The 115,343-nt window shown below is 37.0% G+C and carries 94 protein-coding genes (2 of these 94 cut by a window edge); 56 read left to right on the top strand and 38 right to left on the bottom strand.

The features are described 5' to 3' along the window. Positions 1 to 1,218, top strand: the 3' portion of a protein-coding gene (locus FW781_RS13880; protein ID WP_149387971.1) for a lytic polysaccharide monooxygenase. Its footprint begins 582 nt before the window's first position; the window shows 1,218 of its 1,800 coding nt (coding positions 583–1,800); the start codon falls outside the window, past its left edge; its stop codon occupies positions 1,216 to 1,218. 214 nt (positions 1,219 to 1,432) lie between these two features. Here FW781_RS13880 and FW781_RS13875 read toward each other — a convergent pair whose 3' ends face one another. Next, entirely contained in the window at positions 1,433 to 2,323 is an 891-nt protein-coding gene (locus tag FW781_RS13875) for a DUF4349 domain-containing protein (RefSeq protein WP_149387970.1), read from the bottom strand. Positions 2,324 to 2,506: 183 nt separating this feature from the next. On the opposite strand from FW781_RS13875, the gene FW781_RS13870 reads away from it, so the two are divergent. After that, entirely contained in the window at positions 2,507 to 3,574 is a 1,068-nt protein-coding gene (locus FW781_RS13870; protein WP_149387969.1) for a DUF2891 domain-containing protein, read from the top strand. Here FW781_RS13870 and FW781_RS13865 read toward each other — a convergent pair. Beyond that, positions 3,571 to 4,044: an Mpo1 family 2-hydroxy fatty acid dioxygenase gene (locus tag FW781_RS13865; RefSeq protein WP_149387968.1), complete on the bottom strand. Its 474-nt coding sequence runs from the start codon at positions 4,042 to 4,044 to the stop codon at positions 3,571 to 3,573. The two genes, FW781_RS13870 and FW781_RS13865, sit on opposite strands and share 4 nt — an antisense overlap. 74 nt (positions 4,045 to 4,118) lie before the next feature. Between FW781_RS13865 and FW781_RS13860 the strand changes: the two genes are divergently transcribed. The 7 genes from FW781_RS13860 to FW781_RS13830 all read left to right on the top strand — a co-directional run bounded on the left by FW781_RS13860 (position 4,119) and on the right by FW781_RS13830 (position 13,668). Then, a complete protein-coding gene (locus tag FW781_RS13860; RefSeq protein WP_149387967.1) occupies positions 4,119 to 4,964 on the top strand; it encodes a helix-turn-helix domain-containing protein in 846 nt (281 codons plus the stop codon). Positions 4,965 to 5,053: 89 nt separating this feature from the next. Beyond that, positions 5,054 to 6,364, top strand: coding sequence for a TolC family protein (locus tag FW781_RS13855; RefSeq protein ID WP_149387966.1), 1,311 nt, complete (start codon positions 5,054 to 5,056; stop codon positions 6,362 to 6,364). Positions 6,365 to 6,388: 24 nt separating this feature from the next. Next, on the top strand, positions 6,389 to 7,507 hold the full coding sequence (locus FW781_RS13850; protein ID WP_149387965.1) for an HlyD family secretion protein: 1,119 nt from the start codon (positions 6,389 to 6,391) through the stop codon (positions 7,505 to 7,507). Positions 7,508 to 7,612: 105 nt separating this feature from the next. Further along, positions 7,613 to 9,205: an efflux MFS transporter permease gene (locus FW781_RS13845; RefSeq protein WP_149387964.1), complete on the top strand. Its 1,593-nt coding sequence runs from the start codon at positions 7,613 to 7,615 to the stop codon at positions 9,203 to 9,205. A gap of 309 nt (positions 9,206 to 9,514) precedes the next feature. Further along, a complete protein-coding gene (locus FW781_RS13840) occupies positions 9,515 to 11,725 on the top strand; it encodes a TonB-dependent receptor (protein ID WP_149387963.1) in 2,211 nt (736 codons plus the stop codon). Positions 11,726 to 11,834: 109 nt separating this feature from the next. Next, positions 11,835 to 12,647: a siderophore-interacting protein gene (locus FW781_RS13835; RefSeq protein WP_149387962.1), complete on the top strand. Its 813-nt coding sequence runs from the start codon at positions 11,835 to 11,837 to the stop codon at positions 12,645 to 12,647. A 316-nt stretch (positions 12,648 to 12,963) separates the two neighbouring features. Then, complete coding sequence (locus FW781_RS13830) at positions 12,964 to 13,668, top strand: class I SAM-dependent methyltransferase (protein ID WP_149387961.1); 705 nt, start codon at positions 12,964 to 12,966, stop codon at positions 13,666 to 13,668. 196 nt (positions 13,669 to 13,864) lie between these two features. Here FW781_RS13830 and FW781_RS13825 read toward each other — a convergent pair whose 3' ends face one another. Next, entirely contained in the window at positions 13,865 to 14,530 is a 666-nt protein-coding gene (locus FW781_RS13825) for a hypothetical protein (protein WP_149387960.1), read from the bottom strand. Between the two features lie 64 nt (positions 14,531 to 14,594). After that, entirely contained in the window at positions 14,595 to 16,631 is a 2,037-nt protein-coding gene (gene metG / locus FW781_RS13820) for a methionine--tRNA ligase (protein ID WP_149387959.1), read from the bottom strand. Positions 16,632 to 16,967: 336 nt separating this feature from the next. On the opposite strand from metG, the gene FW781_RS13815 reads away from it, so the two are divergent. The 4 genes from FW781_RS13815 to FW781_RS13800 all read left to right on the top strand — a co-directional run bounded on the left by FW781_RS13815 (position 16,968) and on the right by FW781_RS13800 (position 24,689). Next, a complete protein-coding gene (locus FW781_RS13815; RefSeq protein ID WP_149387958.1) occupies positions 16,968 to 19,721 on the top strand; it encodes a SusC/RagA family TonB-linked outer membrane protein in 2,754 nt (917 codons plus the stop codon). An 11-nt stretch (positions 19,722 to 19,732) separates the two neighbouring features. Then, the gene (locus FW781_RS13810; RefSeq protein ID WP_149387957.1) at positions 19,733 to 21,334 is read left to right on the top strand and encodes a RagB/SusD family nutrient uptake outer membrane protein; all 1,602 of its coding nucleotides are present in this window, start codon (positions 19,733 to 19,735) and stop codon (positions 21,332 to 21,334) included. A gap of 20 nt (positions 21,335 to 21,354) precedes the next feature. Then, positions 21,355 to 22,461 (top strand): SusE domain-containing protein, encoded by a 1,107-nt coding sequence (locus FW781_RS13805; protein ID WP_149387956.1) that lies wholly within the window; start codon positions 21,355 to 21,357, stop codon positions 22,459 to 22,461. Between the two features lie 71 nt (positions 22,462 to 22,532). Then, on the top strand, positions 22,533 to 24,689 hold the full coding sequence (locus tag FW781_RS13800; protein WP_149387955.1) for a glycoside hydrolase family 97 protein: 2,157 nt from the start codon (positions 22,533 to 22,535) through the stop codon (positions 24,687 to 24,689). Positions 24,690 to 24,756: 67 nt separating this feature from the next. Here the strand turns inward: FW781_RS13800 and FW781_RS13795 are convergent, their stop codons facing one another. Beyond that, positions 24,757 to 25,755: a sterol desaturase family protein gene (locus tag FW781_RS13795; protein ID WP_149387954.1), complete on the bottom strand. Its 999-nt coding sequence runs from the start codon at positions 25,753 to 25,755 to the stop codon at positions 24,757 to 24,759. Between the two features lie 203 nt (positions 25,756 to 25,958). On the opposite strand from FW781_RS13795, the gene FW781_RS13790 reads away from it, so the two are divergent. The 5 genes from FW781_RS13790 to FW781_RS13770 all read left to right on the top strand — a co-directional run bounded on the left by FW781_RS13790 (position 25,959) and on the right by FW781_RS13770 (position 31,461). Further along, on the top strand, positions 25,959 to 27,818 hold the full coding sequence (locus tag FW781_RS13790; RefSeq protein ID WP_149387953.1) for a glycoside hydrolase family 13 protein: 1,860 nt from the start codon (positions 25,959 to 25,961) through the stop codon (positions 27,816 to 27,818). A gap of 9 nt (positions 27,819 to 27,827) precedes the next feature. Continuing rightward, complete coding sequence (locus FW781_RS13785; RefSeq protein ID WP_149387952.1) at positions 27,828 to 28,346, top strand: nuclear transport factor 2 family protein; 519 nt, start codon at positions 27,828 to 27,830, stop codon at positions 28,344 to 28,346. Further along, entirely contained in the window at positions 28,346 to 29,764 is a 1,419-nt protein-coding gene (locus tag FW781_RS13780; protein ID WP_149387951.1) for an MFS transporter, read from the top strand. Before FW781_RS13785 ends, FW781_RS13780 begins: the two co-directional genes overlap by 1 nt. Before the next feature lie 378 nt (positions 29,765 to 30,142). Next, the gene (locus tag FW781_RS13775; protein ID WP_149387950.1) at positions 30,143 to 30,871 is read left to right on the top strand and encodes a pirin family protein; all 729 of its coding nucleotides are present in this window, start codon (positions 30,143 to 30,145) and stop codon (positions 30,869 to 30,871) included. A gap of 38 nt (positions 30,872 to 30,909) precedes the next feature. Continuing rightward, positions 30,910 to 31,461: an NADPH-dependent FMN reductase gene (locus FW781_RS13770; protein ID WP_149387949.1), complete on the top strand. Its 552-nt coding sequence runs from the start codon at positions 30,910 to 30,912 to the stop codon at positions 31,459 to 31,461. An 87-nt stretch (positions 31,462 to 31,548) separates the two neighbouring features. Here the strand turns inward: FW781_RS13770 and FW781_RS13765 are convergent, their stop codons facing one another. Beyond that, the gene (locus tag FW781_RS13765; protein WP_149387948.1) at positions 31,549 to 33,414 is read right to left on the bottom strand and encodes a hypothetical protein; all 1,866 of its coding nucleotides are present in this window, start codon (positions 33,412 to 33,414) and stop codon (positions 31,549 to 31,551) included. A 580-nt stretch (positions 33,415 to 33,994) separates the two neighbouring features. Here FW781_RS13765 and purM point away from each other — a divergent pair. The 5 genes from purM (at position 33,995) to guaA (ending at position 40,464) form a co-directional block, all read left to right on the top strand. Next, positions 33,995 to 34,987 (top strand): phosphoribosylformylglycinamidine cyclo-ligase, encoded by a 993-nt coding sequence (gene purM / locus FW781_RS13755; protein WP_149387947.1) that lies wholly within the window; start codon positions 33,995 to 33,997, stop codon positions 34,985 to 34,987. A 75-nt stretch (positions 34,988 to 35,062) separates the two neighbouring features. After that, positions 35,063 to 35,629, top strand: coding sequence for a phosphoribosylglycinamide formyltransferase (gene purN / locus FW781_RS13750; RefSeq protein ID WP_149387946.1), 567 nt, complete (start codon positions 35,063 to 35,065; stop codon positions 35,627 to 35,629). A 117-nt stretch (positions 35,630 to 35,746) separates the two neighbouring features. Further along, a complete protein-coding gene (gene purH, locus FW781_RS13745) occupies positions 35,747 to 37,264 on the top strand; it encodes a bifunctional phosphoribosylaminoimidazolecarboxamide formyltransferase/IMP cyclohydrolase (protein WP_149387945.1) in 1,518 nt (505 codons plus the stop codon). 90 nt (positions 37,265 to 37,354) lie between these two features. Next, positions 37,355 to 38,593, top strand: a complete 1,239-nt coding sequence (gene purD / locus FW781_RS13740; RefSeq protein WP_149387944.1) for a phosphoribosylamine--glycine ligase — start codon at positions 37,355 to 37,357, stop codon at positions 38,591 to 38,593. A gap of 341 nt (positions 38,594 to 38,934) precedes the next feature. Continuing rightward, positions 38,935 to 40,464, top strand: a complete 1,530-nt coding sequence (gene guaA / locus FW781_RS13735) for a glutamine-hydrolyzing GMP synthase (protein WP_149387943.1) — start codon at positions 38,935 to 38,937, stop codon at positions 40,462 to 40,464. A 55-nt stretch (positions 40,465 to 40,519) separates the two neighbouring features. Here the strand turns inward: guaA and FW781_RS13730 are convergent, their stop codons facing one another. Together FW781_RS13730 and FW781_RS13725 are read right to left on the bottom strand one after the other, a co-directional pair. Next, positions 40,520 to 40,822: a hypothetical protein gene (locus tag FW781_RS13730; RefSeq protein ID WP_149387942.1), complete on the bottom strand. Its 303-nt coding sequence runs from the start codon at positions 40,820 to 40,822 to the stop codon at positions 40,520 to 40,522. Between the two features lie 354 nt (positions 40,823 to 41,176). Next, on the bottom strand, positions 41,177 to 41,563 hold the full coding sequence (locus tag FW781_RS13725) for a hypothetical protein (RefSeq protein WP_149387941.1): 387 nt from the start codon (positions 41,561 to 41,563) through the stop codon (positions 41,177 to 41,179). Between the two features lie 89 nt (positions 41,564 to 41,652). Between FW781_RS13725 and FW781_RS13720 the strand changes: the two genes are divergently transcribed. Beyond that, a complete protein-coding gene (locus tag FW781_RS13720; RefSeq protein ID WP_149387940.1) occupies positions 41,653 to 43,161 on the top strand; it encodes a carbon-nitrogen hydrolase family protein in 1,509 nt (502 codons plus the stop codon). Positions 43,162 to 43,223: 62 nt separating this feature from the next. On the opposite strand, the gene FW781_RS22460 is transcribed toward FW781_RS13720, so the two are convergent. Beyond that, on the bottom strand, positions 43,224 to 43,388 hold the full coding sequence (locus tag FW781_RS22460) for a hypothetical protein (RefSeq protein WP_167510741.1): 165 nt from the start codon (positions 43,386 to 43,388) through the stop codon (positions 43,224 to 43,226). 210 nt (positions 43,389 to 43,598) lie between these two features. On the opposite strand from FW781_RS22460, the gene FW781_RS13715 reads away from it, so the two are divergent. The 3 genes from FW781_RS13715 to FW781_RS13705 all read left to right on the top strand — a co-directional run bounded on the left by FW781_RS13715 (position 43,599) and on the right by FW781_RS13705 (position 47,389). Next, positions 43,599 to 45,245 carry an ABC1 kinase family protein gene (locus FW781_RS13715; RefSeq protein WP_149387939.1) on the top strand — a complete coding sequence of 549 codons (1,647 nt, stop codon included), beginning with the start codon at positions 43,599 to 43,601 and terminating at the stop codon, positions 45,243 to 45,245. Between the two features lie 110 nt (positions 45,246 to 45,355). Then, positions 45,356 to 45,865, top strand: coding sequence for a hypothetical protein (locus FW781_RS13710; RefSeq protein WP_228720201.1), 510 nt, complete (start codon positions 45,356 to 45,358; stop codon positions 45,863 to 45,865). A 171-nt stretch (positions 45,866 to 46,036) separates the two neighbouring features. Beyond that, on the top strand, positions 46,037 to 47,389 hold the full coding sequence (locus FW781_RS13705) for a DEAD/DEAH box helicase (RefSeq protein ID WP_149387938.1): 1,353 nt from the start codon (positions 46,037 to 46,039) through the stop codon (positions 47,387 to 47,389). A 44-nt stretch (positions 47,390 to 47,433) separates the two neighbouring features. Here FW781_RS13705 and FW781_RS13700 read toward each other — a convergent pair whose 3' ends face one another. From FW781_RS13700 to FW781_RS13675, 6 genes are all read right to left on the bottom strand, one after another. Beyond that, the gene (locus tag FW781_RS13700; RefSeq protein WP_149387937.1) at positions 47,434 to 48,399 is read right to left on the bottom strand and encodes a tetratricopeptide repeat protein; all 966 of its coding nucleotides are present in this window, start codon (positions 48,397 to 48,399) and stop codon (positions 47,434 to 47,436) included. Between the two features lie 10 nt (positions 48,400 to 48,409). Further along, positions 48,410 to 49,066, bottom strand: a complete 657-nt coding sequence (locus FW781_RS13695; RefSeq protein WP_149387936.1) for a GDSL-type esterase/lipase family protein — start codon at positions 49,064 to 49,066, stop codon at positions 48,410 to 48,412. Positions 49,067 to 49,131: 65 nt separating this feature from the next. Next, a complete protein-coding gene (locus FW781_RS13690) occupies positions 49,132 to 49,596 on the bottom strand; it encodes a lipocalin-like domain-containing protein (RefSeq protein ID WP_149387935.1) in 465 nt (154 codons plus the stop codon). 310 nt (positions 49,597 to 49,906) lie between these two features. Beyond that, complete coding sequence (locus tag FW781_RS13685) at positions 49,907 to 51,070, bottom strand: iron-containing alcohol dehydrogenase (RefSeq protein ID WP_149387934.1); 1,164 nt, start codon at positions 51,068 to 51,070, stop codon at positions 49,907 to 49,909. 171 nt (positions 51,071 to 51,241) lie between these two features. Then, positions 51,242 to 51,847 carry a hypothetical protein gene (locus FW781_RS13680; protein WP_149387933.1) on the bottom strand — a complete coding sequence of 202 codons (606 nt, stop codon included), beginning with the start codon at positions 51,845 to 51,847 and terminating at the stop codon, positions 51,242 to 51,244. A 35-nt stretch (positions 51,848 to 51,882) separates the two neighbouring features. Next, entirely contained in the window at positions 51,883 to 52,287 is a 405-nt protein-coding gene (locus tag FW781_RS13675; RefSeq protein ID WP_149387932.1) for a hypothetical protein, read from the bottom strand. Between the two features lie 109 nt (positions 52,288 to 52,396). On the opposite strand from FW781_RS13675, the gene FW781_RS13670 reads away from it, so the two are divergent. Further along, on the top strand, positions 52,397 to 54,931 hold the full coding sequence (locus FW781_RS13670) for a phosphoenolpyruvate carboxylase (protein ID WP_149387931.1): 2,535 nt from the start codon (positions 52,397 to 52,399) through the stop codon (positions 54,929 to 54,931). 199 nt (positions 54,932 to 55,130) lie between these two features. On the opposite strand, the gene FW781_RS13665 is transcribed toward FW781_RS13670, so the two are convergent. Then, positions 55,131 to 56,732, bottom strand: a complete 1,602-nt coding sequence (locus tag FW781_RS13665) for a S8 family peptidase (RefSeq protein ID WP_149387930.1) — start codon at positions 56,730 to 56,732, stop codon at positions 55,131 to 55,133. Between the two features lie 88 nt (positions 56,733 to 56,820). Here FW781_RS13665 and FW781_RS13660 point away from each other — a divergent pair, with 88 nt between their 5' ends. The 4 genes from FW781_RS13660 to FW781_RS13645 all read left to right on the top strand — a co-directional run bounded on the left by FW781_RS13660 (position 56,821) and on the right by FW781_RS13645 (position 60,042). Beyond that, complete coding sequence (locus tag FW781_RS13660; protein ID WP_142716303.1) at positions 56,821 to 57,945, top strand: DegT/DnrJ/EryC1/StrS family aminotransferase; 1,125 nt, start codon at positions 56,821 to 56,823, stop codon at positions 57,943 to 57,945. A gap of 227 nt (positions 57,946 to 58,172) precedes the next feature. Further along, a complete protein-coding gene (locus FW781_RS22455) occupies positions 58,173 to 58,406 on the top strand; it encodes a hypothetical protein (RefSeq protein WP_172625727.1) in 234 nt (77 codons plus the stop codon). 8 nt (positions 58,407 to 58,414) lie between these two features. Further along, entirely contained in the window at positions 58,415 to 59,437 is a 1,023-nt protein-coding gene (gene galE / locus FW781_RS13650) for a UDP-glucose 4-epimerase GalE (RefSeq protein WP_149387928.1), read from the top strand. A gap of 152 nt (positions 59,438 to 59,589) precedes the next feature. Then, a complete protein-coding gene (locus FW781_RS13645) occupies positions 59,590 to 60,042 on the top strand; it encodes an adenylyltransferase/cytidyltransferase family protein (RefSeq protein WP_149387927.1) in 453 nt (150 codons plus the stop codon). Between the two features lie 42 nt (positions 60,043 to 60,084). Here FW781_RS13645 and FW781_RS13640 read toward each other — a convergent pair whose 3' ends face one another. The 5 genes from FW781_RS13640 to pnuC all read right to left on the bottom strand — a co-directional run bounded on the left by FW781_RS13640 (position 60,085) and on the right by pnuC (position 66,078). Then, a complete protein-coding gene (locus tag FW781_RS13640; RefSeq protein WP_149387926.1) occupies positions 60,085 to 62,694 on the bottom strand; it encodes a TonB-dependent receptor domain-containing protein in 2,610 nt (869 codons plus the stop codon). A gap of 128 nt (positions 62,695 to 62,822) precedes the next feature. Continuing rightward, a complete protein-coding gene (gene mltG, locus FW781_RS13635) occupies positions 62,823 to 63,848 on the bottom strand; it encodes an endolytic transglycosylase MltG (protein WP_149387925.1) in 1,026 nt (341 codons plus the stop codon). Between the two features lie 31 nt (positions 63,849 to 63,879). Next, positions 63,880 to 64,647: a diaminopimelate epimerase gene (gene dapF, locus FW781_RS13630; RefSeq protein ID WP_149387924.1), complete on the bottom strand. Its 768-nt coding sequence runs from the start codon at positions 64,645 to 64,647 to the stop codon at positions 63,880 to 63,882. A gap of 89 nt (positions 64,648 to 64,736) precedes the next feature. After that, positions 64,737 to 65,411, bottom strand: coding sequence for a hypothetical protein (locus FW781_RS13625; RefSeq protein ID WP_149387923.1), 675 nt, complete (start codon positions 65,409 to 65,411; stop codon positions 64,737 to 64,739). Between the two features lie 4 nt (positions 65,412 to 65,415). Then, positions 65,416 to 66,078: a nicotinamide riboside transporter PnuC gene (pnuC, locus tag FW781_RS13620; RefSeq protein ID WP_149387922.1), complete on the bottom strand. Its 663-nt coding sequence runs from the start codon at positions 66,076 to 66,078 to the stop codon at positions 65,416 to 65,418. 165 nt (positions 66,079 to 66,243) lie between these two features. Between pnuC and FW781_RS13615 the strand changes: the two genes are divergently transcribed. The 3 genes from FW781_RS13615 to hemN all read left to right on the top strand — a co-directional run bounded on the left by FW781_RS13615 (position 66,244) and on the right by hemN (position 70,378). Beyond that, entirely contained in the window at positions 66,244 to 67,761 is a 1,518-nt protein-coding gene (locus tag FW781_RS13615; RefSeq protein ID WP_149387921.1) for an amino acid permease, read from the top strand. 48 nt (positions 67,762 to 67,809) lie between these two features. Further along, positions 67,810 to 68,841: a WD40/YVTN/BNR-like repeat-containing protein gene (locus FW781_RS13610; protein ID WP_149387920.1), complete on the top strand. Its 1,032-nt coding sequence runs from the start codon at positions 67,810 to 67,812 to the stop codon at positions 68,839 to 68,841. Between the two features lie 178 nt (positions 68,842 to 69,019). Further along, on the top strand, positions 69,020 to 70,378 hold the full coding sequence (gene hemN, locus FW781_RS13605) for an oxygen-independent coproporphyrinogen III oxidase (protein WP_149387919.1): 1,359 nt from the start codon (positions 69,020 to 69,022) through the stop codon (positions 70,376 to 70,378). Positions 70,379 to 70,453: 75 nt separating this feature from the next. On the opposite strand, the gene FW781_RS13600 is transcribed toward hemN, so the two are convergent. Then, on the bottom strand, positions 70,454 to 71,818 hold the full coding sequence (locus FW781_RS13600) for a PQQ-dependent sugar dehydrogenase (protein ID WP_149387918.1): 1,365 nt from the start codon (positions 71,816 to 71,818) through the stop codon (positions 70,454 to 70,456). Positions 71,819 to 72,035: 217 nt separating this feature from the next. Here FW781_RS13600 and secD point away from each other — a divergent pair, with 217 nt between their 5' ends. The 3 genes from secD (at position 72,036) to FW781_RS13585 (ending at position 77,274) form a co-directional block, all read left to right on the top strand. After that, complete coding sequence (gene secD / locus FW781_RS13595; RefSeq protein ID WP_149387917.1) at positions 72,036 to 74,945, top strand: protein translocase subunit SecD; 2,910 nt, start codon at positions 72,036 to 72,038, stop codon at positions 74,943 to 74,945. A gap of 184 nt (positions 74,946 to 75,129) precedes the next feature. After that, the gene (locus tag FW781_RS13590; RefSeq protein WP_149387916.1) at positions 75,130 to 76,365 is read left to right on the top strand and encodes a TCR/Tet family MFS transporter; all 1,236 of its coding nucleotides are present in this window, start codon (positions 75,130 to 75,132) and stop codon (positions 76,363 to 76,365) included. Positions 76,366 to 76,473: 108 nt separating this feature from the next. Continuing rightward, entirely contained in the window at positions 76,474 to 77,274 is an 801-nt protein-coding gene (locus FW781_RS13585) for an arylamine N-acetyltransferase family protein (RefSeq protein WP_149387915.1), read from the top strand. A gap of 84 nt (positions 77,275 to 77,358) precedes the next feature. Here the strand turns inward: FW781_RS13585 and FW781_RS13580 are convergent, their stop codons facing one another. Then, positions 77,359 to 78,309, bottom strand: coding sequence for a hypothetical protein (locus FW781_RS13580; RefSeq protein WP_149387914.1), 951 nt, complete (start codon positions 78,307 to 78,309; stop codon positions 77,359 to 77,361). Between the two features lie 420 nt (positions 78,310 to 78,729). On the opposite strand from FW781_RS13580, the gene FW781_RS13575 reads away from it, so the two are divergent. The 4 genes from FW781_RS13575 to FW781_RS13560 all read left to right on the top strand — a co-directional run bounded on the left by FW781_RS13575 (position 78,730) and on the right by FW781_RS13560 (position 80,993). Continuing rightward, the gene (locus FW781_RS13575; RefSeq protein WP_047383575.1) at positions 78,730 to 79,071 is read left to right on the top strand and encodes a Sec-independent protein translocase subunit TatA/TatB; all 342 of its coding nucleotides are present in this window, start codon (positions 78,730 to 78,732) and stop codon (positions 79,069 to 79,071) included. Positions 79,072 to 79,073: 2 nt separating this feature from the next. Continuing rightward, the gene (locus FW781_RS13570; protein WP_149387913.1) at positions 79,074 to 79,640 is read left to right on the top strand and encodes a phosphatase PAP2 family protein; all 567 of its coding nucleotides are present in this window, start codon (positions 79,074 to 79,076) and stop codon (positions 79,638 to 79,640) included. Continuing rightward, a complete protein-coding gene (locus FW781_RS13565; protein WP_149387912.1) occupies positions 79,637 to 80,449 on the top strand; it encodes a tetratricopeptide repeat protein in 813 nt (270 codons plus the stop codon). Before FW781_RS13570 ends, FW781_RS13565 begins: the two co-directional genes overlap by 4 nt. A 91-nt stretch (positions 80,450 to 80,540) precedes the next feature. Beyond that, entirely contained in the window at positions 80,541 to 80,993 is a 453-nt protein-coding gene (locus FW781_RS13560; RefSeq protein WP_149387911.1) for a tRNA (cytidine(34)-2'-O)-methyltransferase, read from the top strand. Positions 80,994 to 81,068: 75 nt separating this feature from the next. Here the strand turns inward: FW781_RS13560 and rlmH are convergent, their stop codons facing one another. Next, positions 81,069 to 81,542, bottom strand: coding sequence for a 23S rRNA (pseudouridine(1915)-N(3))-methyltransferase RlmH (gene rlmH / locus FW781_RS13555; RefSeq protein WP_149387910.1), 474 nt, complete (start codon positions 81,540 to 81,542; stop codon positions 81,069 to 81,071). Positions 81,543 to 81,915: 373 nt separating this feature from the next. Here rlmH and FW781_RS13550 point away from each other — a divergent pair, with 373 nt between their 5' ends. Further along, a complete protein-coding gene (locus FW781_RS13550) occupies positions 81,916 to 82,929 on the top strand; it encodes a YihY/virulence factor BrkB family protein (RefSeq protein WP_149387909.1) in 1,014 nt (337 codons plus the stop codon). On the opposite strand, the gene nhaA is transcribed toward FW781_RS13550, so the two are convergent. The 12 genes from nhaA to FW781_RS13490 all read right to left on the bottom strand — a co-directional run bounded on the left by nhaA (position 82,926) and on the right by FW781_RS13490 (position 98,344). Beyond that, positions 82,926 to 84,104 (bottom strand): Na+/H+ antiporter NhaA, encoded by a 1,179-nt coding sequence (gene nhaA / locus FW781_RS13545; RefSeq protein ID WP_149387908.1) that lies wholly within the window; start codon positions 84,102 to 84,104, stop codon positions 82,926 to 82,928. The genes FW781_RS13550 and nhaA overlap by 4 nt on opposite strands. A gap of 2 nt (positions 84,105 to 84,106) precedes the next feature. Continuing rightward, positions 84,107 to 86,317: a RelA/SpoT family protein gene (locus FW781_RS13540; RefSeq protein WP_149387907.1), complete on the bottom strand. Its 2,211-nt coding sequence runs from the start codon at positions 86,315 to 86,317 to the stop codon at positions 84,107 to 84,109. A 109-nt stretch (positions 86,318 to 86,426) separates the two neighbouring features. Further along, positions 86,427 to 86,792 carry a hypothetical protein gene (locus tag FW781_RS13535; protein ID WP_149387906.1) on the bottom strand — a complete coding sequence of 122 codons (366 nt, stop codon included), beginning with the start codon at positions 86,790 to 86,792 and terminating at the stop codon, positions 86,427 to 86,429. Between the two features lie 299 nt (positions 86,793 to 87,091). Further along, positions 87,092 to 89,029 carry an acetate--CoA ligase gene (acs, locus tag FW781_RS13530; RefSeq protein WP_228720211.1) on the bottom strand — a complete coding sequence of 646 codons (1,938 nt, stop codon included), beginning with the start codon at positions 89,027 to 89,029 and terminating at the stop codon, positions 87,092 to 87,094. Positions 89,030 to 89,059: 30 nt separating this feature from the next. Further along, the gene (locus FW781_RS13525) at positions 89,060 to 90,946 is read right to left on the bottom strand and encodes an AMP-binding protein (RefSeq protein ID WP_149387904.1); all 1,887 of its coding nucleotides are present in this window, start codon (positions 90,944 to 90,946) and stop codon (positions 89,060 to 89,062) included. Positions 90,947 to 91,071: 125 nt separating this feature from the next. Next, positions 91,072 to 91,431, bottom strand: coding sequence for a response regulator transcription factor (locus FW781_RS13520; RefSeq protein WP_149387903.1), 360 nt, complete (start codon positions 91,429 to 91,431; stop codon positions 91,072 to 91,074). A 9-nt stretch (positions 91,432 to 91,440) separates the two neighbouring features. After that, entirely contained in the window at positions 91,441 to 94,143 is a 2,703-nt protein-coding gene (locus tag FW781_RS13515; protein WP_172625741.1) for an ATP-binding protein, read from the bottom strand. Beyond that, positions 94,136 to 94,330 (bottom strand): hypothetical protein, encoded by a 195-nt coding sequence (locus FW781_RS13510; RefSeq protein ID WP_149387901.1) that lies wholly within the window; start codon positions 94,328 to 94,330, stop codon positions 94,136 to 94,138. The genes FW781_RS13515 and FW781_RS13510 overlap by 8 nt, the downstream gene beginning before the upstream one ends. A gap of 66 nt (positions 94,331 to 94,396) precedes the next feature. Beyond that, positions 94,397 to 94,624 (bottom strand): DUF6814 family protein, encoded by a 228-nt coding sequence (locus tag FW781_RS13505; RefSeq protein WP_034696261.1) that lies wholly within the window; start codon positions 94,622 to 94,624, stop codon positions 94,397 to 94,399. 43 nt (positions 94,625 to 94,667) lie between these two features. Then, positions 94,668 to 96,248, bottom strand: a complete 1,581-nt coding sequence (locus tag FW781_RS13500) for an MFS transporter (RefSeq protein WP_149387900.1) — start codon at positions 96,246 to 96,248, stop codon at positions 94,668 to 94,670. Positions 96,249 to 96,294: 46 nt separating this feature from the next. Then, entirely contained in the window at positions 96,295 to 97,674 is a 1,380-nt protein-coding gene (locus tag FW781_RS13495) for a porin (protein ID WP_149387899.1), read from the bottom strand. 253 nt (positions 97,675 to 97,927) lie between these two features. Further along, a complete protein-coding gene (locus tag FW781_RS13490; protein ID WP_149387898.1) occupies positions 97,928 to 98,344 on the bottom strand; it encodes an IS1/IS1595 family N-terminal zinc-binding domain-containing protein in 417 nt (138 codons plus the stop codon). Between the two features lie 160 nt (positions 98,345 to 98,504). Here FW781_RS13490 and FW781_RS13485 point away from each other — a divergent pair, with 160 nt between their 5' ends. From FW781_RS13485 to argH, 8 genes are all read left to right on the top strand, one after another. Further along, positions 98,505 to 99,191, top strand: coding sequence for a GNAT family N-acetyltransferase (locus FW781_RS13485; RefSeq protein ID WP_149387897.1), 687 nt, complete (start codon positions 98,505 to 98,507; stop codon positions 99,189 to 99,191). Continuing rightward, positions 99,163 to 100,377, top strand: a complete 1,215-nt coding sequence (locus tag FW781_RS13480) for an argininosuccinate synthase (protein WP_149387896.1) — start codon at positions 99,163 to 99,165, stop codon at positions 100,375 to 100,377. The genes FW781_RS13485 and FW781_RS13480 overlap by 29 nt, the downstream gene beginning before the upstream one ends. A gap of 33 nt (positions 100,378 to 100,410) precedes the next feature. Continuing rightward, positions 100,411 to 101,376 (top strand): N-acetyl-gamma-glutamyl-phosphate reductase, encoded by a 966-nt coding sequence (gene argC, locus FW781_RS13475; RefSeq protein WP_149387895.1) that lies wholly within the window; start codon positions 100,411 to 100,413, stop codon positions 101,374 to 101,376. Positions 101,377 to 101,490: 114 nt separating this feature from the next. Then, a complete protein-coding gene (locus tag FW781_RS13470) occupies positions 101,491 to 102,630 on the top strand; it encodes an aspartate aminotransferase family protein (RefSeq protein WP_149387894.1) in 1,140 nt (379 codons plus the stop codon). 36 nt (positions 102,631 to 102,666) lie between these two features. After that, positions 102,667 to 103,623 carry an N-acetylornithine carbamoyltransferase gene (locus FW781_RS13465; RefSeq protein ID WP_149387893.1) on the top strand — a complete coding sequence of 319 codons (957 nt, stop codon included), beginning with the start codon at positions 102,667 to 102,669 and terminating at the stop codon, positions 103,621 to 103,623. A gap of 88 nt (positions 103,624 to 103,711) precedes the next feature. Continuing rightward, the gene (gene argB, locus FW781_RS13460) at positions 103,712 to 104,506 is read left to right on the top strand and encodes an acetylglutamate kinase (protein ID WP_149387892.1); all 795 of its coding nucleotides are present in this window, start codon (positions 103,712 to 103,714) and stop codon (positions 104,504 to 104,506) included. After that, a complete protein-coding gene (locus FW781_RS13455) occupies positions 104,481 to 105,563 on the top strand; it encodes a M20 family metallo-hydrolase (protein ID WP_149387891.1) in 1,083 nt (360 codons plus the stop codon). Before argB ends, FW781_RS13455 begins: the two co-directional genes overlap by 26 nt. Before the next feature lie 348 nt (positions 105,564 to 105,911). Further along, positions 105,912 to 107,216, top strand: coding sequence for an argininosuccinate lyase (gene argH / locus FW781_RS13450; protein WP_149387890.1), 1,305 nt, complete (start codon positions 105,912 to 105,914; stop codon positions 107,214 to 107,216). Between the two features lie 432 nt (positions 107,217 to 107,648). Here argH and FW781_RS13445 read toward each other — a convergent pair whose 3' ends face one another. After that, a complete protein-coding gene (locus FW781_RS13445; RefSeq protein WP_149387889.1) occupies positions 107,649 to 108,110 on the bottom strand; it encodes an Lrp/AsnC family transcriptional regulator in 462 nt (153 codons plus the stop codon). A 239-nt stretch (positions 108,111 to 108,349) separates the two neighbouring features. On the opposite strand from FW781_RS13445, the gene FW781_RS13440 reads away from it, so the two are divergent. The 5 genes from FW781_RS13440 to FW781_RS13420 all read left to right on the top strand — a co-directional run bounded on the left by FW781_RS13440 (position 108,350) and on the right by FW781_RS13420 (position 114,968). Then, positions 108,350 to 109,240: an aspartate carbamoyltransferase catalytic subunit gene (locus FW781_RS13440; protein ID WP_149387888.1), complete on the top strand. Its 891-nt coding sequence runs from the start codon at positions 108,350 to 108,352 to the stop codon at positions 109,238 to 109,240. 228 nt (positions 109,241 to 109,468) lie between these two features. Continuing rightward, positions 109,469 to 110,542, top strand: coding sequence for a carbamoyl phosphate synthase small subunit (locus FW781_RS13435; protein ID WP_149387887.1), 1,074 nt, complete (start codon positions 109,469 to 109,471; stop codon positions 110,540 to 110,542). Positions 110,543 to 110,609: 67 nt separating this feature from the next. Continuing rightward, positions 110,610 to 110,960 (top strand): four helix bundle protein, encoded by a 351-nt coding sequence (locus FW781_RS13430; RefSeq protein ID WP_149387886.1) that lies wholly within the window; start codon positions 110,610 to 110,612, stop codon positions 110,958 to 110,960. A gap of 56 nt (positions 110,961 to 111,016) precedes the next feature. After that, entirely contained in the window at positions 111,017 to 114,199 is a 3,183-nt protein-coding gene (gene carB, locus FW781_RS13425; RefSeq protein ID WP_149387885.1) for a carbamoyl-phosphate synthase large subunit, read from the top strand. 268 nt (positions 114,200 to 114,467) lie between these two features. Beyond that, positions 114,468 to 114,968 carry a hypothetical protein gene (locus FW781_RS13420; RefSeq protein WP_149387884.1) on the top strand — a complete coding sequence of 167 codons (501 nt, stop codon included), beginning with the start codon at positions 114,468 to 114,470 and terminating at the stop codon, positions 114,966 to 114,968. Between the two features lie 77 nt (positions 114,969 to 115,045). Here FW781_RS13420 and FW781_RS13415 read toward each other — a convergent pair whose 3' ends face one another. Next, on the bottom strand, positions 115,046 to 115,343 hold the 3' portion of the coding sequence (locus FW781_RS13415) for a nuclear transport factor 2 family protein (protein ID WP_172625726.1). The gene runs 104 nt beyond the window's last position; the window shows 298 of its 402 coding nt (coding positions 105–402); the start codon falls outside the window, past its right edge; the stop codon is at positions 115,046 to 115,048.

The following is a 115,343-nucleotide window of genomic DNA, read 5'->3' as shown; positions in this document are numbered from 1 at the left end:
TATAATGTAATTGACGTTAATGTAACCTCCGGAACAGGAGTTTCTGCACCTGCCACTCCTACAGGATTAACGCAAGTAGGAGTAACAAGTTCTTCTGCTAAAATAAGCTGGAACCCGCAATCAGATGCAGTATCCTATAACATTTTCCGCAATGGGCAAAATATTCAGCAGGTAAGCGTAGCTGCATTTGAAGATGCCGGTTTGACTGCTAATACAGTTTATACATATGAAATACAGGCAAAAGGTTCTTCAGGACTTACTTCAGGAAAAAGTATACCACTCAATGTAAAGACGAACAGTGAAGGCATTCCTGAAAAGCCTACAGCGCCATCTAACCTTCATTCAATGGGTGTTACCGAGAACTCTGCGTCACTTATGTGGATGGCTTCTACGCATACACAAGGCATCAAAAACTACCAAGTGTTTGAAAATGGAGTTAAAGTGGGAGAGACCGTACAAACAAGCTTTTTACGAGCCGGCTTGGCGCAAGACACAGAATATCACTATACAGTAAAATCTGTTGCGATGAACGATCAGCTCTCTGATATGAGTAATGAATTAAAAGTAAGAACCAAGAAAATTATGCCAGGTAATGGGCAAACGTACTGTGGGGCAGAGCAGTATAATGCTGCCAATGCATACCCTACGGCCGGAGCGAAAGTTTTCTACTCCTGTAAAATCTGGAAAAACAAATGGTATGCAAATCCGGGAGAACTTCCGGGGACAAATATGGTATGGGAGGAAATAAATGTATGTACTGAAGGTCCTGGCTGTGATTCAAGCGGTCCGGTTACTTATTGTGGAGCACAGGAATATAATCCTGTTAAAAATTATCCAACAGCAGGAACAAAAGTATTCCATGCCTGCAAGATCTGGGAAAATAAATGGTATGCGAATCCGGGAGAAGCTCCGGGAAGTAATTCTGTCTGGAAATTGGTAAATAGCTGCACAGAGGCTCCTGGTTGTACGGCTGGACTTACAAGTAAAGAGGCTGGTCTTTCAGTTATTGTATCTGATAATATAATCAGTTTTTCGCCAGAGGATTATTATGGGAAAATGAGCAGAGTGGATGTTATTAATCCTGCAGGTCTTCAGATGCTTTCTTCGGCTAATCCAACAAAGTACAGTATTCATATTGGGGAACTGCAGCCTGGAATTTATTTTGTCAGAATTCATTATAAAGATGGAAGCACTATGACAAAAACAATCCGGAAATAATAAAGAATTTAAAGTTTGATAAAACCCATCTGGGAAACAATGTGTTTTTTGGTTATATGAATATTTTTAATGTTTAAATCTAAATTAACGAAAATATTTAACAGCTCTTAACAGGGCTATAGCATTATTCTTGTTGTTGATAGACTACTGGAAACAGTATAAATTGTTGATAATGCGGTAAAAACCCGGGCATCGAAGATGCCCGGGTTTTTTATTAATTTTTATTTTTTTTCCTGGACTTCCATTTTTTCCAAAGAACAATAATAACAGGAATGAGCAAGAAGAATGGCCACAGCGAAACCATTCCCAGCAGAAAACTTACAAAACTGTTCCACCCTTCAGTCAAAGAATCTATAAAACGGCTTCCAAAACCGATTTTTGAGGTAGCTGAGCTTCTTACTTTCTCTTTAAACAGGTTTAAATTCAACGTACTGTAATTCACACGGTCATCAATAAAACGAAGTCTGCCCTCTGCCACATCAATCTCATCTTCAAGTTCCCGGATATTTTCCTGAATTTCCAGCATATCTTTTGTAGTAGCAGCGTTTTTAAGCATATCTCGGTATTTTTCAATATATATCTTTTTGTTGGCCAGCTTTATAGCTACATCAGTATATTCCTCTGTCACGTCATTGGATGAAATGTTTTTAGACAAAACAGATCCTATTCCGTCCGAAAATGAGTTGATGAGAGCATCAAAGTTTTTATGAGGCACACGGATGATCAGCGTAAGATTATCATCCATATCGGTATTTTGGAATTCTTCCTTTTGTATATAGGCCTTATTTTTCTTGATAATCTCATTGACCTGTTTCTGAGTTTTTTTAATATCGCCCACCTGAATCTTCATATCTCCGTTTTTGATGATTTTTTTGGAGATTGTATCTGTTTTCTTGGGAGTATAAACATCTTTGTTTACTCTATTTTCATCGGGAAGCAGCTTCTCAGAAATAGCAAGTGGCGGAGGTGCAGGTACAGCAGCAGCAGGTTCTTTATCTTCCTGAAGAACTTCCATCAGATCAGCTTTCACTTCATATTTTTCACCGCCAGATTTGCTGCAGTTGATCAGAACAAGACCAGATAATAGGAGAATAATGTTTTTCATGGGTAAGTTAGTTTTTTATGATTATAATCAAAAAGTATGCTTAAAAATGATTATGGTTCATATTTGTTTGAAATTTTAAATAAAAGATCAAAATACATATAGAAAAGCAAAAAAATAAGCAGAGTGAGCTCAAAATAGGCCCGGAAAATTGTTGAAACAGTAAATTATTTCTATTTTTAATTCATGAAAAAAAGTCTTTTAGCATTTGTGTTTTCTCCATTTCTGATGTATGCCCAGGAAGCCCCGAAACTTACAGACGAGATGGCTATGAAATTATCTGATAAACCACTTCATTGTATCAATCAGGAATATCCGAATAAAACAGCCCATATCATTAATAATGCAGGTGAGGTTCCTTTGACTCCCAAAGATCTTCACCCTAGTTTTTATGGCTGTTTCGACTGGCATAGCTCTGTTCACGGACACTGGATGCTGGCAAGACTTTTGAAAACAAAACCCAATCTGTCTAGTGCTAAAGAGATTGAAAAAATTCTGGATGAATCCTTTCAGAAGGATAAACTGAAGACAGAAGCAGACTATTTTACAAAATATCAGCTGACAGGAACTTTCGAGAGAACTTATGGCTGGGCATGGATCTTAAAACTGGATGAAGAACTTACCAATTGGGATCACCCGAAAGCTAAAATATGGCACGAAAACCTGAAACCCCTTACAGATCAGATTCTGAAGTCCTGGAAAACATACCTTCCAAAGCAAACCTATCCAAACAGAACCGGAGTTCATCCCAATACGGCATTTGCCATGGCTTTTGCTATAGATTGGGCAAGGGCCAATAAGGACAAAGAATTTGAAACCCAGTTGATAGAAAAGGCGAAATACTTTTTCTTAAAAGATCAGAAAACCCCTGCTTACCTTGAACCGGACGGATCAGATTTCTTTTCACCAAGTCTGGAAATTGCAGATCTGATGCGCAGGGTTCTTCCACAAAAAGAATTTGTGCAATGGCTGAGTGCTTTCTACGAAAAAAGAAGTCTGGAAAATGTTGAAAAAATCCCTGTGGTAAGTGATCTTAGTGATTATCAGACCGTTCACCTTGTGGGATTATCTTTTTCAAAAGCATGGTGTATGAAAGGAATTTCAAATGCGCTTCCTGACGGCCATCCACTGAAAAAAGAATTCAGAAAAACAGCAGATGTATTTCTTGCCAATGGATTACCTTTATTATTTCAAGGGAATTATGGCGGAGACCACTGGCTCGCAAGTTTTGCAGTATATGCCCTGGAAGATTAATATCTGATACCTGTTTTTTTAAGAATAAAGGCTAAAAGCCAAATTGGTCCTATCAAAAGAAACTGAAGATCTTTAAGGAATGACGGCTTTTGTCCTTCTATTTTATGACCTATCAGCTGAAAAATCCAGGTGATAACAAATACAGAAAGGTAAACGATCCATGCCTGTTTACCGAAACTGATGTTAGTCAGATAAATGAAATGTTCCATAATAAGCATGATAAAAGCCATCACGATAGCCATTAAAAGAGAAAGCCTTATATAGAATAAAATAATAAGAGCAATCATCATAAGGCTAATGATACTGACACATCCGAAATAGGAAGCGCAGAAATGAGGAGAAGGAATCAGGGATGCAAACCCCAGAACCGCCCAGAAGATTAAAGGCACACAAATCCAGTGAATAAACTTGTTGGTCGCGTTTCTATGGCTTTTACTGTACTCGGCAAATAAGAGATCAACCTTTCTCATACTAACAGGAAATTGGATTGATGCTAAAATAATAAAATTTTGTAATCACTGGTAAGATTGCTTACATTTGTCTTATGTCTGCCCTGGAAAAATTTGGCGTTGATATTTTTACGGAACGTAATATTTTCGAGCGGATAGCCGTGGGTAAACCTTTTCGTCCCGATAATCCTGCTTTTATATTTATTAAATCGGGAACTATAAAACTTCGTCAGCATTTCAGTGATCTGGAAGTTTCTGCCAATATGTTTATGGTAACGGATCCACAGACCATTTATGAAGTGGTGGGAGTAACGGATAACTTTCAGTCGAGGATGGTTTCCTATAAAAGAGAATTTATTTCAGCGTTGTCATTGAAATTTAACCGTCTCATTACTTATCGCTATTTCCGGCAACAGATGAATAAAGGGGTTCCTTTTCCTGAGGATGAAATGGAAGTAGTTTGGAGAAGCGTCAATTTTCTCAAATATATCCTGGATTCTGAAACGGAAATGCTTTACAAAAAAGAAATGGTAGAACATCTTTTCTCTGTTTTCTGTTACCAGATGGCGGGAATCATTTCCAAGGAAGATAACAGTTCTATGAATCAGATGTCCAGGCAGGAAGAAATCGTGTTTGTATTTCTTACTGATATTGCAGAACATCATCTTACAGAAAGAACCGTTGAGTTTTATGCCGAACGGCAGTCAATTACAACCAGACATCTTTCTTCCGTAGTGAAGACCATTACAGGCAAGTCTGCAAGTCAGATCATCGCCCTAATTGTGATCAATGAAGCAAAAGTGCTCTTAAACTCTTCCAGTAAACCAGTTTCAGAGATTTCTTCTATTCTCGGATTTAGTGATCAATATTCATTTTCTCATTTTTTTAAGAAACATCTCGAGGTAAGCCCTATGCAGTACAGACATCAGTTTGAAAGCTAAAATCTTACATTTGAACATCTTTTTCCAAAAATCAAACATTTGATTGATTTTGTTGTTGACCTAACTTTGCATCTGTAAAACAAGGTAAAATGACAAAGAAAATAAAAACAGCACTATCTGTATTGATAGCAGCTTTTCCTGCGCTGTTTTTTTCTCAACAGATCAAGCAGATGACCGCAGGTGAGGTGGCGGAACTCGCAGTTCAGAATCATCAGCAGCTCAAAGTGTCTGCACAGAATATCGGTATTGCAAAGCAAAACACGAATGTTGTTAAACTTCAGAAACTTCCCACAATTACGGCTTCTACAAGTCAGTTCTATTTAGGGGATGCAGTAGCCATTGACAAAGATTTTTCAAATTCTACAAATGTTCCGATGCCGCATTACGGAAGTTCCTATGCGGTACAGGCAACACAACTGATCTTCAAAGGAGGATTGGTGAATAAATCTATTGAAATGGCGGGGCTTCGTGAACAGCTTTCCGAACTGGATCTAGAGAAAAACAAACAGGATGTGAAATTTTTAGTGATTTCCAATTATCTGGATGTGTATAAAATCATCAATCAGGAAGAGGTATTTCAGAATAACAAAAAACTGGCTCAGGAACGTCTTAAAAATATCCAGAAATTCTACCAGCAGGGGATGGTAACCCGAAATGAAGTCATTCGGGGTGAATTGGCGATCAAAAATCTGGACCAGGGCATTCTGACCCTTACCAACAATAAAAAAATTCTTAATTATAATTTGAATATTGCTTTAGGTTTATCTTCTGACACAGAAATTGTTCCTACAGAAAGCTTGGAAAATAAAGAGTCCGGAATAGGCATGGAATACTATACAGATCTTGCCCATGAAAGTAATCCATTGTTGAAGTCTGCCCAAAAAAATATCGCGGTTGCAGATAAGAATATTGAGATTATAAAAACGGACAATGCGCCTACACTGGCTGGATTTGGCGGATATACTCTGCAGAGACCTGTCACGACCAGAAATCCTGTTTTGGATATGTATTCAGGAGGATGGCAGACAGGGGTTTCTTTGAGTTATAATATTGACACGCTGTATAAAACTAAGGAAAAAGTAAAATTAGGGGAGCTGCAAAAAAACCAGGCGAATGATGCAATGACTCTGGTACAGCAGAATGTAGATATGGGAGTGAATGCGGCCTATACAAAATATCAGGAAGCCATTCAGCAGGCAGATATTCTGAATGATTCTAAAAGGCTGGCGGAAGAAAACTACAAGATTACGGAAGCCAAATATCTGAATCAGCTGGCAGTACAGGCAGAAATGATTGACGCACAGAACCAGAAGCTGCAGTCGGAACTTGATTATGCCAATGCAGAAATCAACGTTTTGTATCAGTACTACAACCTTTTGAAATCTACAGGAACACTTTAATTTTTAAAACTGACAATCAACACAATGGAAAACAAGGAACAAACCACTCAAAATACGACACCAACTCCAGCAACATCTGCTGCAGAAAACAAGAAAAAGAAAAATAAAACCAATAAAATCAGAGCCATTATTTCCAATATCATCGTTTTTCTGGTGATCGGTTTCGGATTATTCTGGTTAATACGTGAATATTTCCATATCGGAAGCAAAACCTATACGGAAGCGGCACAGGTAGAGGAATTTATCAACCCTGTTAATACAAGGGTTTCAGCATATATCAAAGAAATTAAGTTCATTGAACATCAGCATGTAAAAAAAGGAGATACACTGGTAGTCCTTGACGAACGTGAAATTCTTACCCAGCTGGGACAGGCAGAAGCAGCTTATCAGAATGCGATGGCACAGAAAACGGCAACAAGTTCTTCTGTGAATACTGTTTCCAACAATATCAACGTCATGCAGTCTAATATTGCTGGAGCAAAAGCCAGATTATGGAATGCTGAGCAGAATTTAAACCGATATAAAAATCTTTTGGCAGCTGAGGCGGTTACAAGACAGCAATACGATCAGGTAAAAACTGAATATGATGCACAAAAAGCAGCTTATGAAACTTTAGTGAATCAAAAACAATCCGCAAACCTTTCCACTACTGAAGTGAAAAGCAGACTGGGAATTAATGATGCTGAAATTAAAAGAACAAAATCTGCCTTGGATATGGCGAAAATCAATCTTTCATATACTGTTATTACGGCGCCTTACGATGGAGTAATGGGAAGAAGAACAATCTCTGAAGGTCAATTGATCCAGCCGGGACAGCAAGTTGCAACCATCGTTCTGAATGGTCAGAAATGGGTAACAGCCAATTTTCTGGAAAGCCAGATGCCCAATATTAAAGTAGGAGAAAAAATTTCTATGACAGCTGATGCTTTGGGTGGGCAGAAATTTGAAGGAGTTGTTACGGCTGTTTCAGCGGCTACCGGATCACGATATTCAAGTGTACCTACAGATAACTCTACCGGAAATTTCATTAAAGTACAGCAGAGAATTCCTGTAAGAATAGAGTTTACAGCTTCCAACAAAAAAGAAGACCTGGATAAACTGAGTGCCGGAATGAATATGAATGTGAATATCGGCAGTAATTAAAAGATTTAATCATTGAAAGATTAAAAGATTAGAAAATACAGAAGGTAAGCTGAAAACTTCCAGTCTCTATCTTCTAGTTTCTAACCTCTAATTTCTAATTTTATCATGTACAACAAAGGATTATATAGCGACTGGGTACCGAAACCCGTACAGCTGCTGCTGATTGTATTACTGCTTGCCGTGGTAATGCCTATCGGTGGGGTGTATACCGGAAATATCAGTTCTCTGGTAAGCGGTACCGGTGCCATGACAGAATATTTTATGTGGGCCAACTATGCAACTACCATTGGTATGGGAGCCTGTATGCCTGTGGTTCTCAGGATTAAAATGAGATTCAAGGTAAGGGATAAGCTGGTTTTACTGCTGGTGCTTTTAGGATTGCTTAGTTATGTAAACGGAACTACTTTACAGCCAATGATCTTCATATTTACCTCTTTACTGATTGGATTTATGAAGATGATGGTGACCATAGAGCTCTTCCTGCCATTGATGGCTATGATCGGAAACAGAGGTATGTTTTATGGAGCATTCTATACATTTGTTTTGGTAATGAATCAGGTGGCTACCTATTATGCTGCTGAGTTTGCCCTTCTTTACAACTGGCAGCAGTTTTATCTGTTCACAGCCGTTTTATGCTTTATTTTAGCTTTAATACACTGGGTTTTTATGCATAATAAATATTTTGCGTTGAAAGTTCCTCTGCATTATATTGATTGGTTAAGTATTCTGCTTTTTGTTTCTACTTTTATGTTTTCAGCGTATGTTTATTCGTTTGGAAGACAGCAGGATTGGTTCAATTCAAAGAATATTATTTATGCAAGTACTGCTGCTTTTGTAAGTTTTGCACTGCTTTCTGTTCGTCAGTTGACCTTAAAACGTCCCTATCTTTCTTTCAAAATTTTTAAAAAAAATAATGTACAGCATGGGTTATTCATGCTATTCTGGCTGGGAATGTTTTTAGGAACAGCTTCTATACAGAATACTTTTGCGGTGGGTGTATTAGGGTATGACCAGTTGACCAATACCAGACTAAGTCTACTAATGATTCCTGGAATTATCTTAGCAGGGGGCATTGCCATTTTCTGGTTCAAAAAAGAAAAACCTTTGAAAATGTATATTTTTTCCGGTTTTTCAGCAATGGTGGGATATGCCATCATCATGTACTTTTCTATGGTTTTGGAATTTAGTTATGACAACTGGTATCTGCCCATGTTTTTAAAAGGGTACGGGATGTGTTCACTGTTTATCTCCGTATGGTTTTATACGCTGGATAAGCTTGAAATGGATGAAATGCTGGCCGCTATAGGACTTGTATTGGTTTGGAGAACTTTCCTGGCAGTAGGGATTTTTTCAACACTCTACGCCTGGTTTCAATACCGTTTCCAGATTATGGCAGTAGGAGATCTCGCCGTTTATATGGACGGAATGACTGTAACTCCCCAGAATGTAGCCGCCAGTATGAAACCAATTCAGCTTAACGCCATTATCATTGCCACCAAAAAGATATTCGGATATATTATTTTAGTCGGATTTGGAGTATTGATTTATGTTGTCACCCATCACTTCGGAGCAAAACGTTTTCAGTATTTCAGATTTGTAAGAGTTCTTGGTGGTAAATCTGTTATCGCGAGAAGAAGACTTCGGGAAAGAAAAAAATTATTAGAAGAAATAAAAGATGCTGCAGGGCCTGCAGTATAAAAGATACCTTGTTTTTCACTAGTAAAATCCTGGTCCTTCATTGGGCTGGGATTTTACGATTTTAGTAGGTAGCTGGATGCTGGAAGAAGGAACTTATGAAAGACGTTTTATACCTATTTGTTTTATTTAAAATCTTTATTCCAAAGAGGTTACTATAGCTTTTATTGATTTAAGGTCCTAAATAACCTCCAGCTCCCTTCTTCGGGTTTTCATCTTTTTTTAAAAAAGGAAAATTTCATATTTTGTTATTTTTATTCTTTCTAAATAAGAATTACCTTTGTGAGATTATAAAACTTTGAAGTAGAAAGAATGAAAAAGCAGTATGCATTCATAGGTCTTTTGGTTTCGGGATTGATGATTTCCCAGACAGTAAAAGACTCTATAGCCTCTAAAGGTATTGAAGATGTGGTAATTGTAGCCTCCAGAAAACCTACAAAAATCTCTGAAGTTCCGGGTACAGTTTGGGTAGTACAGAAAGAAAAGATTCAGGAACAGGCTAAAAGCGGAGTTCCTATCAAAGAAATGTTGTCGATTCTGATTCCTTCTATGGATATTGGTCCACAGGGAAGAACCAATTACGGACAGAATATGAGAGGCCGTTCCGCGCTTGTGATGATAGACGGAGTTTCTCTGAACAGCATCCGTGCAATAAGCCGCCAGCTAGATGCAATAGACCCTTTTAATATCGAAAGAATTGAAGTGCTTTCAGGAGCAAGCTCAATTTATGGAGGTAACGCTACCGGTGGAATTATCAATATTATTACAAAGATTCCTTCCAAAAAAGGAATTAGCGGAGAAACAGAACTAGGGGTACGTACAGGATTTATGGGAAAAGATGACCACGATTTCCGTGCAGCTCAGTCTATTGCCGCTAAAGGAGATAAGTTTTTCGGAAGACTGGGAGTAGCCTATCAGCAGAATGGCGGGGTGTATGGAGCTGATCAGAAACAGCTTTTTACAGATATTACCCAGACGGACCTTCAGTATAATCAGTCCATTGATATCCTTGCTACTGGAGGATATCAGTTTAATAATAAACATAAAATAACAGCCTCTGTTCAGTATTACAATTCTAAATTTAATGGAGACAGAAGCTTGTTTTTGGGTGAAAATCTAAGCGCGTTTACTACAAAAAATGCCTCATTACTAGAAATGAGAGACGGTTTCTCTTCCGATAAAAATGTAGGAACGGAGCGTTATATGGCTACTGTAGCGTATAACGGAAACGGAATTTTAGGCGGACAGGATTTGTATGTGCAATTAGCTACCCGGGGTGAAAAATTAGGATTCTACCCATTCCCGGGAAATGTTACTTTGCAGACCGGAAAAATACCTTATATGTCCTCTTCACAGCAGGATACTTATTATTCAGGGATTAAAGCATTGTTATCCAAATCATGGAGAGGGCTGAATGTTACGTATGGAGCAGATTTTGATTTTGAAAAATTTGAGGGAACCCAATCTGTCTATGATATTGCAAAAACAATGTCCAGTGGAGGCTTAGTCAACGAAACTAAATACAGTTTGGGAAGATATCCAACCAATCACTCACAGAGTTACGCCGGATATGTTCAGGCAAAATACAATATTCTTCCAAAATTACAACTGAATGCGGGAATCCGTTATCAGCACATCAATGTGAAGATGGACGACTTTGTAGGTTCAGAACAGCAAACGCAGATTGCTATGGGGTATGGAAGTTCAGCATCTGCAATTCCGGGAGGTGAAAGTTCTTATAATGTAACCTTGGCGAATGCCGGACTGTTATATAAATTCAATGAGCAGCACCAGGTTTGGGGAACTTTTTCTCAGGGTGCAAGCTTAGCTGATCCTGCCAAGTTCTATGGAATTGGGCAATATAAACTTGTAGGTACAAATTGGGATGTTGTGTCCAGTATCAATGTGAAAGAACAGCCTTTGCAGGCCATCAAAACCAACCAGTTTGAGGTAGGTTACCGTATCAACAGAGGTGGTTTAAGAGCTCAGATTGCCGGATTTTTGAGTAATTCTGATAAAACTGTTACCGTAGATAAAAAAACCTTCCAGATTCTTGTGAATGATTTGAAATTAAGAAACATGGGAATTGAGGCTGAGGTTTCTTATGCCTTAAGCAATGGGGTTTATTTTGGAGCAAGTGGACTTTTGATCAAATCTGAGGTAGATAATAAAGGAGAATGGCAGAAACAGGAAATTTACAATGCTTCTCCTTCAAAATTGGTGACCTATATCGGATATAATATTAAAAACTGGTCATTCAGATTCCAGTCTTTGCAGAATTTCAAGCAGAAAGATGAGCTTAATAATGTTGTGGAAGGCTACAACACTTCAGACCTGATGATGGGATACCGATTCCACTGGGGAAAATTCAATCTGGGGATCCAGAACCTGTTTAATACCGATTATCAGACGATATGGAGTAAGCGCTCCCAGGTGTTGTATTCTACTTACGGACTGCCGGAATTGTTTAATTATAAAGGAAGAGGAAGAACATTCAATCTTTCTTACACTTTTGAATTCTAAAAATGAGATGAAGGTAAAAATGCCTTGATCTGAAAACATATTGTATTTCAAATCCGGTTTCTGAGATTGATCGGAAACCGGATTTTAATTTTAAAAAAAAAAATCAGTTATGGCTAAAATTTCAACAGGGCAGATTGTTGCCGAAGTAACCAGAAAAGAATACATTACTGACCATTTTATCAGAGTGTATCTGTATTCACCCGAAGTTCAGTTGTTCAAAAATACCATGGTGGGAGACAATAATAAGATTGCAGTTCCTCCGGCTGGCTTGAATGAGATTCATTTCCCGACGCTGGACGAAAATCACCAGTGGATATATCCTCCCAAAGAAGTGGCTCCGGCTATCAGAACCTATACCCACAGGGGGATTGATCTGGAAAAAAATGAACTGATCATCGATTTTGTAGATCATGGAGACGGCGGGCCGGCTTCTAAATGGGTGAGAGAAGCTGAGGCGGGCTCAAAGCTTGGAGTAATGATGCGTCTGGAAGGGAAAGAACTGTATCCTGCTGCAGATTGGTATCTGCTGGTTGGGGATGCTACGGCTATTCCGGTGATCAGTGCGATTTTGGAAACGCTTCCTGAAACAGCAAAAGGAACCTGTATCATCGAAGTTCATGGGAAAGGAGACGAACAAATGCTTGAAACAAAAGCCCAAATTGATTTTAAATGGCTGTACAATACGCAGCCTCAGAACAGCAGTGAAATTGCCAATGCAGTAAAAAGCATTGAGCTTCCTGAAACTAAAAAATTTGGCTATGTAGCCTGTGAATTCTCAAGCGTAAAAGAAATCCGCACCTACCTTAGAAAAGAAAAAAACTGGACCTCCCAGGAATTGTATGCTTATTCTTACTGGAAAGCGGGGGTAGCAGAGAATGAATCTCAGGCGGATAGACATAAGGAGAAGGATTCGATGGAGTAGGAAGAGGATAGGTAGCAGGTTGCAGGTGATAGGTTGCAGGCTTTAGGGCTTAGGAGGATGTTCTGTAAAATATTGATGGAAGACCATGGATGTCAATAGTGAATTTTGCTTCGCAAGTGAATGGTGAATTTCAAGAACCAAGAACCAAGAACCAAGAATCAAGAATCAAGAATCAAGAACCAAGAATCAAGATAATGATAACTTAAATAGAAGCATCAACAAAATACACTTGCAACAAAATAAACCAGCAACCAGTAACCCATAACATTCAACTAAAAACTTTGAACATTGAACCTTGAACCCTTATCTTTGCACCATGAAAGATTTAATGGGCAGAGCGATCTGGGATTATTACCACAATGAAAATCCGGAGGATCTGCAGACTGAAACATCAATTTCTGAACTGGATGAACTTCCGGTAGAATATTTATTCAGAGATTTTGAAGAAATGAATGATATTGAGCAGAAAGCACTGAAGTTATCCGAAGGGAAAGTTCTGGATATCGGAGCAGGTGCAGGTTCTCATTCTTTATATCTTCAGAATGAAAGAGATCTTGAGGTGACAGCATTGGATATTTCACCAAAATCTATTGAGGTTTGCAAATTGAGAGGCATTAAAAAAGCAGTTTGTGAAAATATGCTTGATTTTTCAGGAGAAACTTTTGATACGATTTTATTATTGATGAACGGTACAGGAGTTTTTGAAAAGCTCGCTAAAATAGATACCTATCTTCAGAAGCTGCATACTTTATTAAATAATAAGGGGCAGATTCTCATCGACAGTACGGATATCCTTTATATGTTTGACCGCGATAAAGATGGCGGAGTGTATATTCCTGCAGGCGGATATTATGGTGAGCTGGGATATGTGGTTCATTATAAAGGAGAATCTGAGGAACCAATTACCTGGCTGTATCTTGACTTCAATACCCTGAAAAATGCAGCCCAAAACAACGGCTTCAAAATAGAAAGAATTCTGAAAGACGAAGATTCTTACTTAGCCAAACTGACTAAGAAATAATTAACGATAAGTCATTGCGAGCTGAAAGCGAAGCAATCTCAAAAACAATAGAGTCATTCTGTAAACCGGGATGACTTTTTTTTTGCTTTCTTCCTAGCCCCGATAGAAACGGTTACCCCACAGCATAGGATGGACACTCTTTAGAGTGAAAGCTCGGCGCGAGGAGTAAAAGTGGATAGCGGGAAACAGCTCCTTATTATTGTCTGAGCAGATGGATGGCTCTTGCAAACGGATAGAAAGAAAACCATTCCTGAAAATAAAAATACATCAGAACAGTGGTTCCGGCACATAAAATCACTGGAAGGATATAAGATTCTGCACGGTAAGGAAGTTTTTTTGGAGTTGTCAAAACGCTGATGACAAGTAAACCTAAAGCACCTACTGCAATGACTCCAATTTCGGGACTGTATCTGGAAGTGGTACCAAAGTCAAAATGGGAAAGAAGAACGTATTTTTGAAACATAAAAAAAAGAAAACCAAATGCCAGTGCTAAGAAGCTTGCAGGGTATTTTTTTAGTTTGGCTAAATTAAGGAACAGTAAAATAGATCCTGGAATCGGAGAGAACAAAACGGAGCTGACAAAAATAGTCCTTCGAGAATAAAGCTTAATGGCATCAGTATCTTCCGTGATATGGTCTTTCCAGATTTCTACTTCTTCTGTACGTTTTGCTTCCTCTTCTTCTTTTTTATGCTGAATCAATTGATGAACAGCGGATTTTTCCTGTTCACTGAAAATACGTCCTCTTTCTTCCATAATTTCAAAAGCGATCTGAACGGCTTCCGGAACAAAGCGGCTGCCTGCTTTCAAATAGTTCTCTAATTCTGAGTCGGAGAGTTTTCTTAATACATTTCTGTTAACCATAGTTGATCTGTAAAAGAAAGGCTGTCTCTAATGAAACAGCCTGTTATCTTGATAAGGGTTTTAATTATCCGATTTCAATACCGTTTTCAACATTGCTATCATCCGGTGTTACGAAAGATAATTTTCCGTCTGGTTTAGTCGTTAATAATAACATTCCCTGAGACTCAATTCCTCTGATTTTTCTAGGTGCAAGGTTCAACAGGATCATTACCTGCTTCCCAATTACTTCTTCAGGAGTGAAGCTCTCTGCAATCCCGGAAACAACAGTTCTTACATCTACTCCTGTATCTACAGTAAGTTTTAATAATTTATCTGCTTTTTCTACTTTTTCAGCTTCTGTAATGGTTGCTGTTCTAAGGTCTATTTTAGTAAAGTCATCAAACGTGATCTCTTCTTTCATAGGGTTTGCGTTAGGGTTTGTTTTTTTATTGTTTTGTTTTGTGTCTTCCAGCTTTTGGATCTGAGCTTCAATTACGCTGTCTTCAATTTTTGTAAATAATAAAGGAGCTTCTTCGATTTTATGCCCAGCCTCAATTTGAATTTCAGAATTTTGTAATTCTTCCCAATTCTTTTTCTCAATATTAAAATACCCAAACAGTTTCTCAGCAGAGAACGGCATAAATGGCTCGCATAATTGAGCAACAACCGCAGCAATTTGAGCACCAACGAACATTGTTTGTCCTGCTTCAGCTGGATTGGTTTTTATAGAATTCCAAGGTGCAGCATTCTGAAGATATAAGTTACCATAATCTACAAGTCTCATGAATGCACTTAAAGCATTTCTAAATTCATATTTTTCTAAATGAGTACTTACTTCATCTATTCCATTTTTGATAGCAATCTTGCTTTCTTCATCTAAGGTTCCATTTGGAACTTTTCCTTCAAAATTCTTATTAGTAAAAGAAATAACTCTATTAATAAAGTTTCCAAATTTGTTAACTAATTCGAAGTTGTTTTTAGCTTGGAAATCCTTCCATGTGAAGTTATTATCTTTAGTTTCCGGAGCTGATGAAAGAAGAGCATATCTTAAAACATCCTGTTGTCCAGGGAAATCTTCCACATATTCGTGAGCCCATACTGCCCAGTTTCTTGAAGTAGAGATCTTATCGTTCTCAAGATTCAGGAATTCAAAAGCAGGAACATTTTTAGGCATAATATAATCTCCGTGAGCTTTCATCATCGCGGGGAAAATAATACAGTGGAATACAATATTATCCTTTCCAATGAAATGTACAAGGTCACTGTTTTCGCTCTGCCAGTAGTCTTTCCAGTCTTTTCCGTTCTTCTCAGCCCATTCTTTGGTAAAAGAAATATAACCGATAGGCGCATCAAACCATACATACAATACTTTCCCCTCTGCATTTGGAAGCGGAACCGGAACACCCCAGTTCAGATCTCTGGTCATCGCACGAGGCTTAAGGCCGTCATTCAGCCATGATTTAACCTGTCCATATACGTTGGGCTTCCAATCGTCTTTATGACCTTCAATGATCCACTCATTTAAGAAGTCTTCATATTCATTTAATGGAAGGTACCAGTTTTTGGTTTCTTTAAGGATAGGAACATTTCCGCTAAGCATTGATTTCGGATTGATCAGCTCAGAAGGAGAAAGGGTAGAACCACATTTCTCACACTGGTCTCCGTAAGCATTTTCATTACCACAATTAGGACACGTTCCTACAATATAGCGGTCAGCAAGGAATTCTCCTGCCTGCTCATCAAAATACTGCTCAGAAATTTCTTCTGTGAATTTTCCTTTTTCGTACAATACCTTAAAGAAATCCTGGCTGGTTTCATAATGCTTTTTAGACGTTGTTCTTGAATATTCATCAAATGAAATTCCCAGATCAGCAAAAGATTTTTTAATGATTCCGTGATATTTGTCAACGATATCCTGAGGAGTTACTCCTTCTTTTTTAGCTCTTATGGTAATAGGAATTCCGTGCTCATCTGAACCACAGATAAACGCTACATCTTTTCCTAATCTTCTCTGAAATCTTGCGTAAACATCCGCAGGAATATAAACACCTGCCAAATGTCCTATATGAACCGGCCCGTTTGCATAAGGCAAAGCTGCCGTAATCATCTTTCTGTTTGACATTTATAGTAAAGTTTTAACTGCAAAGATAAGGAATATCTGTTGAATACCGCTATTGGTGGTGTTATTATGATGCAGAATGCAATTTTATAAGGTTGAATATGAATTTAAGTTAAACGATTGTTTAACTAAATATTAATTTAATACAAATACTATGCAATGCATAAGACGGTGCAAATTATTGAAATCTAAAAAACTAACTAAAAAGTGTTTCGTAATATACATAATTTTAACTAAAATTATATTAAAATTACGATAATTCTATTTTTTTTTTAAATTGCGAGTCTGGCTACAAGCCGAATTAAGACTGAAAAAACGAAACTATAAAAAAATATGATTGTGAATAATTTTACAACAGTATTGAAAATTGCACCTGCTTTTTTATTGGCCAGCACAATAATGCATGCGCAGACAAAAGACTCTGTTCCTCAGGAGAAGAAAATTGAGGAAGTTGTATTAATCGGGTATGGGAAGCAGAAAAAATCTGATCTTACCGGTTCTATAACTTCGGTCACAGCAAAAGATTTTAACGGAGGGGCAACTTCTGCAGGACAGCTGATCCAGGGGAAAACCCCAGGGGTACAGATTACCAATAACAGTGGAGCGCCGGGATCCGGGACAAAGATCAGGATTAGGGGAACATCTTCTTTAAGTGGAGAAAACTCACCTTTGATCGTCATTGATGGAGTTCCTCAGGACTTTGTAGGAATGAATGGTGTTTCAGACCCTTTATCCTTAATTAACCCAAATGATATTGAAACATTTGATATCCTTAAGGATGCTTCTGCTACTGCTATCTATGGTAACAGAGCTTCTAATGGGGTTATTCTCATTACAACCAAGAAGGGAACTGCAGGGAAGTTTAAATTGAATTTCTCAACAGTAACTTCGGTTTCTACCAAAATGGGGAAAGTGGATGTGCTGAACGCTCAAGAGTTCAGGGATTTTGTTAATGCTTATGCACCAGCCGGCTATAAAACCAAACTTGGAAATGCTGATACTGACTGGCAGGATCAAATTTATCAGGCAGCATGGGGGACAGATAATAACGTAGCCCTTTCAGGAGGAATCAAAGGTCTGCCATACCGTTTATCATTAGGATATAATGAGCAGAACGGGATTGTAAAATCAAATTCTTTCCGCAGAACTTCTGTAGGATTAAACTTAAACCCTAAATTCTTTGACAATCATTTATCAGTGAATGTGAACGCAAAAGGAACATTTACAGATAACAGATTCGTAGATGGAGGAGTAATTAAGGCTGCAACTTATTTTGATCCTACACAACCTGTTTATTCAGGGAATTCTAATTATGGTGGTTATTATGAATGGCTGGATTCCGGATCTGCAACAGGATATAATGTAAATGCCAATTCAAACCCGCTTGGACTGATCAATGGGGTAAGAGATGTGTCTTCTGTTCTAAGGGGATTGGGAAATATTCAGTTAGATTATAAGTTTCATTTTCTTCCGGACTTGCATTTCAATGTGAACGCCGGGTATGATTATACCAAAAGTGATGGTCATAAATTTAAAGATGCCCGTCTAAGACCTGGTTTTGAAGATAAAGGAAGCTCAAATTTCTATTCAATGGAAAAGAAAAACAAGCTTTTGGAAACCTACTTTAATTATGTGAAAAATATCAGCGCTATTAATACTGGTGTGGATATTACTGCAGGGTATTCTTATCAGGATTTTAATATTTATCTTCCAGGAGCTATCACTTATAGAGGAACGGGAATTAACTCGCAGGATTTAGACTTCAAAACTCAAAATACGCTGATTTCATTTTATGGAAGAGCTATTTTTACCATAGCTAATAAATATGTGATTTCAGGATCGGTTCGTAAAGATGGATCTTCAAGATTCTTCAACGGTACCAGAGATAATGTATGGGGTGTTTTCCCGGGAGTTTCCTTAGCGTGGAAGCTTAATGAAGAAAATTTCATCAAAAATATATCCTCAATCAGTACATTAAAACTGAGAGCAGGATGGGGTAAAACAGGACAGCAGGAATTGCCTGCTCTTAATGGTAATAAACCTAATAATTATCCTGCCTTTGCTGCTTATAACCCTAGTTATCAGGGTGCTGGTTATCAGTTCGGAAATGAATTCTATTTTATGTTTAGACCTGCTAACTACAACCCGAATCTTACCTGGGAAACTACTACTACGAAGAACTTAGGGTTAGATTTTGGATTTAATAAAAACAGAATTACCGGATCAATAGATGTCTTCAGAAAAGATACCAAAGATCTTCTTGTATATGCTGACGAACCTGCAGGAGGCTTAAGTAACGCGAGCTGGCAAAATGTTGGAGACATGAAAAATGAGGGGATTGAAGGAAGTATTACAGTAATCCCTGTCAAAAACCAAAATACAACCTGGGAGGTAAGCTTTAATGCTACCCATTACAAACCGGTAATCACGAAACTTAAAGACAGAGCAGATGAGTCTTTCAATATGGAAGTAGGAGGTATTGAAGGAGGTTCGGGAAACAGAATTCAGGCTCATGCAGTGGGATATGCACCTAATTCATTCTGGGTATATCAGCAGGTATATGATACAAATGGAAAGCCTGTTGATGGTGCCTTTGTAGACAGAAATGGTGATGGTACAATCAGTACAAAAGATATGTATTACTACAAATCCACAACCCCTGATGCAATTTTAGGTTTCTCTACCAAAGTATCTCATAAGAACTGGGATTTTGCATTAAGTGCAAGGGCTGTATTAGGAAATTATGTATATAATAATGCTGCTTCCAATAGTTCTTTACAATCTGCATCTACCAATGAATATCTTCAGAATGTGTTCGCAACAGCACCTCAGTATCAATTCTCTGTTCCTCAGTATAAATCAGATATTTATGTTGAGAATGCTTCATTCCTGAGACTGGATAATATCAATGTCGGGTACAATTTCGGAGAAATTTTCACTAAAGGCAGTAATCTGAAAGTATATGCAATGGCGCAGAATGTCTTTGTAATTACTAAATACTCAGGAGTAGATCCTGAAGTTTTTGGTGGAATAGATAATGGTTACTACCAAATGCCTAAGATTTATTCTTTAGGTTTTAACTTCCAATTTTAAATAAGAATTCAATGAAACTAAATAGAATTAAACTTAAAAATATAGTATTGCCTCTTTCAGCAGTATTTTTATTGACAGCAGCTTCTTGTGTGAAAGATCTTGAAAGAGAACCTATCACAGATGTTACTTCAGCCAGTATATATAAGGATTTTGCCAACTATAAAAATGTATTGGCAAAGCTTTACGGAGGCCTTGCTATGGGAGGACAGATCAGTGGAGACGGTGATCAGCCGGATAGTGATATTAACGGAATCAATGGTGGTTTCTCTCAATATACCAGATTGATGTATACCCTGAACGTTGTCACAACCGATGAAGCTGTGATTGGCTGGAATGACGGAAACCTTCATACCCTTCACAAAATGACCTGGGATGCTTCCAATGAATTCATTGCTGCCATGTATTATAGAGTATATACAGAAATTGCTTTTTGTAATGAATTCCTGAGAAATGTGACAGATGAAAAATTGGCTTCCAATAATATTACTGGAGATAATCTTGCTCAGGCAAAATTAATGAGAGCAGAAGCACGTTTCCTTAGAGCGCAGTCATACTATCATGCGATAGATATGTTCGGAAATGTTCCTTTTGTAGATGAATCTTACTTGCCGGGTTCTGTAAATCCGCCACAAAGGATTGAAAGAAAAGCACTGTTTAATTATATAGAGTCTGAATTACTTGCTGTAGCAGGAGAATTAAAAGATCCTAAAACCAATGAGTACGGAAGAGCAGATAAAGCTGCTGTTTGGTCATTGTTGGCAAAATTATATTTGAATGCAGAAGTATATACGGGAACTCAAAGAAATACAGACTGTATCACTTATTGTAACAAAGTGATTGCTGCAGGATATTCTTTAAAACCGAAATATGACGATTTGTTCCTTGCAGATAACAATATCAATAATCCTGAACAAATCTTAAGTGTAAATTTTGACGGAATCAATACACAGACCAATGGTGGAACAACTTATCTTGTTCATGCTGCAATAGGTGGAGATATGAAAGCTGCTGACTTTGGAGTGAATGGAGGATGGAGTGGTTTAAGAACGACAAAAGCGTTTGTAGGCTTATTCCCTACTAATGGAAGTGATAAAAGAGGAAGATTCTTTACTGCAGGACAGAACTTAGAAATTAATGATTTAGGATCATTCACAGATGGGTATGCATTTATCAAATTTAAAAATGTTAAAAGTAACGGATCTGTTGGAGCTCATACCAACTGGGTTGAGGCTGATATCCCGTTATACCGTTTGGCAGATATCTATTTGATGTACGCTGAAGCAGTGTTGAGAGGAGGAGCTGGTGGAAGTCAGGCAACAGCAATTGGCTATATTAATCAGTTGAGAGAACGTGCTTATGGAAATACAAGTGGAAATATATCTTCTATTAATCTCAACTTTATTTTAGATGAGAGAGGAAGAGAACTATCCTGGGAAATGACCAGAAGAAGTGATCTTATCCGTTTCAATAAATATACTACAGGAGATTATGTATGGCCATGGAAAGGAAATGTGAAAGATGGTAAAGCGGTAGAAAGTTATAGAAATCTTTTCCCAATACCTGCGAAAGATATTGTAGCAAACCCTAATCTGATTCAGAATCCTGGATATTAACTTAAAAAGTACATTTGAAAATGAAAAATCTATTCAAAATATTAGCTGCAGTTTTCATTGGAATTATAATGATTTCCTGTGAGAAAGATGAAGATAAAGCTGTTCTTGAAGTAACAAAAAATCCTACCTTAGCTGGGGATGCAACAACATTGGTTCTGCTTAAGGCAAATGAAAATAACAAAGCAGTAAAATTTACTTGGGTTAATCCTACATTTAATATTGCTGTGGTAAATAGTAATACTCTTGAATTTGCAAAAGCAGGAACAAGTTTTGCAAATGCTAAAAGTGCAGATGTAACGGCAAGTGATTTATCTAACACTTATACTGTAAAGGATTTAAATAAAATTATTCTTGATGCAGGATTTCTTCCAGGAGTTGCAGCAAATATTGAGGTAAGAATGAAAGCTTCTGTAGGAAATGCTGCATCTTATTCTAATGTGATCCCAATGACCATTACTCCATACTTAGCAGAATATCCTTCTTTTTATATTGTAGGAGAGGCATCTAGTGTAGGATGGAATGCTGGAGCGGCTCAAATGTTATATAAGAATGAAAATATTTCTACAATCTATACTTACCTTGAAAATGGGAAACCATTCAGATTTTTAGGACAGAAGGATTGGAGTCCGTTGAATTATAGCTTAGATACCTCAGGAATACAAGATGCTAATAAATATTTCAAAACCTGGTCTTCTAATTTAGCAGCAGCTGCACCTGAAAATATGACTTTTACCGGAGCTTCAGGAATGTATAAAATTACTATTGACTCTGATCTTGCAAAAAAAACAATAGATGTAGTTCCTTCTGCTGTTAATAACTGGAACCCAGCAAATTTATACATGGTGGGTACAATTAATGGATGGAATGTGGGTGCTGCTATTGCCATGACTAATTTAGGTGGTGGTAAGTTTGAGCATACTATTGTACTTCCTGCTGGTTCTCAATTTAAATTTGTAGGACAACAGGCATGGGGTGATCTTGATTGGGGAAATATCTCAGGAGATGGAAATTCAGGTTTTATTGCTCCTAAAGGAAGTAATGGGAATATTAAATTTGACGGAACAGGAGGAAATTATAAAATTACAGTAGACGTTAAATTAGGAGTTTATAAAATAGAAGAATTATAATAGTTTAAGAAGTATAATATAGCAAAGTGCTGCTTTACCGTGGCACTTTATCTAGTTAATAAATAGTCATTATGAAGAAAATTACAGTTGGAGCGCTTTTGCTCTCAATGATGTTTACAGGGGTGAAAGCCCAATCTTTAAAATCTCCGGACGGGAAGTTTGAAATGAATTTTCAGCTGAAAGAAGGAGTACCTTACTATAACCTTAAGTATAATGGAGCAGTAGTGGTAGAAGATTCTAAATTGGGATTGAGATTATTTAAAGACACAGCCATAAAATTCGCTTCTGAAATAGCCAAATCAGAAGATGCAAAATACGACCTGAACAACGGTTTTGCAAAGACAGATGAAAAAAGAGACACTAAAAATGAAACCTGGCAGCCGGTTTTAGGAGAAAAGAAAAACTATATCAATCATTACAACGAACTGGCAGTTACGCTAAATCAGGCTTCTACAGATAGGAGTATCGTTGTGAAATTCAGATTGTTTAATGATGGATTAGGTTTTCGATATGAATTCCCACAGCAAAAGAACCTTAATTATTTTGTGATCAGAGAAGAAGATTCTGAAATTGATTTCCCTACCGATATGAAGGCATGGTGGATGGTTGCAGATTACGACTCTCAGGAATACCAGTACCAGGAAACTAAAGTTTCCGAAATCCCTTCAAAATGGGACAAAGCATTTGATGCTAATGCTTCACAGTCATTGGTGAAAAATGCAGTTCAATCACCATTAATGCTTAAAAAAGAAGGAAAAGAGCCATTGTATATCAATGTTGCTGAAGCTGCGGTATTAGATTATCCGGCTTCCCATCTGGAAGTAGATGCACAGAATTATAAATTCAAAACGCATTTAACTGCTGACAGACAGGGAGCAAAAGGGTACATTCAGACTCCGTCAGTAACTCCTTGGAGAACGATTATCGTAGCTCCGAAAGCAGAACAGGTGATGGATTCTAAAATGATTTTCAACCTTAACGAGCCTACAAAGTACACTGATACTTCTTATATTCACCCTACAAAATACATGGGAGTCTGGTGGGAAATGATCATTGGGAAATCACAATGGGCATATTCTACAGCTGAAAATGTACACTTAGGTAAAACTGATTTTGCGAAATTGACTCCAAACGGAAAACACTCAGCCAACAATACCAAAGTTAAAGAATATATTGACTTTGCTGCAGAAAACGGTTTCCAGGGATTATTGATCGAAGGCTGGAACATCGGCTGGGAAGACTGGTTCGGACATTCAAAAGAATTTGTTTTTGATTTCATTACCCCTTATCCGGATTTTGATATCAAAATGTTGAATGAATATGCCCATTCGAAAGGAATTAAGCTGATCATGCACCATGAAACTTCAGGTTCTGCAACGAACTACGAAAGATGGGCAGATAAAGCATTCCAGACAATGAATAAATATGGCTATGATGCAGTGAAAACCGGATATGTGGGAGATATTATTCCTAGAGGAGAACATCATTATTCTCAATGGACAATTAACCATTATTATAGAATAGCAGAAAAAGCAAATGACTATAAGATCATGGTTAATTCTCATGAATCTGTACGTCCTACAGGAGAAAGCCGTACCTACCCGAATTATATTTCTGCTGAAGCAGCCCGTGGAACAGAGTATGAAGCATTCGGAGGAAACAAACCTGATCACCAGACGGTTCTTCCGTTTACAAGATGGATGGGAGGTTCCATGGATTATACACCAGGTATTTTCCAGACGAAGCTAGACTATTATTTCCCTGGAGATAACCGCTTTGTAAAAACTACTCTGGTAAAACAGCTGGCTCTTTATGTAACGATGTACATGCCGCTTCAGATGGCAGCCGATCTTCCTGAAAACTACAAAAAACATATGGATGCTTTCCAGTTTATCAAAGATGTAGCAGCAGATTGGGATGATACAAAAATCTTATCCGCTGAACCAGGTGATTATGTGATTACAGCAAGAAAAGCAAAAGGGACTGAAAACTGGTTTGTAGGTGGTATTACCGATGAAAACAAACGTGAGTATACTGTAGACTTCTCATTCCTGGATAAAGGGAAGAAATATGAAGCAACAATCTATGAAGATGGAAAAACTGCTGATTATATTGATAATCCTCAAAGCTATAATATCTATAAGAAAGAGATTACAGGCAAGTCAAAAATTAATTTTAAAATGGCAAGAAGCGGCGGTTTCGCAATTTCAATTAAACCAGTAAAATAATTTTAAAGAGACACTAAGGTGCCCCGGTTCATCGGTTTTTCGATGTCCGGGGTATTTTTTTGACAGATTATTTATCTCCTGCCTGCTGGTTCAGTGGTGAATACTGATATTCAGTATCAGTTGTCTGATCCTTTAAAGGGGGACGTTCATTTTTTATTTTTTCCTTAAGTTTATATTCCTTCTGATACTGTTTTACCGTTTTTCCGGTACCGTCATGTCTCCATCCCGGTGAATAAAAAAGATACTTTATACGGTCTTTGAAAGAAAGTCCCGGCTGTCTGACATCTTTTCCTATTCTTCTCCATTCGTAGAAAAGCATCGTTGCTGGATCTCTAGATTTTATTTTTGGATATACACCATATTTAACAGGGACTTCAGGATCTTCTTTTTCAAAAGTTCCGAAAATTTTATCCCAGATAATCAGTCCCATTCCCATATTACGGTCAAGATATTTGATGTTGCAGGCATGATGTACCCTATGATGAGAAGGAGTAACCAGAATATATTCTAAAAATCCCATGCTTTTAATAGATTGGGTGTGAACAAAAGTGCCATAAATCTGTATCGCAGAATACGCTACCAGAATATGCCATGGATGAAAGCCCATCAACGCTAACGGGGAGAAAAACAAATATCTGTACAGTGGCTGAAATACAGGACTTCTGAATCCCGTACTGATGTTGAAATAATCAGAATTGTGATGGGTAATATGCACAGCCCAGAAGACACGTGAATGATGATCTACATAATGGTGTACATAATACGCGAAATCCTGAGCAAGGAATACTACGATCCAATACCAGATTCCCTCTTGCCAGTCGAAGATGCGGTGGTGATAAAAAAACATCATGACAAACAAAGAGAATCCTTTCATGATGATGTCTAACCCATAGTTGAGCAAAGCAAAAAGAACATTGGTTGCTACATCTTTAGTTTCGTAAATTTTCTCTTTATTGAAGTGGCTATAAGCCATCTCCGCAAAAATAATTACAGCAAACACAGGAATGGTCCACGTATAAACAACATCTGGCCCTTCAGCTTCGAACATACTACTGAAATCAAACATTTTTTCTGTAAAACTAAAGATAAAAAGGGGGATAAATTAACTTTTAAGATGAATTTTTTATGAAAAATTTAACTATTTTCTATAAAAGTTAAAAAACGGATGTTGATTTTTGAAAAATTATAAATTATTAGAGTGAAAAAAAGGGGTATTCTATCGTATTTTGAATGTCTATATGAAAATTAAATGCTAAATTGAACATTAATATGAAGACAATATTTGCAGCATTAGCCCTTTCAATAGCTTCTGCCGCCTTTTCTCAAAAAGTGTTGGAAAGAGTAGAGCCGGCTTTCTGGTGGAAAGGAATGAAAAACCCTGAACTTCAGATTCTTGTGTATGGAAAAGACATTGCCCATAACGAGATTGTGCTTTCAGATGGAATACAGATCAAAGATATCCGGAAAGTTGATAATCCGAATTATGTTTTTATTACTGTAAACACTAACGAAATAAACGTTCCGAAGTTTACTATTACAATTAAAAAAGGTAATAAAAATCTAAATTCCTATACATATGAACTGAAGCAAAGGAATCCCGGATCTGCCAGCCGCGAATCGTTTACCTCAAAAGACGTCATGTATCTGATCATGCCGGATCGCTTTGCCAATGGCAATGAAAAAAATGATTCAAGACCGGAGCTTACAGAAAAAGCAGATAGAACTCTGCCTAATGGAAGACATGGCGGAGATCTCAGCGGGGTTATCAATCATCTGGATTATATTCAGAATCTGGGAGCAACAGCAGTCTGGCTGACTCCGGTAAATGAAGACAATGAAAAAGTATATTCCTATCACGGGTATGCCCAGACAGATCTGTATAAAATTGATGCCCGCTACGGAACCAATGAAGACTATAAAACGTTATCTCAGGAGCTGAACAAAAGAAATATGAAACTGGTGATGGACTATGTCACCAATCACTGGGGAGGTTCACACTGGATGATCAAAGATCTTCCTTCTAAAGACTGGATACACTGGTTTGAAGAGGGCGAAAAAGGATTTAAACGTTCCAATTATAAAACGACAACGCAGTTTGATACCAATGCTTCTGACATTGATAAAAAATATGCACTGGACGGATGGTTTGATACTACCATGCCGGACATCAATCAAAAAAATCCACTGGTTCTGAAATATCTGATTCAAAATGCAATCTGGTGGATAGAATATGCAGAATTAGGAGGATTTCGGGTGGATACCTATCCTTATAATGACAAAGAGGCCATGGCAAAATGGGCTAAGGCAATCACAGATGAATATCCAAAATTCAATATCGTTGGAGAAACCTGGCTTTATACGGCAGCACAAATAGCAGCGTGGCAGAAAAATTCTAAAATAGGAGAAATAGAAGGTTATAATTCAAATTTGCCCTCTGTAATGGATTTTATGTTGTTTGAAAATATGCCCAAAGCACTTAAAGAAAAAGAAGGCTGGGATAAAGGCATGATCCGTATTTATGACTCCTTTACGAGCGATTTCCTTTATCCGGACATCAATAATCTCCTGGTTTTCTTTGAAAATCATGATACTGAAAGATGGAACGAAGTTTTTAATGCAAATCCCGACGCTTACAAAATAGGACTTGCTCTGATTTCAACAGTAAGAGGAATTCCACAGATCTATTACGGATCAGAAATAGGAATGAGAGGAGATAAAACAAAAGGAGGTGATGCTGATATCCGGAGAGACTTTCCGGGAGGCTGGAAGTCAGATTCCCAGAATGCCTTCAATCCATCTGCTCAGACTCAGGAGCAAAAAGAATTTTTTCAGTTTACCCAAAAACTATTAAACTGGAGAAAGGGTAAAGATGTGATCCATAATGGGAAAACTAAAAATTTCGTTCCTCAGGACGGTGTTTTTGTCTATTTCCGATATAATGAAAAAGAGCGTGTAATGGTAATCATCAACAATAATGAAAAAGATCAGACGTTAGATCTGAAACGATTTGCTGAATCACTTAATGGATTTAAAAAAGGAAAAGAAGTTATTTCTGGAAAAGAAATTTCATTACAAAACAGCATGAATATTCCTGCAAAAACGCCATTCATCATTGAACTTGAAAAATAATTAATACATATGAAAAAACTAACGACTGCTTATACATTAATCCTCTTTGTACTGGGATTTTCTTTATTAAGTGCACAGTCAAAAACTCCATTTGAGAAAGAAAAATCAGAAATCAGTACGATGCTGGATGCATTCAACGGAGCGGCTGCAACGGCAGATTACACTGGTTATTTTAATTTCTTTGCGGATGAATCTACCTTTATTGGAACAGATGCTACCGAAATATGGAATAAAAAAGAATTCATGATATGGGCAAAACCCTATTTTGACAAAAAGAAAACATGGAATTTTAAAGCTCTTAAAAGAAATATTTATTTCAGTAAAGATGGAAAGCTGGCGTGGTTCGATGAACTATTGGATACCCAGATGAAAATATGCAGAGGTTCCGGAGTGGTAGAAAAAATCAACGGAAGCTGGAAGGTAAAACAATACGTTCTTTCTGTGACAGTTCCTAATGAGGTGGTGGATAAAGTGGTGGTAGAAAAAGCCCCTATTGAAGATGCATTAATCCAAAAACTGAAATCATAATGGCAGAAATGGTAGGGAGGTATAATTCGGGGCCATTTGGAAGAAGAAAAAAGCCAAACTTATCCATGCTCCAGATTATTAATATGAGTATGGGATTCCTTGGAATTCAAATGGCGTTCGGATTACAAAATGGAAATGCAAGCCGTATTCTCGGTAATTTAGGAGCCGATGTTCATGAATTATCCTGGTTCTGGCTCGTTGCTCCCGTTACAGGTTTGATTGTTCAGCCTATTATCGGCCACATGGGAGACAATACATGGAGTCCGTTGGGAAGAAGAAAACCTTATTTCCTGATTGGAGCTGTTTTGTGTGCAATAGGATTGGTTTTACTTCCTAATGCAGCTTCCGTTACCCAGATGTTTGCTGCCAACGCGCTTTTATTAGCAGTAATATTCCTTGCCATGATGGATGCTTCCGTAAATATTGCAATGGAGCCTTTCCGTGCTTTGGTAGGAGATATGCTCCCGAAGCATCAGGGAACAATAGGATTTTCAGTGCAGACCATTCTGATTGGAATCGGAGCTGTATTGGGCTCTTATCTGCCGGATTGGTTAACGAAAATGGGAATTTCCAACGAAGCACCGGCGGGATTTGTGGCAGATAACGTTATTTACTCCTTTTATATAGGGGCAGGATTGCTTATCATCTCAATTTTGTACACCATCATGACAACCAGAGAGTATTCTCCACAGGAATTCGCTGATTTTGAAGATGGGAAGGAAGTGGAAAAGCAGGAATCTAAGTTTTCGGATATTTTCAAAGATTTTGCTGCAATTCCTACACAGATGAAAAAGCTGGGAATCGTTCAGTTCTTTTCATGGTTTGCATTATTTACCATGTGGGTTTTCACAACCAGTGCGCTGGCAACCCATCATTTTGGGCTTTCTCCGGAAGACACCCATTCCAAGGCATTTAATGATGCAGGAGATCTTACCGGAAAACTCTTCGGAATGTATAACCTTTGGGCAATTCCGTTTGCATTTCTATTGACACCCATCGCGAAACTGATCGGTAAAAAGCAGACTCATGCCTTAGCCTTGTTGTGTGGAGGTTTGGGACTTGTTTCAATGTATTTTATTAAAGATGTCAGCAATCTATGGATCTCAATGATAGGTTTAGGTTTCGCCTGGGCTAGTATTTTGGCAATGCCTTACGCGATGCTTATTGAAGTAATTCCACAAAGAAAAATGGGGGTATATATGGGAATATTCAATTTCTTTATTGTCATTCCGCAGATCATCAATGGTTTATTTGGAGGTCCGGTGGTAAGCGGTGTTTTCGGAAAGCAAGCGATGGATTATGTTATGGTAGGAGGTATTTGCATGCTGATAGGAGCTGTAGTAACCATGATTTTTGTCAAATCTGAAGATGAAACCCCTAAGGAAATTGAAGAAGAGATCAAGCAGGTACATTTTTAAAAACTGAAAAAGTTTAAATTCAAAATATTAATAGAAGCGGGCTTTAGCCCGCTTTTCTTTTAAAGTATTCATAAGCTGGCTTTAGCTTATACTAAAGAAGAGAATGTAACAGTCCCACAGATTTTACAAATGACACAGAGGTTGCATTTATTTATCCAATCTATTTTAAATCCTATCCAATTATGAAGTAAATACTCTACAGTTTGAAATTTTATCGCAGATAACATCCCTGCGCCTTAAAACATATAAAAAAAGCATCTTTGCGTAATCCAACCTCCGATATCTTCACCTTTTACCCCATAAACTTCCTTTCTTACCCTACATCAACTTTTAAAATGCCCACATCCCTTACATTTGTACTATAAATAATCACAGAAAATGAAAACAGTATATCATAAAGCAGATTCAAGAGGCCATGCTAACCACGGATGGTTAAATTCTTACCATACATTCAGTTTTGCCAACTATCAAAACAGAGACAGAACAAATTTTGGTGTTTTAAGAGTATTGAACGATGACACCGTTTCTCAGGGAATGGGATTCGGAACACACCCGCACAGAGATATGGAAATTATATCCATTCCTCTGGAAGGAGATCTGGAACATAAAGATTCAATGGGAACTACAGCGGTGATCAAAAAAGGTGAAATCCAGGTGATGAGTGCCGGGACTGGCGTTAAGCACAGTGAATATAATAAAAATAAAGATGAAGAGGTAAAGTTTCTACAGATCTGGGTTTTCCCAAGAGAACTGGATCTTGAACCCAGATATGATCAGAAAAGTATCAAAGAAGGAGAAAAGATCAATGGATTCCAGCAGATTTTATCCCCTGATAAAAATGATGACGGAGTTTGGATTCACCAGGATGCATGGTTTAATTTGGCCAACTTTACAAAAGGAAACGGCAAAAATTATATGCTCAACAAAAAAGGAAACGGAGTCTATGCATTTGTGTTGAAAGGAAGCGCAAAAATAGGAGACCGTGTTCTGAATGAAAGAGACGGATTGGGAATCTGGGATACTCAGAGCTTTAACATCGAAGCGGTGGAAGACACTGAAGTATTATTAATGGAAGTACCAATGGAACTGCCGTCATATCTTAAATAAAAAACTAAATTTGTAATCTTAAAAAATAAATCTCACCTATGAAAATTTTAGCAATAGCAGGAAGCAACTCGGAAGTTTCAATGAACAAGCAGTTGGTTGCCTATGCATCAACATTATTTGAAAATGCAGAAGTAGAAGTAGTAGATCTGAATCCTTTTGAAATGCCAATCTATAAGCATGAAAGAGAATTGGCTGCTGGTGTTCCTCAGGAAGCTCATGACTTTGCTGCCAAAATTGACGGTGCCAATGTATTGTTGGTGGCTTTGGCAGAACACAACGGAACCTATTCTACAGCATTCAAAAATGTGTTCGACTGGGTATCAAGAATCAAAGACAGAACGGTTTGGAATGAAGTACCAATGCTATTGATGTCTACATCTCCGGGAGGTAGAGGGGGAGCAGGAGTTTTAGAAGCTGCATCGAAGCGTTTTCCTTTCCACGGAGGAAATGTAGTGGAAACTTTTTCACTTCCTTTCTTTAATGATAACTTTGATAAAGGAGCTCAGAAAATTTCTAATGAAGATAAAGTCAGTGAGTTAAAAGAAAAAATCAAAAAGATTGCGGCTATTGAAACAATCCTTGAAAAATAGAATTTTGAATTAGTTTTTAGATAAAAAACCACTCATATTTTGAGTGGTTTTTTATTTATTAGCTATTTAATAATAAATTCGAATATATTAATTGTCCATTAGTCCCGCATCTCTTAATTTTTTTAAAAGATCATTAAAATTCAACACTAAAGTTGTTGTATCTAGGGCTATTGAATCCGCTTGGTTTTTCATTTTTTTATTGATCTTATCTACTTTAGTTGGACGAAGACTGCCATCTGTGACAATCCAACTTTCTCTGGTTTCAGAATATAAAATATCACCTGTCATTGCTCCCGTTGTTCTATTTTCTATAGGGTTTTCTGGAGGTGTGGTTGTTATTTTATATCTGCCGTTAGGAAGATTCCTTGATATATAACTTGAAATACTCTCGCCTTTTTCAAAACTTAATATTTCGTTTAATGATATAAATTTAAAGTCAAATTCATTTTGATTTACATTATATTTACCTAATTCAATTTTTACATATTTTGTCTGAGGTGCATATTGTTCAAACTCTAAAATAGCAATTTGGTTTGTGAAGCCTGTTGAACCTTCAACAGATAAAGGAAAACGAAATGCACTGCCTACTATATTTTGAAACTGAGTGTCTACACCTGCTACTGGCTTTGTTATTGTAATTAATTGTTGGTTAGAATCATATAGTTCTATTCTGAAACATCTGGCAATGTTGCTTATTGTGCCAAAGTAATTAGCATTTCCGTTAAGCATAAACAGGTATTTAGAGGTGGCATTTACGGGTATCAATTTAGACTTTATAGTAGTAGATTGATTAGCAATATTCCTATTACCTATTCTTGTGTAATCTTTATTAACTCTATCTATCACAAGTGAAGTTGCAGTACCGAAAACCCATGACCGTACCGATTCTGAATAATCAAAATCTATCAAATAGGGGTCGGGAATTAAATTTGGTCCAAACCTCAGATTCAAGTCTAAATTTCCCATAGGTATATTGACTACTTCCTGATTGGATATTTTCTTTATTTGTGATCCAATTATTTCACAGTCTGCCCCATCGTACATCAACCAATCTATTTGACAGCCAATAATTGTCATATTTTGGACAGGATTTGCAGATAATGTATTTACTAATAAATTAATTCTCCGATAGACCCCACCTTGTAATTGAATATTTTGATTTATTTCTATCGAATTGGGTTCAATATTCAAATACATCCCATTATCAATGATATTTACAGGGTTAACAATTTTGATATTATTACAATTATCTACAATTGAAAAATCGGATTGACCGTTATTACCAAAAACACAACTGTCAACTGTCAGGTCATTTGTGTTTTTTGCATACAATCCCCACGAATTACCATTTGTTTGATTCTTAAAATTAAAAAAACCACACTTTCTCAGATAAATACGCTTTCTGGATTCTGTAGTGGCACGTTGAGAGTCTAGTTCTGTTTCTAAAGAATAAAAGTTGATATTTTCAACATAAGCATCATCCCAGAACTGAACCATTGTAGGAGTACTATTCTTTTTAAGATAAAAATTAACTGTTCCTCTGCCTATGATGTTGATTTTCATTTTATTAACAGCGTATCCGGTTCTGAAGATATTAACTGAATAGTTACCATTGTCAAAAACTAGATCTAAATTATGATCTATAGCATAATTTCTTACCTTGTCAAATAAAGCTTGTTGTGAATTAAAATTATTATAGTTTGGAGTTGTTGAGATTGGAAACAAAGAAAAATCTTTTGAATTGAATTGTTGATTTTCAAAAATAGCAATCCAACTTCCGCTCGTACCATTAATAATACTCCCACCATCATCAATTGCTGTACTAAATGTCCATTTATATATCAAATGTCCTTTATCGCCTGGAATATAGTAGCCTAGTAGTAAAATAGATTCACCTTCAGATTGTCCATTCGTATTTCTTAATTCGGAAATATTGTCAACTGTTTTTAACATATACATATTTTGATAATTTAAGTTATTCAAAAATAAGATTTAGCTTATATAATCAGCTATTTTAATATTTATTTCTTGGTATATCAACTAGAATATAGAGCAGCTTTATTGTTATCAGGTATTTAAAGTTTTTTCTAATGATGGTTTTATGATTCCTAATTTTCATCTTGGATATTTAATTTTCTTTAACGATAACTTTGATAAAGGAGCTTAGAAAGTTTATAATGATAAGAAATTCAGTGAGTTAAAAGAAAGAATCAAAAAGATTGCGGCTATTGAAACAATCCTTGAAAAATAGAATTTGAATATTCATTTAAAATTACTATTTTTGCAAAAAGAAAAGAGATGAAAATTCAGACCTCCTATAAACAATGTTTTTCTCATAAAGGGAAAATTGTGGGCTCTGAAATTCTGAGATAAAATAACGGCCGATAATCTGAAAAGATTGTCGGCTTTTTTGTTTTCTAAAATCAGGTATAAAAGTAATTGAAATATTAAAAGATAAGAAGACACAAGACGTCAGATGCTGGACAAATAATCATCTGAAATCTGAATCCGATATCTAAAAATCTAAGCAGACATGAGCAACACTTACAAATCAGCAGGAGTAGACAAAGAAGAAGGATACAAAACGGTTGACAAGATCAAAAAAGCGGTCGGTGAAACCCACAATTCCAATGTACTGAACCACTTGGGAAGTTTTGGTGCTTTCTATGAAATCGGTGGATACAAAAATCCCGTTCTTGTATCAGGAACAGATGGAGTAGGAACAAAGCTGAAAGTAGCTTTAGATACTAAAAAATATGATTCTATCGGTGTAGATTGTTTCGCAATGTGTGCCAATGATATTCTTTGCCACGGAGCAAAACCTTTATTTTTCCTGGATTATCTGGCTTGCGGAAAGCTTGATTCAGAAATCGCAGCAGAAATTGTTTTAGGAATGGTCGCAGCTTGTAAGGATAACAACTGTGCGCTGATTGGTGGGGAGACTGCTGAAATGCCGGGAATGTACCAGCCTGGAGATTATGATGTTGCCGGATTCTGCGTAGGAATTGTAGAAAAAGATCAGATTATTGACGGTTCTACCATCAAAGCAGGTAACAAAATTATCGCATTACCAAGCTCAGGATTCCACTCAAACGGATTCTCTTTAGTAAGAAAAGTGTTCCCGAACTTTGAAGAAGAATTTGAAGGAAAACCTTTATATGAAACACTTTTGGTTCCTACAAGATTATACTATAAAGATATTCATAAAGTATTGGAAGAAGTAAAAGTAAGCGGAATTGCTCATATTACAGGAGGCGGACTTTACGAAAACGTTCCAAGAATCATTCCTGAAGGACTTTGTGCTTCTATTGACGAATCAAAAATCAGAATTCCTAGTGTGATGCTTGAGCTTGAAAAGAGAGGTGAGGTAGCCCGCGAGGAAATGTACGGAACATTCAATATGGGAGTAGGGATGGTAATCGTAGTAGATGCTGAACATGCTGAAAAAGTATTGCACCTTTTAGATGATGCTTACGAAATCGGAGAAATCACTGAAGGAACAGAAAAGATAGATTTAAAATTTTAAATGACATCAGATTTCAGACTTCAGACATCAGACTTTAAGTCTGTAATCTTAAATCTGACATCTAACATCTGAATAATGAAGAACATCGTTGTACTCGTATCCGGTTCAGGAACCAATCTGCAGAGAATCATTGATACCATTGACGCTGGCGAAATCCAGAATGCAAAAGTATCTTTGGTAGTGGCTGACAGAGAATGTTTCGGGCTGGAAAGAGCAAAGAATCACAATATAGAAAACATACTTATTCCAAGAGGAAAAAATTTCAGCAGTGAATTGGCGAAAGTAATCCCAGAAAATACAGACCTTATTGTATTGGCAGGATTTTTATCCATTTTAAAATCTGAATTTTGTGAAAACTGGAACGGTAAAATAATCAATATTCACCCTGCTTTGCTTCCGAAATTCGGAGGAAAAGGAATGTGGGGAATGAACGTTCACAATGCAGTAATAGAAGCTAAAGAAGTAGAAAGTGGGGCCACTGTACATTTTGTAACGCCGGGCATTGATGAAGGAGAAGCTATTCTTCAGAAATCTTTTGAAGTAACAGCTGAAGATACTCCTGAAACCCTGGCTCAGAAAGTTCACCAGATTGAATATGAAATATTTCCAATAGCGATCAATAAGGTCCTGGGAAATAAATAATGTCAAAAATTTTTGACAGGAAAATAGAAAAATCTAAGTAAAATAAAAGTAAGTTCGGAGGTGAAAGACCCGGACACAGTTTGAAATAGCTGTAAAAAGTAAAAAATTGAAAGTAAAATGAGTAAAAAGAGAGTTTTAATCAGTGTTTCTGACAAAAGTGGATTAATAGAATTCGTGCAGTTTTTGGAGGCTCAGAATTATGAGTTGATCTCTACAGGAGGAACGTTCAAACATTTGAAAGACGCTGGTTTAAATCCTATTCAGATTGATGAGGTAACCAATTTCCCTGAAATGTTGGATGGAAGAGTGAAAACTTTACACCCTAAAGTTCACGGTGGATTGCTGGCGGTTCGTAACAACGAAGAGCACATGAAAACCGTTCAGGAGCATGGAATTGGTCTGATTGATATGGTGATCGTAAACCTTTATCCTTTCTTTGAAAATGTAAATAAAGACATTTCTTTACATGAGAAAGTAGAATTTATTGATATTGGTGGACCTTCAATGCTTCGTTCTGCAGCAAAAAACTTTGATTCTGTTACGGTAATCACTGATGTTGAAGATTATGCAGCCGTGAAAATCGAAATGGAACAAAACGGTGATACATATATCGAAACCCGTAAAAAGCTTGCAGGAAAAGTATTCAACCTTACCTCTGCGTATGATGCAGCGATCTCAAGAATGCTTTTAGATGAAGAATATCCTACGTATTTAAATGCTTCTTATAAAAAAGTTGCTGACTTAAGATACGGAGAAAACCCTCACCAGACGGCAGCTTACTATGTTTCTACCTTCGAAAACGGAGCAATGAAAGACTTTGAGCAGCTTGGAGGTAAAGAACTTTCTTTCAACAATCTTCGCGATATGGACCTTTGCTGGAAAGTAGTCACTGAGTTCAAAGAAGAAATGGCTTGTTGTGCGGTAAAACATTCTACCCCTTGTGGAGTGGCTATCGGAACTTCAGCACTGGAAACATATCAAAAAACATTTGAATGTGATCCCGTTTCTATCTTTGGCGGAATTGTTGCAATGAACTATAAAATTGATGCAGCAACAGCAGAAGAACTGAACAAAACATTCCTTGAGATTGTAATGGCTCCTGAATTCGATGATGAAGCTCTTGAAATTTTAAGAAAAAAGAAAAACCTGAGAATTATCAAAATCGTAAACCCTGTTTCTGACAAACAGACCTGGGTGAAGGTAGATGGTGGTATTCTGGTTCAGGATAATGATACTTATTTTTCTGACGATATCAAAGTAGTTACAGAAGTACAGCCTACAGAAGAGCAGAAAAAAGCTTTACTTTTCTCTCAGAGAGTAGTAAAATATGTGAAGTCAAACGCCATTGTTGTTTCCAACGGAATTCAGGCATTTGGTATCGGAGGTGGACAGGTAAACAGAATCTGGGCGACTCAGCAGGCGATCGAAAGAGCGAAAGAAAAATTCTCCGGGGATCTGGTATTGGCTTCAGATGCATTTTTCCCTTTCCGTGATGTAGTAGATTTCTGCGCTCAGGAAGGTATCAAGGCGATTATTCAGCCAGGTGGAAGTGTAAAAGATCAGGATAGCGTAGAGGCTGCAAATGAGCACGGTATTCCAATGATGTTTACAGGTGTTAGACACTTTTTCCACTAATTAAAATAGAATTAAAAAATAATTAGGGATTGTATTTTTAGCATTCAAAATTATATATTTGTAAAATAAGACTAGATAATAATATAAAGTATGAGAATATTAATCATAGGTGAAGGCGGTAGAGAATCTGCTTTAGCGGCAAAGCTTCAGAATGACTCAAGAATTTCTAAAATGTTTTTTGCCAACGGGAATGCTACTACCGATGTAATAGGGAAAAATGTTCATTTATCGGAAATTAAAGAACTTAGAGATTTCGCAATTAAAGAAAAGATTGATCTTACGATCGTAGGTCCGGAAGCTCCTCTTGTAGCGGGTATTAAGGATGAATTTAAAAAACACGATCTTAAAGTTTTCGGTCCTACTCAGAAAGTTGCAAGCCTTGAAGGAAGTAAGGCTTTCTCTAAGAAATTTATGCAGACCTATGATATCAAAACAGCTAAGGCGGTAGTTTTTGATTCATACAACGATGCTAAAGAATATGTGCAGACACAGCAATATCCTTTGGTAATCAAAGCTAGTGGTTTGGCAGGTGGAAAAGGTGTTGTTATTTGTGACAACCTTGAAGAAGCTGAAGCTACTATCCACGACTTCATGATCAGAAGAATCTATGGAGATGCAGGGATCCGTTTAGTTATTGAAGAATATTTACAAGGTTTTGAAGCGTCTATCATTGCTTTCTCTAATGGAGATAAATTGTTCCCATGTGTAGCGGCAAAAGATTATAAAAAAGCCGGAAACGGAGATACAGGGCCTAATACAGGAGGTATGGGTTCTATAGCACCAAGCCCGGAATTTACTCAGGAGCACTATGCAGATTTTGAGAAAAATATCTTAGAACCCACTATTAAAGGTCTTAAAGCTGAAGGTTTCGGATTTAAGGGAATCATTTTCTTCGGATTGATGGTTACAAAAAACGGAGCTTACCTTCTGGAATACAACATGAGATTCGGAGATCCTGAAACTCAGGTATTGATGGCGCTTATGGAAAACAATCTTTTGGATGTGATCCAGGATTGTATGGAAGGAAAAGACATTGAGCTTAAATTTAAAGACGAAAAAGCAGTTTGTCTTGTAATGTGTTCAGGAGGTTATCCAAGAAACATCGAAACAGGTTTCGAAATTACAGGAGAAGATAAGCTGAAACATAGTAAACTTTTATATGCAGGAGCTATCAGTAAAGGAGACAAAGTGGTTTCCAACGGAGGCAGAGTTCTGAACATTGTAGCCACAGGTGCTACTTTTGAAGATGCCCGCAAAAAGGTTTACGAAGATGCAAGTCATGTACATTTCGATTACGGCTTCTACAGAGACGACATCGGAAAATTTTAATAAAAATCACGAAAAAAGATTTGGAGCCATTCCAAGTCTTTTTTTGTAAAACGTTTGAATAAACAATAGGCTTTAGCAATAAGCCGTGGGTTTTCTAGGTTTTATATTCCATCAATAGGATCGGGCTTTAGCCCGATTGATTATAAAAAAATAGCGATAGAATTGGCTTTAGCCCAAACCTAAATAAATTGCTGAAACAGTTTTTGAGTGAATATTTTGATTAACAGATATGATACAGGCTTTGTCATTCCTTAGGAATCTTAAAAGTATCGTGAAACTCTAATACAATTAAACAATCAAAAGAATCCTCATTATTTATAATTTATAAATCATAATTCAAAATGAACAACGGTATTATTATTTTAGATTTCGGATCCCAGTACAACCAGCTTATCGGAAGAAGAATCCGTGAGATGGGTGTATATTCTGAGATCTTACCTTACAATACACCATTACAAGATATTTTAGCAAAACAGCCAAAAGGAATTATCCTTTCCGGTGGACCAAGCTCTGTAAATGCAGAAAACGCTCACCTGGTTGAAAAAGAATTATACGAACAGGGAGTTCCTGTATTGGGAATCTGCTACGGAATGCAGATGACGGCTCACCTTTTAGGAGGGAAAGTAAATAAAGGAGAAAAAGGAGAATATGGTAAAGCAAACCTTGAGATCGTAAAAGAAAGCTCTTTGTTGAAAGGAGTTACTCAGAACTCTGTAGTTTGGATGAGCCACTTTGACGAAGTAGGAGAATTGCCTGCAGGTTTTGAATTGAATGCAAAATCAGGAGTAATTGCTTCTATCGCTAATGAAGAAAGTAAAATCTACTGTGTTCAGTTCCACCCGGAAGTATCTCATACTGAAGAAGGAGGGAAAATGCTTGAAAATTTCGTTTTCGGAATCTGTAACTCAGAGAAAAACTGGAAACTGACTAACTATATAGAAAAGACAGTTGAGGAAATCCGTGAGAAAGTAGGAGACAACAAAGTGATCCTTGGGCTTTCAGGTGGTGTAGACTCTTCTGTAGCTGCTGTTTTGATCCACAAAGCAATCGGCGATCAGTTGACTTGTATCTTTGTAGATACAGGATTATTGAGAAAGGATGAAGGCAAAAAAGTAATGGATCAGTATGGAGAGCATTTCCATATGAACATTAAAATGGTAGATGCTCAGGAAAGATTCCTTACAAAATTAGCTGGTGTTGACGATCCTGAAGCAAAAAGAAAAATCATTGGAAACGAATTTATTCATGTATTTGATGAAGAATCTCATAAAATTGAAGGGGCTAAATTCTTAGCTCAGGGAACCATTTATCCTGACGTTATTGAAAGCCAGTCTGTAAACGGACCATCTGCAGTAATCAAGTCTCACCACAATGTTGGAGGACTTCCTGAAGATATGGAATTCGAGTTATTAGAGCCGTTAAGAGAGCTTTTCAAGGACGAAGTAAGAAGAGTAGGAGAAGAATTAGGTATTCCTCACCACATGGTATACAGACACCCTTTTCCAGGTCCTGGATTAGGAATCAGAGTATTGGGCGCTGTAGATGCTGAGAAAGTAAGAATCCTTCAGGAGGCAGATGATATCTTCATCGAAGAATTATACAAAAACGACCTTTATGAAAAAGTATCTCAGGCATTTGTAGTACTTCTTCCGGTAAAATCTGTAGGAGTAATGGGAGATGAAAGAACTTACGAATACACTGCTGTAGTTCGTTCTGCCAATACCATCGACTTTATGACGGCAACATGGAGCAGACTTCCTTACGAGTTCTTAGATACTGTTTCCAGCAGAATCATCAACGAAGTAAGAGGAATCAACAGAGTAGCTTACGATATTTCAAGCAAACCACCTGCAACGATTGAGTGGGAATAATCTTTGATTTGAATTAATAATACAAATCCTGCCCGCTTTGGGTGGGATTTTTTTGTTAAAATATAAAATCTGAGAAAATTTTAGAATAATCCTCACTGAAAAAGAACATTCTACTTACTTCATTATACCTTGCAATGACAAACTTAATATTTTCATGAGATTGCTGTTTGATTAGACAGAAATCATCATGAATTTGTTGTGTTAGTTTTTTTACATCTTCACTTCTGGCTATTTCATTTCTGAACCTATATAAACTAATTAAGTTATCTAGTAATAAAGGACGATTAGTAAATGAAATTTCAAAGTTTTTCATTTCAGTATCGTATTCCTGAATTTTTTGATAAAGCAATTCTTCCATAATTTATGATAAAATCCTGTCTTTTCAGGCAGTATTTTCTACTAAAACTGTTTCAATGAAAAAATGATAAGTATAATATTTATCATAATTAATACACAATATATCAGCTTGAATAGTATATGCTTATGGAAAATAAGATAATTTAATAATCCCGATCCTATTAAATAAAAATAAACTAACCTTTTGGTTTCCTGAGGATCTATTTCAGATGCTGAAAACAAGTTTAAATTATGTGAAACATTGACTGATGTGTCTGCATAAAAAATTCTTAAAATAAAGATAATTGAGATACTTATGAGTAAGGTTACTGCGTATGGCTTCACCAGCTAATAAAATATTAATATTATTTTCTTTTTAATTTACGTTGTAAAAATAAAAATCTTCAGCAGAAAAAGCATTCAAATTTTCCATAAAATCAAAATAAGTATTATAAATATCAGGATCTACAGACAGATATGGATTAGATAGAGTATTGACCATAATGTATTCTATATCCTGAAAAGTATGAAGAAGATTTTTTACTTGTAAAGCATATTGACTTTCTATAAAAATCAGAGGATAATTCAAACAGATATATCCGATGGTTTTATTTCCTAAGTGTAGAGCCGTAATTTTTTCTGTATCCATTTCTATATTAATGTCATAATGAAATGAAAGTACCTCCATTACAGAGCTGAAATCAGAATGTTTCCAGTAATTATTTGAATGAACTGCTGTTCGTAAAGTTTCGGTAATATCCACTGTTAAATTTTGTGTAAATAGTTGGAAAGTACTTTTCTATAAGGATTTAAGTAAAATATTTTCACTAAATTTAAGTAAAATTACATCAAATGCAAATAGAAACAAGAAACCTGACTCTTCAGGATTATGATGAACTGGCGGAAACGATGAAAAGGGCCTACCCGCAAATGTCGGAGTCCATTTGGTCCAAAAAAAGTATTGATAAGCTTACAAAAATGTTCCCTAATGGTCAGATTTGTATTACAGTAGACGGTAAACTGGCTGCTGTAGCGCTTTCCATTATTGTCAATTATGAAGAATTTGGAGATGATCATACCTACAGCGATATTACCGGAAATTATACCTTCAATACCCATACTTCCACGGGAAATGTCCTGTACGGAATCGAAGTTTTTGTAGACCCGGAGTTTCGTGAACTGCGTTTGGGAAGAAGACTGTATGATGCCCGAAAAGAATTGTGTGAATTATTAAACCTGAAATCTATTGTTCTGGGCGGTAGAATTCCGAATTATCACAAATACAGCCACGAATTTTCTCCAAGAGAATACATCAGAAAAGTAAGAGATAAAGAGATCTATGATCCGGTATTGTCTTTCCAGCTTTCCAATAACTTTCTTCCGATAAGAATCCTGAAAAAATATCTTCCTGAAGATGAAGCATCAAGAGAAAATGCAGTTCTTTTACAATGGAACAACATCTATTACAGCAGAAAACCAAATACTATGCAGGATAGCATTATCCGCCTTGGATTAGTGCAATGGCAGATGAGGCATTTCAAAGATATAGATGCTTTTTATGAACAGGTGGAGTTTTTCGTGAATGTTATGGGAGATTATAAATCCGATTTTGTTCTTTTCCCTGAACTCTTTAACACACCTCTGCTGGCTCCTTTCAACAATCTTTCCGAAAGAGACAGTATGATAGAACTGGCAAAACTTACTGAAGAAATCAAAAAGAAAATTTCAGAGCTGGCCATCAGCTATAATGTGAATATTATTTCCGGAAGTATGCCTGTTTTTGATCATGATAATAATGATTTGTATAATGTCAGCTATCTTTTGCACCGCGATGGGCGGGTGGACGAATACCGAAAAATTCACATTACCCCAAACGAGAAGAGATACTATGGAATGAAAGGCGGAAATGAAATCAAAGTTTTTGATACCGACTGTGGTAAAATAGGACTTGTGATCTGCTATGACGTTGAATTCCCGGAATTACCAAGAATTCTTGCCGATCAGGGGATGAAGATCCTTTTTGTTCCCTATCTGACGGATACCCAGAATGCCTACATGAGAGTGCGCCACTGTGCTGCAGCAAGAGCCATTGAAAATGAATGTTATGTAGCCATTGCCGGTTGTGTAGGTAATCTTCCGAAGGTAAACAATATGGATATCCAGTTTGGGCAGGCCGCCGTATTTACCCCTTCAGATTTTGCCTTTCCATCCAATGCTGTAAAAGGAGAAGCTACCCCCAATACAGAAATGACTCTGATAGTGGATGTAGACCTGAACTTATTGAAAGATCTTCATCATAACGGCTCTGTTCAGGTGATGAAAGACCGCAGAAGAGACCTCTATGATACCTATCTTAAATAACAAAACAGAATGCATTTGCATTCTGTTTTTATTTTACCTAAAATTTTCTTTGAGTGGACTGGTTACATGTACTGAGGACATACTACAGCAGGGCAGATCAATTTTGGACATCTTGGTCTTCCGTCTGTAGGACAACATTGGTTGGAGCAGTTTCCGATAATGATTCCGCTTCCTGCAATCCCTTTTAATTGCTCTCTTGAAAGTTTGTTGTTACGTAAATTTTTCATGTTCTAATACTTTTGGTTTGTTTTATTTGTACGCTGTAAATATATTAATTTTTATGATATATGATGTTTTTTGTTGTTATTGATGTATTTTATTCTTTAAAACGCTGATTACGTGTTGTTGTTTTTAATTTTCCGTGTTGATGTGATTGTAATAATTCTTTTTATAAAGGAACAATTTTTGGAGTAAATTGCACCTACTATTGATATATTATGTTTGATAAGCAGCAAAGAAAACTGAAAAGATCCGCAAGACTGATTTCCGTATTGAGTAAATATGGATTCAAAGATATGCTGGCAAGGATGAATGGAGGAAATAAGCAGGAAGACACTTCCGGTTCAGACGAGATTATTTCAAAAGGAACCGTTTATGAAAGAATAAGACTGGCTCTTGAAGAACTGGGACCTACTTTTGTAAAATTGGGCCAGACATTCAGTAACAGGGAAGACTTATTGCCGCCGGAATTGATTCAGGAGCTTCAGAAACTTCAGGATAAGGTGGAGACCATAGATATGGATGTAGAGGAAGCGCTGGAAAGTGAGTTTAATATCTCCGTGAAAGATTATTTCCGTGAGATACAGAAAGAACCTTTGGCGACGGCCTCTATTGCCCAGGTTTATAAAGCTGTTTTAAATGATGGAAGCCCGGTAATTTTAAAATTAAGAAAACCCGATGTACAGTCAGTCATTGAAGATGATTTGCTTTTAATTAAAGATATTGAAAAGCTGATATCCGCCTATTCGGAAATAGGAGAAAAACTCAATCTGAAACAGGCTATTTCCACTTTTGAAAAATCTTTACTGGAAGAAGTTTCCCTGACTAACGAAAGGAACAATATACTACAGTTCCGTCTGAACTTTAAGAACAATAAAGAAACATATGTTCCTAAAGTCTACGAAGAATTTTCCAACAACAATATTCTTTGTATGGAGTTCATAGACGGGATAAAGGTTACAGACAAATCAGTGCTTCTGGCAAATGGTATTGACCCTGTAAAAGTTTCCGAAGCAGGATTAAGGCTGTTTGTATCACAGATCCTGGATTATGGATTCTTCCATGCAGATCCTCATGCCGGCAATATTTTAGTGAAAAAAGACGGTAAAATAGTCTTCATAGACTTCGGAGCAGTAGGGAAAATTCAGCCTAATGATAAAGAAATTCTTGAAAATCTTATCGTAAGTTTTGTAGCCAAAAACTCCCATAAAATTGTCCGGTCACTCAAAAAAATGGCCATAAGCTACGAAATACCGGATGAAAGACGGTTTGAAAATGATGTAGAAGATATCTTAAATTTTGTTCACAGCTCATCATTGCAGGATATTAATGTACAGGTGATCATCAACAAGATGAAGGATATTTTAAAGGATAACAGGCTTTATATGCCGGATTATTTCTATCTTCTATTCAAAGGGATCAGCTTAATAGAAGGCGTCGGAAGGAGTATTAATCCTGATCTGGATATCGTTAAAAGTCTTCATCCTTACACGAAAAAGATTTTCACCAAAAAAATAAATCCTAAGAACCTTTTAAAAACAGGAATGGACAGGATGATGAATTTCACGGATAATGTGGATGAAATTCCGAAAGAGCTCCGTTCTGTTCTTCAAAAGCTGGATGAAAATAAATTTACGGTTTCCAGTGAGATCAAAAATATAGACAAAACCAACCAGCTGATCAAATCCAGTGTGGTCAATTTGATTCTGGCCATGATCTTAGGGGCAAATATCATTGCAACAGCCATCGTTTTTAGTTCAGAATCAGGTCCGAGAATAGGAGAACTGTCTTTAGTAGCGGTGTTGGGTTTTGTTTTTTCAGTCATTTTAGTTTTAATACTTTTGCTGAGAGTGACAAGAAAGTAAAAACAGAACTTAAAAATAAAAATTATAAATCTCGCACGGCACCCCAAATCATGAATCCCATACCCCGAACCTCGAACCTCGAATCTCAAATCTAAAAACCCAAACCCACCATGAAAACACTTATCATAACAGCGATCACCTTATTAAGCTCATATTGTATGGCCCAGGAAGCCAATACAGAGAATATTCAGGGAGATTTTGACGGAAACGGAACCAAAGAATATGTCTATACAAAAGTGAGTGACTGTGGTGACGAATGTGAAGGAAAGTGCGAAACAACGATTTACTTCAGTGATAAAAATATTAAGCCTATAACGATTTCACCAGCCAATCAGGGAAGTCTGTATAATCTGGGAGATCTTAATGGAGACGGGAAAGAGGAGATAGGTTTTTATCCGAACTGGTGTACCAGCTGCTGGCATCCGTTTTATGTATATACTTTAAGTAAAACAGGCTGGAAACCATTATTGCCATCTATTTCAACGCATTGCAATCAGTGGGAAGAAGATAAATTCCCCATTAAAAAAGATCCGAAAAGGAAAGGATATGTTATTGTTACCTCCAGCAAATGGGAAGACGACGATATAAAAATCAAAGTCAATAGTATAAAAGTAAATTAAAGAGTTAATTTGTTGCTGGTTGCTAGTTAATCAGTTATTTTCCGGATAACTAGAGTTTTTTGTTTTTTTGTCTTCAGGAAAATTGACAATTCTCTTGCGAAGCAAAATTCACTATTGACCAATTCCTTACCTCTAATTTTTAACTTCTAATTAAATACCTATCTTTGCAAAATGGAAAAACTCACTTTTGCAGATTTTGACCTGCCGGTTAAAATTCTTGATGTTTTAGCGGATTTGGAATTATTTGAACCTACGCCTATTCAGGAGAAGAGCTTGAAACCTATACTTTCAGGAAGAGATGTAATGGGAATTGCGCAGACTGGAACTGGAAAAACATTAGCTTATCTTTTACCCGTTCTGAAAACATGGAAATACAGCAAGACAGGAAATCCAACTGTTTTGGTGCTTGTTCCTACAAGAGAATTGGTGGTACAGGTAACTGAAATCCTTGAGAAACTGACAGAAAATATTACTGCAAGAGTAATCGGAATATACGGAGGAAAAAATATCAATACTCAAAAACTATTGTTCAATGATGGTTGTGATATTTTGGTAGGAACTCCAGGAAGAGTGATGGACCTTTCCATAGACAACGCTATCTCTCTTAAAGAAGTTCAGAAATTAGTCATTGATGAATTTGATGAGATGCTTAATTTAGGTTTCAGACCGCAGCTTACTCATATTTTTGAAATGATGAAGGCAAAGCGACAAAACATCCTTTTCTCTGCAACCATGACGGAGGCGGTAGATGAAATGCTGGATGTATATTTTGCAAGCCCGATTGAAATTTCATTGGCAAAATCCGGAACACCGCTTGAAAAAATTGAACAGACTGCCTATAAAGTAGAAAACTTCAATACTAAGATCAATTTACTTGAGTATTTGCTGAAGAACGATACAGATATGTCTAAGGTCTTGATTTTTAATAATAATAAAAGACATGCCGATCTGCTTTTCACTAAAATTGATGAGCTTTTCCCTGGACAGTTTGACGTGATTCACTCTAATAAATCTCAGAACTACAGACTTAAGGCTATGAAAAGCTTTGAAAATGAGGAGGTGAGAGGTTTGATTACTACAGATGTAATGGCAAGAGGTCTTGATATTTCCAATGTTACACATGTTATCAACTTTGAAACGCCGGATATTCCTGAGCAGTACATTCACAGAATCGGTAGAACAGGTAGAGCAGACAAAGAAGGAAAAGCGGTTACTTTTGTAACTAAAAAAGAAGAACCTTTGATTCTTGATATTGAGCTGTTGATGGATAAAGAATTGAAATTTAATGATTTCCCGGAAGAAGTTAAAATCAATCCTAAAAAGATTGCTGATGAAGAAGATCAGGTTATTATGAAAAATCCTGCACAGGTAAAACTGAATGATGGAGGAGGAGCATTCCATGAGAAGAAAGCTAAAAATACAAAAGAAAACTGGGGTGGCCCTTCCAAAAGAAAAGTACCTAAGAAATTTGGAGCTAACAGAGCCCAGCAGAAAGCAATATCGAAATCAAAAAGAAAGAAATAAATAAAATAGAAAACGATTCCTGATACAGGAATCGTTTTCTATTTTTAATCGAATTGAATATTGTTGTTTTTTAAAATTTCTTTAAACTTATCTGTTTTGCCTTCTTCTTTCATACTCTTGTAAATATATCCTATCATTTTTTCAGCATCCGATCGGTAAGGCGACTTTTGCTCGGAATAAATCCTGTAGGCTTTACAGATATTATCCAGACCTTTCTCATTATTCTTCATATGGGTAAAGTAGACCTGTCCCATTCCATAATAAACTTCCGGATCACCGGGATATACTTTATCAAAATCGTTATAGGCATCAATAGCTTTCTGATATTCCTTTTTATAAACATATGTTATTGCTATATTCTGTAAAGGCATTTTACCTTTCGGATCAGCAGCCAATGACTGTTTATAAGCATTAAGAGCCTTATCATATTCCCCGATTCTTCTATAGGAAATTCCCAGATTATCCCAGGCATAAATGAATTTTGGATCAATCTTTACCGCCTGTTCATAATTTTGAATAGCTTCCTTCCAGTTTTCAGCTTTTCCCGCATCAACGGCTTTTTCATAAAAGTCAACGGCTGCATCATTTTTTGAGAACTTGTCATAACTGGTTTCAGTAGTTTTGGTAGCCCTTTGCACACTTTCGCAGTTTTGCATCAGATAACGTTCAAGCTCATTATAGCTGTCTCTGTACTGCGGTGAATTTTTATTGGGATCAAAAGTCAGGTTAATCTGCTTTTTTCCGTTTACTTTAGGTGCATTTTCAGATTGTTTTTCTGCTCCTTTCAAAAGAGTAGATATTTGGAGTGCTCCGGTGTATTTGTCAATGCATTCATGAACATCTTTTATGATATCTTCCTTCTTCCTGTTTGACAAATGAATAGAATCAGCACATTTACAGGCGTTTTCTGAAAGTTCCTGAAGGACTGTTTTTTCATTGGGTTTCTCCTGAGAAAATGAAAGAGAATACAATAAAATGAAAAATAAAATGGTTATTGGTTTTTTTATCATGGGTTGTAGTTTATTTCAGGTAAGGAGTGATCACTTTAGTCCAGATTTTATATCCTTCCGGTTTAAAATGAAGCATATCTTCCACAAAAATATCTTTCCTTACATTTCCATTAGCATCTTCCATTGCTTTAGTCACATCAATGAATTCAGCATTGGGTTCTTTTTTCATAAATGCAGCGATCTTCTTGTTGGCAATTTTCATCTGTGGCCAGATCACTTCTCTGCTTGGAGAGTACTTGATAGAGATATAATCAACTTCAATATTAGGAAATCTTTCACGTATTTTTTTATAAAAAGCTTTGTATCTGTTAACCACTACTTTTGCTTTTAGCTGATGGTTGTCTGCAAAATCGTTTTCACCACAGTAAATAATGATCTGTTTAGGCTGATAAGGAGCTAAAAGATCCTCCGCAAAATCATTAAGGTCTGTAAGCCTCGACCCTCCAAATCCTCTGTTGATGATTTTTTTATCAGGAAAATAATCTGCTATATCAGTCCACTTTGTAAATGACGAGCTTCCCAGAAATAGAATGGCATCCTTTGGCGGCGGGTTTTGCTGATCCTGTTTTTTGAATTCCTGAATGTCCTGCCAGAACATTGGTTTTTTTTCCTGAGAAAAGGCAATAGTAAAGCACAGCAATAGAAATGCTGATAGAATCTTCTTCATTATATTCAGTTTTAAATTAGATATAAAAGTAATAAAAAACTCCCGATTAGCGGGAGTTTTATGATTTATCTTTTGTAAGTAACGTAAGGGATATCAGGAATTTTATCTCCATCCATATCAAAAATTCCGGATTGCTGAGCAAGTTTAAGATCTTTACCCGTCAAAACATCAATTCTGTACGTGATAGGTGATTCTTCTTCACCCAACTTAATTCCTATAACCTTTGAATCTGCATCATAAGTATATCTTCCTTCGGTTTTTGGAGATGCAGTACAGTCAGCACCTTCTCCTGTATAGGCTGTATAGCTCACATAATAGTCTGTTCTTAAGAAAAGAGTATTTTTGGCTGCACATCCAGTTAATGTCTCAGTATAAAGCACTGTTTTATTATCTTTTCCGGAAATTACTTCCCTTTTAACTTCCTTCCAATCTCCCTTCATGATATCCATATCGTAAGCTTCAAGATTGTCATCTTTACAAGAAGTAAGTGCCAAGGCAGAAAAGGCAAATAAAAGTAGCTGTTTTTTCATTTTCACAAAATTTAAGAATATGCTAAAATATAAATAAATTTGAAATATCTATAATGAAATAATGATTTTTTAAACGAATGTTTGTAAATTGAATAATTTTGAGAGAGAAATCAGTATTTTCAAGCGTACAAAGCCATTAAAAGAATAAGAAATTGATTGAAAGAGCCTGTAACAAACTCATTAATATCATATGAAATCAAAAGAAGCGGGCTAAAACCCGCTTCCCGTATAATTATTTGCCACTCTGGCTTCAGTTAAAACTTAAAAGGCTCAGTAAACTTTAAACCTTAAATTTTAAAATTTTGAACTTCTAATAGCTCATCTCTACAATTTTATAAGCATCCTGCGGAGTCAGTTTTTTATACTCTCCAAGACCCAGCCAGTTTCTGTCTGTAAAGGCTTTTTCAACCTTTTCAGCTGTTCCTTTAAAGTCTTCTGTATATTCAGAAAGTTTGGTTTTGATGTGAAGGCTGTGGAAGAATTCTTCCATTTTTTTGATTCCCAGTTCTGCTTTTTCTTCTACACTTCCGTCTTTTATTCCCCAGACTCTCTCTGCATATTGTGCCAGTTTTCCTTTTTTATCATCAAAATTGTAACGGTAGTGGGATGGAGCAATAATTGCCAGTGTTCTTGCATGATCAATACCGAAATAAGCAGTCAGCTCGTGCCCCATTGCGTGTACTGCCCAGTCTGTGATCACTCCTTTCTGGATCAGTCCGTTTAGTGCCATTGTACAGCACCACATAAAGTTTCCGGCAGCATCATAGTTGAAATCATCAGCCAATACTTTTGGAGCCGTTTCCTGAAGGCTGATCAGAATGCTTTCTGCAATTCTTTCCTGAAGATCAGCAGAAGAAGGAGCCGTCATGTATTGTTCCAGCACGTGAGTATAAGCATCTGTAATTCCATTCACAATTTGGTTTTTTGGAATAGATCTGATCACTTCCGGATCCAATACAGAAAACTGTGGGAAAAGCCCAGGGCCTCCGGAAGATAATTTTTCATTGGTTTCTCTTCTTGAAATAACATAGCCTGAATTCATTTCTGAACCGGTTGCAGGCAGTGTTAAAATACTTCCGAACGGCATTCCTTCTCCCTCAAAAGTTCTTACCGAATTTCTAAGGATATCCCATGGCTCACCAGCATAATGAGCTGCTGCAGAAATAAACTTCGTTCCGTCAATCACAGATCCGCCGCCAACAGCAAGAAGGTAAGTGATATTTTTTTCTTTAATAAAGCTTAAAGCATTGATTAAGACTTCGTATTCAGGATTGGCAGGAACCCCGCCAAATTCATATACTTCATGATCTTTTAAAGCCTCTTTTACCTGATCGTAAACACCATTGTTTTTGATGCTCCCGCCACCGTAAATCATTAATATTCTGGCGTCTTTAGGAATTTCTTTTGAAATTTTAGCGATTTCACCTTTCCCGAAAAGTATTTTTGTTGGATTTTTAAACTCGAAATTAAGCATTATTCTAAATTTATTTTACCCAAATTTACGGAATGGAAAAGGAAAATTGAGTTAACGAAATTTTAAAATTGCTATTATTATATTTTATGAAAGCTATGGCTACTAATGGTTCTGGAACTATTGATAATATTCCTTTTTATATTCCTTGCGCCTTGGTACTTTTCAACTAAGTTATAATGGGCTGCAGTTTTCATCTTTTGCATAGATTCCATTGCTCTTTGCTTCCAACTTTCCATTTTTTCTGTTGATCTTCACAAAAAAAGACTCTTTTACAGCCGGACAGCCCTTAGACTGCATAAGATACATAGAAATATGACGGTCTTCAATTTTATAAGCTCCGGTAAAACGGGTGCTGGTATCAACCGAATAACCATAGGTCTTTGCCATCAAAATAGCTTCAGGAAGATTATCCACGGTTCCGATAAAATCTCTTAACTGCTGTTCACTGGAAAAATAAACTGATCTTTCATTTTTGCATGCAAGAATGTATGAAAAGCAGTTGTTGCCTATACATTTCTGGAAAAAACCTCTTTCAGGAAAAGGTTCGTTGATGGTCATAAAGTCAGGAGCCTGGCTTTCATAGATCACTGCTTTTTCATAATCAGTGTCATTGCTGAGCACCCGCCAGTAGGCATAGTCTTTATCAGGAACAATAAAAGGATAGAGATAATCTACCGTATCAAGGATATCTGGAATTTTTTTATAATCATCAGAAACCTTGATCTGGCCAAAAAACAGATTGGGAAGAATCAGGGAAAAAGCGATGATAATTTTCATAGAGAAAGTGTTTTTCTGGGCAAATGTAAAGAGAATTATTCCAATACAATTTTATAATATCCTTTTTCATCAGTTACATCAATATCTATACCTGTAAAAGTCAGTTTATTGATTTGATAGCCATCACAAGCTCCTTTAAATTCTGAAGACTCTATTGAAAAATCTAGGTTTTTAATATTAGAATAAAATTTATACTTTTTTGTTCCGTTATAGGCGCCTACATTTTCTACAATAACCTTGTTGTCGGATGTTTTGGTTAATTCTACATTCACATTGTTTTCATCCTGAACTGAATAGGTGGTCAATGTCCCATTGGCAATAACATTCTCATTATTGGAATCTACGAATTCAAAAATAATGGGTAGTGGTGGATTGTAACAATCTTTTTCACAAGAGATGAACAGAATTGCTAAGAGTAAAAAAGTAAATATTTTTTTCATGGATTATGGATGTTGTACGAGTAAAATTACTATTATTTTTTTGCATTTTGGCCTTAATTTTTGTCATTTGTCAATCCAACTCATTCTAAAATCACTTACATTTGTTACTATGATACACGACCAACGCGCAGAAAAATTCAGGCAGATCGTGGAAAATAAGTTCCAGATCTACAATTCATTATTTATGAGCCTGCCTTATGATAAAATGACGAATATCGGAATGCTGCTTCCGTTTCTTTACGAAGAAAGCAGAACCGGCTATGAAGCAGGAAAAACTCCCGAAAACATCGTCGAAGAATTTTTTAAAAACCATACCGATCTTCAGACCGAGGAGCAGAAACTGGAACTGCTTTTCAAGATCATTCAGTATATAGAAAGACAGGTAGTTTTGTTTGACAGTATTGAAGATGCTGCTTTTCCCAATCTTCACTCTGAAAGTGACAGCGGTACCGTAACCAATCTTTTTGAACGCTCTTTTCAGGATCATAAAATTGAAAAAGTACGCGAAAAACTAAAAGATTTCAGTGTAAAGGTGGTGTTTACAGCGCACCCTACGCAGTTTTATCCAAGTTCAGTACAAAGGATCATTCAGGACCTAAGAGGAGCTATTACGAGTGATTCCGTTACTCAGATTGATATGTTGTTGCAGCAATTGGGGAAGACCCCTTTTGTCAACAAAGAAAAACCTACTCCTATAGATGAAGCTTTGAGTATCATTTCATACCTGAGATATGTGTATTATGATACCATTGGCGAATTGTTTACAAAGATCAAAAAGACTTTCGGAAACGGGCATTTTCATCTTCATGAAGATATTATTCAGCTTGGATTCTGGCCTGGAGGAGACAGGGATGGAAATCCGTTTGTGACAGCAGATGTAACAAAAAGGGTAGCAGAAGAGCTTCGTTCAGCAATTCTGAAGTCCTATTACAGCCATTTGAAATTCATCAGAAGAAGATTGAGTTTCAGAGGGGTTTCTGAAGTTTTAACCCAATTAAGTGAAGAGTTGTATGCAGCCATTTTTGATGGGAAAAGCATTACAGCTGAAGATATTTTAAAGAAAGCTGCAGAAGCCGAAAAAATATTAGTCAATGAACATAACTCTTTGTTTTTAGATCTTCTGGCTAATTTCAGGGATCGTGTGATGATCTTTGGAACTCACTTTGCGACGCTGGATATCCGACAGGACAGCAGGATTCATCAGAAAGTAATTGATGAGGTTTTTGCGAAAGTATCAGGAAATGAAGAGGCTGATTACGAGCAGAAATTCAATACGCTGATTCAGATTTCAGAAACGGTAAACGCTGAAGATTTTGAAGATATTGTAAAAGATACATTGTTAACGGTTTCACAGGTTACAGATATTCAGAATCTGAACGGATTAAGGGGAATGAACCGCTATATTATTTCCAATTCCGATGCGGTGAAAGATGTAATGAATGTGTATGCATTCTTTAAAGTTTGCGGATATAAAGATGAAGATATCAATATGGATATTGTGCCACTTTTTGAAACGATGGAAGGTCTTGCCAATGCCGAAAATGTAATGAATGAACTCTATCATAATCCTGTCTACAAAAAACATCTGGAAAAAAGAGGAAACCAGCAGACCATTATGCTTGGATTTTCTGACGGAACCAAAGATGGCGGATATTTAAAAGCCAACTGGGAAATTTATAAAGCAAAAGAAGTATTGACTAAACTTTCTGAGCAGAAGAATATTAAAGTTGTATTCTTTGATGGCAGAGGCGGACCGCCAGCCAGAGGAGGAGGAAAAACCCACGATTTCTATGCTTCTCAGGGAAAAACTATTGCTAATAATAAAATTGAACTTACAATCCAGGGGCAGACCATTACCAGTATTTTTGGAAATAAAGAACAGGCAAAATATAATTTTGAACAGCTTCTGACAGCCGGTGTGGAAAACGATGTATTTAAAAATGCAAAAAAAGAGCTTACGGAAAAAGAAAGAACCTTGATCATTGAATTGGCGGATATCAGCTATGGAAAATATTCAGATTTAAAGGCCCATCCTATGTTTGTTCCCTACCTTCAGGAGATGAGCACCCTTGAATATTATGGAAAAACAAATATCGGAAGCCGTCCTTCAAAAAGAGGAAACGGAAGCGAACTTAAATTTGAAGATCTGAGAGCTATTCCGTTTGTAGGTTCATGGTCACAATTGAAGCAGAATGTTCCCGGATTCTTTGGCTTTGGGTATGCCATGCAAAAGATGAAAGAGCAGGGAAGGTTTGAAGAAGTAAGAGAACTGTATAAAGGTTCAGATTTCTTTAAGACTTTAGTGTTGAACTCCATGATGAGTATGAACAAATCTTATTTCCCATTGACTTATTATATTAAAAGCAACCCGAAGTTTGGTGCATTCTGGAATATTCTTTTTGATGAGTATGAGCTTTCAAGAGAAATCATGCTGGAGCTGACTGGTTTCAAAATGCTTCAGGAAGAAGATCCTCTGTCCAGAAAATCGGTGAAGATCCGTGAAAAGATTGTGCTTCCATTACTGAGCATTCAACAATATGCCTTGATGAAAATACAAAAAGGAGAGGGCAATAAAGAAGCCTATGAAAAATTGGTAACAAGATCACTCTTTGGAAATATTAACGCGAGCAGAAACTCTGCTTAAGTTGTTTTTTAAACAAACGTTTTGTACACTATGTACAAATATATCAATAGGAATGGGCTTTAGCCCATTCTTTTTTTATTCGCCAATCCATCGGCTTTAGCCAAAATACAGTATAAAAAGTTTTAGAAGATTTTCCCTCGCATATTCAATACATTAAATACAATATCAAATCTGCTCAATCTGCGAGAGACAAAAACTTTTATTGTTTTAAGAATTTCTCATAGTAAACCTTATCCTTCAACTGAATTTTTAGATAATAAGTTCCTTTGGCAAAATCCTCCACTTTTATAGATTTCTGATGGCTGCTTTGTCTGATCAGTCTTCCCAGATTATCATAAATTTCCAAAGACAGAACTTCCTGCTCTGATGCTACATTCAGAATGTTTGTAGCAGGATTTGGGAATAGGGAAAACTTTTCTTTTTTTACGATTTCGGAAGTATTCAGAACAAGGTTGTATAAGCTTCCAAAATTAAGAATACCAAATCCTGTCTGATCTGAATGGGCAGGATAAAGCGAAGCCGTTTGTCTTAGCTTTGCCCTCATCTGCTCTCTGTCCATTGTTGGAAATGCCTGGATAAGACATGCCACACCTCCTGCTGCGATAGGAGTAGAGATTGATGTTCCATTCACAACTGTAGTCGCATTATCATACACTGTAGTTGTAGCGGTTCCTTGAGTACTTCCGTCAGGTTTTACCACTCCAAGAGAGTTCGGTCCGAAAGAAGAAAATCCGGATGCATTTCCGGCAGAATCTACAGACCCGATAGAGAATACTTTAGCATTATCAGACGGAGTCATCAGATAATGCCATGGCTGCAACCCGGAATTTCCGGCAGCAGCGAGTACAAAAATTCCTTTTTCAGCTGCAATACCCGCACCACGGGCAATGAAAGAAGTACTTCCGTTCATATTGGCATAAGTATAATTGTAACGGCTCTCATCAAAAACATTATATCCCAGTGATGAGGTGATGATTTCTACCCCTTTTCTGTCTGCTTCCTCGGCAGCCTCAATCCAGTATAATTCCTCTTCAGGAACTTCTACAGTGGCATTTTCACTTCGGTAGAGATAAAAATCAGCATCAGGAGCAGCGCCCACAAATATATTTTCCAGATACCCGCCGATAGCTCCTAACACAACAGAACCATGAGGGCTGAGCGCTGTATTGTAAATATCTCCGGTTTTAGTAACAAAATCATAGGATGCTTTTATATGATTACCGTTCCATAATCTTGAAAAAGCAGTTCCGGTATTCACCGTTGGAAATCCGGCATCAATGACGGCTATAGAAACCCCTGTTCCGGTATACCCTGCAAGATGAAGTGGCCGGATATTGACCTGGTCTATCTGGCCGGCACCGGAGCCATAATTAAAATTGGTAAGTATTTTATCAAGACTTGCATCATCTTTCCATTTTACGGGGACTGTTTTTACGGTGGTTGAACTGTTTCTGGCAAAACTTTCAACAGATAAAACAAAGGTTTGAGCCTGCAGCAACGTTTTTTGAACAGGAGTAGCATTAACTGCCGCTCCGTTGAGCCATTTTGAATAATCTGTAACGGTAAATCCTAAATTTTGAAGATTCTGAAGGTAAGACTGTTCAATAGGGGCATCCTGATCGTTAAGAGGAATTCCTAACGCTGTACGCCTGTTGAGTGATTTCTGGCTGAGTTCAGAAAGCGGGTTGGCATAAAATGCAGCTTTGTTGGGCTTATCTGTAAAGAAAACAAACACAAGTTCTGTCTGAGCAGAGACATTAAGATAACCCGTTAGGAAACAAAAGAGTAAAAGTTTTTTCATAAGATTATTTTGTATAAAGATAAAAACAAAATCAATAAAATTTTTGATAGGATATTAAATTCCTTATTTTTACAGAAATATTTATTATATGAAAAAAATTCAGATGGTTGACTTGCAAAGTCAGTATTACAAAATAAAGAATGATGTAGACAATGCTGTTTTGAATGTAATGGACTCTGCAGCGTTTATTAACGGACCTGAAGTAAAGTCTTTCCAGAATGAATTGGAGTCTTATTTAGAAGTAAAACATGTGATTCCGTGTGCCAATGGTACAGATGCATTACAGATTGCCTTAATGGCCCTGGATCTGAAAGAAGGAGATGAGATCATCACCGCTGATTTTACTTTTGCTGCAACGGTAGAAGTAATTCACCTGCTTAAGCTAAAATCTGTACTGGTAGATGTAGATTATGATACATTCACTATTTCTACAGAGCAGATTAAGAAAGCGATTACGCCAAGAACAAAAGCGATTATTCCGGTACACATTTTCGGACAGTGTGCCAATATGGAAGAAATTTTGAAAATTGCTGAAGAGCACAATCTATATGTTATTGAAGACAACGCTCAGGCAATCGGTTCAGAATATACATTCTCTGACGGAACTGTAAAACAGGCAGGAACAATGTCTACAGTGGGCACAACTTCTTTCTTTCCTTCAAAAAACCTAGGATGCTACGGAGATGGCGGAGCTATTTTTACCAACAACGATGAATTAGCACACCGTTTGAGAGGAATTGTAAACCACGGAATGTACGAAAGATATTACCATGATGAGGTAGGAGTAAACTCCCGTCTGGACAGTATTCAGGCTGCAGTTTTAAGAAAAAAACTTCCTCACCTTGATTCTTACAACGAAGCAAGAAAAAGAGCAGCAGATTTTTATGATGAAGCATTTGAAGCAAACCCGAATATTCTGACTCCGAAAAGAGCTGAAAATTCTACTCACGTATTCCACCAGTATACTTTAAGAATTCTGAACGGAAAACGTAACGAGCTTCAAAAGTTTTTGACGGAAAAAGAAATCCCTGCAATGATCTATTATCCGGTGGCCCTAAGAAAGCAGAAAGCGTACTTCCAGGAAAGTAATGATGCAGACTTTGTGAATACAGACAAGCTGCTGGATCAGGTAATTTCTTTACCAATGCATACAGAATTAGACGAAGAACAACTGAAGTATATTACAGATGCTGTTCTTGAGTTTATGGGATAAAAATAACTATGACGGAATTTTTTTTAAAAGGAAGGAAATATAAATTCTTTTTAGGGTTTCATCTTTTTATCGTAGGATTATATTCAATCTATGTAATAAATACATTGAATTCCTATAATTCCTCATCTTACTCAGAATACTATAAAGAGAGTATTTTTGAAAATATTTTGAAATACTCTTTTTACATTATTGTAAATTTAATTTCAGGGGGGATTATTTATTTTAAAATGAAGTATACAAAGATTATTCTCAATTTTATTGCAGTAATGATCTTTATTTTAGTTTGTTATGCAGAATATACCCTCATTAAAACTTATACCAATAATTCATATTACAACTTTGTAATTGCTTTTAATACAATAGTTATAGGTTTTATTATTTTTTATCTTCTTTATCTGAACAATATGGATAAAGAGGTAAAGAAAAACGAAATAGAAAATATAGGAAAACACGAAGATTAAAAAATAAAATGGCAATACTTGTTACGGGAGGACTTGGATATATTGGTTCTCACACAGTAGTGGAACTTATCAATAGCGGCTTTGAAGTAGTTATCGTAGATGATTTATCCAATACGGAAAGGTTTATTTTAAAAAATATAGAAGAAATTACAGGTAAAAAGGTTGCTTTTTATCCTTTTGATCTAAAAAGAAGAGAACTTCTTACTCAGGTTTTTGATGCCTATCAGATTGATGGATGTATCAATTTTGCGGCTTCTAAGGCGGTAGGAGAGAGTCAGGTAAAGCCTGTAGATTATTATGAGAACAATTTGTTTTCATTGATTAATATTCTTCAGGAATTTAAAGCAAGAGAAATCTCCAACTTTATTTTCAGTTCATCCTGTACAGTATACGGGCAGGCAGATGTAATGCCGATTGATGAAAATACTCCGCTAAAAGTGCCCGAAAGCGTGTATGGGAAAACAAAACAGATGGGTGAGCAAATTATTATCGATTTTGCAAATGCCTATCAACGTAAAATTTCGTTATTGAGATATTTCAACCCAATCGGAGCCCATCCTTCTGCAAAACTCGGAGAACTGCCAATAGGAGTTCCTAATAACCTGGTGCCTTATGTGATGCAAACAGCTTCAGGAGTACGTGAGAAACTGAGTATTTGGGGAGATGATTATGCTACAGAGGACGGAACAGCCGTTCGTGATTATATTTATGTTGTTGACCTGGCGAAAGCACACGTTGCAGCATTAAAAAAACTGATGGAAGACTCTTCATCTGAAGCTGTGATTGATACCTACAACCTGGGAACAGGAAAAGGTTCATCTGTACTTGAAGTAGTAAAAGCATTTGAAAAGGCCAATAATGTAGAAGTGCCGTATCAGATCTGTGCCAGAAGAGAAGGAGATATCACTATCGCGTATGCCAATGCTGAAAAGGCTGAGAAAGAACTCAACTGGAAGTCTGAAACGTCTCTGGAAGAAGCTTTAAGAACGGTTTGGGAATGGCAGAAGTATTTGAATACAAGGAATGTATAGTATTTCTATAGTTATGAAGATTTACTGACTATAGAAAAGAACAATTTAAAACGAATTATATAAACAAATTACAAAACTTCTTCCCTGAATCTTCTGTCTTTTATCCTTTTAAAAGAACATTTATTTCAGTGAAGTTTTAATTCAAAATTAATATGAAGACACAGAGAATAGGGATTACATTTTCCTCATTTGACTTATTACATGCCGGGCATATCAAAATGCTTGAAGAAGCTAAAACGGTATGTGACTATTTAATCGTTGGACTTCAGATCGACCCTTCCCACGATCGCCCCAACAAAAATAAGCCAAGCCAGACTATCGTTGAAAGGTATATTCAGCTGAAAGCAGTAAATGCTGTGGATGAGATCATTCCTTATTATACAGAAGAAGATCTGCTGGATATTTTAAAGTCATTTGTGATTGATGTAAGAATCATCGGGGATGATTATATGGACAAAGACTTTACAGGTAAGAAATACTGTGAAGAAAAAGGAATTGAAATCTTTTACAACAAAAGAGACCACAGGTTTTCCACCAGTGACCTGAGAAGAAGGATCTATGAAGCTGAAAAAGAAAAAGACTCCAGAACTGCATCTGCAAAATAAGAATAAAAAATCCCGAAAGTAATTTTCGGGATTTTTGTTGTATTACATCGGGCCGCCTTGTTGGTCGTCGCCGGCTGCATTGGAATTGATATCCTTTTTCTTTTTAGGCTGATCTACTTTTTCACCCTGCTTAAATCTATAGGTTAAAGAAATAGAAAACTGTCTTGGCTGCCACTGCATATAGTTTCTTCTTGTGTAATCCTCATTGAAACTAAGTACTTCTCTGCTTCTCGTATTGAAAATATCCTGAATATTGAAGGAAATGGTTCCGTCTCCTTTCCAGATCGTTTTGGAAGCACCAAGGTTCAGCGCATACATGTCCTGAGTATTCTGGTTGGCAGATTTCTGTGCTCCTCTATAGAATCCCTGCAACTGTACACTTAACGTTTTATCCAGTTTAAATGTCGTATTAAGACGTGCTCTGGTAGAGAAACCGTCTCCGGTAAAATCCATATTTCGGGTTTGCTGCAGCTTATTTTTATCAAGAGCATCATAATATGCAATTCCTGTGGTTTTATATCCGAACATGTCTAAGCTACCCATTATTTTTAACCACGCAAAAGGATCATAGGTAAAGTTAAGGTCCAAACCATAACGGTCGTCACTTCCCAGGTTGATAGGTTTTGTATAGAATACTCCCAGACTTTCATCAGGTCTGTAAACTAACATTTTAGTATCATCAGTGGCGTGTCTGTAGTATAGGGTAGGATTAATCGTAAACTTTTTTCTTGTAATATTATATCCTACTTCAAATGAATCTACATACGATGGGTTAAGATCTATATTTCCTTCAAAAATATTCTGGCTGTTGCTGTAATTCGGGAAAGGAACCATGAAGAAAGATCTCGGTCTGTCTATTCTACGGGAATAATTAACCAAAATCTGATTGTTTTTAGATACATCATAGCTTAAGAATACACTCGGAAATAAATTGTTGTAGTTCTTTGTTTTATTTATTTGCGGATCATTAGGATTCTGATTGATGTAATTGATCTTTACATTGGAAAGTTCATCTCTTAAACCAAGCTGATAAGCAAATTTTTCTCCGATTTTACTCTTAAACTGTAAATAGAAAGCATTGAAGATCTCCCTGTAATCTGTATTGTTATTATAGTTCGGGATATAAGGATTATTGGAAGTACTGCTTACAAAATTATTATAAGTGTTGTCATTCACATCCAATCTATATCCTGCTTCAATCTTAGACTGTTCTCCTATTGGTAATTCGTAGTCTGCTTTTCCAATAACTGTTTTGCTTACTGAATGTCTTCGGGTAATATCCTGTACATCCGGAAGCAGATCATTGGTCTCAAGAATATCTGCATTATTATTGCTTCTGTTTCTCTGTAAACTTAATGATACTGATAAATTCTGACCATTATCATCAAATTTGTGGTCTAGACCTACATCTCCCTGAAAGGCAAGGTTATTAAATATCGTTTTAGAATCTCTTTGTCCGTAAGGGTTTAATAATTGCCATGTTCCCGCAGTTCCATTTGGATTTGACGGATCTTTGAAAAATCTGTGAAAACTGTCATACGTCTGCAGAAGTTCATTTCCGTCACCTTCAAAAGTTCTTACCAATCCTGTTACATTGATTGATGTTTTGTCAGACAGATCATACACAAAACCAGCACTTACATTATAATTTTTGTTATATGTTTTACTGGTGGAGTTCTGAAGCTGATGTGCAAGAACATCATTAGGCTGCTGATTAGGAAGAATTTCAGGAAAAGTAAGATTGTGGTAAGTCGTTTCCGAATTATTTTTAGTTTTATTTTCCGTATAGCCTCCGCCACCGTTTACAAACCATGTCCAGTTATTTTTTCTCCAGCTCAGATTGGTATTAAGCGAGGTTCTTGGGAAATACCCTAAAGATCCTACAACGCTCCCATTAAACCCGATTTTTTTGTTCTTTTTAAGGATGATATTCAGAATACCTGAAGTTCCACTTGCTTCAAATTTAGAAGAAGGGTTGGTAATGACTTCAATTCTTTCAATCTGATCCGCCGGAATACTTTGTAAGGCATTGGCACCATCATCTATTCCCAGAAGGGCAGAGGGCTTTCCGTTGATCAGAAATTTTACATTGGTACTTCCTCTCATAGAAACGGTACCATCTGTATCTACAGAAACTGAAGGAACATTGGTCAGTACATCCTGAAGACTTCCTCCTTTACTCACGATATCCTGTGAAGGATCATATGTTTTCTTGTCAAGTTCTACTTTATAAGGTTTTGCTGCTGAAGCAGTGATCACAACTCCCTGGATTTCTTTTGTTTTTCCATCAAGGGTTGTAGCCGCTTCTGGCTCTATAGATAATGCCCCGATATTACCTGCTATTGCAATATTTTTACTGATTACACTCTTTTTGTAATCAATAGCTTCTACTGTGATATCATAATCTCCCGGTACAAGTTCAAGTTTATACTGTCCCTTTTCATCTGTGAGTACAGCATCACTTAATGTTTTGCTCACTTTATTGCTGAACGTTACAGAGGCATAAGGAACCGGTTGATTTTTTTTGTTGACAATAGTCCCTGAAACTCCAGCCTTCTCCTGTGCAAAAGCCATCGCCGCCGCTGAAAGTACTAACGTAAGTCCTAAAGTTTTTCTGGTGAAAATATTGACAATTTCTGTCTTATTCTTCATAGGTTATTTTTTTGTATAATCGTGAAAGGATAACCCATACTATTTTGAATATCCATATCAATTTGATCTTCAAAATATTATGATTTTTATTATTTTTCTAACTGTAAATTTCTAGGTGCTTTCTAAACTTATTTTATATTTTTTGAGTTGAGCCAGTCCTGGTAAGCCTTTGCATTCACTGCATGTTCTTCAGCACTTGCCGTAAACTTATGGTATCCGAATCTTGCCGGATCAGCACACATAAATATATAATTGTTGTTTTCTGCATTTAAAACAGCATCAATCGAATTTTTATCCACTACACAGATTGGTCCCGGAGGAATACCTGTGTTTGCATAAGTGTTGTAAGGTGATGGTGTAGACAAATGTTTATATAATACTCTTTTAATAGATTCTTTAAAATTAGTCTGCTTATTGATCGCGTAGATTACCGTAGGATCAGACTGAAGTTTCATCCCTTTTCTGTAACGGTTTAAATACAGTCCGGCAATCGTTTTCATTTCATCTTTTTTCCCTCCGGATTCCTTATAAACAATAGAAGCCAGTGCATAGATCTGATCTCTTGTAAGGCCAGACTGCTGTTCTTTGTTTTTTCTTTCGCTCGTCCAGAAATCATTGTACTGATTTTCAAACTTTGCAAAAAATTCTCTTGGGCTTACAGTCCAGAAGAAATTATACGTATCAATGAAAAAATATTTCTTTAAATCTTCAACATTTTTATAGCCTTTCTCCTGTGCCACAACATCCAGATCATTGATAAAATGTAACGAATCGATTTCCGTTTTTTTGGTCACCTTACCGATCATCTGATACATATCTCCAAAATCTCCGATTCTGAAAGAGTTTGCTGTCTGGTTACCTGCTTTGATCATATTGACAAGATTTTTATTTCCTGTTCCGCTCTGGATATGATAACGTCCCGCTTTAAAATTGGTATCAAGACCTTTTTCTTTAGCCACAGCTTCAAAAGATTCCCTGTCTTTAATATAAGGAGCAATAGAGTCGAGGATCTGCTGAAAACCTGCTCTATGAGGAATCAGGACATAACCGTCTTTTTCTACGTTATTTCCTAAATATTTATTATAAAATCTCAAACCAAAAAATCCTGCAGCTACAAAAACCAGCAGAATGATAATGAGAATAGCTTTTTTCATTCTTATAAATGTTGATTAAAAGTTTGTGTTTTTAAAGAAGATCTGTTTTACCTTTAAAAACTTGCTTTGCAGGACCTTCCAGCCAAATATTCTGGAATGTATCTCCGCTTTTTTCAGCATATACCTTAAGATTTCCGCCTAAAGTTTTAACTTTTACAGAGGTTAGATTATGTTTTTGAAGAAAAGTTAAAGCAGAAGCAGTAACTCCTGTTCCACAACTATAAGTTTCGTCCTCAACGCCTCGTTCATAGGTTCTTACAAAAATTTCATTATCAGAAATTTTTTCTACAAAGTTGACATTGATTCCTTTTTCTTTATACTTTTCCGAATTTCTGATCCCATTTCCTTCAGTATACACATTGTAATCGGGAAGATTTTCTACATATTTTACATAGTGTGGAGATCCTGTATTCAGAACAAAGTCATTTCCGTCTTGTGAAATGGTGTCTACATTAATCATTTTCAATTTAATGATCCCGTTATGGATTTCAGCTTCATGTTCTCCGTCTGTAGCAATAAATTTGCATTTATCTTCAAAGATGTCAAGGAAAAAAGCAAAAGCTACAAGACATCTTCCTCCGTTTCCGCACATCGTACTTTCTCCTCCGTCAGAATTATAGTAAACCATTTTGAAATCATAGTTCGGATCGTTTTCCAATAAAATGAGCCCGTCAGCACCTATCCCGAAACGTCTGTCACACAATTTTTCAATACTGTTTTTATCTTTAGTAAACTGCAGATCACGGTTGTCTACCATTACAAAATCATTTCCTGTTCCCTGATATTTATAAAATTCCATACTTTTTTGTTAAATGAAGAAGCAAAATTAATATATTTAAAATGAAAAACGAACAGTGTTAACTGTTCGTTTCCTTATTTATAATCGTTTTATCTAAAGCCGCCTCCGCCGCTCTGTTGTCTGCCTGAACTGCTGCTTTGGCCGCTGGAGCTGTTTCTGAATCCACCGCCGGAAGATTCTGATCTGGTGCTGTTTTGGCTGCCGCTGTTTTGGTTTCTGAATCCGCTGTTATTCTGATTTCCCTGGCTGTTCTGACTACCACTGTTTTGGTTTCTGAACCCGCCATTAGAATTTCTGAATCCACTGTTGTTTTGGTTACCCTGATTGTTCTGAGAACCGTTATTCTGGTTTCTGAATCCACTGTTGCTATTGGAGTTTCTATTATTATTGAATCCTCCGTTATTATTATATGAACCGTTACTATTCGTTGTACGCGTGTTCTGGAATCCGTTTTGAGGTCTTGAAGAAGAATTAGATCTTCTTTCTACATAGACTTTTCTTCTGGAGTTGTTATAATTGTCATAATAATAAGGAATTCCATTATCATAGTAGTAATTAACGTTGTTTCTGTAATAATATCCGTCATTACCATAATATCCGCCGCTTCCGTAATATCCGGAAGGTGCATAGTAATATCCGTTGTTATAATAAGGATCTCCATACCCATAGCCTCCATTACTTCCGTATCCGTCGGTATATGCTAAACAAGAGGTTAAACTGGCAATAGCAAAAATACTGACTGCTATTTTGAATAAATTTTTCATGACTTTATTGTACTTTTTTTTCTTTAAAACTTTTTTTCCAATTGACGTATCCTAAGATAGCCATTATAGTAAATACCAAATATTGAACCGAAGTGATTCCAAGTCCCTTAAAAATCATCATAGGCATACAGATAATATCTCCGATAATCCAGAAAATCCAGTTGTCAATGCGCTGTTTGGCCATCAACCACATTCCTACTAAAAATATTGAAGTGGTGAAAATATCCATCCAGTTTGCCCAATCGAGATGATATAATCCAAGAGAAGCACCTTCTAAATTATCAATATAAGGTTTGCAATAATAAATAAAAGTAACAAATGCCAAACTCAGCACAAAAAGAATACTTGCATAGAGCCATTCTTTTCGGGTAGCCCAGGTAACTTCTACGTGAATATGATCTTCAGAATTTCTTGCCCATAGAACCCAGCCATAAATGCTCATAACAGAATAATAGACATTGATCATGCAGTCTCCCAGCAGCCCGGCATTGAAAAGAAGGTATACATAAATCAGGGTTGAAATAATGCCGGTAGGGTACACCCATATATTTTTCTTAATGGAAAAAAATACGCTCAGTATTCCGAAAATTGCACCTGATGCTTCCAGCGTAATCTGTAAAGAATCATAGCTTTCATAAGGTTTTACAAAAAGATCATATAAATTCATGCAATCAAAAATAAGCAAAAATATGGACTTTTTAAAATGAATTGTATAATGTGTTGCTCAGGTTTTTAAATACTTTAGTGTAAAATAAATGAGGAAAGTTTAACGATAAACGCGGGAGTTCCTAAATTTTTTATATTTTCGTAAATCCTTAATAAATAAAAAAACATGTCGAAAATTTGGGTTAAAAAGCCACTAAGTGCCTATGAGGCAGATATGAAGAAAAGTGAGCTGAAAAAAGTCCTTGGAAAATGGAGTTTAACAGCAATTGGAGTGGGTGCTATCATCGGAGGTGGAATCTTTGTTCTTACCGGAACAGGAGCCTATTATCACGCAGGACCAGCACTTGCCATTTCCTTTATCATAGCAGGTATTGCCTGTGTTTTTGCTGCATTATGCTATGCAGAATTTGCATCCATTATTCCTGTAGAAGGTTCAGCTTATGCCTATGCATACGGAACGGTAGGAGAAATTTTTGCATGGGCCATGGGGTGGTGTCTCATCCTCGAATATGCCATGGCGAGTATGGCCGTTTCCGTGAGTTGGTCCGGATATTTTAACAAATTTTTGAAAATCTTTAATATTCATCTGCCGGCCTATCTTACATCAGATCCAGCCAGTTATACAGGAGATGGTTTTTCAATGAACCTGCCGGCATTCATTCTTGTTCTTTTAATTACTGCATTATTGGTAAAAGGAACTAAAGAAGCAGCAGGGGCTAATAACCTGATTGTTTTGATGAAAACTTCTGCCGTTATCTTTGTAATTATTGCAGGAGTATATATCATTTTTTCTAATACTGATCTTTATAACGCAGTAGATGGTGTTAAAAACTGGAAACCTTTTATTCCGGATCAGGTACAGATCAAAAATTCTGAAGGAGACCTGGTATCCGCCTATGGTATTAAAGGAATTATTTCCGGAGCAGCCGCTATCTTCTTTGCTTATATTGGTTTTGATGCTGTGTCTACACAGGCAGGAGAAGCTATTAATCCTAAAAAAGATGTGCCTTTCGCCATTATTGCATCATTATTGGTGTGTACAGCACTTTATATTTGTGTATCACTTGTATTAACAGGGATGATGCATTATACAGACTTTAACCCTGAAGGTAAATATCCTGATGCAATCAAAGCTCCTGTAGCTTATGCTTTTGAAATTGCCGGAAAACACTGGGCAAGTAATGTGGTAACCATCGCTGCAACAGTAGGATTGATCTCTGTAGTAATGGTAATGATGATGGGGCAGTCAAGAATCTTTATCGGTATGGCAAAAGACGGATTGATTCCTGGATTCTTCGGTCAGCTTCATCCAAAAACAAAAACACCTTACAAAGGAATCATTTTGTTGGGTATTGTAGTGGCATTCATCGCAGCATTTACTCCCATTTCAACATTGGCAGATATGACGAGTTTCGGAACCCTGTTTGCATTTACATTGGTTTGTATTGCCGTTTGGGTGATGAGAAAAAAAGAACCTGATTTGATCAGACCTTTCAAAGTTCCGGCTTACAAAATAGTGGTAGCATTAGGAGTGTTTATCAATATTTATTTGATATTTAACTTAAGTGCCCATGCATTGGAACTTTCTGCTGTATGGTTGTTCTTAGGAGGTTTGGTATATTTCCTTTATGGAAAATCAAACAGTAAACTTAACAACCCTGAAAAATACCAGAACCAAGATTAATAACAATATAAACCGCTTCGGCGGTTTTTTTTGTCCCAATACTATTATATGAAAAATATTTTTTCCATTTTACTCCTGTCCATAGGATTTACGGCGTTTTCCCAGCAAGTGGAAAGCCTTGAAACCATTCTTAATGATAAGATCAGTATCAGAGCGCTGGAATTATATGACAATAAGGTCTGGTATAGCGGTACGGATTCCAAATTCGGGTTTGTAGATCTTAAAGACTATAAAAACCAGAAGCAGATCAAACTGTCCGAAGACAAACTTCAGTTCAGGACGCTGGCGCAGGATAAAACCTCTTTCTATGCCATCAACATTGAAAGTCCTGCTTACTTTTTTAAAATTGATAAAAAAGATTTGAAATCACAGATTGTCTTTAAAGACACTGCTAAAACAGCTTTTTATGATGCTTTACATTTTGTAAAGGATGGATACGGTATAACGTTCAGTGATCCTGATAAAAATCTTTTTATGAAGCTGGCATTATTATTCCCTCACAAGAAAATGTACGAGACATGGAATCCTCCAATGGGTAATCACGAGAAAGTAAAGCTAAAGGAAGGTGAGGCTGCATTTGCCGCCAGCAATACCAACATTGCTTCCTACAAGGATATCCTCTGGATTGCAACCGGCGGGAAAGCTTCCAGGATCTTTAAGCAGAAGGGATTGGACTGGAAGATTATTGAAACACCTTTCATTCAGGGAGAGTCTTCACAGGGAATGTATTCCATCGATTTTTTTGAAGACCGCTTCGGGATTGCAGCAGGAGGGGATTATACCAAGCAGGATGCCAATGTCAACAATATTGCCACCAGTATTGATGCTGGTGAAACCTGGCAGATTCAGGCTTCAGGACAGAATGCTGGATATACAACCTGTGTAAAAATTAAGCCGGGATCAAAAGGAAAAGAAATTATTGCAGTTGGGGACAAGCATATCAGCTATTCTTCAGATTTTGGAAAGACCTGGAAGAAAATCTCTGATGAAAAAGGTTTCTTCGTCTGTCAGTGGATTGATGATAACAATGTTGTTCTTGCAGGAAATAGCAGAATTGCAGTGATGAGATTAAAATTTTAAATATAAGGTATAGAATTTATCACTCTTGGCCAAAAGCCTGACCATGTGTATTTAGACTCATTATAAAATAGAACCTAATATAATTCATAGGTTAAAATTCATAACTAATGGTTAATTTTGTAAGATGAAATTTTAATGATGCTAAATTTCATACCCTTATAAAATTTTAAATTTCAAAATGAACTCTTTAATAGATAAGTATAATATTCCCGGACCGCGTTACACTTCTTATCCTACCGTTCCGTATTGGGATGAATCTACATTTTCACCGGAAAAATGGAAGGAAACAGTAATCAGGTCTTTTCATGAGAGTAATGCAGAGGAGGGGATTTCTATTTATATCCATTTGCCTTTCTGTGAGGCTTTGTGTACGTTCTGTGCATGTCATAAACGTATTACCAAACAACACAGTGTTGAAGTGCCTTATCTGGAAAGCGTTTTGAAAGAGTGGAAGCTTTATCTAGACCTTTTCAACGAAAAACCTAAACTAAAAGAATTACACTTAGGAGGCGGAACTCCTACGTTTTTTTCTCCCGAGAACTTAAAAACATTGTTGGAGGGAATCTTTTCCACCGTAGATATTGCGGAACATCCGGAATTTTCTTTTGAAGGACATCCTAACAATACAACAAAAGAACATCTTCAGACTTTATACGACCTTGGTTTCAGAAGAGTAAGCTTTGGAGTTCAGGATTATGATCCTAAAGTTCAGAAAGCAATCAATAGAATCCAGCCCTTTGAAAATGTAAAAAATGTTACAGAATGGGCAAAGGAAATCGGTTACAGGGGAATCAGCCATGACCTTGTGTTTGGGCTGCCACATCAGAACTGGGAGGCGATGGAACACACGATCAGAAAAACAATGGAGCTGAAGCCGGACAGACTTGCCTTTTACTCTTACGCACATGTTCCGTGGGTAAAAGGAGTTGGTCAGAGAGGTTTTGATGAAAATGACCTTCCAAGCGGAGAAGAAAAACGTCGTTTGTACGAAGATGGTAAAAGACTGCTTCAGGATTTAGGATATATCGAGGTTGGGATGGATCATTTCTCTCTGGAACATGATGATCTGTATCAGTCTTTGATTCATAAAAAACTTCACAGAAATTTCATGGGATACACTTCAAGCAAAACCCAACTGATGGTAGGACTTGGTATGTCTGCTATTTCAGATTCATGGTATGCTTTTGCCCAGAATGTAAAAACGGTTGAAGAATATCAGAAAATGGTTGAAGAAGGTGAGATTCCTGTTGTCAAAGGACACGTTCTGAGTGAAGAAGATCTGATTGTAAGAAGACATATTCTGAATCTGATGTGCCAGCTTGAAACCACTTTTGATATCAACAATTCTTTCCCGGAGCTTGAAAATGCTTTAGAAATGTTGAAAGAAATGGAAAATGACGGATTGGTTGAGATTAATGGAACCGAAGTTAAAATTACAGAAGAAGGAAGAGCTTTCACAAGAAATGTAGCCATGGTTTTTGACCTGAGAATGATGAGGAATAAACCTGAAACAAGAATTTTCTCAATGACAATATAAATGAAAAGCGGTTCACATCTGAACCGCTTTTTTATTGCTTTAAAATTTTAGTTGAGATATCTCATTAGTCAATTTTTATTTAATAATCAGTTTCTGACTGTAAGACTTCTGTTCTCCGGATTTCAGGTTGATGAAATAAACACCGGCAGGTATTCCCGAAATATTTATTCCCTTTCCATTAGAGATTTGATCTGTTTCCAGTACTTTTCTTCCTTCTGCGCTGATAATTTCCAGAGTTGCTTTTTTATCTGTAACGCCATCAATGAAAATTTCTTTTGAAGCAGGATTAGGATAAACTTTTATGGTTCCTAAAGTATTTTCCTGAGTTCCTAGAGTTCCTGTGGATATTTTAAAGATTTTCCCACTGTTTACTGCGGCTACGTACAGACCTTTCTGATAATCCTCTCCGAATGTAGAGAAATTATTCCCGGAATAAGGACTTGTCCATGTGATGGTATTATTGCTATCAAGAATTCCGATCTGGGTAGAGCAGTAGTCTGCAAAAAAATATTTTCCCTGCAGTGACGGATATTGAGTTCCTCTGTAAACATACCCACCTGTGATAGAGCATTTTCCGCCTGAATGATCATATACCGCAATAGGAAACGTCATGGAAGACTGTGCAGCACACCCTGCTGTGTTATAAGCATTATTTCCTTCATAGCAGCGCCAGCCATAGTTCAAACCGGCTTGTGTTATGGGCATTTTATTAATTTCTTCGATAGCTCCCTGTCCTACATCTGCAATCATTGCATTTCCTGTCGTCAGGTCAAAGGAAAACTTCCAGGCATTTCTGAGGCCATAAGCCCATATTTCATCAGCGCCATCTATGGTTCCTGCAAAAGGATTGTCAGGCGGGATATTGTAGGGGCCTGTAGCATCCACATCTATTCTCAGCATTTTTCCAAGCAATACATTTTTGTTTTGGGCATTATTATTCGGATCTCCGCCGCTTCCTCCGTCTCCGGTGATGATCCAGAGTTTTCCGTCAGGAGCAAAATGAATGCTTCCTCCGTTGTGATTGTCGAATGGTTTGGGAATGTTTAGAAGAATTTTTTCAGTGGCAGGATCAGCTACATTAGGATCGGTTGTACTGACGCTGTATCTCGCAACAATGATATTACCTGCCGGATTGTTATAATACACAAAAAAATACCCGTTGCTGGAGTATTGTGGGTGAAAAGCTAGTCCCAAAAGACCCCTTTCACCTCCGAAAATAATTTTTGAACCAATATTCAGAAAATTAGTTGCGTTAATAGTTCCGTTGGGCTGAATAATTTTAATAATTCCGTTCTGCTGAACAACAAAAAGCCGGCTGTCATTGGCGTTTGTAATCTCTACCGGGCTGGTAAGTCCCGTGGCAAATTCTTCCAAATTAATGCTTTGAGAATTAGCAATTAAGGAAGAAAAAATACTAATGGTAAAAAGTAATTTTTTCATAATATTTTGAGAGTTAGTGTGTTGGTGAAATGAATGAAAATTTTATACCAATCGAATTTTGAAGACTTCATTATGATACTATGAAAAAATTGTTAAATCTTAAATAGAACTCAGAATACCAATATATCTGAAAATAAACCATTTCTGTTGTTAAAAATTCATAAAATACAAGAAAATCATTATATTTGCCGACTTAATTTAACGTAGTTATAACAAAATGCAAGGAAAAGGACTTATTACAATTGTCGCTATTGTACTAGGGTTGATTTGCTTAAACGAGCTATTACCAACATGGTACGCCAGCAAAATTGAAAAGCAGGCAACTGCTATTGCAGGAGACAATCCGGAGAAGTATCAGAAAGAAATTGCTAGACTTTCTAAGGATACTTTGAATCTAGGATTCACAAAACTTTATTACACTAAAGCCAAAGACAAGGAAATGAAACTTGGTCTTGACTTGAAAGGAGGGATCAACGTTCTTTTGGAAATCAACCAGAGAGATCTTGTGAATGATTTAACCAATTATTCTACAAATCCTGTTCTTATTGAGGCTTTAAACAAAACTGATGAAGCACAGAAGAATTCTACAAAAGCTTACATCGATAACTTCTTCGAACAATTCGATGCAGTGAACAAAGCTAAAGGTACAAACCTTAAGTTGGCAGATCCGGAAATTTTCGGAAATACGACACTTACTGAGGTGAAGTACAACACTCCTGATGAGCAGGTTAAAAGCATTGTTAAAAGAAAAATTGATGCATCTGTAGGAACAGCTTTCGAGGTAATCAGAACGAGAATTGATAAAATGGGTGCTGTGCAGCCAAACGTTCAGAGAGTACCTGGAACAGCTAGAATTTCTGTAGAAATGCCTGGTATGAAGGACATCGATAAAGTGAAGAAAATGCTTCAGACTTCTGCAAAACTTCAGTTCTGGGAAGTACAGCAGGTTCCTGAAATTGCGCCTTATTTCCAGACTTTGACAACTATGGTTGCTACAAAAGGAGATTCTATGGGAGTTGCAAAGAATGTGAACTTCATGAACCTTTTACAGCTTGACAAATTAAGAACGAATGGTGTTGCTAACGTAAAATTATCTGATACAGCTGTTGTTAATAAGATTTTAAACAGTAAAGTAGGTCAGTCTTTACGTCCGGCTAACATTAAATATACACAGTTCATGTGGGGGTACAAACCTGAAGCTACAGATGCTGAAAGCTTAGTATTGTATGCCATCAGAGGTAACATCAACCAAAAAGCTCCGGTAGACGGTGCTGTTGAAACTGCAAATATCAGCTATGATGAGCTGAGCAGAGTAGTAGTAGATATGCAGATGGATTCCAAAGGAGCAAAAGATTGGAAAACATTAACGGAGAAAAATGTTGGTAAGCCGGTTGCTGTAACACTTGACGGTAGAGTGTATACTGCACCAAACGTTGTAAATGCAATTCCGAACGGTAGAACCCAGATCTCTGGTAACTTCTCTCAGGAAGAAGCTAAAGAATTGGTAGACGTTTTAGGAGCAGGTAAATTACCAGCAGGTGCAAAAGTAGTTCAGGCTACGGTTGTAGGTCCTTCATTAGGACAAGAATCTATTGATGCTGGGGTGATGTCATTTGGTATCGCATTCTTATTAATTATTGCTTATATCATTTTCTACTATGGCGGAGCTGGTATTTATGCCGTAATTGCAATGATAATCAACCTATTCTACATTTTCGGAATTATGGATTCCGTAGATGCTACCCTTACGCTTCCTGGTATTGCAGGTATTGTACTTACAATGGCCATGGCGGTAGATACGAACGTAATTATCTATGAAAGAACTAAAGAAGAACTTTTCGCAGGAAAAAGTATTCTTGAAGCATACAAAGACGGTTTCAAACATGCATTAAGTGCAATTGTTGATGGTCACTTAACGACATTACTGACGGCAGGTGTACTATTCCTTTTCGGAACAGGGCCTATTAAAGGTTTTGCATTAACATTAGGAATCGGTATCTTGATGACATTCTTTACTTCGGTATTGATTTCAAGAGTAATGATCTTCTCCAGACTGAATAAAGGAAAACACCTTTCTGTTTGGACAGGTGCTACAAAAAATCTTTTCAGAAATACCTGGATCGATTTTATTGGAAAAAGAAAATATGCTTACATCATTTCCGGTGTCTTAACTGTTATTTGTATTGCATCTATTGCAATCCACGGATTCAAATATGGTATCGACTTTACAGGAGGTAGAAACTATGTAGTAAGATTTGATAAAGCTGTAAATGCTGAAGATGTTGAAGCTAGTTTAGTGAAAATGTTCCAGACTGAAGATGGTAAAAACTCTTCAGTAGAAGCTAAAACTTTCGGTAATGATAAGCAATTGAAAATCTCTACAGATTATCTTATTGAAGATGAATCTTTGAAAGCTGACCAGACTGTTGAGCAGAAATTGTATGATGGATTGAAATCCAGCTTACCTGCAAACATGACGTTAAAAGATTTCAAATCTGCAGACAAAGATCACTCAGGAATTATTTCTTCTGAGAAAGTAGGACCTACTGTTGCGGACGATATCAAAACACACGGTATTCTTGCTGTAGTTGCAGCATTAGCAGGTATTTTTATCTATATCTTGGTAAGATTTAGAAAATGGCAGTTCTCTCTTGGTGCTGTTGCGGCATTATTCCACGATGCTGTTATCATTTTGGGAGCTTATTCATTACTTCATAAGTTTATGCCGTTCAACATGGAGATCAATCAGGATTTCGTTGCTGCGATCCTTACTGTATTAGGATACTCAATCAATGATACGGTAATTATCTTCGACAGAATTAGAGAATACCTGAGAGAGAAAAAATCTTTAACATTAGCGGGTCTGTTTGATGACTCTATCTCAAGTACATTGGGTAGAACATTCAACACCTCATTTACTACAATTCTGGTTATCCTTGCGATCTTCATTTTCGGTGGTGATAACCTGAGAGGATTCATGTTTGCTATGTTAATTGGTATTGGATTCGGTACGTATTCATCTATCTTTATTGCGTCTGCAATTGCTTATGACTTCCTTAAAACAGGAAAAGAAGAAGAGGTACATGGAAAAACCACTTCTAAAAAAGAAGAACTTGCTTCAAAGTAATACAAACTACAATAAATTAGTAAAGACCGTTTCTTTAGAAACGGTCTTTTTTTGCTAAATATCTGCTTTTTTATTCCTTTATAAATATTAAAAAGCAAATCAAGTGTATTATTAATGTTATACTTCTTTAATACAATGAAATTTAGAACCATTATTTTTAAGATTTGATTAATTTTGCACCATCATGGAAAATTCAAAGAAAAAAGCTGCTATTGGCTTCATATTTATTACTTTACTCATAGATATTACAGGATGGGGAATCATCATTCCTGTTGTTCCCAAATTGATTGAGGAACTTATTCATGCAGATATTAGTGAAGCCGCAAAATATGGTGGCTGGCTTGGGTTTGCCTATGCGTTTACCCAGTTTATATTCTCTCCGCTTGTTGGAAATCTGAGTGATAAATATGGGCGCAGACCTGTAATCCTGATCTCTCTTTTCGGATTTGCAGTGGATTATATTTTCCTTGCACTGGCTCCCACAATCTGGTGGCTGTTTCTGGGAAGAATTATAGCCGGAATAACAGGCGCAAGTGTAACCACTGCCAGTGCTTATATTGCAGATATTTCTACCGATGAAGACAGAGCCAAGAATTTTGGACTGATAGGAGCTGCTTTTGGGCTCGGATTTATTATTGGTCCGGTTCTGGGTGGAGTGCTTGGTCATTATGGTGCCAGAGTTCCTTTCTATGCTGCGGCAGGCTTATGTCTGCTTAACTTCCTGTATGGGTATTTCATCCTTCCTGAAAGTTTGGATAAAGATAAAAGAAGACCGTTTGACTGGAAACGTGCAAACCCTATAGGCTCATTTAAGTTTTTAGGTAAACACCCTGAAATTTCGGGACTTATTCTTTCCTTAATATTGATTTATATTGCAGGTCATGCTGTACAGAGTAACTGGAGTTTCTTTACAATGTATAAGTTCAGCTGGACAGAAAGAATGGTGGGGATTTCATTAGGAGTAGTAGGTTTACTGGTTGGTCTTGTACAGGGTGGACTTATCAGATGGACTACTCCAAGGCTTGGGGAGCAGAAAAGTATTTATTACGGATTGGCTTTCTATGCAGTAGGAATGCTGCTGTTTGCTTTTGCCTCTGAGGGGTGGATGATGTTTGTATTTTTGGTGCCCTATTGTTTAGGAGGAATCTGCGGGCCGGCTTTACAGTCTGTCATCACGAAAAGTGTTCCTTCCAATGAACAAGGGGAGCTTCAGGGAGCATTGACGAGTTTAATGAGTGCAACTTCTATTATCGGGCCTCCGATGATGACGAATCTTTTTTACTTTTTCACGCATGATGAAGCGCCGTTCAAGTTTTCCGGTGCGCCTTTCTTTTTAGCATTTATTTTAATGGCGGTCAGCGTTGTGATTACCTATTCTGCATTTCAGAAAAAAGGAAAAGAAAAAATAAAGGATTTTTAGAAACAATAGATTTGTTCTATTCCGAACATATATACCACGCCGGATTCAATCTATTCAATAATTTTACAGAAACAGTCTTTCCGCTTTTTAAAAACAAAAAAACAAATTATGAATACATTAAACCTGGAAAAGTATTTCGAACGGATTCATTTCTCCGGAACTCCAGAAATGAGTATGGAGGTATTGAAAACAATACACCAGCTTCATCCTAAACACATTCCTTTTGAGAATATTGACTCTTATACAGGAACAGTGCCTTCTCTGGATCTGGATGATATTTTTAAAAAACTGGTTACAGAATCACGTGGAGGATATTGCTATGAACAAAACCTGCTTTTAAGCGAAGTTTTAAAACATTTAGGATTCAATGTAAAATTGCAGCTTGGAAGAGTAGTGTGGGGAAGGCAAGAAGACAGCGTTGCGGCACAGACTCATTTGTTACTGATCGTTGATTTTGGAGGTGAAAAGTATATTGTAGACTGTGGATTTGGAACAGCTACACTTACAGCACCCGTCCTTTTAAATAAAGAAGAACCTCAGCAAACACCCAACGGGATATTTAAAGTTACCTGTAAAGATGAAACCTATACCCTCTGGATGCTGAAAGAACAATGGTTTCCTGTGTATCGCTTCATACCTGAACATGTAGAGCCCATTGATCTTAATATCTCTAACTGGTATTTGTCTACCCATCCGGATTCTCATTTTAAGAACAAACTGATTCTTTCAAAAGTAGATGAGAATGTCCGTTATACCTATACAGACCATGTCCTGAATATCCGGTCTGATAATGGTGAAAAAGAATCCATATCTATAGAAAACGATATGAAGTTGTATGAAATACTGATGAATACTTTCGGACTGAAAGAAAATGCAGTAGAAGTATTGAAATCAAAATCTGGAAACTGATACCTTTAAATACAGCCTTGATATAAAATACAAACGGGAAGCTCAGCAAGCTTCCCGTTTTTTTGAAATCTGATTTTATGAAAATTATGGATAAAGGGATTTTGTCCCATTACTTACAATATTACTGCCCAACCCTGAGAATGACACAGAGAAATTGCTGCTATTAAAGCTTAAAGAACCTGTAGGAGTACAAAGTCCCAATGCATAGCGACATTGTCCGTAAGCTCCTGTTCTTTTTATAATCTTACTTTCACTTTTCGCTTTTCCTAAACTGATATATCCCCAATCGCTTACATCGGCATTGGAAACTGTAGAACCGGAATAATAAATCGTAATCTGATATCCTGCTTCACCTCTTTTGGATCCCCATAGCCAGTTTGCTGTCCACCATTGTTTATACCAGGTAGACACTACTTTTGCTGCCTGATTGTTGTTGGAAGCTTCGGTATTTCCACGTGGATCCATCATGATAAGACCTCCGAAAACATTGTCCCAGATAATCCCTGAATCTTTGTAAAAACACAAAGTAGTAAATTTTCCGTTTTTGCTGTTCCACGTTATCTCCATAACATTAATCCCGGATTTCACTTCCTCAGTAACAGCCTCTCTCAATCCCTGCTGAGCTGTTGCAAGATCATCTCCGGTATATAAATCTCCAATTTTTCCAATCTTTACAGAAGACGGATCCATGATATTACCTGATGCTATAAACTGGTCTTTGTCTGTAATCAGGCTTTGGGAAAGGTCAATGCCTTTTTGGGTTGAAATTTTTCCCAATGCTTTTACTTCTGCAATCTGCAGATCATTGTTGAGATAAGTTTCAAGGTTTTTTCTGGATTCGTTCAATTGAAGCTGTACTGCTTCAGGGACAATTTGAGAAGAAAGAGGAGTGATCTCTTTTTTCAGGTCAGCGGCGGTTATTTTTGCCTGCACTGTTTCCTGCTGATTCATTTCGCTGTTTTCATTCTGACAGCTATAAAGTGCCAATACCGATAATACGGCGAAAACTTTAAAAGTAGTCACTAGTTTTTTCATACTATATATTTGTTTGGTTGTGTGTTATAAATATACAGAATTATTGTGTAATTCTCATCGTCTTGAATTAAGTATTTGTTAATTTAGAGGGGACAGGAATTAGGTGGTGGGTAGGAGGTAGCAGGGATAAGGTACTAGGGGAAATATTCTGTGAAATAGTAATGAAGGTTTATTGAAGTGAATGGTGAATTTTTGGATGGAGAGTTTAGAACCAAGAATCAAGAGCCAAGAATCAAGATAATGATAACTTAAATAGAACCAGCAACAAAAAGAAACCCGCAACAAAATAAACTTGCAACCCATAACATTAAACATTAAACATTAAACCTTGAATTCTGAGTCTGATTACAAAATCTTAAAATTTGTTTAAATTTTTAGTTTACCATCCATAAATGCAATAATCTTTCGTAATTTTACGGCATGGAATTAAGCATTGGAGAAATGGCACTCATTGCCATTGCAATCGTTGTATTATTCGGACCGGATAAACTGCCTCAGATTGCGCGTGACTTAGGTGCAGGCGTTAGAAAAATGCGTGGAGCAGTAGAAGATATCAAAACTGAAATCATGAAAGAAACAGATAATCCTGTTTCTGAAATAAAGCGTGAGATTGAAAAGGTAAAAGATGCTGCCAAAGATTTCAACCCGATGAAGGATATTGAAAAAGATATTCTGACAGAACCCGGTTCTCTTGCTTCTAATGAGCCTCCAAAACCGAAGCCGGCTGATGATGAGACTTATGAAGGACCTGTAAGCAGATAATCATGGAGGAGATCATTCAGGAAGATAAAAAGGTATTTCTATACCTTAATAATTTGGGCGATTCATCTTTCGATCAGTTTTGGATGCTGATTTCAAGTACCTGGATCTGGGTACCTCTTTATATTATTTTTCTTTATTTTTTATACAAAAATTATCAACTAAGAACTTTAGTTTTTATTCTCATATTTATAGCACTTGGCGCTGTCGTTTCGGATCAGCTGGCCAATGTTTTCAAATATGGGGTAGCGAGGTTAAGGCCATGCCATGACCCTACTTTGGAACATCATATGAGAATTGTGAAATGTGGCGGACAGTTTGGGTTTTATTCAGCTCATGCTTCCAATACCTTCTTTTTGGCAACATATTTAGGTATTTTACTGAAAAAGAAGATTAAATGGTTTCCTTATGCTATATTTGCATGGGCTCTGGTTGTTTCGTACAGCAGAATCTATTTAGGAGTGCATTTCCCAATTGATATTTTGGTGGGGGCGTTTGTTGGATCTTTATTGGGAGTGATATTTGGTGCACTCGCCAAAAAAGTGATCAATAAACAAACTATAACCTCATGAAAAAAACTTTATTATTAGTAACTTCCCTTTGTTTTTCCCTTAATTTCTATGCCCAGGATAAAAAACTGGCCGAAGACTGTTTTAATAAAGCTGACTATAAGTGTGCTGAAGAGCAATACTTAAAACTGGCTGAGAAAGAACAGATTCAGAAATTTCAGTCAGAATATTATGACTATCTCGGAACAGCTCAGAGAAGGCTGGGAAAGACCACTCAGGCTTTTAAATCTTATGATTCTGCTTTAAAAGCAAACCCTATGTCGGTTTCCGTATATGTGAACCTGTCATCGCTTTACAGCCAGAAAGGAAACAAGGTAAAAGCATTGGAATACGTAGAAAAAGGATTGAAAGTGAATCCTGAAACTCCGGATTTATATCTTACCCGTTCCAAAATCTACGATAGCCAAGGGAAAAAAGATCTTGCCATCAAAGACCTCAATCAGATTCTGACATTTGCACCCGATAATATTTTTGCAAAAACAGGACTTGCCAATCTGAAAAAAAATAATGGTGACCTGGACGGAGCTTTAAAAGATTATAATATACTTCTTGCTGAAAAACCGGAATCATTGCTTTATAACGGCCGTGCTGATGTGTACTTTAAAATGAAAAAATATAAAGAAGCACTTACCGATGCCAATAAAGCCATTTCTATAGATCCGAAATTTGCACAATCTTATGTGAGCAAAGCCATGATTCTGCTTGATACTTCCAAACTTAAGGAAGCCTGCGCGAATCTGGATAAAGCAGTTGCTTTGGGCTACGAAAAAGCAGTTTTGGCAGATTCCTATGCTAAATGCAGTAAGAAATAAATTGAATTTACAATTCTGATTATTTAATTAAATCCAAACGAAAATACTAACCCTGGTTTAACTGTTTTAAAAAACGAATAAAGAGATAGAGATGTTGAATATTGTTCTTGTAGAACCCGAAATACCGAATAACACAGGAAATATCGGAAGATTATGTGTAGGAACCGAAAGCAGATTACACCTGGTTCATCCATTTGGGTTTGTAATTAATGATAAAAACCTGAAGCGTTCCGGATTGGATTACTGGGTACATCTCGATGTCTCTGAATATGCAGATATTGAAGAATGGATAAATCAGATTCCTGATAAGTCCCGTGTTTTTTTGATGAGTTCGCATGCTGAAAAATCATATCTGGAAACCGATTTTCAGGATGGAGATTGGCTGGTTTTCGGAAAAGAAAGTGTGGGCCTGGGTAAAGAAGTTCTGGACCGTTTTGAAAATCATCTTACAATTCCTATGTCAAAGCTGATCAGAAGCTTTAATATTGCCAATTCCGTTGCTTTTGTAGTGGGAGAGGCAAAGAGACAGATTGGTCTGAAATAACAGATTTCAATAGACAAAAAAGCGATAAACCTAAAGAAATACCATCCCTTCTGATTGAATCGGAAGGGGTTTTTATTAATCGTTATGATAAGGTTTACCCTGTAAAATCTGATCAGCACGGTAAAGCTGTTCTACAATAAACAGACGGATCATCTGGTGGGTAAAGGTCATTTTGGATAAAGACATTTTTTCATTCGCTCTGCTGTAAATCTCTTCAGAAAAGCCATAAGCGCCTCCAATCAGGATATGTACTTTTTTCACAGAAGAATTCATCCAGGTATCAATTTTCTGTGAAAATTCACGGCTGGTAAACTGCTTTCCTTTTTCATCAAGAATAACGACCAGATCGTTTTTGTCGATATGATTTAAAAACAATTTGGCTTCTTCTTTTTTAAGAAGGTCAGAAGAAAGATTTTTGGCGTTTTTAACATCCGGAATTTCAGTGATTTCAAAATTCCAGTGTTTAGGTAAACGGTTAAGATAGTAATTAATTAAAGACGTAATTTCCTTATCGTCTGTTTTACCGATACAAAGTAAACTGATTCGCATTGTAAGAAGTTTCAGAGGGCAAAGATAGGGCTTCGGAGGGTAATGTTCAAAGTTTTGTAATGTTGCTATTATTTTTGTTGCTGGTTGCTGGTTGCTAGTTGCTAGTTGCTGGTTTATTTTGTTGCTGGTTTTGTTTAGATTGTTATATTTTGATTCTTAGTTCTTAGTTCTGAATCTCCATAAAAAAATTCACCATTCACTTGCGAAGCAAAGTTCATCATTGACTTCAATGAACCTTCATTACTATTCCACAGAGTATTCCCCCTAATCCCTCGTTTCTGCTACCTGCCACCTAATTCCTGCTACCTATCGCCCTGTATCTATTCTCTATTTAATTTAATTCCCCTACATTTGTATAAAGACAAACAGATCGATGAGTGTAAAGGTTCCCAGATTTATTTTGAAGATTCAAGAGTTTTTTGACAGCATCCATATTCCTGTTTTGGGAATATCGCTTTGGCAGATGTTTCAGATCTATATCTCCGGGATTTTCAAAGGGAAAATTGGCAGAAAGGCTGCTGCTATTTCCTGGAGCTTTACCATAAGTCTTTTTCCGTTTATTCTGTTTTTGCTTTCCGTTTTGCCTTATATGCCGCATTATGATAAACTACAGTTCTATATTTTTGATGTACTGATGCATAATGTTTTCCCATCAAATATGGAAGGAGACGTCAGAGGATATATAGAAAGCAATATTATCCCAAATATGAGAGGAATCAGTAATCTGACCATTGTTCTGGCGCTTATTTTTGCCACGAATGGTACATTCTCTCTGATCAATGGTTTTAATGAAAATACGGATGAAAAACTGAGTGATGTAAAGGAGTTTATTCTTTCATTCTTTATTACAATAGGCTTTATCACTATTGTTTTTTTAGCACTTTTCGGGGTGTATTATGTGGAAGTTGTGATGAAACTGTTTACGCCGGCTTATGATATTTCCTGGCTTGTAGATAACCTCTCCAGTATTATCGGATTCGTTTCTTTTCCTCTTTTTTACTTTATCCTTCTGACTTTATTTTATTGGCTGGGAACTGTGAAAATTACACGATTTCGCCAGGCGGTTCCGGGTGCTATTTTAACCACGATATTATTTGTTGTCACTACTTATATTTTTGCTATTTATGTAAAGGATATTGCGAGGTATAACGTGCTGTACGGATCCATCGGAAGTATGATTCTGCTGATGGTTTGGGTGAATGTGAATGTATATCTGCTTTTATTCGGAAACGAACTGAATATGGCCATCAGAAAGCTAAGAATTGAAAAACTGCTGTCTGATGAAATCCAGAGAGAAACAATACACTACCACAGCCAGATTACAGAACCTGACTTTGAGGGTGATGAAGAACATAAGAGAAAACTGGAAACCCGAAAGAAAGATTAATTCTCTTCCAGTTCGGGATTTTCTTTTGAACTTATACTTAATATGGTAAATCCTGCAATGGCAGCTATAAAGGAAGCAATCAAAATAGCAAATTTTGCTTCATCCTGAATAGGAATTTCTCCTTTAAAGGAAAGTAGTGCAATAAAAATGGACATGGTAAATCCAATTCCGGCCAATAGACCCACACCAATCATTTGAAGCCAGTTGCTGTTCTGAGGCAGAGAACTAAGCTTTAATTTGATAGCAATGAGTGAAAACAGATTGATACCGATCAGTTTCCCCAATACCAAACCGCAAATAATTCCCAATCCTAAAGTACTTGTAGCACCGGCAACCATTTCACTGGAAAAAGTGATATTGGTATTCGTTAAAGCAAATATAGGCATGATCAGAAAGCTTACCGGAATGTGAAGCTGATGCTCCAGTTTTTCCAATGGTGATATTTCTACATTGGAAGCGTTGGTTGGTATTGAAAATGCAAGTACAACACCTGCTATGGTGGCATGAATTCCGGAGTGATGAAGGAAATACCATAAAAATAGTCCGGGAATAATATAAAATATAGTTCTGGTTACCTTTAAAAAATTTAAAATAAATAGGAGGGCAGTTACTCCGAAAGACAATAGGAGGTAGCTCCAGTGAATTTGTTCGGTATAGAAAATAGCAATCACAAGAATAGCACCAAGATCATCTACAATAGCCAATGCAGCTAAAAATATCTTGATAGAGTTCGGAATTCTTTTCCCTAACATTGAAATAATCGCCAGTGAAAAAGCAATATCTGTAGCCATCGGAATTCCCCAGCCATTGCTGTATTCTGTTCCGGTGTTGAAAATACTGTAAACCACTGCCGGAATAAGCATTCCGCCTACCGCAGCAAAAATGGGAAGCGAAGCATTTTTAAATGATGAAAGTTCACCTTCTACAAGTTCCCGTTTTATTTCAAGGCCTACCAGAAGGAAGAATACCGCCATCAAACCGTCATTGATCCAGATGCTGACAGGATATTCCAGTCCAAAAATATGGGTACCCACTTCCTTGTCTAAAAAATGCTGGAAATTCTCTGCAGCAGATGAGTTGGCAATAAGTAATGAAACCAGTACACAGAAAATAAGAATAATTCCTGAAGACTGGCTGTTGTTGAAAAATTTTTTAAAATAAAGAGATAAATTCATGTTTATGATTGTAGTCGTCTCACTCTTGAAACACCATTAATATTTTTAAGTTTTTTGAAAGTTTCTTCCAGCTGTCCTTTATTTTTAACTTCGAGAATGATATTTCCAGTGAAAACACCATTGTTGGATTCAATAGAGAGACTTTTCATATCCATTCCCATGCTTCCGCTGATGACCGTGGTGATATCATTGATCATACCCATTCTGTCAAGTCCTTCAATTTCAATTTTCACTCTGTTTTTGAAACTTTCAGCATTTACCCATTTGGCAGGAATAACACGGTAGTCATATTGTGCTCTGAGATTGATGGCATTCGGGCAACTGTCACTGTGAACTTTAATTCCATCTGAGATGGTAATAAATCCGAAAATTTTGTCCCCTGGAATCACTGTACAGCATTTTGCATAGCTGTAGTTCAGTTTTTCTTCATCTTTCCCAAAGATAATCATATCAAGGTTTTCCTCTTTCGGTTCCTCGAAATGCTGATTTTTTGCCGGAGATTTCCTGAATCTTGACAGTAAATTGTTAAATACGTTTTTACTTTCAATATATTTTCTCAGGCTGCTGACATCCAATTCGTTGCTTTGGAATTTGAGAAACAGCTCTTGAGAAGATTTTAAGTTAAAGAACTTTTGAAGCTTATTAATTTCATCATCATTGAAATTGATTTTCGCATGGCGAAGTTTTCTTTGCAGAATTTCTTTTCCTTCCTCTACCAGTTGATTTTTCTGAGAGTTCAGATAACTTTTGATCTTTGATTTGGCTTTTGAAGTCACTACGAATTCCAGCCAGTCAGATTTTGGTTTCTGATTCTGTGATGAAAGAATATCTACCTGATCCCCGTTTTGAAGGATATAGGAAATAGGAACCAGTTTTCCATTGATTTTAGCGCCCAGACATTTCATCCCTAAGTCGGAATGGACTGAGAAGGCAAAATCCAGGGCAGTAGCATTGGTGGGCAAAATTTTAATTTCTCCTTTCGGGGTAAATACAAATACCTCTTTGGAGTATAAATTAAGCTTAATATTATCCAAAAGCTCCGAAGTAGAGAGGTTCTGCTGTTGTTCCAGTACTTCACGGATTTCGGTTACCCATTTTTCAAAGTTTCTGTCATCAGAACTCTGTTTGTAGCCTTCTTTGTATTTGTAGTGAGCGGCAACCCCTTTTTCAGCGATTTCGTCCATGCGCTCAGAACGGATCTGAACTTCAATCCATTTTCTGTCCGGACCTAAAACCGTTAAGTGTAAACTTTCGTATCCTGTAGAACGGGGCTGTGTAATCCAGTCACGCATTCTTGACGGGTTACTGTGGTATACATCCGTAACGATAGAGTAGATCTTCCAGGCAAGAAATTTTTCATTTTTTGCATCCGATTTGTAAATAATCCTGATGGCATAGTTATCAAAAACTTCTTCAAAGGAAACTCCCTGTTTCAGCATTTTTCTATAAATAGAGGAGATTGCTTTTGCGCGGCCTTTGATTTTAAAGTTTAAGCCTTCTTCACGAAGCCTTTCCGATACTTCTTTAGTAAATTCTTCGATATATCTTTCACGGCTTTCTTTGGCAAGTTCCAATTTTTCCGTGATCTCGTTGTATACTTCCGGGCTATTATATTTAAGTGAAAGGTCTTCCAGCTCAGATTTGATGTTGTACAGTCCAAGACGGTGGGCCATCGGAGCATAGATATACACCGTTTCTGAAGCGATTTTTTTCTGCTTATCCGGAGCCATACTTTCCAGTGTCCTCATGTTATGAAGACGGTCTGCAATTTTAATCAGAATAACTCTGAAATCTTCGGATAAAGTCAGTAATAGTTTTCTGTAATTTTCAGACTGTACAGAGATATTCTGGTGGTTCATGATGGAGATCTTAGTCAGTCCGTTCACGATACTGGCGATTTTTTCTCCAAAGATTTTTTTCAGGTCTTCGTAAGTATAATCGGAATCTTCAATCACGTCATGCAACAGTGCACAGGCAATGGAAGTAGCTCCAAGACCAATCTCTGTCGCTACAATTTTAGCAACAGCAATAGGGTGGTAGATGTAAGGTTCTCCGGATTTTCTCCTTTGATCCTTGTGAGCATCCAAAGCGATATCGAATGCCTTTCGGATGAGTTTATTATTTTCCTCATCCAACGTTCTGTATGTGTTAGAAATCAGGTCCTTATATCTTGCAAGGATCTCTTTATTCTCTTGTTCTAAATCGTAACTCATTTGTGCACATGCCTATAATAAGACGAAAATACGAAATTTTTTAGTTTTTTCAAACATAAAAGATCCGCAGAATACACTACGGATCTTCGGCTATTAGATTTTATATCGATTAGAATTTCACTTCAGAATTCATACCGTCACTTGACGTTTTAATCTTAATTTCGGGACTGCTGTGGATTTCAGCTCTGTTTCTTGCATCAATATACCTTTTGATGGTGTCATAATTGGTTTCATTGATCTTCATATTCTCAAATAAATATGATTTCAATGCTGCATTCTGAAGAAATGCATTTCGTGCAAGATCTATCTGATTAAGATCATTTACGGTAACACTTGCCAAATATTGGGAATTACCGGAACCATCATTAAGGTATACAATGTAATCTGAAGTTCCGAATCCTAAATTTTCCAGATCACTTTCCAGTTTTTTGTAGTCGCTGTGATGACCAAATACTCCAGCTAAAATATGTGACATAGTTAATTGGTTTTAAAGTTCTGATTAAAGTTAGTAATAATTTTCTTATTATCATTGTATTTAAGGCAATATAATTTGTTAATTAATATTCTGTTTTCAATAGAGTGGAACAATATATGAGAATAATTGTTGAACAGGTGTTTAATTTTAATAATTGGATAATGTTTATTTTCGAAAATAATTCCTTTTCTTATTTTTCCTGTTTTTGGAAAAAATGTACATTAATTATACAGTTAAAACCAATAAAAAGCCCCGAAAACTATTTCCGGGGCTTTCATTGGTTAAAAAATTGAATACATTTAAATTCTTTCGTTTTTGATCTCTTCTACAATTTCAGGATTTAAAAGCGTACTGATATCTCCAAAATTACTGAAATCACCTTCCGCAATTTTTCTCAATATTCTACGCATAATTTTTCCGGAACGTGTTTTTGGAAGTCCGGAAACAAACTGTATTTTATCCAGCTTGGCAATGGGCCCAATCTGATCTGAAATCAGTTGATTGATTTCTTTCTTCAGATTTTCTTTATCACGTCCTTCTCCGGATTCTTTAAGCATTACATAACCGTACAGTGCATTTCCTTTGATATCGTGCGGATAGCCTACAATAGCAGATTCCGCAACGGCAGGATGCTGATTGATACTGTCTTCAATAGGTGCGGTTCCCAGGTTGTGTCCGGAAACAATAATTACATCATCTACACGGCCGGTAATTCTGTAATAACCTACTTCATCCCTCAAAGCACCGTCTCCGGTGAAATATTTCCCGGGAAAAGCTGTAAAATACGTTTCTTTATACCGTTGATGATCACCCCAGATGGTTCTCGCAATTCCCGGCCATGGAAAGCGGATGCAAAGATTTCCCGTCACCTGATTTCCGGCGATTTCATTTCGTTTATCATCCATCAGAACAGGTTGTACACCGGGTAATGGGAGAGTGGCATAAGTAGGTTTGGTAGGTGTTACAAAAGGCAATGGTGAAATCATAATTCCTCCTGTTTCAGTCTGCCACCACGTATCCACAATCGGGCATTTTTTCTTTCCAACGTGATCATTGAACCAGTGCCAGGCTTCATCGTTGATAGGTTCACCTACGGAACCAATTACTTTCAGAGAGCTCAGATCATGTTTGTCTACCCATTCTGCACTTTCTTTCGCTAAAGAACGGATGGCAGTAGGAGCGGTATAAAACTGAGTGATCTTATGTTTTTCAATGACTTCCCAGAAGCGGTCCGGTTCAGGATAGGTAGGAACGCCTTCAAAAATTACGGTGGTAGCTCCATTTAATAAAGGTCCGTAAAGAATGTAGGAATGTCCCGTAATCCACCCGATGTCTGCTGTACACCAATAAATATCATTTTCTTTATAATTAAACACATTTTTGAAGGTGTAGGCGGTATACACCATATAGCCTGCACAGGTATGCAGCATTCCTTTTGGTTTTCCTGTAGACCCGGAAGTATATAAAATGAAGAGCGGATCTTCAGAATCCATAATTACCGTAACAAAATCAGGAGAAGCTTTCTCATACAGATCGGCCATCCAATGATCTCTGCCTTCTTTCATTTTAATCTCGTTGTGAGTTCTTTTTACTACAAGAACGTTTTCAACTGTCGGTGTTTTTTCCAAGGCATCATCAACAATACTTTTCAGGTCAAGAACTTTATTTCCTCTGTAACTTCCATCTGATGTGATCACCATTTTTGCTTCACAGTCATTTACCCTTGAAGCAACTGCTGAAGCTGAGAATCCTGCAAAGATCACAGAATGTACTGCTCCCAGCTTTGCACAGGCAAGCATTGTAATAGCTAATTCAGGGATCATTGGGAGATAAATACAGACTCTGTCACCTTTTTCAATACCCATATCACGTAAAACATTGGCTGTTTTATTAACACGCGTGTATAGTTCGTTGTAAGAAATATGTTGAGCTTCTTCCTTTGGATCGTTAGGTTCCCAGATGATCGCTGTCTTTTCTCCTCTTACAGTAAGATGTCTGTCGATACAGTTTTTTGTAATATTAAGTTTTGCATTTTTGAACCAGGTGATTTTAGCTTCATTCATATCGTACTTAACAACCTTGCTCCATCTTTGGTACCACACGAAATTTTGATCCGCTACCTTATCCCAGAATTTTTTAGGATTTTTGATAGACTTTTTATAATCTTCAAAATACTGTGGTAAATCTTCTATTAAGTAATTTCTCATATCCCTTTCGTTTTTGAAATTTGAATTTATTTTATTTTAAATTTATGTTTAATTTCTGGCTTAAGCCTTGTATTCCTTGATTTTTTCCTGAATTTCATCAATGATTTTCTCATCGTCAATTGTTGAAGGAATCTGGAAATCTTTTCCGTCAAGTAGTGTTCGGATCAGTTTTCTTAAAATCTTTCCGGATCGTGTTTTAGGTAAGCGTTTGACAACCATAGCGTTTTTCAGAAAAGCTACCGCTCCGATTTTGTTGCGGACCATCTGGATGATATCTTTTTCAATATCTTCTTCAGAAATTACTGATCCGTTTTTCAAAACAACAGTAGCAAAAGGGACCTGTCCTTTTAAATCGTCATCAATACCTACCACTGCGCATTCTGCAACATCAGGATGTGAAGAAACAATTTCCTCCATTTCAGAAGTAGAAAGTCTGTGTCCTGCAACATTAATTACATCATCCACTCTTCCTGTGATGAAAATATAACCGTCTTCATCCTGTATCGCACCGTCTCCAGAGAAATAATACCCTTTGTACTGAGACAGATAACTGTTTTCAAAACGTTCGTAGTCTTTCCATATTCCAAGCATAGCGCCAGGTGGAAGTGGAAGTTTGATCACCAGATAGCCTTCGTGATGAGGATCGAGTTCCAGTCCGTTTTCATCAAAAATTTTAATGTCATATCCCGGAACAGGTTTTCCTGCGGCAGCTCTTTTAATCTGATAGCTTTCATCATGAGTCAGCAATCCAAGCATAGGCCATCCGGATTCTGTCTGCCACCAATGGTCTATAGCCGGAATTCCGATATGTTCTGCAAACCAGTCCAGAGTTGCCACATCACATCTTTCACCCGCCAGAAACTGTTTTTTGAAATGGGTTAAATCATATTTTTTTACCAGCTCTCCGTTCGGATCTTCTTTTTTGATTGCTCTGATAGCAGTAGGTGCAGTAAACATCACTGAAACCTTATATTCTGAAATGATTCTCCAGAATGTTCCTGCATCAGGAGTCATGATAGGTTTTCCCTCAAAAATAATAGTTGTGTTTCTGTTGATGAGTGGTCCGTATACTGAAAAACTATGCCCAACTGCCCATCCGAAATCCGAAGCAGCCCAATAGGTTTCTCCCGGTTCAACGCCGTAAACATATTTCATCGAAAATTTTAAAGCAGTTGCATAACCTCCGGTATCACGAACAATGCCTTTCGGCTTTCCTGTAGTTCCTGATGTGTAAAGAAGGTAAAGCGGGTGAGTAGATTCCACAGAAATACAATCTGCCGGAGCTGATTTTTCAACCAGTTCTTCATAATCAATCAATCCCTCGAACATTTCTTCCTGATTATCTACTAGTTTTCTGTTGTACACCACAATATGGTCTACTTTATCCTGTGCGAGTTCAATAGCTTTTTCAACCAGTGGGAGGTAAGGAATTCTTTTGGCAATTTCTACTCCTGCAGTGGCTGTGATTAAAACTTTTGGTTTGCAGTCGTCAATTCTGACTACAAGTTCGTGGGGAGCAAAGCCTCCGAAAACCACATTATGGATAACCCCGATTCTTGCGCATGCCAGCATTGAAAAAAGCGTTTGCGGAATCATAGGCATATAAATAACTGCCGTATCTCCTTTTTTTAATCCCAAAGAAACCAGTCCTCCTGCCAGTTTTGAAATTTCCTCTTTTGCCTGATTGAAGGTGTAGGTCTTCTTCTGATGAGTAACAGGGGAGTCATAAACGATAGCAACCTGATCTCCGAATCCCTCTTCAATATGCTTGTCGATACATAAATAGCACATATTGAGTCTTCCGTCGGAAAACCATTGTGGGTAATCATTTTCACCATTTGAAAGAATCTGTTGTGGGAATTCAAACCATTTGATTTCTTCTGCCTGTTTTTTCCAGAAATCTTCTTTGTTTTCTATGCTTTGTTTAAATAATGTATCTGTATCCATATCAATATCGTGTTTGTTTTTTTTATCCTTGACAAGGATAATTGGTAGCCAAGATGAAGTAATAATAGTTTTTACTACTCGCTATCTGAAGTTTTATATCTTGATTCTTGGCTCTTAATTCTCTCTTAAAACATCTCTTCAATCTGCTGCATCAGTTTTTTGATGGAGTAGGGTTTTGTAACATAGGCATCAGCACCCCTTTCCAATCCTTTTCCAATATCTCTGGGATTGTTTTTAGCACTCAGAAAGATCACTTTGGTGTCTCTTAGTTTTTCGTCTTGCTTTATGAGGTCCAAAGTACTGTAGCCATCAAGGTTTGGCATCATAATATCGAGAAGGATCACATCCGGGACCATTGTTTTCAAAAAGTCGAGGACTTCCGTACCGTCACGGGCAATATAAACGTCATAGCCATTTTTTTTGAAGCTGTATTCCAGCGACATTAGTATTTTGTGTTCATCATCGGCAATAATTATCTTTCTCATAAGAAGGTTTTAATGGTGTTCAACTTCATCTGTAGTCTCTTTTTTAGTTTTTTCAGGAATGCTTATAGTGAAAGTTACGCCCAGTCCGCTGTTTTCAGCTTTTATGCTTCCTCCGTGTGCCTGTATAATTTTTTTGGAAATGGCCAGTCCCAGTCCGCTTCCTGTAGGCTTTAAAATATTTTGGTTTTTCGATTGATAAAACTTGTCAAAAATCATTTCCAGATCTCCTTCCGGAATATGTTTCCCGGTATTGAAAATACTGATTGTCAACTGCTCGTCTTTTTCAAATAATTTGGTCTGGATTGTTCCCTGATCTTCTGTGAATTTTAAGGCATTTCCCCAGATGTTCTGAAACAGCTGAATCATTCTTGCTTCATCATATTCAAATATAAACTGATTCAGAAGATTAACCTCACTTAAATGAATATTTTTCTGCTGTATCAGGTGAAGAAGCGGGCTTAATGCTTTTTTATAAGTTTCAATAATATTATTTTCCTGAATGTGTAAAGAGATTTCGCCATGCTGTAATTTGTCCAGATATAAAATATCGTTGATGATTTCACTCAATCTGTCAGATTCTGTGATAATGTTGCTTAAAAACTCCTGTTTGATGTCAAAAGGAATATCGTCATCATCTGCTAAAATTTCTCCTGCAGAACGAATGGCAGTGATGGGAGTTCTCAGTTCGTGGGCAACAGAGTCCAGGAAGTCGTCTTTTTGGCGGTCTTTGATGATGAGGTTCTCATTGGCGGTTCGTAGATCGTCGGAAAGTTTTTGCAGTTCTTCGGACTGTTCGGTAAGCTTTTTATTTAAGCTGATATTTTCTTTAGATTCTTCAAGAATATTTAAAACCTCTTTTAAAGATATCTTATCTTCTTTGGTAACCCCTTCAATTAATATTTTTGCTGAAGCTGTACCGATTCTTCCTGCTAAAAGGTTTTCTGAAAATTTGATAAATCTTGAATCGGCGGTTTCTGTTTTGGAGTCGATATTATATTTTAAATTAAAAATTCGCAATGCCTGCTCTGTTTTGTTTTTGCCTAAAAAGCGTTCCAGAATATTCTGAATATCCGAAATATAAGCTGTTCCACGCCAGATAAAAGCATTTTCATGATTCTGAATGTATTTGTCAATGTCTACATACAGTTCAGCAAAATTTCTTTCACGGTAATTTCCTTTAGAACTTACAGAAACAATAGTAAACAAGCTTGTATTCACGAGCATCGACCAGAAAAAGATCTGAGGAATTCTTCCCAGATAAGGAATGGTGAAAAAGCCGAAAGCATTATACATATCCCTGATTACTCCTTTAAGCTCCTGGTTGTATGAAAAATAATACTGTGGAATGATAAGTCCGAAATAACAAATCACTAATCCTGCTAAAAGTCCTGTTACAGCGCCTTTATAACTTCCTCTTCTCCAGAATAATGCTCCGAAAAATGCAGGTGCCAGCTGGGCAATGACAACAAATGAGATCAATCCCACAGAATCCAGTGAGGTCTTCAGAATAAAATACTTATAGAAGGCAAAAGCCATAATGATCAGAGCGAAAATGCTGATTTTTCTGATATTGGTAATGCTTCTTGTATTTTTTTCTTCACTTTCAGATTTTAATTTTCCAAGCAGTCCATATGGAATGATGAGGTTATTGGAAAGCATGATGGAGAGAGTAATGGCGGAAATAATGATCATGGAAATACAAGAGCTCAATCCTCCAAGAAAAACAAGCACTGTGATTAAGGTATTACCAAAATGCTGCGGAATCAGGATAGAGTAGAACTCAGGGTTTACTTTCTGTCCGTCGAAAATCAGCCTTCCTCCCCAGGCAATCGGAAAAATAAATACGGTGAAGATTAAAAGGTAAAGGGGAAAAAACCAGATCGCTGTTTTGATATGTTTTTCCTGTCTGTTTTCGACAATGGCGGTGTGAAACTGTCTCGGAAGAATACAGATCGCCGTAGCGGAAATCATACACAAAATCATCCAGTTCATGGCACCTTCAATCCCGTTGAAAGTGTTTTTTTCTTTAAAATCTTCAAACTTGCTGGCCTTCTCATAGATATCTGAGAATCCATCAAAGGCATAATAAATCACGAAAAGTCCGAGAATAATAATAAAGAATAGTTTTAAAAAGCTTTCCAGGGCGATAGCAGAGATAATTCCCAGACGTTTTTCCGAAGCATCTACATATCGTGTTCCATAATAAGAGGAAAATAAGGCAATTAAAACCACCACAAAAGTAGCGTTATCAGTCAGGATATCTTTCGACATCGGTGTTTCCGTCACCAGATGGAATGTTTCCGAAATGGCTTTGATCTGCAGCCCGATATAAGGAACAATAGCCAAAAGACAGACTACTGTAATAATAGCACTCAGGCTTCTGCTGTTCCCATATCTTAATGAGATAAAATCGGCAAGGCTGCTTATTTTATTGACTCTTGAAATTCTCACAATCCGGGTATTGATGTAGATCCATGCCGGAATGATCATAATAGGGCCAATGTAAATCGGCAGATAGTTTAATCCGCTGGTAGCTGCCACACCAATGCTTCCATAATACGTCCACGCAGTACAATATACCGCAAGAGACAGGGCGTAGATGTAAGGATTGTTGATCCATAGTTTACTCCTTTTCTTCTCTGCCAGATGAGCAACTAAGAAAAGAAGGGCAAGGTAAAACAGAACAACAAAAAATAATGCGAAACTACTCATCATGCCTTTTTATAATGACAAAAGAAATCACAATGGAAATCATCCAGACTGCGAACAGGTAGATCAGAATCATAGGATAGCCCAAAACTTCCCTGTCATTGTTGAATAGCAATGAAATAGGAATGCTGAAAGCGATCATAAGTCCTACGCTCAGTATGATAAGTTTTTGCTCGTGTCTCTTTTTCATAAATGATTACTGGTAAAAGATAATTGATGAATGCCGCATTCATCAATTATCTGTTTTATATTGTTTTTAAATTTTATCGTCAGAATATTCTCCTTTTAAGGCATAATAACCGAAAATGGCCATTCCGCCTGAAATTATCGGCATCAGTACAAAAAGGATGATAATGCCAAAAACCAGGTCTTCCTGTTTTCCGGATGCGATTTTGGGGATTCCCAATACCGTAATTCCGAAATATCCTACAATCACCGCAATGGCGATCCAGAGAATGCCTAATATTTTTTTTAGTCCGTTCATTTTAGTAGTTTTAAAATTAATAAAAATTTGAGTGATTCAGTGCCTAATCGTGAAGATTGTTGTTCTTATTTTTAAGATAAAACAATCCGATGATGAGACATATCGTAGCCACTCCAATCGGATACCATAATCCTTCAAGATACCATGTTGCATGTCCTGCATCTTTTCCAGTGGTTACAAGATAAGTCGCTACGGCCGGAAGAAGGCCTCCGAATACCCCGTTTCCGATATGATAAGGTAACGACATTGAGGTATAGCGGATTCTTACAGGGAACATTTCAACAAGGAAAGCAGCAATAGGCCCATATACCATGGTTACAAATATGACCTGGATAAATACAAGGAACACCAGATACCATTTAGTGTCATCGCTCAATTTTACAGAAGTTGATAATTTTGGCTCCTCCGCTTTTCCGTCTTTCATGACAATTCCTGCAGGCGACCAGTGAACGATACTGTCTTTTTTGATCAGAGTGCCGTCCGTGTAAAGAGTTTCTTTATGAAAAGTAACCAGGCTGTCCGTAGCAATATCACTATGGATTTTAGCGGTTCTTTTTTCTGTGATTCCATTGGCGGCAACGGTTTTGCTTTCAAGGTTTACACTTTTGAACATACTGTCATAAATAGGTCTGTAAGCAAGAATAGCGACTAACATTCCGGTCATCATCACTGCTTTTCTCCCGATTTTATCAGACAGCCATCCGAAAAATACAAAGAAAGGTGTTCCTAAAAATAAAGCGGTAGCCATCAATGAATCCACCTGTGCAGATTCTACATTCATTACCTTTTGAAGGAAACTCATAGCGTAGAACTGTCCTGTGTACCAGATGACGCCTTGTCCCATTGCTGCTCCGAATAAAGCTAATAATACAAACTTAAAGTTGTATCTGTTCCCGAAACTCTCTTTTAAAGGGTTTTTAGAAGTTTTCCCCTCGCTCTTAGCCTTAGCAAAAAGAGGCGATTCTTTCATATTCTTTCTGATGACATAGGAAACGGCAACCATCAGAATCGAGATCCAGAAAGGAACTCTCCATCCCCAGTTGTCAAATTCTTCTGCTGACAGGGTTGATTTTGTGATGAGAATGACGATCAGTGAAATGAAAAGTCCTGCTGTTGCGGTAGTCTGAATCCAGGAAGTCCAGTAGCCTCTTCGGTGAGGTTGGGCATATTCTGCAACATAAGTGGCAGCACCTCCGTATTCACCGCCAAGGGCAAGTCCCTGAAGTAATCTTAAAATTAATACTAAAACCGGTGCCATAAACCCGATGGTTTTATAGCTTGGAATACACCCGATCAGGAAAGTAGAAAATCCCATGATCAGTAAAGTAACAAGAAAAGTGTATTTTCTCCCGATAATATCTCCCAGTCTTCCGAAAAATAAAGCTCCGAAAGGTCTTACAACAAATCCGGCAGCAAAAGTAGCCAGAGTAGATAAAAACGCTGCGGTAGGGTTATCTGCAGGAAAAAATTTAGTAGCTAAAACAATGGCTAAACTTCCGAAGATATAGAAGTCGTACCATTCTATCAGGGTGCCGAGTGAAGAGGCAGTGATAACACTCCATATGGTGCGGTTTTTCTGCCTGTCGGTCATATTTTCGTAGCTTTCGTGATGATTTTCGCTCATATTGATTAGTTTTTGATGTTAGTGGAATAGGATAGTGAGTAATGTTCTATAGATAGATTTGAAACTGTACAATAAATTCTCCTTTCGAAGAAGGGCTTTCCGTAGGATTGGTATAGACCGGTCTTGTTGAATATTGGGTCGTGATTTTTGCATGATGTCCATCTATGAACCAATTGGCTCCTACATCAAACTGGGACGAAGATTTATCGAAAGCCTCAAAGCTTTTGTGAGTATACGCTGCAAAAGGCTGTATTCTGATTTTTGGTTTTTCTGCCTGGCTTGGTAATAGTAAACCAGCCTGTGCGTAGATAATATTACCTGTTCCGATGGTCGGTTGCAGGTTTCCTGGTCCTGCGATTGCTTTATTCCCTATAAAATTAGGATCTGAAGCTGCGATATTCATTGTTCCCAGGTTTCTTACATAGTTTGGACCGAAATTATAATTGTAATATCCGGCATAGGCGGAAACGGCCATTTTGTTTTTCGCTTCTCCCAAAGGAATGTCTGCAAAAGCATCTACGGCAAAAAGAGTAATGTCATGCTTCTCAATGTTGGAATTCACGGAAGTTCTTGTTCCGTCTGCCTGATGATAAAAGCCGGCTCCTACATTGAAGACTTTCTTCGTTCCCAGATAAGATCCTACTTTGTATGGGAGTGTATTGGATTCCTCATCCAGAAACTGATATTCCACATATCCTGCTTTGGAAAAACTGGGATTTCCATTGTTGTCTACCGCAACAGCTTTTGAAGGATCTGTCACATTCACGGGGATAAGATCTGTGGCAAAGGGTTTATTTAAACTGAAACGGTATTCCAGTTTGCCATATTTACCTTTCGCGAACATGCCGAGTTGTCTTGCAAATTGATCAGAGTTGTCAATCAGTGGCCATGAAAAAACAGGAGAATCTAAAGTGAGGAAATTGAGCGTAGAAGCCATTGTCATACGGGAAAGTCCCATATAATAATGTAGCCCTGCTCCTAAAGATAAACTGAATTTCCCTGCTTCTCCAGGTAAAATAACTGCATATTCGTTCCAGGCATCATGAAAAAATAACTGGGTTTTCTTTCCATTTCCGTAACCTCCTGTGCCGGAAGTGCCTGTGGCCCCACCATTAATGAAGGTCTGGTTGTTGATTCCGAAATGAAGGAGAATCATGTATCTTTTAGAGACCTGTGCATAGGCTAAAGCACGTAATCGTCTGTTTCCTATACTCCAGGAGTTGTCTGTGGGCTCACTGCCTACCATACTTCCGGGATTCATAGAGGTATTTCTCAGCCAAAGCTGGTCCCATAAAATAAAGCGGACAAATTTATCACCGTCCGGGTTGAGGTTTATTTTTAAGCCATTGCCATAATCAGGAGAACCTTGAGAGTATACGGAACTGCTGATTAAGGCTACTCCAATAAATGTAAGTAATTTCTTCATAAATTATCAATTTTTGGCGTTGTTTTTTGTGAAAGCCAAATTGTAATTAATAATTTAGTTACGAAAATTTAATATATATTAGTGGTAATACTATAGTTATGATTTGTTAGATTATGAGTTTCGAGTTCCGGGATCCGGGTTTTGCGATCCGTGTTGCCAGGTACAAGATTCAATGCCTGGGATTCATGGATCGTTGGTGCTTAGTATGTTATTTCGTATTTTATATCCCGTAACTCGCACCCCGCATCCCGCACTATTTTTTAAACCTTTCCCACTTGATCAGCATGTACTTATCAGCAAACTGAGTAATGATTATCCCTGAATTTTTAATGTTGTCTTCCTGAGCGATATACTCAATAAGTTCATTCTGCTTTAGTATTTTATAAACAGGGTGGAACTCGGAGTGGGGGGGTCTAGTAATATTGTATTTTTTAATCCATGAGCTTATAGTCACGTGAGAAACTCCGATAATTCTTTCTATTTCACGATAACTAAGTCCTTCCAGATATAGCTGAAGCGCTTTGGTGACATAATAATCATCAATCTGTTTTCCTAATTTTTTAACGGTAAAATAATAGTTGCAGTCTTTGCAGTGGAAGCGTTGCTTTTCATTGATGATCCCGCTTTTTACCACTTTGGTGCTGTTGCATTTAGGACAGGTATTTTCCATAACTATATTATTTTAGCAAATATATAATAAATTAGCAAATGTATATTTTTGTATAAAGATAATTTTACCTGTATAAAATTTTAAAACAAAAAAAATATCTTTTTTATTTGGATTTTAAAGAAATTATATTTTAAATTTGCCAAAAAAATTAGATAAATAAATGGAAATAGAAATTTCCTCATGCGAACATCTAATGTATGTGAGTGAAATACAGCAGGAAATGTATGATTCTGCACAGCGCAGAGGAACGGGGATCGCAAAACGTTCCATAGAATATTTGAGTAAGAAGATTTCGGAAGGCAATGCTGTGGTAGCCACTGAAAATGGTGAGTGGGTAGGTTTCTGTTATATAGAGACCTGGTCACATGGGAAGTTTGTGGCCAATTCGGGATTGATTGTGTCTCCGAAATTCAGGAACGGGGGCGTGGCAACTCAAATCAAGCAGAGGGTTTTCCAATTATCTAGAGATAAATATCCGGAAGCTAAAGTGTTCGGATTGACAACAGGTTTGGCAGTAATGAAAATCAACAGTGATTTAGGATATAAACCAGTAATTTATTCTGAACTGACTCAGGATGAAGAATTCTGGAACGGCTGCAAAAACTGTGTGAACTATGAGATTTTAATGATGAAGGAACGTAAAAACTGTTTATGTACAGCCATGTTGTTTGTTCCTGAAAATGATAAAAAAAAAGAGGGGGTGAATAACCAGCCTGATAATAAATATGATGAAACGAACCAATCGGATTTTGAGTATTCTGTACAAAAATCCCTTGATGAGTTTCATTTGACAACTAAAAAAAATAAAAAGAGTCCAGATGAAAAAGAAAGTCATCTTAGCGTTTAGCGGAGGTTTAGATACTTCCTACTGTGTAAAATATCTTAGTGAAACATTAGGGTATGATGTGTATGCAGTTACTGTAAATACCGGAGGTTTTTCAAAAGAAGAGGAAAAAGAACTGGAAAGAAAAGCTTTAAACCTTGGGGTAAAAGATTACAGGTGTGTGGACGCTCAGGAGGATTACTATAATTCATGTGTGAAATATCTGATTTTTGGGAATGTATTGAAGAATAATACCTATCCTCTTTCTGTAAGTGCTGAGCGTACGATTCAGGCGCAGGAAATTGCAAAATATGCGATTGAAGTAAAAGCAGATGCTATTGCTCACGGAAGTACCGGAGCCGGAAATGATCAGGTCCGTTTTGATTTGATTTTCCAGGTAATGTGCCCGGATATTGAAATTATTACACCTATCCGCGATATGGCTCTGTCCCGTGAAGAAGAAATTGAGTTCTTAAAAGATCATGGTTATGAAATGGAATTCCATAAAGCACAATATTCCGTAAATAAAGGACTTTGGGGAACTTCAGTAGGAGGAAAAGAAACTTTGACTTCAAGAAACTATCTACCAGAAGAAGCGTTTCCATCTCAGATTAAAGAAACCCAGCCTTCAGAACTGGAGATTGAGTTTAAAAACGGAGAGGTAATAGGAGTGAATGGAGAAAACTTTGAACATTCCGTATATGCGATTCAAAAAATAGAAGAATTAGCTTCAGCTTATGGAATAGGCCGCGATGTTCATGTAGGAGATACGATTGTTGGGATTAAAGGAAGAGTGGGATTTGAAGCCGCTGCAGCATCAGTGATCATCAAGGCACATCATTTACTAGAGAAGCATACGCTTTCAAAATATCAGCAAATGATGAAGTCTCAGTTATCCGACTGGTATGGAAACTGGCTTCATGAAGCGCTATTCCTGGATCCTGTGATGAGAAATATAGAGTCTTTTCTGACGGATTCTCAGAAAACAGTCAGTGGAAAAGTGTTTGTAACTCTTTATCCATACAGATTTATTCTTAACGGAATTGAATCTGATCATGACCTGATGTCTGATAAATTCGGAAGTTATGGAGAGGCTAACAGAGCATGGACAGGCGACGATGTGAAAGGATATACAAAGATTGTAAGTAATTCCTTAAATATATACCATCAGATTAACCAGAATATCAATGAGTTCCGAAAGGAAAATTAATGTAAGGCAGAATGAAATTCTGTCAGAATCAAAATGAAGAAAACAGTAGGAATAATTGGTGCCAACGGTTATACAGGAAGTGAGCTGATACGCTTACTGGCTTTTCATCCCCATGTGACATTGAGTTTTTTATATAGTCGTTCGAATTCGGGAACACCAATTTCGGATCTGTACCCGGATTTAACGACGGTTTGTGAAATGGTTTTGACAGATAAACCCGAAGATGTAGATATTCTTTTTCTGTGTCTTCCTCATAAAGAAAGTCAAAACTGGTTAACTCAAAATCCTGTAAAAGATGAAACGCTGGTGATTGATCTCGGAAATGATTTCCGTTTAGAAGGAAATTTTGGAAATAGAAATTTTATCTACGGATTGCCTGAAATCAATAAAAAACAACTGGCGGGGGCAAGAAGTGTTGCGAACCCGGGATGTTTTGCTACAGCAATTCAGTTGGCTTTACTGCCATTAGCAGAAAAAAAAGTGTTAAATGAAGTTTTTACTACAGGGATTACAGGTTCTACGGGAGCTGGACAGTCTTTGCAGGTAACAACTCATTTTACCTGGAGAAATGATAATGTTTCAGCTTATAAAACTTTAACACATCAACATGTAGATGAGATTTTACAACAGCTGATTTCATTTAATAATAAAGAAGTAAACCTGAATTTTGTTCCCTGGAGAGGAGATTTTGCAAGAGGAATTTTTACAAGTTCCACCATGAAGACGGATTTGATGCTGGAGGAAATAGAACAATTGTATCAGGATTTTTATGCGGAGGAGCCTTTCGTTACGGTAAGTAGGAAGGCAGTTGATTTAAAGCAGGTTGTCAATACCAATCGCTGTGTGATTCAGATCGAAAAGAGTGGAAATGTTGTCGTTATTCACTCAGCGATTGACAATTTGTTAAAGGGAGCTTCAGGGCAGGCAGTACAGAATATGAATCTGGCCATGAACTGGGACGAAAATGCAGGATTAAACTTAAAACCAATAGCATTCTAAGGTAAAATGTATTAATGAGGTAGAAGGTTGCAGATAATAGGTTGCAATAGTATAAAGAATAACTATTTGGACCTGTAAATTTTCAACCATCAACTAACAACTAGCAACAAAAAAATGAATTTATTCAACGTATATCCATTATTCAATATAAATCCGGTTAAGGCACAAGGATCTTTCCTTTGGGATGACAAAGGTGAAAAATATCTTGATTTCTACGGAGGTCACGCTGTAATTTCCATTGGTCATAACCATCCGTATTATCAGAATAAGCTGAAAGATCAACTGGAAAAAATATCTTTTTATTCCAACTCCGTTCAGAACGAATTACAGACTGAGCTGGCGGAAAAGCTGGGAAAACTTTCAGGATATGAAGATTATAACCTTTTCTTGTGTAATTCAGGAGCGGAAGCCAATGAAAATGCATTGAAACTGGCTTCTTTTCATAATGGAAAAAGCAAAGTGCTGTATTTTTCAGGTTCATTTCACGGAAGAACTTCGGCGGCTGTTTCAGTAACAGACAATCCAAAAATTGTAGCTCCGGTTAACTTTTCAGAAAGATTCATCAAATCAGAATGGAATGATATACAGCAGCTTGAAGAGACTTTTGAGAAGTACGGAAGTGAGATCTCTTCTGTCATCATTGAAGGAATTCAGGGAGTAGGCGGAATTATGATCCCTACACCGGAATTTTTATCTAAAATTAAAGAACTGTGTGAAAAATATGATGCTGTTCTTATTTTGGATGAAGTACAATCCGGATACGGAAGAAGCGGTTATTTCTTTGCGCATCAGGAGTTTGATGTTCAGGCGGATATTATTACTACAGCAAAAGGAATGGGGAATGGTTTCCCGGTAGGTGGAGTTTTGATCCATCCTAAATTCCAGGCAAGCAACGGTTTGCTGGGAACTACATTCGGGGGGAATCATCTGGCTTGTGCCGCTTCCATTGCTGTTCTGGATGTAATGAAAGATGAAAATCTTATCGAAAATGCTCAGAAAATGGGCGAGTATATTGAAAATGAAATTAAAGATTTACCTCATATTAAATCCATCCGAAGGAAAGGATTGATGATTGGAATAGAGCTCGACGGAGATTGCTCAGAAATAAGGAAAAGCTTATTGTTCGATCATCATATTTTCACAGGAAACTCAAATGATAAAACAGTGTTGAGGATTCTTCCGGCACTCAATATCAAAAAAGAGGAAACTGATCTTTTCATCAATGCTTTGAAAACAGTATTGGAAGGAAGCTAAAGGATTAAAAAACAAAATCTTTAAAATCAATTTAAAATGAAAAAATTTACCTCTGTAAGTGATGTAGAAAACTTACAGGAAATCATAAAAAAAGCTTTACAGATAAAAGCAGATCCCCTTACCGAAACGGAAAAAGGAAAAGGAAAAACAATTGGACTTGTATTTTTAAATTCAAGTTTGAGAACCCGTCTCAGTAGTCAGATTGCAGCTCAAAACCTCGGTTTAAATGTATTAACATTAAACGCTGCGCAGGAAGCCTGGAATCTTGAATTTGCTGATGGAGCTGTAATGAACGGAGATACTGTAGAACACATCAAAGATGCTATCGAAGTCCTGAATCAATATTGTGATATTATCGCAGTACGTTGTTTTGCAGGAATGAAGAGCAAAGAAGATGATGTGAACGAAAGTATCTTGAGCCAGTTTGAAAAACATGCAAAAGTGCCTGTGATCTCATTGGAGTCTGCAACACGTCATCCGCTGCAAAGCCTTGCAGACTGTATTACCATTACAGAAAACTGGGAGAAAGACTATAAACCAAAAGTGGTATTGACCTGGGCGCCGCACATCAAACCTATTGCACACGCCGTTGGAAATTCTTTTGCAGAATGGATGCAGGAAATGGATGTGGAACTGGTGATTGCCAATCCGGAAGGATATGATCTGGATAAAAACTTCACCAAAGATGTAAAAATAATCCATAATCAGGATGAAGCTTTAAAAGATGCTGATTTCATTTATGTAAAGAACTGGTCTTCTTTTGATGACTATGCAGCAATGCCTGAAGTGAAGGGAGACTGGATGCTTACCAATGAAAAATTAACGCTTACCAATGATGCGAAAGTGATGCACTGTCTTCCCGTTCGCCGTAATGTGGAGCTGAGTGATGAAGTAATGGATGGAGATCATTCTATCATCTATCAACAGGCAAAAAACCGGATTTTCTCTGCACAGGCTGTTTTCAGTGAAATTTTAGATGAGCTGAATGCCTGATAATTTTTTCAATCCAGAATCTTGATCCCTGTCACGGTTTTAATCTTTGATAAGAACAGAAAAGAGTAAGGACTTCAAAATGTTTACAATGAAAGAAAAATTATACATCATAAAAATAGGCGGAGCTTTAATTGATGATGAGGAATTATTAACCCAATTCTTAGAACAATTTTCTGAAATTCAGGAAAAGAAGATCCTTGTACATGGTGGAGGTAAATTGGCTACAACGCTGGCAGATAAACTCGGCATCGAGCAGAAAATGATCAATGGCAGGAGGATTACAGATAAAGAAACACTGGATATTGTAACCATGGTATATGCGGGAGGAATCAATAAAAATATTGTTGAAAAACTGCAGCAGAAAAAGTGCAATGCCATAGGGTTTTCCGGAGCAGACGGAAACTTAATCAAAGCTAAAAAAAGGGAACATCCTGAAATAGATTTTGGATTTGTAGGAGATATCACAAAGAAAAGCGTAAACAGGAAGCTGGTTTCAAAATTGATCAAACTGGATCTTATTCCGGTATTTTCAGCGATTACCCATGATAGAAAAGGAAATCTTTTCAATACCAATGCAGATACCATTGCTTCTGTAATGGCGCAGGCCATGTCAGAGAAATATGAAGTTGAATTGCTGTATTGTTTTGATAAAGAAGGTGTTTTGGAGGATGTGGATGATCCGGAATCAGTGATCAGAAGTGTTACTGAGGAAGATTTTACGGTGTTAAAAGAAGAAGGAAAACTTCACAAAGGGATTTTACCCAAACTTGAAAATGCTCTGGGAGCGATAAAAAATAATGTAGAAAAAGTGTTTCTCATCAAGGAAACAGAACTGAAAAACCATATAGAAAATCACCATGCAGGAACTGAAATCTGTTTATAATAAAGAAGAGTTGTTAAACAACGCGGTCGGATTACTTAAAAATTTGATTGAGATTCCTTCATTCAGCAAAGATGAATTCAATACGTCGGTGGAAATTGAGAATTTTTTTAAAAAGCATCAGATTCCTACGAAACGTTTTAAAAACAACATCTGGGCAGTGAATAAACATTTCGATGTATTTAAACCTTCCGTTTTACTCAATACCCATCATGATACGGTAAAGCCTAACAAGGCGTATACACTTGATCCGTTTGTTCCTGTTGAAAAAGAGGGCAAACTGTTTGGGTTGGGAAGCAATGATGCGGGAGCTTCTTTGGTTTCCATGGCACAGGTTTTTTTACATTTTTATGATAAAGAAGATTTAAAATATAATTTAGTGATTGCTTTGACGGCAGAGGAGGAGATTTCAGGATTTGATGGAATTGAGGCACTCTTTCCGCAGCTACCCAACGTAGAACTCGCCATTGTAGGAGAACCCACGCAGATGAATCTGGCGATTGCAGAAAAAGGACTTCTTGTGATTGATGGAGAAATGAAAGGGACTCCTTCTCATGCCGCTCATCCGAATAATGACAACTCGATTGTAAAATGTATGGAGGATCTCCGGAATATTTTAGCCTTCAGATTTCCAAAGGTTTCAGAATACCTGGGAGAGGTTAAAGTTACTTTATCAGGAATTCATGCAGGAGTACAGCATAACGTTGTTCCCGAATCATGCAATTTTACACTGGATGTAAGGGTGACGGATGAATATTCCAATCAGGAAGCATTTGAAATTATTCAGTCTCAGATGAAATCTACTTTAACGGCAAGATCGTTCAGACTGAATTCTTCAAAAATTGAAATGGATCATCCGTTTGTGAAAGCAGGCCTTGAAATAGGAAGGACAACATATGGTTCTCCAACATCTTCGGATCAGGCTATTATTCCATGTACATCCGTGAAAATAGGCCCCGGAGACAGTAGGCGCTCTCACACTGCAGATGAATTTATCTATATCCAAGAAATAGAAGAAGGAATAGAAATCTACATCAGAATTTTAGAAAAAGTGTTATAAGGAATGGAAGAGGAAGCAGGAAGATGGACGTTATTACAGTTAGTTTGTAGTTCGCTTCCGGCCTTCAGCTTCGGGTTTCCAGCTCAATATATGTTTTGACTCCGCCCGGCAGGCACGAAGTTTAGTTTTTAATAAGATTTATGCAAAAAAGAAAATTAGAAATGAAAGCTTCACATAAGGAAATGTTTTTTTATAGTTAATAGTAATAAGGATTGCCTTGCCGGGCATGTCAAAATCAATCAGTATTTTAAATCAGGGATTATGAAATCACTACCAACGAATTTTTCTGGTAATACAGCAGATAGAAGTGGTGATTGCATATGATTTTTAAAAAATAGACAATTAAATATGAAAAAAATATGGCAGAAGGATGACCTTGCCACCAATATATTAGTCAATAATTTTACCGTTGGGAAAGATCTTGACTTTGACGAACGTTTGGCCAAATATGATGTCAAAGGTTCTATGGCACATTGCAAAATGTTAGCAGAAACCGGGATTATTTCCCAGGAAGAATCAGAGCAGATGTTATCTGTTTTAAATAGTATTTTAAATAAAATTGAAGACGGTAGTTTTGAAATTGATAAAGAAGCTGAGGATATCCATTCTCAGGTAGAAGCAATCTTAATAGAAGAATTAGGAGATACAGGAAAGAAAATTCATACGGCACGATCTAGAAATGATCAGGTTTTACTCGATATTAAATTATATTTATTGGATGAGATCCGTGAGATTACGGCTCTTACCGATGAGTTTTTCCAGATTTTAATTCAATTGGCAGATCAGCATAAAAATGTTCTGCTTCCGGGATATACCCATTTGCAGATTGCGATGCCTTCTTCATTCGGATTGTGGTTCGGGGCTTATGGAGAAGCCCTTTTGGATGATGTGGAAATGCTGTTTTCAGTAAAGAATATCATTAATAAGAATCCATTGGGTTCAGCAGCGGGTTACGGTTCTTCGTTTCCGATCAACCGTGAAAGTACAACCTATAATTTAGGGTTCCAGTCAATGAACTACAACTCGGTATACGCTCAGATGACCCGTGGGAAATCAGAAAAAATGCTGGCAATGTCAATGGCTACTTTAGCGGGAACGCTTGGGAAATTTGCTTATGATGTATGTTTGTACTTGAACCAAAACTTTGATTTTATCAGTTTCCCAAAGGAATTTACCACAGGAAGCAGTATTATGCCTCATAAAAAGAATCCGGATATTTTCGAGTTGGTTCGTGCGCGATGCAACAGAATTCAGTCACTTCCGAACGAACTTATTTTATTGACCAACAATCTGCCTTCAGGATATCACAGAGATGTGCAGCTGACCAAGGAAATTCTTTTCCCAGCTATTGATTCCCTGAAAGAGTGTCTGGAGATCTTAAGCTATACTTTACCTAATATTCAGGTGAAAGACGGAATTCTGGAAGATGAAAAGTACAAATACCTTTTCAGTGTAGAAAAGATCAATGAAGAAGTGAAAAACGGAAGCTCATTCCGTGACGCTTATGTGAAAATAGGGCAGGAGATTGAAAATAACGCGTTTGAATTTGAACCCGGAAACCTTGAACATACCCATCAGGGAAGTATCGGAAATCTTTGTCTGGATAAAATAGAATATCAGTTCAATAAACTGAAAAATAAATTATTGGGTTAGAATCTGAGTCATTAAGATCATAAAACTTAAGCAAAAATCAGTAGAATCTCTAAATTATTTTAGCCTGCTGCCTTTTCGTTGTGAAAGCCTTAATCTTATAAATCTTATCTGCTTAAGTGATCTTAATGGCTGGATTTTACTCTGCTCTTTGAATTTGATGATTGATCTTTAATACTGGCTATGGTTGGAAATTGAGATTAAATATGCTGGTAAAATTTTATCGGAGATAAAATCTTTGCGCCTTGAAACATAAAGTTAGGTAATTTCTTTTGCGTCTTTGCGTTTTCTAACAAAATAAGAGATTGGAAAGGAAAGAGTGTTGGTAAACGCAAAGGCGCAAAATGATAATGTGTATATTATTTTTAAGGCGCGAGGAAAATCAAAGATTTTCAGCAAGAAGTTTAAATCAGTTTTGGTTTAAAAATAAAATGATTATTCCAGGTCAATTTTAAACTTAGTAGATTTTTTTACTTCGTGAAGCACAATTGAGCTGTGGTATTGCCCGATATTAGGAATGTTTGAGATAACATTCACAGCAAATTCATTATACGAATTGATATCTTTGGCAATGATCTTCAGCATATAGTCGTACTCTCCGGAAAGACTGATGATTTCCTGTACCTCATCATATTTTCCAATATGATTTTCAAAGGTTTCCAATACTTTCTTGGATTGTTCCTTGAGACGGACATTACAGTAGACTACAATATTTAACCCCAGTTTTTCACGGCTTAAAAGTCCTACATATTTCTGAATGATCCCATGTTTCTCCAATTGTTTGATTCGTTCATACGTAGGAGTAAAGGTAAGACCAATTTTTTCGGAAATTTCTTTAACCGATAAAGTGGAATCTTCCTGAATAATGCTGAGAATCATTTTGTCTTTTAAATCCATAAAATAAATTGAGTTGTAACAAAAATATTAATTTAAAATGAGAATAAGGAAATACTGAGGTTTTTAATTTATTTTAAACTTTGTTTTTGTAGGTTCATAAAATTGTTGTATCTTTGCACCTAATGAATAAAAAAGCATTTATATCATTAGATTTACCGGGCGAAAGCGCCCTTTACGATATTTATTGTTATTAGCGAAGATTGTTGTCTTCGCTTTTTTTATGCCCAAAAATAAGAATTATGTTTACGATTACAGAACTAAGCACCGAGAGAATCAACAGTATACTGACAGAAGCGCTGGCTTTTGCGAACGGTAAAACTGCTAAAATTGAAGGAGAAGTTTTTTGCTCAAACCTTTTCTTCGAAGACAGTACAAGAACGAAAACAAGTTTTGATCTTGCAGAAAGAAAACTGGGACTTCAGATAGTTCCGTTTGATGCATCACACAGTTCGGTAAACAAAGGGGAAAGCCTTTATGATACAGTAAAGACCATTGAAAGTATAGGAGTAAACCTTGTGGTAATTCGTGATAAGAAAGACAGATACTTCGAAGAACTGAAAAATATTAAGATTCCTGTGATCAACGGAGGAGACGGAACAGGAAACCATCCTTCACAGTGTATGCTGGATCTGATGACGATCTATCAGGAATTCGGAAAGTTTGAAGGATTAAAGGTAGGAATTGTAGGAGACGTAAAACACAGCCGTGTTGCCAACTCCAATGCAGAAGCATTAAGAAGACTAGGTGCTAAAGTATATTTCTCAGGACCTGAACAGTGGTTTGATGAAGGAGCGCTGATCAATGGAACTTATATGTCGGTTGATGAGCTGATTGCTGAAGTAGATGTTCTGATGTTATTAAGAATCCAGCATGAAAGACACGATGCTGCCATGAGTTTCTCTGCTTCAGAATATCATAAAAGATATGGGCTGACCAAAGAAAGAGAGAAAGCTATGAAAAAAGAAGCAATCATTATGCATCCGGCGCCTATCAACCGAGGAGTAGAAATAGATTCAGACCTTGTAGAATGCAAAAGATCAAGAATCTTTAAACAAATGGAAAACGGTGTTTTCGCCAGAATGGCCATTTTGAAAGAAGCATTGGAAGAGAAAGGGTTTACCTTTAAATAAGAAGAAAAGGTAAAAGAACCAGGTTAAAGGCTAAATAGCGGTCTGCTAATATAAAAGCAAAACCTAATAAAAGCAAAAAAGGATATATAATCCAAGCCTCGTAGAGGCGGTCTGTTAATAGCAATGGGTGAAACCCATAGAAGAAAAAAAGGATATAGATCATCCAAGCCCTGTAAGGGCGGTCTGTTAATGACATATAAATAAAATAATAAGAGATAAAAGTTTAAAATGAAGAAAAAATTAATACTGGAGTCCGGTGAAGTGTTTCATGGAGAAGGTTTCGGAGCAGAATTGGAAACTGCAGGGGAAGTAGTTTTCAATACCGGAATGACAGGATATCAGGAATTGATTTCTGACCCGTCGTATTGCGGTCAGATAGTTTGTATGACCTATCCGCTTATCGGAAATTATGGTATTAACCGTGATGATTATGAAAGTATTGAGCCGGCTATCAAAGGACTTATCGTAAAAGAATTGTGCGATCTTCCTTCCAATTTCCGTACTCAGATTACTTTAGATGAACTATTTAAAAAGAAAAACCTTTCAGGAATTTCAGGAATCGACACAAGAAGACTGACAAGAATTCTTCGTAACCATGGAGTAGTAAAAGGTAAGATTGTAAATGCTGATGCAGATGAAACTGCAGTAGCTTCTGAGTTGAAATCAACAAATTTTCCAACCAACCAGGTAGAAGAGGTTTCAACAAAAACACCGTATGCTAACCCGAACAGAGGTTTCAAAGTAGTGTTGGTAGACTTCGGTGCAAAATTGGGAATTATCAGAGAGCTGTCTCAAAGAAACTGTGATATCATTGTGGTTTCTCAGGATACTACAGCAGAAGAAATCCTGTTGATGAATCCGGACGGAATTATGTTATCAAACGGTCCTGGTGACCCGGAAGATGTACCGCATGCTTTAGAAATGATCAGAGGATTATTAGGTAAAGTTCCCATCTTCGGAATTTGTTTAGGGCACCAGTTAATTGGTCTTGCTTGTGGAGCGAAAACTTTCAAGCTTAAATTCGGACACAGAGGAGGAAACCACCCGGTATTGGATTTAGAGAAAAATACAGTCGCCATTACTTCTCAGAACCATGGATATGCTGTAGATCAGGAAAGCTTAAAAGGAACAGACCTTATCGAAACGCACATCGCATTGAATGACAGAACAAACGAAGGATTAAAACACAAAATCCACCCTTGTTTCTCAGTTCAGTATCACCCTGAAGCGAGCCCGGGCCCTGAGGATGCAAACTACCTGTTTGATGAGTTCATTCAAATGATGGAGGACTTTAAGAAGTAAGATAACAGAACCAAGAACCAAGAATCAAGAGCCTAGAATCAAGATTTAAGACTTAAGAGAAAAGGATATGCATAACTTTGAAAAATTACTTTTCTGGCAAAAATCAATTGTGTTGGCAAAAAATATATACATGATTTGCCCAGAGATCAGTAGTGATGAAAAGTATGGTTTAATTTCACAGATTAGAAGGTGTACTATTTCTATTCCGTCTAATATTGCTGAAGGTTCTGGAAGAAATAGCAATAAAGAGTTTAATCATTTTCTTGCTATAGCTTTAGGTTCTGCATTTGAATTGCAAACTCAGTTGATTTTGGTGAAAGAGTTAGATCTTTTATCTGAAGAAAAAGTAAACGCTTTACTAAATGAAGTTTCTGAAATTCAAAGAATGATTTATTCATTCAAAAATAATTTAAAATAAAGTCTGGAAATCTTGGCTCTTGGCTCTAGGTTCTTGACTCTAATAAAAAAAGAAAAATGGCAAAACGTACAGATATAAAAACAATTTTAGTAATCGGTTCAGGACCTATCATCATCGGTCAGGCCGCTGAATTTGATTACGCAGGAACGCAGGCTTGCCTGTCTTTGAAAGAAGAAGGCTACAAGGTAATTTTGATCAACTCAAACCCTGCAACAATCATGACGGATGTGGAAATCGCTGATAAAGTATATATCGAGCCGATTTCATTACAGTTTGTAAGCCACATCATCAGAAAAGAACGTCCGGATGCATTATTACCAACATTGGGAGGTCAGACAGGTCTGAACATGGCGGTAGAACTTGAAAAATCAGGAATTCTTGAAGAATGCAAAGTGGAAGTACTGGGAACAAAGCTTTCTGCAATCAACAGAGCGGAAGACAGAGACCTTTTCCGTGAGTTGATGAGAGAGTTGAATGAGCCGGTTCCGGAATCTGATATCGTTAATACGGTAGAAGGAGCACTTGCTTTCGCAGATGATATCGGATATCCTGTAATTGTTCGTCCTGCCTTTACCATGGGGGGAACAGGAGGAGGTATTGCTTCCAATGAGATAGAATTGAAAGAAATTGCCGAATTAGGATTAAAGCATAGCCCGGTTACACAATGCTTAATTGAGAAATCAATCGCTGGATTCAAAGAAATAGAATACGAAGTGATGCGTGATGCAAACGACAACGCCATTGTGGTTTGTAACATGGAAAATATTGACCCGGTAGGAGTTCACACAGGGGATTCTATCGTAGTAGCACCTTCTCAGACCCTTTCAGACAGAGAATATCAGTTACTGAGAAATGCTTCTTTAAAGATCATCAGAGCATTAGGTATCGAAGGAGGATGTAATGTACAGCTTGCCTTAGATCCACATTCATTTGAATATTATATCATCGAGGTAAATCCAAGAGTATCCCGCTCATCAGCTTTAGCAAGTAAAGCAACAGGATACCCGATTGCAAAGATCGCTGCAAAAATTGCTGTAGGACTAACGCTTGACGAAATCATGAACCCGGTAACTGGAAAAACATACGCGTGTTTTGAGCCGGCACTGGATTATGTGGTAACAAAATTCCCAAGATTCCCATTCGATAAATTTGAAACTGCAGACAGAAGACTTTCCACTCAGATGAAAGCAACTGGTGAAGTAATGGCCATCGGGAGAAATCTTGAAGAATCTTTACAGAAAGCGATCCGTTCATTAGAAACAGGAATCAAGCATTTAGGATTAAAAACAAAACAAGCAGAGGCACTTACTGCTGAGGAAATTGAAAGAAGAATCAGAGTATGTGATGATGAAAGACTATTCATCATTGGAGATGCTTTAAGAAGAGGGTACGACTGGGAACAGATTGTAGAATGGAGTAAAATCGATAAATTCTTCATCTGGAAACTGAAAAAGTTAGTTGACTTCGAAAAAGTAATCGCTGCTAACAAATTTGATAAAGAAACATTAATCGAAGCTAAAAAATTAGGCTTTGCAGATATCAATATCGCAGTTCTTTGGGATGTAAAAGAGCGTGAGATTTTCAACTTCAGAAAAGAAAACGGAATAATGCCGGTTTTCAAAATGGTAGACACTTGTGCTGCTGAGTTTGAAAGTGAAACACCTTATTTCTACGGAACCTACGAAGAAGAGAACGAAAGTGTTGTTTCAGACAAAGAAAAGATCATCGTACTAGGTTCCGGACCTATCAGAATCGGACAGGGAGTTGAGTTTGACTACGCAACTGTTCACTCAGTATGGGCAATTAAAGAAATGGGTTACGAAGCGATTATTATCAACAACAACCCTGAAACAGTTTCTACAGACTTCTCTATCTCTGATAAACTCTATTTCGAGCCGCTTACAGAAGAAGATGTAATGAACATCATCGAGCTTGAAAAACCAAAAGGAGTAGTAGTACAGTTCGGAGGGCAGACTGCGATCAACCTTGCAGATAAATTAGCCTCTCACGGAGTACAGATCTTAGGAACTTCACTGGAAGATCTTGACAGAGCTGAAAACAGAGATAAATTTGAAAAAGCACTTCAGGAGCTGGGAATTCCTCAGCCAAAAGGAAGAACTTCAACTTCTAAAGAAGAAGCTATAAAAATTGCTAACGAAATCGGTTACCCGGTATTGGTACGTCCAAGCTACGTTCTTGGAGGTAGAGCAATGGAAATTGTATACGCAGAAGCAGAACTGGCTCACTACATGGAAAATGCAGTAGAAGCCAGCCCGGAACACCCTGTATTGGTAGACAAGTACATGGTAGGAAAGGAAATTGAAGTAGATGCCATCTGTGACGGTGAGACAGTAGTGATTCCTGGAATTATGGAGCATATCGAAAGAGCAGGAGTTCACTCCGGAGACTCAATCGCGGTATATCCGCCACAGAATATCTCTCAAAGTGAAATTGATACTTTGGTAGACTATACACAAAGATTGGCAAAAGGATTAAAAGTTATCGGATTAATGAATATCCAATACGTTCTTTTTGAAGGAAATGTATATGTAATCGAAGTAAACCCTCGTTCTTCAAGAACTGTTCCTTTCTTATCTAAAATTACAGAAGTTCCGATGGCTAATCTTGCAACAAAGGCAATCTTAGGACAAAAACTGAAAGACTTAGGCTATAAAAACGGATTGGTTCCAAACAAAGAAGGAGTATTTGTAAAAGTACCGGTATTCTCTTTCTCTAAACTAACGAAAGTTGATATCTCTTTAGGCCCTGAAATGAAATCTACAGGAGAGGTTATGGGGAAAGATACTACTCTTGAGAAAGCACTTTACAAAGGATTGGTAGCAGCAGGAAGAAAAGTTCCGATGCACGGTTCTATCCTTTTCACAGTAGCAGATAAGCACAAAGGAGAAGCTGCTGCTCTTGCAGCAAGATTCCATGAAGTAGGATTCAGAATCTGGGCTACAGAAGGTACTGCGAAGTTCTTTGAGGAAAAAGGAATCCCTTGCAAAATAGGATACAAAATCGGAGAAGAAAGTGTAAACCTTATCGACCTGATTCAGAAAGGAAAAGTTCAGTATGTTGTGAATACCACTACAAAAGGTAAGCAGGCAGAAAGAGACGGATTCCAGATCAGAAGAATGAGCGTAGAAAACGGTGTTCCTTGTTTAACTTCAATGGATACGGTAGAAGCAATTCTAAAAGTAATCGAAAGCATGAGCTTCAAAATGGAGACGATGTAATTTCGACCAAAATCAATATTCCAAACCTCATAGATTTCAGAAATCTATGAGGTTTTTTAATTTAGATAAGATTACTGCCCTTGATAAGGATTTGAAAGCAATTCATAAAAGGAAATAAAATAAATACAAATAGTTATCAATCATTTTTATCATACATCTTAAAAAAGCATTTATGTTTACCGAATTATTTATAAATTAGAGCGTTAAAATTCAGGCTGTTATTACTATTTAAAAACTAATAAAAACTTCACCAAATCCAGATATAACCATGGCAGAATATTACGCAAAATCAAGCAATTCTTTATCTTTTGAAGTCACAAAAGAAGAGACATTAATTGGAAAACTTACTTATACAAGCTGGTTTAAATTTAATGCTGTTATTGAAATTGCAACTGGTCAGAACTATCAGGTGGAACCAAAAGGTTTTTGGGGAACCACTATTGAACTGAAAGATCATGAAAGAGTCCTTCTAAAGTTCAGGATGAACTGGAATGGTGAAATCGTGGTGCAGACTTATTTTGACGGCGTGAAAAACGGCTATCTCTTTAAACACAGAGGCATCTTTAAAGAATCATTTGTCCTTACAGATCAGGAAGGAGTGGAGCTTATGATCATAAAACCTCATTTAAAATGGACCTCCATGAATTATGAATATCAGATCACAACATCTGATGCTTTTGAAATGTTTCCGGATAAAGAGATTGTTTTAATTAACGCTTTGCACTGTGCTAATTATTACATGTCGATGATGGCTGCTGCCGTGATATAGAAAAGATAATTTTAGATCATTATATAAAAGCGAAAGAAAAATCTTTCGCTTTTCAATGTTTTTACTGCTGGTCTTTATTATTTATCCAAAGCTTTTGAAACTGCCAAACTATCTTCCAATAATCTGTAGCGTATTATTTTATGATCCTGAATACGCATCTGAATACAGAATAAAGACTCTGTAATATTACCTGTTGTAAGCATCTTCGTTGCAAATTCTCCTGTAATAACAGCATTTTCATGATCAGTGAAAATATGGTCGATTTTAGCAAAAATGGGTTCTGTATTTTTCCATAAAAGTTCAAAAAAGTCAGATACTTCCTGTTTATTGCTTCTTACTCCCAGCCAGGGTGCTTTTTCTTCATCTCCAGGTATA

This window comes from Chryseobacterium panacisoli (genome assembly GCF_008274625.1).
Lineage (GTDB): Bacteria > Bacteroidota > Bacteroidia > Flavobacteriales > Weeksellaceae > Chryseobacterium > Chryseobacterium panacisoli.
Note: the sequence above shows the minus strand (reverse complement) of the source record. Positions and strands in the feature narration are given on the sequence as shown.

What these genes read in the sequence shown, in the direction of transcription:
- FW781_RS13660 (WP_142716303.1), top strand. Translation starts at nt 56,821, where the DNA reads ATGAAAAAAATTCAGATGGTTGACTTGCAAAGTCAGTATTACAAAATA.
- FW781_RS13685 (WP_149387934.1), bottom strand. Translation starts at nt 51,070, where the DNA reads ATGCTTAATTTCGAGTTTAAAAATCCAACAAAAATACTTTTCGGGAAA.
- galE (WP_149387928.1), top strand. Translation starts at nt 58,415, where the DNA reads ATGGCAATACTTGTTACGGGAGGACTTGGATATATTGGTTCTCACACA.
- FW781_RS13840 (WP_149387963.1), top strand. Translation starts at nt 9,515, where the DNA reads ATGAAAAAGCAGTATGCATTCATAGGTCTTTTGGTTTCGGGATTGATG.
- FW781_RS13515 (WP_172625741.1), bottom strand. Translation starts at nt 94,143, where the DNA reads ATGAGTAGTTTCGCATTATTTTTTGTTGTTCTGTTTTACCTTGCCCTT.
- nhaA (WP_149387908.1), bottom strand. Translation starts at nt 84,104, where the DNA reads ATGAATTTATCTCTTTATTTTAAAAAATTTTTCAACAACAGCCAGTCT.
- FW781_RS13470 (WP_149387894.1), top strand. Translation starts at nt 101,491, where the DNA reads ATGAATTTATTCAACGTATATCCATTATTCAATATAAATCCGGTTAAG.
- FW781_RS13785 (WP_149387952.1), top strand. Translation starts at nt 27,828, where the DNA reads ATGAAAAAACTAACGACTGCTTATACATTAATCCTCTTTGTACTGGGA.
- purD (WP_149387944.1), top strand. Translation starts at nt 37,355, where the DNA reads ATGAGAATATTAATCATAGGTGAAGGCGGTAGAGAATCTGCTTTAGCG.
- FW781_RS13525 (WP_149387904.1), bottom strand. Translation starts at nt 90,946, where the DNA reads ATGGATACAGATACATTATTTAAACAAAGCATAGAAAACAAAGAAGAT.
- secD (WP_149387917.1), top strand. Translation starts at nt 72,036, where the DNA reads ATGCAAGGAAAAGGACTTATTACAATTGTCGCTATTGTACTAGGGTTG.
- FW781_RS13585 (WP_149387915.1), top strand. Translation starts at nt 76,474, where the DNA reads ATGAATACATTAAACCTGGAAAAGTATTTCGAACGGATTCATTTCTCC.
- FW781_RS13565 (WP_149387912.1), top strand. Translation starts at nt 79,637, where the DNA reads ATGAAAAAAACTTTATTATTAGTAACTTCCCTTTGTTTTTCCCTTAAT.
- argH (WP_149387890.1), top strand. Translation starts at nt 105,912, where the DNA reads ATGAAAAAAATATGGCAGAAGGATGACCTTGCCACCAATATATTAGTC.
- FW781_RS13780 (WP_149387951.1), top strand. Translation starts at nt 28,346, where the DNA reads ATGGCAGAAATGGTAGGGAGGTATAATTCGGGGCCATTTGGAAGAAGA.
- FW781_RS13680 (WP_149387933.1), bottom strand. Translation starts at nt 51,847, where the DNA reads ATGAAAATTATCATCGCTTTTTCCCTGATTCTTCCCAATCTGTTTTTT.
- purH (WP_149387945.1), top strand. Translation starts at nt 35,747, where the DNA reads ATGAGTAAAAAGAGAGTTTTAATCAGTGTTTCTGACAAAAGTGGATTA.
- FW781_RS13440 (WP_149387888.1), top strand. Translation starts at nt 108,350, where the DNA reads ATGTTTACGATTACAGAACTAAGCACCGAGAGAATCAACAGTATACTG.
- FW781_RS13690 (WP_149387935.1), bottom strand. Translation starts at nt 49,596, where the DNA reads ATGAAAAAACAGCTACTTTTATTTGCCTTTTCTGCCTTGGCACTTACT.
- FW781_RS13500 (WP_149387900.1), bottom strand. Translation starts at nt 96,248, where the DNA reads ATGAGCGAAAATCATCACGAAAGCTACGAAAATATGACCGACAGGCAG.
- FW781_RS13600 (WP_149387918.1), bottom strand. Translation starts at nt 71,818, where the DNA reads ATGAAAAAATTACTTTTTACCATTAGTATTTTTTCTTCCTTAATTGCT.
- FW781_RS13575 (WP_047383575.1), top strand. Translation starts at nt 78,730, where the DNA reads ATGGAATTAAGCATTGGAGAAATGGCACTCATTGCCATTGCAATCGTT.
- FW781_RS13540 (WP_149387907.1), bottom strand. Translation starts at nt 86,317, where the DNA reads ATGAGTTACGATTTAGAACAAGAGAATAAAGAGATCCTTGCAAGATAT.
- FW781_RS13855 (WP_149387966.1), top strand. Translation starts at nt 5,054, where the DNA reads ATGACAAAGAAAATAAAAACAGCACTATCTGTATTGATAGCAGCTTTT.
- FW781_RS13710 (WP_228720201.1), top strand. Translation starts at nt 45,356, where the DNA reads ATGAAAACACTTATCATAACAGCGATCACCTTATTAAGCTCATATTGT.
- argB (WP_149387892.1), top strand. Translation starts at nt 103,712, where the DNA reads ATGAAAGAAAAATTATACATCATAAAAATAGGCGGAGCTTTAATTGAT.
- mltG (WP_149387925.1), bottom strand. Translation starts at nt 63,848, where the DNA reads ATGAAAAAAGCTATTCTCATTATCATTCTGCTGGTTTTTGTAGCTGCA.
- dapF (WP_149387924.1), bottom strand. Translation starts at nt 64,647, where the DNA reads ATGGAATTTTATAAATATCAGGGAACAGGAAATGATTTTGTAATGGTA.
- FW781_RS13795 (WP_149387954.1), bottom strand. Translation starts at nt 25,755, where the DNA reads ATGTTTGATTTCAGTAGTATGTTCGAAGCTGAAGGGCCAGATGTTGTT.
- FW781_RS13810 (WP_149387957.1), top strand. Translation starts at nt 19,733, where the DNA reads ATGAAACTAAATAGAATTAAACTTAAAAATATAGTATTGCCTCTTTCA.
- FW781_RS22455 (WP_172625727.1), top strand. Translation starts at nt 58,173, where the DNA reads ATGAAGTATACAAAGATTATTCTCAATTTTATTGCAGTAATGATCTTT.
- FW781_RS13700 (WP_149387937.1), bottom strand. Translation starts at nt 48,399, where the DNA reads ATGATAAAAAAACCAATAACCATTTTATTTTTCATTTTATTGTATTCT.
- FW781_RS13730 (WP_149387942.1), bottom strand. Translation starts at nt 40,822, where the DNA reads ATGGAAGAATTGCTTTATCAAAAAATTCAGGAATACGATACTGAAATG.
- FW781_RS13485 (WP_149387897.1), top strand. Translation starts at nt 98,505, where the DNA reads ATGGAAATAGAAATTTCCTCATGCGAACATCTAATGTATGTGAGTGAA.
- FW781_RS13590 (WP_149387916.1), top strand. Translation starts at nt 75,130, where the DNA reads ATGGAAAATTCAAAGAAAAAAGCTGCTATTGGCTTCATATTTATTACT.
- FW781_RS13640 (WP_149387926.1), bottom strand. Translation starts at nt 62,694, where the DNA reads ATGAAGAATAAGACAGAAATTGTCAATATTTTCACCAGAAAAACTTTA.
- rlmH (WP_149387910.1), bottom strand. Translation starts at nt 81,542, where the DNA reads ATGCGAATCAGTTTACTTTGTATCGGTAAAACAGACGATAAGGAAATT.
- metG (WP_149387959.1), bottom strand. Translation starts at nt 16,631, where the DNA reads ATGTCAAACAGAAAGATGATTACGGCAGCTTTGCCTTATGCAAACGGG.
- FW781_RS13790 (WP_149387953.1), top strand. Translation starts at nt 25,959, where the DNA reads ATGAAGACAATATTTGCAGCATTAGCCCTTTCAATAGCTTCTGCCGCC.
- hemN (WP_149387919.1), top strand. Translation starts at nt 69,020, where the DNA reads ATGAACTCTTTAATAGATAAGTATAATATTCCCGGACCGCGTTACACT.
- FW781_RS13665 (WP_149387930.1), bottom strand. Translation starts at nt 56,732, where the DNA reads ATGAAAAAACTTTTACTCTTTTGTTTCCTAACGGGTTATCTTAATGTC.
- FW781_RS13580 (WP_149387914.1), bottom strand. Translation starts at nt 78,309, where the DNA reads ATGAAAAAACTAGTGACTACTTTTAAAGTTTTCGCCGTATTATCGGTA.
- FW781_RS13535 (WP_149387906.1), bottom strand. Translation starts at nt 86,792, where the DNA reads ATGTCACATATTTTAGCTGGAGTATTTGGTCATCACAGCGACTACAAA.
- FW781_RS13420 (WP_149387884.1), top strand. Translation starts at nt 114,468, where the DNA reads ATGGCAGAATATTACGCAAAATCAAGCAATTCTTTATCTTTTGAAGTC.
- FW781_RS13445 (WP_149387889.1), bottom strand. Translation starts at nt 108,110, where the DNA reads ATGGATTTAAAAGACAAAATGATTCTCAGCATTATTCAGGAAGATTCC.
- FW781_RS13865 (WP_149387968.1), bottom strand. Translation starts at nt 4,044, where the DNA reads ATGAGAAAGGTTGATCTCTTATTTGCCGAGTACAGTAAAAGCCATAGA.
- FW781_RS13805 (WP_149387956.1), top strand. Translation starts at nt 21,355, where the DNA reads ATGAAAAATCTATTCAAAATATTAGCTGCAGTTTTCATTGGAATTATA.
- carB (WP_149387885.1), top strand. Translation starts at nt 111,017, where the DNA reads ATGGCAAAACGTACAGATATAAAAACAATTTTAGTAATCGGTTCAGGA.
- FW781_RS13435 (WP_149387887.1), top strand. Translation starts at nt 109,469, where the DNA reads ATGAAGAAAAAATTAATACTGGAGTCCGGTGAAGTGTTTCATGGAGAA.
- FW781_RS13520 (WP_149387903.1), bottom strand. Translation starts at nt 91,431, where the DNA reads ATGAGAAAGATAATTATTGCCGATGATGAACACAAAATACTAATGTCG.
- FW781_RS13770 (WP_149387949.1), top strand. Translation starts at nt 30,910, where the DNA reads ATGAAAATTTTAGCAATAGCAGGAAGCAACTCGGAAGTTTCAATGAAC.
- FW781_RS13670 (WP_149387931.1), top strand. Translation starts at nt 52,397, where the DNA reads ATGATACACGACCAACGCGCAGAAAAATTCAGGCAGATCGTGGAAAAT.
- FW781_RS13550 (WP_149387909.1), top strand. Translation starts at nt 81,916, where the DNA reads ATGAGTGTAAAGGTTCCCAGATTTATTTTGAAGATTCAAGAGTTTTTT.
- FW781_RS13610 (WP_149387920.1), top strand. Translation starts at nt 67,810, where the DNA reads ATGAAAAATATTTTTTCCATTTTACTCCTGTCCATAGGATTTACGGCG.
- purM (WP_149387947.1), top strand. Translation starts at nt 33,995, where the DNA reads ATGAGCAACACTTACAAATCAGCAGGAGTAGACAAAGAAGAAGGATAC.
- FW781_RS13430 (WP_149387886.1), top strand. Translation starts at nt 110,610, where the DNA reads ATGCATAACTTTGAAAAATTACTTTTCTGGCAAAAATCAATTGTGTTG.
- pnuC (WP_149387922.1), bottom strand. Translation starts at nt 66,078, where the DNA reads ATGAATTTATATGATCTTTTTGTAAAACCTTATGAAAGCTATGATTCT.
- FW781_RS13775 (WP_149387950.1), top strand. Translation starts at nt 30,143, where the DNA reads ATGAAAACAGTATATCATAAAGCAGATTCAAGAGGCCATGCTAACCAC.
- guaA (WP_149387943.1), top strand. Translation starts at nt 38,935, where the DNA reads ATGAACAACGGTATTATTATTTTAGATTTCGGATCCCAGTACAACCAG.
- FW781_RS22460 (WP_167510741.1), bottom strand. Translation starts at nt 43,388, where the DNA reads ATGAAAAATTTACGTAACAACAAACTTTCAAGAGAGCAATTAAAAGGG.
- FW781_RS13615 (WP_149387921.1), top strand. Translation starts at nt 66,244, where the DNA reads ATGTCGAAAATTTGGGTTAAAAAGCCACTAAGTGCCTATGAGGCAGAT.
- FW781_RS13875 (WP_149387970.1), bottom strand. Translation starts at nt 2,323, where the DNA reads ATGAAAAACATTATTCTCCTATTATCTGGTCTTGTTCTGATCAACTGC.
- FW781_RS13705 (WP_149387938.1), top strand. Translation starts at nt 46,037, where the DNA reads ATGGAAAAACTCACTTTTGCAGATTTTGACCTGCCGGTTAAAATTCTT.
- FW781_RS13510 (WP_149387901.1), bottom strand. Translation starts at nt 94,330, where the DNA reads ATGAAAAAGAGACACGAGCAAAAACTTATCATACTGAGCGTAGGACTT.
- FW781_RS13845 (WP_149387964.1), top strand. Translation starts at nt 7,613, where the DNA reads ATGTACAACAAAGGATTATATAGCGACTGGGTACCGAAACCCGTACAG.
- FW781_RS13675 (WP_149387932.1), bottom strand. Translation starts at nt 52,287, where the DNA reads ATGAAAAAAATATTTACTTTTTTACTCTTAGCAATTCTGTTCATCTCT.
- FW781_RS13765 (WP_149387948.1), bottom strand. Translation starts at nt 33,414, where the DNA reads ATGTTAAAAACAGTTGACAATATTTCCGAATTAAGAAATACGAATGGA.
- FW781_RS13860 (WP_149387967.1), top strand. Translation starts at nt 4,119, where the DNA reads ATGTCTGCCCTGGAAAAATTTGGCGTTGATATTTTTACGGAACGTAAT.
- FW781_RS13645 (WP_149387927.1), top strand. Translation starts at nt 59,590, where the DNA reads ATGAAGACACAGAGAATAGGGATTACATTTTCCTCATTTGACTTATTA.
- FW781_RS13560 (WP_149387911.1), top strand. Translation starts at nt 80,541, where the DNA reads ATGTTGAATATTGTTCTTGTAGAACCCGAAATACCGAATAACACAGGA.
- FW781_RS13715 (WP_149387939.1), top strand. Translation starts at nt 43,599, where the DNA reads ATGTTTGATAAGCAGCAAAGAAAACTGAAAAGATCCGCAAGACTGATT.
- FW781_RS13830 (WP_149387961.1), top strand. Translation starts at nt 12,964, where the DNA reads ATGAAAGATTTAATGGGCAGAGCGATCTGGGATTATTACCACAATGAA.
- FW781_RS13825 (WP_149387960.1), bottom strand. Translation starts at nt 14,530, where the DNA reads ATGGTTAACAGAAATGTATTAAGAAAACTCTCCGACTCAGAATTAGAG.
- FW781_RS13465 (WP_149387893.1), top strand. Translation starts at nt 102,667, where the DNA reads ATGAAAAAATTTACCTCTGTAAGTGATGTAGAAAACTTACAGGAAATC.
- FW781_RS13625 (WP_149387923.1), bottom strand. Translation starts at nt 65,411, where the DNA reads ATGAAAAATTTATTCAAAATAGCAGTCAGTATTTTTGCTATTGCCAGT.
- argC (WP_149387895.1), top strand. Translation starts at nt 100,411, where the DNA reads ATGAAGAAAACAGTAGGAATAATTGGTGCCAACGGTTATACAGGAAGT.
- FW781_RS13455 (WP_149387891.1), top strand. Translation starts at nt 104,481, where the DNA reads ATGCAGGAACTGAAATCTGTTTATAATAAAGAAGAGTTGTTAAACAAC.
- FW781_RS13495 (WP_149387899.1), bottom strand. Translation starts at nt 97,674, where the DNA reads ATGAAGAAATTACTTACATTTATTGGAGTAGCCTTAATCAGCAGTTCC.
- FW781_RS13835 (WP_149387962.1), top strand. Translation starts at nt 11,835, where the DNA reads ATGGCTAAAATTTCAACAGGGCAGATTGTTGCCGAAGTAACCAGAAAA.
- FW781_RS13695 (WP_149387936.1), bottom strand. Translation starts at nt 49,066, where the DNA reads ATGAAGAAGATTCTATCAGCATTTCTATTGCTGTGCTTTACTATTGCC.
- FW781_RS13870 (WP_149387969.1), top strand. Translation starts at nt 2,507, where the DNA reads ATGAAAAAAAGTCTTTTAGCATTTGTGTTTTCTCCATTTCTGATGTAT.
- FW781_RS13480 (WP_149387896.1), top strand. Translation starts at nt 99,163, where the DNA reads ATGAAAAAGAAAGTCATCTTAGCGTTTAGCGGAGGTTTAGATACTTCC.
- FW781_RS13505 (WP_034696261.1), bottom strand. Translation starts at nt 94,624, where the DNA reads ATGAACGGACTAAAAAAAATATTAGGCATTCTCTGGATCGCCATTGCG.
- purN (WP_149387946.1), top strand. Translation starts at nt 35,063, where the DNA reads ATGAAGAACATCGTTGTACTCGTATCCGGTTCAGGAACCAATCTGCAG.
- FW781_RS13800 (WP_149387955.1), top strand. Translation starts at nt 22,533, where the DNA reads ATGAAGAAAATTACAGTTGGAGCGCTTTTGCTCTCAATGATGTTTACA.
- FW781_RS13490 (WP_149387898.1), bottom strand. Translation starts at nt 98,344, where the DNA reads ATGGAAAATACCTGTCCTAAATGCAACAGCACCAAAGTGGTAAAAAGC.
- FW781_RS13570 (WP_149387913.1), top strand. Translation starts at nt 79,074, where the DNA reads ATGGAGGAGATCATTCAGGAAGATAAAAAGGTATTTCTATACCTTAAT.
- FW781_RS13850 (WP_149387965.1), top strand. Translation starts at nt 6,389, where the DNA reads ATGGAAAACAAGGAACAAACCACTCAAAATACGACACCAACTCCAGCA.
- FW781_RS13720 (WP_149387940.1), top strand. Translation starts at nt 41,653, where the DNA reads ATGCAAATAGAAACAAGAAACCTGACTCTTCAGGATTATGATGAACTG.